The 111882-nt window shown below is 61.1% G+C and carries 109 protein-coding genes, 1 other RNA gene and 3 pseudogenes (1 of these 113 only partly in view); 44 read left to right on the top strand and 69 right to left on the bottom strand.

All coding sequences use genetic code 11. The features are described from left to right. Together D8U71_RS26915 and D8U71_RS26910 are read right to left on the bottom strand one after the other, a co-directional pair. Positions 1-538, bottom strand: the 5' portion of a protein-coding gene (locus tag D8U71_RS26915; protein WP_024014705.1) for a fumarylacetoacetate hydrolase family protein. It extends 128 nt beyond the left edge of the window; 538 of the gene's 666 nt are visible here — the first part of the coding sequence; it begins with the start codon at positions 536-538; the stop codon falls past the left edge of the window. A gap of 41 nt (positions 539-579) precedes the next feature. Continuing rightward, positions 580-1974: an FAD-binding oxidoreductase gene (locus tag D8U71_RS26910; protein WP_125925410.1), complete on the bottom strand. Its 1395-nt coding sequence runs from the start codon at positions 1972-1974 to the stop codon at positions 580-582. 205 nt (positions 1975-2179) lie between these two features. On the opposite strand from D8U71_RS26910, the gene serA reads away from it, so the two are divergent. Further along, on the top strand, positions 2180-3409 hold the full coding sequence (gene serA / locus D8U71_RS26900) for a phosphoglycerate dehydrogenase (protein ID WP_024014707.1): 1230 nt from the start codon (positions 2180-2182) through the stop codon (positions 3407-3409). A gap of 122 nt (positions 3410-3531) precedes the next feature. Here serA and D8U71_RS26895 read toward each other — a convergent pair whose 3' ends face one another. After that, on the bottom strand, positions 3532-3957 hold the full coding sequence (locus D8U71_RS26895) for a DUF4399 domain-containing protein (RefSeq protein ID WP_024014708.1): 426 nt from the start codon (positions 3955-3957) through the stop codon (positions 3532-3534). A gap of 135 nt (positions 3958-4092) precedes the next feature. Here D8U71_RS26895 and D8U71_RS26890 point away from each other — a divergent pair, with 135 nt between their 5' ends. Next, positions 4093-4656, top strand: coding sequence for a transporter substrate-binding domain-containing protein (locus D8U71_RS26890; protein ID WP_125925409.1), 564 nt, complete (start codon positions 4093-4095; stop codon positions 4654-4656). 224 nt (positions 4657-4880) lie between these two features. Here the strand turns inward: D8U71_RS26890 and D8U71_RS26885 are convergent, their stop codons facing one another. Both D8U71_RS26885 and D8U71_RS26880 read right to left on the bottom strand, forming a co-directional pair. Next, the gene (locus tag D8U71_RS26885; protein WP_130889105.1) at positions 4881-5366 is read right to left on the bottom strand and encodes a DUF523 domain-containing protein; all 486 of its coding nucleotides are present in this window, start codon (positions 5364-5366) and stop codon (positions 4881-4883) included. 2 nt (positions 5367-5368) lie between these two features. Next, positions 5369-6001, bottom strand: a complete 633-nt coding sequence (locus tag D8U71_RS26880) for a 2OG-Fe(II) oxygenase (protein WP_130889104.1) — start codon at positions 5999-6001, stop codon at positions 5369-5371. A 108-nt stretch (positions 6002-6109) separates the two neighbouring features. On the opposite strand from D8U71_RS26880, the gene D8U71_RS26875 reads away from it, so the two are divergent. Beyond that, positions 6110-6841 carry a DUF2059 domain-containing protein gene (locus tag D8U71_RS26875; RefSeq protein WP_123441772.1) on the top strand — a complete coding sequence of 244 codons (732 nt, stop codon included), beginning with the start codon at positions 6110-6112 and terminating at the stop codon, positions 6839-6841. Between the two features lie 104 nt (positions 6842-6945). Here the strand turns inward: D8U71_RS26875 and D8U71_RS26870 are convergent, their stop codons facing one another. Next, positions 6946-7893 (bottom strand): alpha/beta hydrolase, encoded by a 948-nt coding sequence (locus D8U71_RS26870; RefSeq protein ID WP_024014713.1) that lies wholly within the window; start codon positions 7891-7893, stop codon positions 6946-6948. 99 nt (positions 7894-7992) lie between these two features. On the opposite strand from D8U71_RS26870, the gene D8U71_RS26865 reads away from it, so the two are divergent. Next, entirely contained in the window at positions 7993-8571 is a 579-nt protein-coding gene (locus D8U71_RS26865; protein WP_130889103.1) for a DUF6436 domain-containing protein, read from the top strand. Positions 8572-8673: 102 nt separating this feature from the next. Beyond that, a complete protein-coding gene (locus D8U71_RS26860; RefSeq protein WP_130889102.1) occupies positions 8674-11082 on the top strand; it encodes a penicillin acylase family protein in 2409 nt (802 codons plus the stop codon). Between the two features lie 201 nt (positions 11083-11283). Here D8U71_RS26860 and D8U71_RS26855 read toward each other — a convergent pair whose 3' ends face one another. Further along, the gene (locus tag D8U71_RS26855) at positions 11284-12249 is read right to left on the bottom strand and encodes a GlxA family transcriptional regulator (protein ID WP_125916743.1); all 966 of its coding nucleotides are present in this window, start codon (positions 12247-12249) and stop codon (positions 11284-11286) included. Positions 12250-12561: 312 nt separating this feature from the next. On the opposite strand from D8U71_RS26855, the gene D8U71_RS26850 reads away from it, so the two are divergent. Continuing rightward, on the top strand, positions 12562-13203 hold the full coding sequence (locus tag D8U71_RS26850; protein WP_130889101.1) for an HD domain-containing protein: 642 nt from the start codon (positions 12562-12564) through the stop codon (positions 13201-13203). Between the two features lie 174 nt (positions 13204-13377). On the opposite strand, the gene D8U71_RS26845 is transcribed toward D8U71_RS26850, so the two are convergent. The 8 genes and pseudogenes from D8U71_RS26845 to D8U71_RS28710 all read right to left on the bottom strand — a co-directional run. After that, positions 13378-14268, bottom strand: coding sequence for an ABC transporter permease subunit (locus tag D8U71_RS26845; RefSeq protein WP_130889100.1), 891 nt, complete (start codon positions 14266-14268; stop codon positions 13378-13380). Further along, the gene (locus D8U71_RS26840) at positions 14265-15146 is read right to left on the bottom strand and encodes an ABC transporter permease subunit (protein ID WP_177421658.1); all 882 of its coding nucleotides are present in this window, start codon (positions 15144-15146) and stop codon (positions 14265-14267) included. The genes D8U71_RS26845 and D8U71_RS26840 overlap by 4 nt, the downstream gene beginning before the upstream one ends. Positions 15147-15181: 35 nt before the next feature. After that, positions 15182-16324, bottom strand: coding sequence for a polyamine ABC transporter ATP-binding protein (potA, locus tag D8U71_RS26835; RefSeq protein ID WP_016772662.1), 1143 nt, complete (start codon positions 16322-16324; stop codon positions 15182-15184). Between the two features lie 63 nt (positions 16325-16387). After that, positions 16388-17485 carry a polyamine ABC transporter substrate-binding protein gene (locus D8U71_RS26830; protein ID WP_038860901.1) on the bottom strand — a complete coding sequence of 366 codons (1098 nt, stop codon included), beginning with the start codon at positions 17483-17485 and terminating at the stop codon, positions 16388-16390. A gap of 186 nt (positions 17486-17671) precedes the next feature. Continuing rightward, the gene (locus D8U71_RS26825) at positions 17672-18784 is read right to left on the bottom strand and encodes a polyamine ABC transporter substrate-binding protein (RefSeq protein WP_016772660.1); all 1113 of its coding nucleotides are present in this window, start codon (positions 18782-18784) and stop codon (positions 17672-17674) included. A 171-nt stretch (positions 18785-18955) separates the two neighbouring features. Then, positions 18956-20320: an aspartate aminotransferase family protein gene (locus tag D8U71_RS26820; protein ID WP_071172173.1), complete on the bottom strand. Its 1365-nt coding sequence runs from the start codon at positions 20318-20320 to the stop codon at positions 18956-18958. Between the two features lie 56 nt (positions 20321-20376). Next, positions 20377-21735 (bottom strand): glutamine synthetase family protein, encoded by a 1359-nt coding sequence (locus D8U71_RS26815; protein WP_016772658.1) that lies wholly within the window; start codon positions 21733-21735, stop codon positions 20377-20379. Between the two features lie 333 nt (positions 21736-22068). Continuing rightward, positions 22069-22185, bottom strand: a pseudogene (locus D8U71_RS28710) (gamma-glutamyl-gamma-aminobutyrate hydrolase family protein); the annotation flags it as partial. Positions 22186-22463: 278 nt separating this feature from the next. On the opposite strand from D8U71_RS28710, the gene D8U71_RS26810 reads away from it, so the two are divergent. After that, positions 22464-23840, top strand: coding sequence for a glutamine synthetase family protein (locus tag D8U71_RS26810; RefSeq protein WP_016772657.1), 1377 nt, complete (start codon positions 22464-22466; stop codon positions 23838-23840). 286 nt (positions 23841-24126) lie between these two features. Further along, complete coding sequence (locus tag D8U71_RS26805; RefSeq protein ID WP_024014722.1) at positions 24127-24753, top strand: TetR/AcrR family transcriptional regulator; 627 nt, start codon at positions 24127-24129, stop codon at positions 24751-24753. Positions 24754-24920: 167 nt separating this feature from the next. Here the strand turns inward: D8U71_RS26805 and D8U71_RS26800 are convergent, their stop codons facing one another. The 8 genes from D8U71_RS26800 to D8U71_RS26765 form a co-directional block, all read right to left on the bottom strand. Next, a complete protein-coding gene (locus tag D8U71_RS26800) occupies positions 24921-25136 on the bottom strand; it encodes a TOBE domain-containing protein (RefSeq protein WP_003229256.1) in 216 nt (71 codons plus the stop codon). A 29-nt stretch (positions 25137-25165) separates the two neighbouring features. Continuing rightward, positions 25166-25972, bottom strand: a complete 807-nt coding sequence (gene ssuB / locus D8U71_RS26795; RefSeq protein WP_016772655.1) for an aliphatic sulfonates ABC transporter ATP-binding protein — start codon at positions 25970-25972, stop codon at positions 25166-25168. Continuing rightward, positions 25969-26751, bottom strand: coding sequence for an aliphatic sulfonate ABC transporter permease SsuC (gene ssuC, locus D8U71_RS26790; RefSeq protein WP_003229260.1), 783 nt, complete (start codon positions 26749-26751; stop codon positions 25969-25971). The genes ssuB and ssuC overlap by 4 nt, the downstream gene beginning before the upstream one ends. A 9-nt stretch (positions 26752-26760) precedes the next feature. Continuing rightward, entirely contained in the window at positions 26761-27909 is a 1149-nt protein-coding gene (ssuD, locus tag D8U71_RS26785; RefSeq protein WP_130889099.1) for an FMNH2-dependent alkanesulfonate monooxygenase, read from the bottom strand. A 25-nt stretch (positions 27910-27934) separates the two neighbouring features. After that, positions 27935-28909 carry a sulfonate ABC transporter substrate-binding protein gene (locus D8U71_RS26780; protein ID WP_071172169.1) on the bottom strand — a complete coding sequence of 325 codons (975 nt, stop codon included), beginning with the start codon at positions 28907-28909 and terminating at the stop codon, positions 27935-27937. Positions 28910-28998: 89 nt separating this feature from the next. Continuing rightward, positions 28999-29592 carry an NADPH-dependent FMN reductase gene (ssuE, locus tag D8U71_RS26775; RefSeq protein WP_130889098.1) on the bottom strand — a complete coding sequence of 198 codons (594 nt, stop codon included), beginning with the start codon at positions 29590-29592 and terminating at the stop codon, positions 28999-29001. Between the two features lie 317 nt (positions 29593-29909). Then, positions 29910-30548: a peroxiredoxin gene (locus D8U71_RS26770; RefSeq protein WP_123441780.1), complete on the bottom strand. Its 639-nt coding sequence runs from the start codon at positions 30546-30548 to the stop codon at positions 29910-29912. Positions 30549-30841: 293 nt separating this feature from the next. After that, a complete protein-coding gene (locus D8U71_RS26765; protein WP_071172168.1) occupies positions 30842-32209 on the bottom strand; it encodes an OprD family porin in 1368 nt (455 codons plus the stop codon). Positions 32210-32576: 367 nt separating this feature from the next. Between D8U71_RS26765 and tauA the strand changes: the two genes are divergently transcribed. Beyond that, positions 32577-33563 carry a taurine ABC transporter substrate-binding protein gene (gene tauA / locus D8U71_RS26760; RefSeq protein WP_177434944.1) on the top strand — a complete coding sequence of 329 codons (987 nt, stop codon included), beginning with the start codon at positions 32577-32579 and terminating at the stop codon, positions 33561-33563. Between the two features lie 136 nt (positions 33564-33699). Here tauA and argA read toward each other — a convergent pair whose 3' ends face one another. Next, complete coding sequence (gene argA, locus D8U71_RS26755; protein WP_130889097.1) at positions 33700-35001, bottom strand: amino-acid N-acetyltransferase; 1302 nt, start codon at positions 34999-35001, stop codon at positions 33700-33702. A gap of 262 nt (positions 35002-35263) precedes the next feature. After that, on the bottom strand, positions 35264-36418 hold the full coding sequence (gene argE, locus D8U71_RS26750) for an acetylornithine deacetylase (protein WP_130889096.1): 1155 nt from the start codon (positions 36416-36418) through the stop codon (positions 35264-35266). A 156-nt stretch (positions 36419-36574) separates the two neighbouring features. On the opposite strand from argE, the gene D8U71_RS26745 reads away from it, so the two are divergent. After that, on the top strand, positions 36575-37945 hold the full coding sequence (locus D8U71_RS26745) for a CYTH domain-containing protein (protein WP_024014729.1): 1371 nt from the start codon (positions 36575-36577) through the stop codon (positions 37943-37945). 106 nt (positions 37946-38051) lie between these two features. Here the strand turns inward: D8U71_RS26745 and D8U71_RS26740 are convergent, their stop codons facing one another. Then, entirely contained in the window at positions 38052-38516 is a 465-nt protein-coding gene (locus D8U71_RS26740) for an Lrp/AsnC family transcriptional regulator (protein ID WP_130889095.1), read from the bottom strand. Positions 38517-38642: 126 nt separating this feature from the next. On the opposite strand from D8U71_RS26740, the gene D8U71_RS26735 reads away from it, so the two are divergent. The 3 genes from D8U71_RS26735 (at position 38643) to D8U71_RS26725 (ending at position 41243) form a co-directional block, all read left to right on the top strand. Then, positions 38643-38981: a hypothetical protein gene (locus tag D8U71_RS26735; protein ID WP_024014731.1), complete on the top strand. Its 339-nt coding sequence runs from the start codon at positions 38643-38645 to the stop codon at positions 38979-38981. Positions 38982-39073: 92 nt separating this feature from the next. Next, positions 39074-40858, top strand: coding sequence for a GspE/PulE family protein (locus D8U71_RS26730; RefSeq protein WP_122506176.1), 1785 nt, complete (start codon positions 39074-39076; stop codon positions 40856-40858). Positions 40859-40922: 64 nt separating this feature from the next. Beyond that, entirely contained in the window at positions 40923-41243 is a 321-nt protein-coding gene (locus D8U71_RS26725) for a DUF2388 domain-containing protein (protein WP_172667868.1), read from the top strand. A gap of 186 nt (positions 41244-41429) precedes the next feature. Here D8U71_RS26725 and gcvP read toward each other — a convergent pair whose 3' ends face one another. The 10 genes from gcvP to D8U71_RS26675 form a co-directional block, all read right to left on the bottom strand. Further along, positions 41430-44303, bottom strand: coding sequence for an aminomethyl-transferring glycine dehydrogenase (gene gcvP, locus D8U71_RS26720; RefSeq protein ID WP_130889094.1), 2874 nt, complete (start codon positions 44301-44303; stop codon positions 41430-41432). 236 nt (positions 44304-44539) lie between these two features. Then, complete coding sequence (gene gcvH, locus D8U71_RS26715; RefSeq protein WP_125916753.1) at positions 44540-44923, bottom strand: glycine cleavage system protein GcvH; 384 nt, start codon at positions 44921-44923, stop codon at positions 44540-44542. Positions 44924-44970: 47 nt separating this feature from the next. Beyond that, entirely contained in the window at positions 44971-46053 is a 1083-nt protein-coding gene (gene gcvT / locus D8U71_RS26710; protein ID WP_130889093.1) for a glycine cleavage system aminomethyltransferase GcvT, read from the bottom strand. Between the two features lie 155 nt (positions 46054-46208). Next, a complete protein-coding gene (locus D8U71_RS26705; protein ID WP_130889092.1) occupies positions 46209-47825 on the bottom strand; it encodes an iron ABC transporter permease in 1617 nt (538 codons plus the stop codon). Positions 47826-48070: 245 nt separating this feature from the next. Beyond that, positions 48071-49075 (bottom strand): extracellular solute-binding protein, encoded by a 1005-nt coding sequence (locus tag D8U71_RS26700; protein ID WP_130889091.1) that lies wholly within the window; start codon positions 49073-49075, stop codon positions 48071-48073. Between the two features lie 220 nt (positions 49076-49295). Further along, positions 49296-50513, bottom strand: coding sequence for a 2-octaprenyl-3-methyl-6-methoxy-1,4-benzoquinol hydroxylase (locus D8U71_RS26695; RefSeq protein WP_177433303.1), 1218 nt, complete (start codon positions 50511-50513; stop codon positions 49296-49298). Between the two features lie 9 nt (positions 50514-50522). Then, a complete protein-coding gene (locus tag D8U71_RS26690; RefSeq protein WP_130889090.1) occupies positions 50523-51008 on the bottom strand; it encodes a DUF4442 domain-containing protein in 486 nt (161 codons plus the stop codon). Then, positions 51001-52188 (bottom strand): 2-octaprenyl-6-methoxyphenyl hydroxylase, encoded by a 1188-nt coding sequence (gene ubiH / locus D8U71_RS26685; RefSeq protein ID WP_095181278.1) that lies wholly within the window; start codon positions 52186-52188, stop codon positions 51001-51003. The genes D8U71_RS26690 and ubiH overlap by 8 nt, the downstream gene beginning before the upstream one ends. Further along, positions 52185-53519 carry a Xaa-Pro aminopeptidase gene (pepP, locus tag D8U71_RS26680; protein WP_122880322.1) on the bottom strand — a complete coding sequence of 445 codons (1335 nt, stop codon included), beginning with the start codon at positions 53517-53519 and terminating at the stop codon, positions 52185-52187. The genes ubiH and pepP overlap by 4 nt, the downstream gene beginning before the upstream one ends. Positions 53520-53546: 27 nt before the next feature. After that, the gene (locus tag D8U71_RS26675) at positions 53547-54107 is read right to left on the bottom strand and encodes a YecA family protein (protein WP_016772633.1); all 561 of its coding nucleotides are present in this window, start codon (positions 54105-54107) and stop codon (positions 53547-53549) included. Positions 54108-54232: 125 nt separating this feature from the next. On the opposite strand from D8U71_RS26675, the gene D8U71_RS26670 reads away from it, so the two are divergent. The 4 genes from D8U71_RS26670 (at position 54233) to D8U71_RS26655 (ending at position 55651) form a co-directional block, all read left to right on the top strand. Beyond that, positions 54233-54442, top strand: a complete 210-nt coding sequence (locus D8U71_RS26670; RefSeq protein ID WP_007911197.1) for a TIGR02449 family protein — start codon at positions 54233-54235, stop codon at positions 54440-54442. Next, the gene (locus tag D8U71_RS26665) at positions 54439-54756 is read left to right on the top strand and encodes a cell division protein ZapA (RefSeq protein ID WP_016772632.1); all 318 of its coding nucleotides are present in this window, start codon (positions 54439-54441) and stop codon (positions 54754-54756) included. The genes D8U71_RS26670 and D8U71_RS26665 overlap by 4 nt, the downstream gene beginning before the upstream one ends. 30 nt (positions 54757-54786) lie before the next feature. Next, positions 54787-54965, top strand: a non-coding RNA gene (ssrS, locus tag D8U71_RS26660) — 6S RNA. Between the two features lie 80 nt (positions 54966-55045). Continuing rightward, entirely contained in the window at positions 55046-55651 is a 606-nt protein-coding gene (locus D8U71_RS26655; protein WP_125925392.1) for a 5-formyltetrahydrofolate cyclo-ligase, read from the top strand. A 35-nt stretch (positions 55652-55686) separates the two neighbouring features. On the opposite strand, the gene D8U71_RS28435 is transcribed toward D8U71_RS26655, so the two are convergent. Next, positions 55687-55842 carry a hypothetical protein gene (locus D8U71_RS28435; protein ID WP_007911192.1) on the bottom strand — a complete coding sequence of 52 codons (156 nt, stop codon included), beginning with the start codon at positions 55840-55842 and terminating at the stop codon, positions 55687-55689. A gap of 197 nt (positions 55843-56039) precedes the next feature. Here D8U71_RS28435 and D8U71_RS26650 point away from each other — a divergent pair, with 197 nt between their 5' ends. Continuing rightward, positions 56040-56492, top strand: a complete 453-nt coding sequence (locus D8U71_RS26650; protein ID WP_130889089.1) for an EVE domain-containing protein — start codon at positions 56040-56042, stop codon at positions 56490-56492. A gap of 113 nt (positions 56493-56605) precedes the next feature. Here the strand turns inward: D8U71_RS26650 and D8U71_RS26645 are convergent, their stop codons facing one another. Then, positions 56606-57013, bottom strand: coding sequence for a flagellar basal body-associated protein FliL (locus D8U71_RS26645; RefSeq protein ID WP_056791694.1), 408 nt, complete (start codon positions 57011-57013; stop codon positions 56606-56608). Positions 57014-57163: 150 nt separating this feature from the next. On the opposite strand from D8U71_RS26645, the gene D8U71_RS26640 reads away from it, so the two are divergent. Continuing rightward, entirely contained in the window at positions 57164-58141 is a 978-nt protein-coding gene (locus D8U71_RS26640) for an NADPH:quinone oxidoreductase family protein (RefSeq protein WP_130889088.1), read from the top strand. A 257-nt stretch (positions 58142-58398) separates the two neighbouring features. Continuing rightward, complete coding sequence (glpT, locus tag D8U71_RS26635; RefSeq protein ID WP_024014747.1) at positions 58399-59748, top strand: glycerol-3-phosphate transporter; 1350 nt, start codon at positions 58399-58401, stop codon at positions 59746-59748. On the opposite strand, the gene D8U71_RS26630 is transcribed toward glpT, so the two are convergent. The 6 genes from D8U71_RS26630 to D8U71_RS26605 all read right to left on the bottom strand — a co-directional run bounded on the left by D8U71_RS26630 (position 59724) and on the right by D8U71_RS26605 (position 65915). Beyond that, positions 59724-60392 (bottom strand): gamma-glutamylcyclotransferase, encoded by a 669-nt coding sequence (locus tag D8U71_RS26630; protein WP_125925390.1) that lies wholly within the window; start codon positions 60390-60392, stop codon positions 59724-59726. The two genes, glpT and D8U71_RS26630, sit on opposite strands and share 25 nt — an antisense overlap. 184 nt (positions 60393-60576) lie before the next feature. Beyond that, the gene (locus D8U71_RS26625; protein WP_101161513.1) at positions 60577-61545 is read right to left on the bottom strand and encodes a CDP-6-deoxy-delta-3,4-glucoseen reductase; all 969 of its coding nucleotides are present in this window, start codon (positions 61543-61545) and stop codon (positions 60577-60579) included. Beyond that, positions 61545-63011: a 4-hydroxy-3-polyprenylbenzoate decarboxylase gene (gene ubiD / locus D8U71_RS26620; protein WP_039757427.1), complete on the bottom strand. Its 1467-nt coding sequence runs from the start codon at positions 63009-63011 to the stop codon at positions 61545-61547. Before ubiD ends, D8U71_RS26625 begins: the two co-directional genes overlap by 1 nt. Positions 63012-63249: 238 nt before the next feature. Then, a complete protein-coding gene (gene rho, locus D8U71_RS26615) occupies positions 63250-64509 on the bottom strand; it encodes a transcription termination factor Rho (protein ID WP_003229334.1) in 1260 nt (419 codons plus the stop codon). 248 nt (positions 64510-64757) lie between these two features. After that, positions 64758-65087, bottom strand: coding sequence for a thioredoxin TrxA (gene trxA / locus D8U71_RS26610; RefSeq protein WP_003206727.1), 330 nt, complete (start codon positions 65085-65087; stop codon positions 64758-64760). A 120-nt stretch (positions 65088-65207) separates the two neighbouring features. Then, complete coding sequence (locus tag D8U71_RS26605) at positions 65208-65915, bottom strand: FadR/GntR family transcriptional regulator (RefSeq protein WP_073471078.1); 708 nt, start codon at positions 65913-65915, stop codon at positions 65208-65210. Positions 65916-66171: 256 nt separating this feature from the next. Between D8U71_RS26605 and D8U71_RS26600 the strand changes: the two genes are divergently transcribed. From D8U71_RS26600 to ppx, 5 genes are all read left to right on the top strand, one after another. After that, positions 66172-66957, top strand: coding sequence for a transporter substrate-binding domain-containing protein (locus D8U71_RS26600; RefSeq protein WP_016772623.1), 786 nt, complete (start codon positions 66172-66174; stop codon positions 66955-66957). A gap of 21 nt (positions 66958-66978) precedes the next feature. After that, positions 66979-67647, top strand: a complete 669-nt coding sequence (locus tag D8U71_RS26595; RefSeq protein WP_122612308.1) for an amino acid ABC transporter permease — start codon at positions 66979-66981, stop codon at positions 67645-67647. Next, complete coding sequence (locus D8U71_RS26590) at positions 67644-68294, top strand: amino acid ABC transporter permease (RefSeq protein ID WP_016772621.1); 651 nt, start codon at positions 67644-67646, stop codon at positions 68292-68294. The genes D8U71_RS26595 and D8U71_RS26590 overlap by 4 nt, the downstream gene beginning before the upstream one ends. Then, the gene (locus D8U71_RS26585; RefSeq protein ID WP_007911148.1) at positions 68281-69018 is read left to right on the top strand and encodes an amino acid ABC transporter ATP-binding protein; all 738 of its coding nucleotides are present in this window, start codon (positions 68281-68283) and stop codon (positions 69016-69018) included. The genes D8U71_RS26590 and D8U71_RS26585 overlap by 14 nt, the downstream gene beginning before the upstream one ends. A 207-nt stretch (positions 69019-69225) precedes the next feature. Then, complete coding sequence (ppx, locus tag D8U71_RS26580) at positions 69226-70728, top strand: exopolyphosphatase (RefSeq protein ID WP_041476907.1); 1503 nt, start codon at positions 69226-69228, stop codon at positions 70726-70728. A gap of 169 nt (positions 70729-70897) precedes the next feature. Here ppx and ppk1 read toward each other — a convergent pair whose 3' ends face one another. Beyond that, positions 70898-73123, bottom strand: coding sequence for a polyphosphate kinase 1 (ppk1, locus tag D8U71_RS26575; protein WP_016772619.1), 2226 nt, complete (start codon positions 73121-73123; stop codon positions 70898-70900). 18 nt (positions 73124-73141) lie between these two features. Continuing rightward, positions 73142-74155: a porphobilinogen synthase gene (gene hemB, locus D8U71_RS26570; protein WP_076564508.1), complete on the bottom strand. Its 1014-nt coding sequence runs from the start codon at positions 74153-74155 to the stop codon at positions 73142-73144. A 207-nt stretch (positions 74156-74362) separates the two neighbouring features. Between hemB and D8U71_RS26565 the strand changes: the two genes are divergently transcribed. Both D8U71_RS26565 and elbB read left to right on the top strand, forming a co-directional pair. Next, the gene (locus tag D8U71_RS26565) at positions 74363-75022 is read left to right on the top strand and encodes a DedA family protein (RefSeq protein WP_130889087.1); all 660 of its coding nucleotides are present in this window, start codon (positions 74363-74365) and stop codon (positions 75020-75022) included. 167 nt (positions 75023-75189) lie between these two features. After that, complete coding sequence (gene elbB / locus D8U71_RS26560; protein WP_016772616.1) at positions 75190-75858, top strand: isoprenoid biosynthesis glyoxalase ElbB; 669 nt, start codon at positions 75190-75192, stop codon at positions 75856-75858. 128 nt (positions 75859-75986) lie between these two features. Here the strand turns inward: elbB and D8U71_RS26555 are convergent, their stop codons facing one another. The 3 genes from D8U71_RS26555 to D8U71_RS28780 all read right to left on the bottom strand — a co-directional run bounded on the left by D8U71_RS26555 (position 75987) and on the right by D8U71_RS28780 (position 78633). After that, on the bottom strand, positions 75987-76442 hold the full coding sequence (locus tag D8U71_RS26555; protein WP_130889086.1) for a YaiI/YqxD family protein: 456 nt from the start codon (positions 76440-76442) through the stop codon (positions 75987-75989). Positions 76443-76544: 102 nt separating this feature from the next. Continuing rightward, on the bottom strand, positions 76545-78443 hold the full coding sequence (locus D8U71_RS26550) for an FTR1 family protein (protein ID WP_130889085.1): 1899 nt from the start codon (positions 78441-78443) through the stop codon (positions 76545-76547). 58 nt (positions 78444-78501) lie between these two features. Beyond that, entirely contained in the window at positions 78502-78633 is a 132-nt protein-coding gene (locus D8U71_RS28780) for a hypothetical protein (RefSeq protein WP_277419389.1), read from the bottom strand. Positions 78634-78694: 61 nt separating this feature from the next. Here D8U71_RS28780 and D8U71_RS26545 point away from each other — a divergent pair, with 61 nt between their 5' ends. The 5 genes from D8U71_RS26545 (at position 78695) to D8U71_RS26525 (ending at position 83464) form a co-directional block, all read left to right on the top strand. Further along, entirely contained in the window at positions 78695-80101 is a 1407-nt protein-coding gene (locus tag D8U71_RS26545) for a hypothetical protein (RefSeq protein ID WP_130889084.1), read from the top strand. A gap of 206 nt (positions 80102-80307) precedes the next feature. Continuing rightward, positions 80308-81702 (top strand): hypothetical protein, encoded by a 1395-nt coding sequence (locus tag D8U71_RS26540; protein WP_130889083.1) that lies wholly within the window; start codon positions 80308-80310, stop codon positions 81700-81702. Between the two features lie 16 nt (positions 81703-81718). After that, the gene (locus D8U71_RS26535) at positions 81719-82090 is read left to right on the top strand and encodes a YcfL family protein (RefSeq protein ID WP_016772611.1); all 372 of its coding nucleotides are present in this window, start codon (positions 81719-81721) and stop codon (positions 82088-82090) included. A gap of 36 nt (positions 82091-82126) precedes the next feature. Continuing rightward, positions 82127-82714 carry a penicillin-binding protein activator LpoB gene (lpoB, locus tag D8U71_RS26530; protein WP_016772610.1) on the top strand — a complete coding sequence of 196 codons (588 nt, stop codon included), beginning with the start codon at positions 82127-82129 and terminating at the stop codon, positions 82712-82714. 3 nt (positions 82715-82717) lie between these two features. Then, positions 82718-83464, top strand: coding sequence for a penicillin-binding protein activator LpoB (locus D8U71_RS26525; RefSeq protein WP_130889082.1), 747 nt, complete (start codon positions 82718-82720; stop codon positions 83462-83464). Positions 83465-83634: 170 nt separating this feature from the next. Here the strand turns inward: D8U71_RS26525 and rhtB are convergent, their stop codons facing one another. The 3 genes from rhtB to D8U71_RS26510 form a co-directional block, all read right to left on the bottom strand. Next, positions 83635-84267 (bottom strand): homoserine/homoserine lactone efflux protein, encoded by a 633-nt coding sequence (gene rhtB, locus D8U71_RS26520; RefSeq protein ID WP_016772608.1) that lies wholly within the window; start codon positions 84265-84267, stop codon positions 83635-83637. A 146-nt stretch (positions 84268-84413) separates the two neighbouring features. Next, complete coding sequence (locus D8U71_RS26515) at positions 84414-84995, bottom strand: mechanosensitive ion channel family protein (protein WP_130889081.1); 582 nt, start codon at positions 84993-84995, stop codon at positions 84414-84416. Further along, on the bottom strand, positions 84995-86905 hold the full coding sequence (locus D8U71_RS26510) for an ATP-binding cassette domain-containing protein (protein WP_130889080.1): 1911 nt from the start codon (positions 86903-86905) through the stop codon (positions 84995-84997). The genes D8U71_RS26515 and D8U71_RS26510 overlap by 1 nt, the downstream gene beginning before the upstream one ends. 50 nt (positions 86906-86955) lie before the next feature. On the opposite strand from D8U71_RS26510, the gene D8U71_RS26505 reads away from it, so the two are divergent. Beyond that, complete coding sequence (locus D8U71_RS26505; RefSeq protein WP_130889079.1) at positions 86956-87417, top strand: TIGR02444 family protein; 462 nt, start codon at positions 86956-86958, stop codon at positions 87415-87417. Here D8U71_RS26505 and D8U71_RS26500 read toward each other — a convergent pair. Further along, on the bottom strand, positions 87414-88619 hold the full coding sequence (locus tag D8U71_RS26500) for an AlgP family protein (RefSeq protein WP_130889078.1): 1206 nt from the start codon (positions 88617-88619) through the stop codon (positions 87414-87416). The genes D8U71_RS26505 and D8U71_RS26500 overlap by 4 nt on opposite strands. Positions 88620-88811: 192 nt before the next feature. On the opposite strand from D8U71_RS26500, the gene D8U71_RS26495 reads away from it, so the two are divergent. Continuing rightward, positions 88812-89477 (top strand): FKBP-type peptidyl-prolyl cis-trans isomerase, encoded by a 666-nt coding sequence (locus D8U71_RS26495; protein ID WP_016772603.1) that lies wholly within the window; start codon positions 88812-88814, stop codon positions 89475-89477. A gap of 58 nt (positions 89478-89535) precedes the next feature. Here the strand turns inward: D8U71_RS26495 and D8U71_RS26490 are convergent, their stop codons facing one another. From D8U71_RS26490 to D8U71_RS28695, 8 genes and pseudogenes are all read right to left on the bottom strand, one after another. Further along, positions 89536-89994, bottom strand: a complete 459-nt coding sequence (locus D8U71_RS26490; protein ID WP_016772602.1) for an Rsd/AlgQ family anti-sigma factor — start codon at positions 89992-89994, stop codon at positions 89536-89538. Between the two features lie 181 nt (positions 89995-90175). Continuing rightward, positions 90176-90727, bottom strand: a complete 552-nt coding sequence (locus D8U71_RS26485) for a disulfide bond formation protein B (protein ID WP_016772601.1) — start codon at positions 90725-90727, stop codon at positions 90176-90178. A 216-nt stretch (positions 90728-90943) separates the two neighbouring features. Further along, the gene (locus D8U71_RS26480) at positions 90944-92182 is read right to left on the bottom strand and encodes a heme biosynthesis protein HemY (RefSeq protein WP_130889077.1); all 1239 of its coding nucleotides are present in this window, start codon (positions 92180-92182) and stop codon (positions 90944-90946) included. Continuing rightward, entirely contained in the window at positions 92179-93321 is a 1143-nt protein-coding gene (locus D8U71_RS28705; protein ID WP_241664263.1) for a uroporphyrinogen-III C-methyltransferase, read from the bottom strand. The genes D8U71_RS26480 and D8U71_RS28705 overlap by 4 nt, the downstream gene beginning before the upstream one ends. Before the next feature lie 36 nt (positions 93322-93357). Further along, positions 93358-94104: pseudogene (locus D8U71_RS28700) on the bottom strand (uroporphyrinogen-III synthase); the annotation flags it as partial. Then, positions 94101-95042, bottom strand: coding sequence for a hydroxymethylbilane synthase (gene hemC / locus D8U71_RS26470; RefSeq protein WP_125925382.1), 942 nt, complete (start codon positions 95040-95042; stop codon positions 94101-94103). The gene hemC and the pseudogene D8U71_RS28700, both read right to left, overlap by 4 nt. Before the next feature lie 137 nt (positions 95043-95179). Further along, positions 95180-95926, bottom strand: a complete 747-nt coding sequence (locus D8U71_RS26465) for a LytTR family DNA-binding domain-containing protein (protein ID WP_130889075.1) — start codon at positions 95924-95926, stop codon at positions 95180-95182. Further along, positions 95923-96084 (bottom strand): annotated as a pseudogene (locus tag D8U71_RS28695) (sensor histidine kinase); the annotation flags it as partial. The pseudogene D8U71_RS28695 and the gene D8U71_RS26465, both read right to left, overlap by 4 nt. A 311-nt stretch (positions 96085-96395) precedes the next feature. Between D8U71_RS28695 and argH the strand changes: the two are divergent. Beyond that, positions 96396-97790, top strand: coding sequence for an argininosuccinate lyase (gene argH / locus D8U71_RS26455; protein WP_110599872.1), 1395 nt, complete (start codon positions 96396-96398; stop codon positions 97788-97790). A gap of 128 nt (positions 97791-97918) precedes the next feature. On the opposite strand, the gene D8U71_RS26450 is transcribed toward argH, so the two are convergent. Further along, positions 97919-98578, bottom strand: a complete 660-nt coding sequence (locus D8U71_RS26450) for a glutathione S-transferase (RefSeq protein WP_125925381.1) — start codon at positions 98576-98578, stop codon at positions 97919-97921. 123 nt (positions 98579-98701) lie between these two features. Here D8U71_RS26450 and D8U71_RS26445 point away from each other — a divergent pair, with 123 nt between their 5' ends. From D8U71_RS26445 to D8U71_RS26435, 3 genes are all read left to right on the top strand, one after another. Further along, the gene (locus tag D8U71_RS26445) at positions 98702-98992 is read left to right on the top strand and encodes a hypothetical protein (protein ID WP_122698690.1); all 291 of its coding nucleotides are present in this window, start codon (positions 98702-98704) and stop codon (positions 98990-98992) included. A 196-nt stretch (positions 98993-99188) separates the two neighbouring features. After that, positions 99189-99434 carry a TIGR02647 family protein gene (locus tag D8U71_RS26440; protein ID WP_016772594.1) on the top strand — a complete coding sequence of 82 codons (246 nt, stop codon included), beginning with the start codon at positions 99189-99191 and terminating at the stop codon, positions 99432-99434. 180 nt (positions 99435-99614) lie between these two features. Then, positions 99615-102458 (top strand): class I adenylate cyclase, encoded by a 2844-nt coding sequence (locus D8U71_RS26435; RefSeq protein ID WP_130889074.1) that lies wholly within the window; start codon positions 99615-99617, stop codon positions 102456-102458. 9 nt (positions 102459-102467) lie between these two features. Here D8U71_RS26435 and rnk read toward each other — a convergent pair whose 3' ends face one another. From rnk to cyaY, 3 genes are all read right to left on the bottom strand, one after another. Then, positions 102468-102887, bottom strand: coding sequence for a nucleoside diphosphate kinase regulator (rnk, locus tag D8U71_RS26430; protein ID WP_125925379.1), 420 nt, complete (start codon positions 102885-102887; stop codon positions 102468-102470). Between the two features lie 253 nt (positions 102888-103140). Further along, positions 103141-103362: a DUF1289 domain-containing protein gene (locus tag D8U71_RS26420; protein ID WP_110599860.1), complete on the bottom strand. Its 222-nt coding sequence runs from the start codon at positions 103360-103362 to the stop codon at positions 103141-103143. A 3-nt stretch (positions 103363-103365) separates the two neighbouring features. Beyond that, positions 103366-103698 (bottom strand): iron donor protein CyaY, encoded by a 333-nt coding sequence (cyaY, locus tag D8U71_RS26415; protein ID WP_041476930.1) that lies wholly within the window; start codon positions 103696-103698, stop codon positions 103366-103368. Between the two features lie 324 nt (positions 103699-104022). Between cyaY and D8U71_RS26410 the strand changes: the two genes are divergently transcribed. From D8U71_RS26410 to D8U71_RS26385, 6 genes are read left to right on the top strand one after another with little or no spacing between them, the layout of a single operon-like run. Further along, positions 104023-104193 (top strand): lipoprotein, encoded by a 171-nt coding sequence (locus D8U71_RS26410; protein WP_016772589.1) that lies wholly within the window; start codon positions 104023-104025, stop codon positions 104191-104193. A 9-nt stretch (positions 104194-104202) separates the two neighbouring features. Continuing rightward, positions 104203-105450: a diaminopimelate decarboxylase gene (gene lysA / locus D8U71_RS26405; RefSeq protein WP_130889073.1), complete on the top strand. Its 1248-nt coding sequence runs from the start codon at positions 104203-104205 to the stop codon at positions 105448-105450. 3 nt (positions 105451-105453) lie between these two features. Further along, positions 105454-106284: a diaminopimelate epimerase gene (gene dapF / locus D8U71_RS26400; RefSeq protein WP_016772587.1), complete on the top strand. Its 831-nt coding sequence runs from the start codon at positions 105454-105456 to the stop codon at positions 106282-106284. 13 nt (positions 106285-106297) lie between these two features. After that, positions 106298-107023, top strand: a complete 726-nt coding sequence (locus D8U71_RS26395; protein WP_024014772.1) for a DUF484 family protein — start codon at positions 106298-106300, stop codon at positions 107021-107023. Between the two features lie 2 nt (positions 107024-107025). Continuing rightward, a complete protein-coding gene (gene xerC / locus D8U71_RS26390; RefSeq protein ID WP_024014773.1) occupies positions 107026-107925 on the top strand; it encodes a tyrosine recombinase XerC in 900 nt (299 codons plus the stop codon). Further along, positions 107922-108629 (top strand): HAD family hydrolase, encoded by a 708-nt coding sequence (locus D8U71_RS26385; RefSeq protein ID WP_122698695.1) that lies wholly within the window; start codon positions 107922-107924, stop codon positions 108627-108629. The genes xerC and D8U71_RS26385 overlap by 4 nt, the downstream gene beginning before the upstream one ends. A 189-nt stretch (positions 108630-108818) precedes the next feature. Here the strand turns inward: D8U71_RS26385 and sutA are convergent, their stop codons facing one another. From sutA to glnK, 4 genes are all read right to left on the bottom strand, one after another. Then, positions 108819-109145: a transcriptional regulator SutA gene (sutA, locus tag D8U71_RS26375; RefSeq protein WP_016772583.1), complete on the bottom strand. Its 327-nt coding sequence runs from the start codon at positions 109143-109145 to the stop codon at positions 108819-108821. Between the two features lie 101 nt (positions 109146-109246). Then, the gene (locus D8U71_RS26370) at positions 109247-109672 is read right to left on the bottom strand and encodes a secondary thiamine-phosphate synthase enzyme YjbQ (RefSeq protein ID WP_024014775.1); all 426 of its coding nucleotides are present in this window, start codon (positions 109670-109672) and stop codon (positions 109247-109249) included. A gap of 215 nt (positions 109673-109887) precedes the next feature. Next, complete coding sequence (locus D8U71_RS26365) at positions 109888-111225, bottom strand: ammonium transporter (protein WP_041476939.1); 1338 nt, start codon at positions 111223-111225, stop codon at positions 109888-109890. 37 nt (positions 111226-111262) lie between these two features. Beyond that, on the bottom strand, positions 111263-111601 hold the full coding sequence (glnK, locus tag D8U71_RS26360) for a P-II family nitrogen regulator (protein WP_002555808.1): 339 nt from the start codon (positions 111599-111601) through the stop codon (positions 111263-111265). Between the last annotated feature and the right edge of the window lie 281 nt (positions 111602-111882).

Here is a 111882-nt window from a genome sequence, read left to right as displayed (position 1 = left end):
AGCCGGCCATGTGCTGGATCATCGGCACGATAGGGTTGAGCATCGCGCTGCTGTTGCCGTCCTGGCGCACTTCGCCGTTGATGGTCAGGCGGATGCCGATGTCGGTCAGGTCAGCGAAGGTGCTGCCGACCACGAACGGCGCGATCACCGCCGCGCCGTCGAACGACTTGGCGATTTCCCACGGCAGGCCCTTGGCTTTCAGCTCGGCCTGCTTGTCGCGCAGGGTCAGGTCCAGCGCCGGGGCGAAGCCGGAGATCGCATCGAGGACTTCTTCACGGCTTGGCTTGGTCGACAGCGGCTTGCCGATCAACACGGCGATTTCCGCTTCGTAGTGCACCGAACCACGCTCGGTCGGAATGCTGAACCCGCCTTCCAGCGGCACCACGCAACTGCCCGGCTTGATGAACAGCAGCGGCTCGGTCGGCACCGGATTGTCCAGTTCCTTGGCGTGTTCGGCGTAATTGCGGCCAATGCACACGACTTTCCCGATCGGGAAGTGAATGCGCGTGCCGTCGACGTACTGGTGCTGATAGCTCATTTACCGACTCCTGCCTTTATTGATTCAACAGAGATTACCGATCAAACCGGGAAAATCTTGCCCGGGTTCATGATGCCGTTCGGGTCGAACACTGCCTTGACCGCTTTCATGTACTCGATCTCGGCCGGCGAGCGGCTGTAGGTCAGGTAATCACGCTTGGTCATACCGACGCCGTGCTCGGCCGAGATCGAGCCGTTGTACTTCTCGACGGTTTCGAACACCCACTTGTTGACGGTGGCGCACTTGGCGAAGAACTCGTCCTTGCTCAGGTTTTCCGGCTTGAGGATGTTCAGGTGCAGATTGCCGTCGCCGATGTGGCCGAACCAGACGATTTCGAAATCCGGGTAGTGCTCGCCAACGATCGCGTCGATTTCGCGCAGGAACGCCGGCACTTTCGAGACGGTAACCGAGATGTCGTTCTTGTACGGCGTCCAGTGGGAGATGGTTTCGGAGATGTACTCGCGCAGCTTCCACAGATTGTGCAGCTGGGTTTCGCTCTGGCTCATCACGCCGTCGAGCACCCAGCCCTGTTCTACGCAGTGTTCGAAGGTCTCCAGCGCGCTGTTGGCCACTTCTTCGGTGGTCGCTTCGAATTCCAGCAGGGCGTAGAACGGGCACTCGGTCTCGAATGGCGCCGGCACGTCACCACGGCCCATGACCTTGGCCAAGGCCTTGTCGGAGAAGAATTCGAACGCCGTCAGGTCGAGTTTGCCTTGGAAGGCGTGCAGCACCGGCATGATCGAATCGAAATCGGCGGTGCCGAGGACCATGGCGGTGAGGTTTTTCGGCGCGCGATCGAGGCGCATGGTCGCTTCGACAACGAAACCGAGGGTGCCTTCGGCACCGATGAACAGCTGACGCAGGTCGTAACCGGTGGCGTTCTTGATCAGGTCCTTGTTCAGTTCCAGCACGTCGCCCTTGCCGGTGACGACTTTCATGCCGGCCACCCAGTTGCGGGTCATGCCATAGCGAATCACTTTGATCCCGCCGGCGTTGGTGCCGATATTGCCGCCAATCTGGCTGGAACCCGCCGAGGCGAAGTCGACCGGATAGTACAGGCCGTTTTCCTCGGCGACGTTCTGCAGATGCTCAGTGACCACACCCGGCTGGCACACGGCGGTGCGATCGGTGAGGTTGACGTCGAGAATCTGGTTCATGTAATCGAACGAAACCACCACTTCGCCATTGGCCGCCACTGCTGCGGCGGACAGCCCGGTGCGCCCGCCGGATGGCACCAGCGCAATTTTGTGGGAATTGGCCCAACGCACCACGGCCTGCACTTGCTCGATGGTCTTGGGAAACACGATGGCGCTCGGCGCCGGCGCGAAATGCTTGGTCCAATCCTTGCCGTAAGTGTTCAGGGAGTCGGCGTCAGTGAGGACTTTGCCAGGCTCAACCAGGGTCTTCAGTTCATCAATCAGCGCAGGATTGGTCATCGACAGAACTCTCGAACAATTCATGGTCATCCTGAGAACGCTTCACGTCGCAGGAATGAGTGTTTAGCGGGGTGGCTATGCTAGCATACCGACCCCGCAGGACAGTGCCCAAGGCCAGATCCGCGGTGACGGCTTTGTTGCCGTGCGGGTCAGCTCCAGGCTGCTCCCTCCCTGCCATTTTTCTCCGGGATACAGGTTTACGCAGATGAGCAAGACTTCTCTCGATAAGAGCAAGATCAAGTTCCTTCTTCTCGAAGGCGTCCACCAATCGGCTGTCGACGTCCTCAAGGCGGCGGGCTACACCAGCATCGAATACCTGACTGGTTCCTTGCCGGAAGCCCAGCTCAAGGAAAAGATCGCTGACGCTCACTTCATCGGCATCCGCTCGCGCACGCAACTGACCGAAGAGATCTTCGATCACGCGAAGAAACTGGTCGCGGTCGGCTGTTTCTGCATCGGCACCAACCAGGTTGACCTCAGTGCGGCCCGCGAGCGCGGTATTGCCGTGTTCAACGCGCCGTACTCCAACACCCGTTCCGTAGCCGAGCTGGTACTGGCCGAAGCGATCCTGCTGCTGCGCGGCATCCCTGAGAAGAATGCATCCTGCCACCGTGGCGGCTGGATCAAGTCCGCCGCCAACTCGTTCGAGATCCGTGGCAAGAAGCTGGGCATCGTCGGCTACGGCTCGATCGGCACGCAGTTGTCGGTGCTGGCTGAAGGCCTGGGCATGCAGGTGTTCTTCTATGACACCGTGACCAAGCTGCCACTGGGCAACGCTACGCAGGTCAACAACCTGCACGAGCTGCTGGGCATGTCCGACATCGTCACCCTGCACGTCCCGGAAACCGCCGCCACTCAGTGGATGATCGGCGAGAAGGAAATCCGCGCCATCAAAAAGGGCGGCATCCTGATCAACGCCGCGCGCGGCACCGTGGTCGAGCTCGACGCCCTGGCGGACGCGATCAAGGACAAGCACCTGATCGGCGCGGCCATCGACGTGTTCCCGGTGGAACCACGCTCTAACGACGAAGAGTTCGAAAGCCCGCTGCGTGGCCTCGACAACGTGATCCTGACCCCGCACATCGGCGGCTCGACCGCCGAAGCGCAAGCCAACATCGGTCTGGAAGTGGCGGAAAAACTGGTCAAGTACAGCGACAACGGTACTTCGGTGTCGTCGGTCAACTTCCCGGAAGTGGCCCTGCCGGCTCACCCTGGCAAGCACCGCCTGCTGCACATCCACGAGAACATCCCGGGTGTGATGAGCGAGATCAACAAGGTTTTCGCCGAAAACGGCATCAACATCTCCGGTCAGTTCCTGCAGACCAACGAGAAAGTCGGTTACGTGGTGATCGACGTCGACGCCGAATACTCGGAGCTGGCGCAAGAGAAACTGCAACACGTCAACGGCACTATCCGTAGCCGTGTTCTCTTCTGAAGAAGCAGCGGCAAGCTTCAAGCTACTAGCGGCAAGTGAACAGCGCTTTTGCTTTACCTTGCCGCTTGCAGCCAGCCACTTGAAGCTGAATTAAAAAAGGGAGCCCCGCAGGGCTCCCTTTTTTATTTCACGTTGACCGTGATTTTTTCCGAAACGATCGATGGGTCGAACGGCATGTGGCCGCTGTCGCCGAGGATCAATTGCAAGGTGTGCTTGCCCGGGGCCAGTTTGATCGTGGCTTCGGTCTGCGCCTTGCCGAAATGCATGTGATGGGCGTCAGTCGGGATCGGCGCGCCTTCGGCCGGCAGGTCGTCGACGTCGATCAGCAGGTGATGGTGGCCGGTGTTCTTGGTGGTGTCACCCGCCGGGGCCAGCGCGATGTTCTTGACGCCGAACTTGACCTTGAATTCCTGCGAGACGGTAGCGCCGTCCTCGGGAGAAACGATGAACACTTCAGCATCCTTCGGCGCCGGTGTCGCCGCACTGGCCAGCACCGAAACACCCATCAGCACACCGGCCAACGCTGCACGTGACAAAAAGCTTTTCATTTTCTTCTCCAGTTTTTCCGTAAAATCCGCACGGTCATGACAACTTCATGACCATTCGTTGTCGAAGGCACTCGACAACCATAGCAAAGCGAGCCTGAATCAGAGCGTCGCGATAATGATTTCAAAGGAGTGACCATGCGCCTGCTGCCTGGCCTGATCTGCCTGCTACCCCTTCTGAGCCCGCTGGCTCACGCCGAACTGATTGATGACGTCAACGACCGTGGCGAGCTGCGCATAGCCCTTGAGGCTAATACACCGCCCTTCAATTACAAGGAAGGCGACACCCTCACGGGGTTCGAGGTCGAGCTTGGGCAACTTCTGGCCCAGGAGCTGGATGTACGCGCCGACTTCATCGTCACCGACGAGGGCGACCTGCTCCAGGGCGTTGAAAGCGGCAAGTACGACGTCGCGCTCAACCACATAGCACTGACACCCGAACTCAAGGATCGTTTCGACTTCAGCGAGCCGTACGGCGAGGTTGATGGGCAATTGTTGGCGAAGAAGGACGAGACGCCGCGGCCGATGGTGCTGGTGCAGGCGTTGACCGAAGCGAAGCCGAAAGCGGCAGCGCCGGTGGAATTGGCGATACCGTTTCAGAAGGGTAATCCGGCGTTTCAGGCCAGCCTCAAGAGCGCGCTGGAACGGATCAAGGCGGATGGGCGGTTGGCGGCGTTGTCCGAGAAGTGGTTGAAACCGTAAGAGTCCCTCACCCTAACCCTCTCCCGGAGGGAGAGGGAACTGATCCGGGGATGCTTTAGAGGTACGCCGACTTGGGATTGCTATACCGAATCCGAAATCGACTGATCATGGCTTTGTCGAATCCCTGGTCGCCAAGGTCTTTCAGGTCGATGGACAGCGCCAGACACCTCGGTCGGCCCCCTCTCCCCCCGGGAGAGGGCTGGGGTGAGGGCAACGATGGCGGATCAGTCCAAAGCCGCCAGAGTCACCGCCGCCTCAGCCAGCTCAAGCTCACTGAACACCCGAACCCCATGACGCTTGAGCAACGCCGCCGTCACCCCCTCGCCACTGACTCTGACCCCTCTGAAGGTGCCGTCATACGTCAGCAGATTCCCGCAAGAAGGACTGTTGGCCTTGAGCACCGCCACCCGAATGCCGTGCTTTTGCACCAGTTCCAGCGCTCGCCGCGCCCCCTCGAGAAACTGCGCGCTGACATCCTCGCCATCGGTAGTGATCACAGCAGCAGTGCCATCCAGCACCTCACCGCCCTGCCCGCCGGGAATCTCCGCCGCCGCCCGCGGCGTCGGCAATCCACCGGCCACCTCCGGACACAACGGCACTACCCGCCCTTCTTCGATCCATTGCTCAAGCAGATCAAACGGCCCGCTCGCACCACCGTCATAACGCACGCGATGGCCCAACAGGCAGCGACTGACCAGGATCTTTTCCATGTTCAGAACGGCTCGTTGCCACGGCGACGAAACCAGCCAGTCAGCGACAGGCGCTCGCGATGGGCCGGCAACACTTCGTGGGGCACTTCGCCGGAGAGAAACACCACCAGACACCCGCCGGTCGGCTGTACGTCATGCACGCGCTCATCGCCCAGGTACATGCGCAACTGGCCACCGTCCTCCGGCAACCAGGCCTCGTTGAGGTAAATGACGGCCGAGACCATGCGCCGGTCATCATCGCGAAAGCGATCAACGTGCTTGAGGTAAAACGCGCCGGGCGGGTACAGGGCGAAATGGCATTCGAAATCCTCAAGCCCCAGAAACAAGCCGCGATTAAGTGCCTCGCGCAGACTGTCCATCAGGCTCAGGTAACGGTCAGTGGCGTCGGCCTGACCCGGGTCGATCCACTGAATGTGATCGCCGCGAATACCTTCACGAATCTCCGAAAACGGCCCGCGTCCGACCGCCGCCGGCGCCAGCTCACCTTCGGCTTCACGTTTACGGCACTCGGCCGCCAGCGCACGGGTCAGATCGGCGGGCAGGAAGATGTTCTGCTGCGACCAGCCGTGTTCGGCCAGGTCGTCGACAATGCGTAACAGCAGCGGGTGTTCAGAGGATATCGGCATGGCGCGCATAGTATGCCGACGGCAACAAATCCGACAGAGCCACGCAGCGCCTTGCTACGAATTCTCGACAAGTACCGGCACCGCACGGACAATAGTCCGCTGCTGACAGGAGTCCCTATGCGCCGTTTGCTTTTTTCACTGTTGATGTTCTGCGTATTGCCCGCCTGGGCGGACGGCTTTGATCAGTTGTACAAGGTCGCCGGCTGGCCAGAACAACGCGCGCATTTCAACGATGCCCTGAGCGCCGCCCAGCAGCGCTATCAGAACAGCCTGCCGCCTGCGGTATTTCAGGCGCTGGTCAACAACAGCAATCAACGCTTTGCCGCGCAGGCCATGGATCAGCGTGCCGAAGCGCAACTGCGGCAGAAACTCGCCGACCCTAAACCCGCGCTGACCTTCTTCCAGTCACCGCTGGGCAAGAAAATCGTCGCCGCCGAATTGCTCGCAACCCGTCGCGATCAACTGGCAAAAAATGCTCAGGGCCTGCCGAAGATGCAGGCCAGCGACAGTCGCTTGCTGATCATCGGCCATCTCGCCCAGGCCCTGCCAGCCCGTGAGGCGGGCGCCGAGGTCAGCCTGGCGATTGCCGGCGTAGCGGCGGACAGCTTGAGTTCGATGATCCCGGGACTGCTCGGCGGTGGACAGGCGCAGGGCATGTTGAACGGTCAGCGCCAGCGCCTGATGGATCAGATCGGCGCCGATCTGAACAACACGCTGCTCTATGTCTATCGCGACTTGTCGGATGAAGAGCTGGAAGAGTTCGCGACATTTGCCGAGTCGACCGAGGGCAAGGCTTACTACCAGGCGGCACTGGCGGCGATTCGGGCGGGGTTGGCGGTCGGCCAGTGATGTTCGTTACTTGAAAGATCGCATTCGCGAGCAGGCTCGCTCCCACAGTTGTAACGCATTGCCCTGTGGGAGCGAGCCTGCTCGCGAAGAGGCCCTCCCAGGCACTAGAGATTCCGGCCCCTGATCCGCTTGCTCAAGAATTCGAAATACTCCTCACGCATCTCCGCCGTTTCATTGGCCAGGTGATGCCGTGCCTCGGCCAGAAGCAGAATCTGCGGCCGGTCGAACTTCCATTTCAACACCTGCAGATTGTGCTGCCAGTCGACAGTCATGTCCGCCTGCCCCTGAATGATCAGCGGCCGTCGCGGACTTTTTTTCGCGTGCTCGACGCGGATGATCCAGCGCGACAGCGCGCCCACCCATTTCGTCGGCAGGCGTCTTGGCTGTAACGGATCGGCCTGCAGAAACGGCAGGAAATCCGGATCGTTGGAGTTCTCGCTGAAGCGTCGCGCGACCCCGCGTACAAACGGCCGCAGCAGGTAATAACTCAACTGCGACCAGCCCCACGCCCTCGGCCTTACCAATGGCGCCAGCAGAATCACCTGCCCCTGCGCCGGGCTGTTCTCGCCATGGTTGAGCAGGTGATCGACGACAATCGCGCCACCGGTGCTTTGCCCGCACAAATGCCAAGGCTGCGGCAGCGCGATCGAGTTCGCTTCAGCAAACAGCGCCTGCAACACGTCCTGGTATTCAGAGAAATCACGAATGCTTGCCCGTGGCCCGCTCGACAGACCATGGCCCGGCAAGTCGCAGGCGATCACGGCGAAATCCTGATCCAGCGCCCATTCGATCACATGCCGGTACAGGCCGATGTGATCGTAGTAACCGTGCAGCAGAAACAGCGTCGCCTTGACCTTCTCCGGCCACCAGCAATGGCTGACCAGCTCGTAGCCATCGACCTCGAAACGACCCATGCCGCGCCAGACATCGCGCTCGGCGAAGTCGGTCTTGTAGAAGCGCTGATAAGCCTTCGCCTCATCCGATAACGGCTGCCACTCGGCCAATGGCTTGAGGCTCGCGCGTAAATGATCGGGGTCGAAAGTATCAGGCATGCGCACATTCCAAAGCGGTAAACGGACTTTATCGGCCTGCGATATTCATCTGTCGGAGCAAGCATGGCAAGCTAGCCAACCTTTTCAGATTCCGAAATCATGCGTTCGCCCTACCGCACCGCACTGTTCGCCAGCCTGCTCGCGCTGATCTGCGCCGGGGTGCTGTGGGCGGCGTATGACTGGTTTCAGGGCCGCTATCTGCGCGCGTTCAGCGAACATACGGCGGTATTTTCCGGTGACCCGCTGCGCCTGCCGGACAACCTCGCCGGGCCGGGCAATATCCGCCTGGTGCACTTCTGGGACCCGGCCTGCCCGTGCAACGTCGGTAATCAACAGCACCTGAGCGAGATGGTCGAACAGTTCGGTCCTCGCGGCGTGGAGTTCTTCGCCGTGCAAAAGCCCGGCAGCCACGGCCAGTTGCCCGCCACCCTCGCCAGCCTGAAAACCATCATCGTCCTGCCCGGCGCCGAACAGATCCCCGCCAGCCCCGCCGTGGCGATCTGGGATCGTAGCGGCAAACTCGCCTACTTCGGCCCGTACAGCGCAGGCCTGACCTGCAACTCCAGCAACAGCTTTATCGAACCGATCCTGCATGCCCTGACGGAAGATCGCCCGGTCAATGCCACGCATACGCTGGCGGTGGGGTGTTATTGCCCGTGGCCGGCGGACGCGAAGTAAGGCATTCCGGACTTTTCAAGGACAGCGCTGCACCGCACAGATGCTCTGTGCTAAATGTTTGCAGCCCGACGGGCGGCCTTCCCGCCTGCACAAGGAGTCACCATGAAGCGTGCGTTGATCGTCGTTGCCTTGCTCATCGTTGTCCTGCTCGGCGCCGCCGGCGGGTATATCTACAGCAAACAGCCGACGCGCCAGGGCCAGGTCGAGTTGCGCAACCTGCAAGGCTCAGTGACCGTGCGCTATGACGAGCGCGGTGTGCCGCATATCCGCGCCGAGAACGAAACCGACCTCTATCGCGCCCTCGGTTATGTGCACGCGCAGGACCGCTTGTTCCAGATGGAAGCCATGCGCCGCCTCGCCCGGGGCGAGCTGGCCGAAGTGCTCGGGCCGAAACTGCTCGACACCGACAAACTGTTTCGCAGCCTGCGCATTCGCGAGCGTGCGGCCAGTTACGTCGCCAGCCTCGACAAGCAGTCGCCGGCGTGGAAGGGCCTGCAAGCCTATCTGGACGGCATCAACCAATATCAGGACAGCCACGCCGCGCCGATCGAGTTCGACGTGCTGGGCATCCCCAAGCGGCCGTTCACGGCCGAAGACAGCATCAGCGTCGCCGGTTACATGGCCTACAGCTTTGCCGCCGCGTTTCGCACCGAGCCGCTGCTGACCTACGTACGCGATCAGCTCGGCGCCGATTACCTCGATGTGTTCGATCTCGAATGGCAGGCCAAAGGCGTTCTGGCCACCGATTACACCCGGCACGCACCGGCCCTTGCCGCCGGCGACTGGCAGGACCTCACCGCCCTCGCCCGCCTCAGCGAACAGGCGCTGCTCGACAACGGCCTGCCGCAGTTCGAGGGCAGCAACGCCTGGGTGATTGCCGGCAGCCGCAGCCAGAGTGGCAAGCCGTTGCTGGCCGGCGATCCGCATATCCGTTTCTCGGTGCCGTCGGTGTGGTACGAGGCGCAGCTGTCGGCGCCGGGTTTCGAGTTGTACGGCCATCATCAGGCGCTGGTGCCGTTCGCGTTTCTGGGGCACAACCTCGATTTCGGCTGGAGCCTGACCATGTTCCAGAACGACGATCTCGATCTGATCGCCGAGAAGGTCAACCCGGACAATCCCAATCAGGTCTGGTATCGCGGCCAGTGGACCGAGATGCTCGTCAGCGAACAACAGATCAATGTAAAGGGGCAGGCGCCGGTGACTCTCATCTTGCGCCAGTCCCCGCACGGCCCCATCGTCAACGATGCCCTCGGCAGCGCCGCCGGCAAGACCCCGATCGCGATGTGGTGGGCCTTCCTCGAAACACCCAACCCGATCCTCGACGGTTTCTACCAGCTCAACCGCGCCGACACGTTGGCCAAGGCCCGCGCGGCAGCGGCCAAGGTGCAGGCGCCGGGTCTGAATCTGGTGTACGCCAATGCCAAGGGCGATATCGCCTGGTGGGCCTCGGCCCTGCTGCCCAAACGTCCGGCCGGGGTGAAACCGGGCTTCATCCTCGACGGGAGCACGCCCGAGGCGGACAAGGACGGCTACTACCCGTTCAGCGCCAACCCGCAGGAAGAGAACCCGGCGCGCGGCTATATCGTCTCGGCCAACTTCCAGCCCGTGTCGCCGACCGGCATGGAGATTCCCGGTTACTACAACCTTGCCGATCGTGGTCAGCAGCTTGACCGTCAGCTCAGCGACAACCGGGTGAAGTGGAGCAACGAGGCCAACCAAAAACTGCAATTGGGCACGGCGACCGGTTACGGCCCGCGTCTGTTGGCGCCGCTGTTGCCGGTGTTGCGTGAGGTGGTCAGTGATCCGGCGCAACTGAAACTGGTCGAGCAGCTGCCGCAGTGGCCCGGCGACTATCCGCTGAATTCCGTCAGCGCGACGCTGTTCAACCAATTCCTCTACGACCTTGCCGATGCGGCGATGCGCGATGAGTTGGGCAATGACTTCTTCGAAACACTGCTGTCGACGAGGGTGATCGATTCGGCGCTGCCACGCCTGGCGGCCAAGGCGGATTCACCGTGGTGGGACAATCGCAGCACGCCAGCCAAAGAAACCCGCGCCGATGTCGTGCGCACGGCGTGGGCGGCAAGCATGGCGCATCTGAAACTGACCCTCGGCGATAACGTGGCCGGTTGGCAGTGGGGCGCGGCGCACACCCTCACCCACGGCCATCCGCTGGGGCAGCAGAAGCCGCTGGACCGCCTGTTCAACGTCGGCCCGTTCGCAGCGCCGGGCAGCCACGAAGTGCCGAACAACCTCTCGGCGAAGATCGGCCCGGCGCCATGGCCGGTGACCTATGGACCGTCGACGCGACGTCTGGTGGATTTCGCCGATCCGGTGCATGGCCTGACGATCAACCCGGTCGGCCAGAGTGGCGTGCCTTTGGACACTCACTATGACGACCAGGCCGAGGCGTATGTGGAGGGGATTTATGTGCAGGCGCATTTCAGCGAGGAAGAGGTGCTGGCGAATACGCGCAGTACGTTGAAGCTGCTGCCTGCGCGCAAGCCCTGAAGAGCCCCTCACCCTAGCCCTCTCCCAGAGGGAGAGGGGACCGATTGGGGGATATTCATGAGAAACGCCGACGTGAAAGATTGGCGCCGAATCCATAATCGATAAGGTCTTTCAGGTCGATATAACACGCCAGACACTGCAGTCGGCTCCCTCTCCCTCTGGGAGAGGGCTGGGGTGAGGGCTTTCGAGCTCAAGCCCGGATCAAACATTCAGCGCAAAATTCATCCGAAACTGCTGCGGCGTCACGCCTAATCTGCGGTTGAACACACTGCGCATATGCTGCGCATCACGAAACCCGCACTGATAGGCCACGGTCTTCAGCGGCGCCGTGGTGCTTTCCAGCATGACCCGCGCCGCATCCACCCGCGCCCGTTCGACAAACTCCGCCGGGGTCACTTTCGCTTCCCGCGCAAACACCCGCGAGAAATTGCGCGCACTCATGTTCGCCGCATTGGCCAGATCGGCGATCGTCAGATCGCCAGTGAGATTGGCCAGCACATACAACTGCACCAGCGCCACCGCTGACGTCGGCTCGGCATGCGGCGTGAGGAACGGGCTGAACTGCGATTGCCCGCCCGAGCGCTGGGTGAACACCACCAGCCGTTTCGCCACACTCAGCGCGACCTCGGCACCGTGGTCGCGCGCCAGCAGGTACAGCGACAGATCGATGCCCGCCGTGACCCCGGCCGAAGTGTAGAGCGTGGCGTCCTCGACATACAGGCGATCCGCTTCGACCCGCGTGGTCGGGCACAACTGCGCCAACGCCTCGGCATCGTTCCAGTGCGTGGTGACAGTGCGCCCCTCGAGCAAACCGGCGCGGGCGAGCATGAACGCGCCATTGCAGATCGAGCCGAAACGCCGGGCGCGGCCACAGGCTTCACGCAGCCAGGCATCGAACGTGGGGCCAAAATCCATGAACGGCAACTGCGGGCCACCGGCGACCAGCAACAGGTCAGGGCTATCCTTTGCTTCGCTGAAGTGACGATGGGCGTTCAGGCTCATTCCGTTGGAACAGGCCATCGGTCCATGCTCGACGCCGATCACTTGCAAGCGATAGTGATCCTGCGGCGCAAGAAAGCGGTTGGCTTCGGCGAACACGTCCATCGGGCCGCTGACGTCCAGTGACTGCACGCCGGGGAACACCACAATGGCGACGGATTTGTTCATGACTGAAACGTCCTCAATACCTGTGGCAAACACACAAACCCGTGGGAGCGAGCTTGCTCGCGAAGAGGCCAACACACGCAACATAGCTGTCGAATGAGAAACCGCTTTCGCGAGCAAGCTCGCTCCCACATGGGCCATGTCCAACTGGTTGATCGAGCTAACCCTGGCCAGCCCACACCCGACAAGTGAGCTTGGCACGATTTGCAGGTGCAATGGCAAGGATCGCAGCCATGACTCGATTGTTCGCTTGGCGCGCGGGGAACAGACTTTCTCCAGCAGCGCCACGACGGCGTTTTCGACGAGGAAACCGTTATGACCAGCACCATCGCCGGCATCAAGATCCCTGACAGCGCCCTCGCCCGGGCCACCACCGAATACATCCGCGACATCGAATCCGAACTGCTTTATCACCACTCGCGCCGGGTGTTTCTGTTCGGTGCCTTGAGCGGCGAGCGCCAGCAATTGGCCTATAACCCGGAGCTGCTGTATGTCGGCGCGATGTTCCACGACCTTGGTCTGGTCGCAGGTCATCGCAGCGATGACGAGCGCTTTGAAGTGGACGGCGCAAATGCCGCCGCAGCCTTTCTCACACCGTACGGGCTGAGCGACGACGATATCGAGCAAGTCTGGCTGTCGATCGCATTGCACACCACGCCGGGCGTACCCAGGCATCTGCGCCCGACCGTCGCGCTGGTGACGGCCGGGGTGGAGATGGACGTGCTGGGCATGGACTACGCGGCGTTCAGCAGCGTGCAGCGCGAAGCCGTGGTGCATGCGCATCCGCGTGGGGAGGGTTTCAAGGAGTGCATCATCTGCGCGTTTGCCGACGGCTTGCGTCATCGACCGCAGACCACGTTTGGCAATGTGAAGACCGATGTGCTGGTGGATCAGGAGCCGGGGTTCAAACCGATGAATTTCGTCGAGGTCATCCGCCAGTCTCCCTGGACTGCTTAAAACCAGATTTGGAACTGGGCTCTGTGGCGAGGGGATTTATCCCCGTTGGGTTGCGAAGCGACCCCCAAAAAAAGGCCTGCTGCGCAGTCCATCGGGGATAAATTCCCTCACCACAAAAGCCCGCTCCCACATTTTGATTTGGGTTGGCCTCGGGAATGAAACCAACCCGCCGGCTCACACAGTCTGTGGCGCAGGCGCGCGGCGTGCGTCCGGTTGCTTCCACGAATCAGCCGCGCTTTCTTCGATGGCTTGCTGGATGGCTTTCTTGCGGGCTTCTTCGGCGCGGCGGCTGAAGAACCAGACGAGGAAGGTCACCAGCGACACCGCCAGCAGAATCAGGCTGGCCACGGCGTTGATTTCCGGTTTCACACCCAGGCGCACGGCCGAGAACACTTCCATCGGCAGCGTCGTCGAACCCGGGCCGGACACGAAGCTCGCCAGCACCAGGTCATCCAGCGACAGCGCGAACGACATCATCCCGCCCGCCGCCAGCGACGGCGCGATCATCGGGATGGTGATCAGGAAGAACACCTTCCACGGCCGCGCGCCCAGGTCCATCGCCGCCTCTTCGATCGACAGGTCCAGCTCACGCAAGCGCGCCGACACCACCACCGCCACATACGCCGCGCAGAACGTGGTGTGGGCGATCCAGATGGTGACGATGCCGCGCTCCTGCGGCCAGCCGATCATCTGCGCCATGGCCACGAACAGCAGCAACAGCGACAGACCGGTGATCACTTCCGGCATCACCAGTGGCGCAGTCACCAGGCCGCCAAACAGCGTGCGGCCCTTGAAGTGGGTGATGCGCGTCAGCACGAACGCTGCCAGGGTACCCAGCGCCACCGCAGCGATCGCGGTGTAGCAGGCGATTTCCAGCGAGCGCAGCACCGAGCCCATCAGTTGCGAGTTGTCGAGCAGGCCGACGTACCACTTGATCGACCAGCCACCCCACACCGTCACCAGTTTCGAGGCGTTGAACGAGTAGATCACCAGGATCAGCATCGGCAGATAGATGAACAGCAGACCCAATACCAGCATCAGGCTGGAGAAACGGAAGCGCTTCATTCTTTACCCTCCATTTCCTTGGCCTGACTGCGGTTGAACAGAATGATCGGCACAATCAGGATCGCCAGCATCACTACCGCCAGCGCGGACGCCACCGGCCAGTCGCGGTTGTTGAAGAATTCTTGCCACAGCACCTTACCGATCATCAGGGTTTCCGGGCCGCCGAGCAGTTCCGGGATCACGAACTCGCCGACCACCGGAATGAACACCAGCATGCAGCCGGCAATGATGCCGTTCTTGGACAGCGGAATGGTGATCTTCCAGAAGCTGTTGAACGTGCTCGAACCCAGATCAGACGCGGCTTCCAGCAGACTCTGATCGTGTTTGACCAGGTTGGCGTAGAGCGGCAGGATCATGAACGGCAGGTACGAATAGACAATCCCGATGTACACCGCCAGGTTGGTATTGAGAATCTGCAGCGGCTCGTCGATCAGGCCCATGCTCATCAGGAAGCCGTTGAGCAGGCCGTTGTTGCTGAGGATGCCCATCCACGCGTAGACGCGGATCAGGATCGCCGTCCAGGTCGGCATCATGATCAGCAGCACCAGCACCGTTTGCAGCTCTTTGCGCGCGCTGGCGATGGCGTAGGCCATCGGATAGCCGATCAGCAGGCAGAGCACGGTGCTGATAAAGGCCATTTTCAGCGAGCCGAGATAGGCGGCGATGTACAGCTCGTCGTCGCCAAGCAACGCGTAGTTGCCCAGGTTGAGCAGCACTTGCAGCTTCTGCTCGGCGTAGGTGTAGATCTCGGTGTAAGGCGGGATCGCCACGTCGGCTTCGGCGAAGCTGATCTTCAGGACGATGAAGAACGGCAGCATGAAGAACAGGAACAGCCAGATGAACGGCACCCCGATGACCATCTGCCGGCCATTGGGGATGATTCGGTTTATACGGCGTTTGAATTTGCGCATGTTCATGAGCGAAGCACCACGCCGCTATCGTCTTCCCACCACACGTAGACCTGATCGCCCCAGGTCGGACGCGCGCCGCGACGTTCGGCGTTGGCGACGAACGACTGCACCAGTTTGCCGCTCGGCAATTCGACGTAGAACACCGAGTGTCCGCCCAGATAAGCGATGTCGTGGACCTTGCCGCTCGACCAGTTGTACTCGCAGGTCGGCATGTCGGCGGTGACCAGCAGCTTCTCCGGACGAATCGCGTAGGTGACCGACTTGTCCTGCACCGAGGTGCTGATGCCGTGGCCGACGTAGATCTGCCGGTCGAGGTCCTTGCAGGTGATGGTCGCGTGGCCTTCGGCGTCGTCGATCACTTCGCCTTCGAAGATGTTGACGTTGCCGATGAATTCGCAGACCAGACGGCTGGTCGGTGTTTCGTAGATGTCGATCGGGCTGCCGATCTGCGCGATCCAGCCCAGGTGCATGATCGCGATGCGCTCGGCCATGGTCATGGCCTCTTCCTGGTCGTGGGTCACCATCACGCAGGTCACGCCGACGCGCTCGATGATTTCCACCAGTTCCAGTTGCATCTGCGAACGCAGTTTCTTGTCCAGTGCGCCCATCGGTTCGTCGAGCAGCAACAGCTTCGGGCGCTTGGCCAGCGAGCGGGCCAGGGCCACGCGCTGACGCTGACCGCCGGACAGTTGATGCGGCTTGCGCTTGGCATACTGGCTCATCTGCACCAGCTTGAGCATCTCGGCCACGCGGGCGTCGATTTCAGCCTTGGGAATCTTGTCCTGCTGCAGGCCGAAGGCGATGTTCTGCGCCACGGTCATGTGCGGGAACAAAGCGTAAGACTGGAACATCATGTTGATCGGACGGTCGTACGGCGGCATGTCGGTGATGTCGACGCCGTCGAGGAAAATCCGCCCTTCCGTGGGCCGTTCGAAGCCTGCAAGCATCCGTAGCAAGGTGGATTTGCCCGATCCCGAACCCCCGAGCAGAGCAAAAATTTCGCCCTTCTTGATTTCCAGGGACACGTCGTCCACGGCAATCGTCTCGTCGAACTTCTTCGTGACCCGGTCGATTTTGACCAGCACCTGTTTTGGTGTCTGGTCGCCCTCGAGGGCTTTCTTGTAGGCGCCGGAGGCAACTGCCATTTACGAAACTCCCAACAGAAGCAGCAGTTCGCCCCGCAAGACGAACCCTGGATAGTTTGTGCGTTATTTGCCCGACTTGACCTTGGTCCAGCTGCGGGTCATCAAACGCTGAATATTGGCTGGCAACTCGGTCGACACGTAGGTCTTGTCGAGGACTGCTTGCGGTGGGTAAACCGCTTCATCGGTGCGAATGGATTGTTCCATCAGCTTGTCCGAACCCGGGTTGGGGTTGGCGTAACCGACGTAATCACTGACCTGGGCGATCACCTCAGGTTTCAGCAAATAGTTGATGAAGGCGTGGGCTTCCTTGACGTTGGACGAATCCTTGGGGATCGCCAGCATGTCGAACCACAGCGCGCCGCCCTCTTTCGGAATCGAATAGGCGATGTTGACGCCCTTCTTGGCTTCCTCGGCACGGTTCTTCGCCTGGAAGATATCGCCGGAGAAACCGATGGCCACGCAGATGTCGCCGTTGGCCAGATCGCCGATGTACTTCGAGGAATGGAAATAGGTCACGTAGGGACGCACCGCGAGCAGCTTGGCGGTGGCCTTTTCGTAGTCCTTGGTGTTGGTGCTGTTGGCGTTCAGGCCCAGGTAATTGAGCATGGTCGGCATCATTTCATCAGCCGAATCGAGGAACGCGACACCGCAGCTGTGCAGCTTCTTGATGTTTTCCGGCTCGAACAGCACGGCCCAGGAATCGATCTTGTCGATACCGAGCACGGCTTTGACTTTGTCGACGTTGTAGCCAATGCCGTTGGTGCCCCACAGATACGGCACGGCGTAGAGGTTGCCGGGGTCGTTCTGTTCCAGGCGCTTGAGCAGCACCGGGTCGAGGTTGGAATAATTCGGCAGCTGCGCCTTGTCGAGCTTCTGGAACGCGCCCGCCTTGATCTGCTTGCCAAGGAAGTGGTTCGACGGCACGACCACGTCGTAACCGGTGCGCCCGGCGAGCAGCTTGCCTTCCAGGGTTTCGTTGGAGTCGAAAACGTCGTAGACCGGTTTGATCCCGGTCTCTTTCTCGAAGTCGGCCAGGGTCGATTCGCCGATGTAATCGGACCAGTTATAAATATGCACCGTACCGGCGGCCTGGGCTCCGACAGCGATTGTCAGGCCGGCAGCGGCCAGCAGGGCTTTGCGCAAAGAAGAAAATACAGGCAAGTGGAGGTCCTCTAAATGGATTGGGCCCAAGTTGCCCCGCGCTGCATGACAGCCATGGCTGCCCGACAACAAAACCGGCGCGCAACTTACCCTCGAAAAACCGATCCAGCAAAACTTTCTGTCATTTAATTATCCGCTGGCCGCCGCCGCGACGACGACGGCCAGTGGTTGTGGCGACAAACCGGCTTATTTGCCCGATTTGATCTTGGTCCAGCTACGGGTGATCAGACGCAGTGTGGCGGCGTCCAGATCGCTGATCGCATAGAGCTGCTTCTTCACTTCAGCCGACGGGTAAATGCTCGGGTCGCTGGTGATGTCCTTATCCACCATAGGCGTCGCCGCCTTGTTGCCGTTCGGGAAACGCACGGCGTTGGTGATGCCGGCCATCACTTGCGGCTCCATCAGGTAGTTCATGAACTTGTAGGCGGCTTCGACGTTTTCGGCATCCTTGGGAATGGCGACCATGTCATAGAAAGTACCGGCGCCTTCTTTCGGAATGGTGTAGGCCAGTTTGACCTTGTCACCGGCTTCCTGGGCGCGGGTCTTGGATTGCTCCAGGTCACCCGAGTAACCGACGGCGACGCAGATGTTGCCGTTGGCCAGGTCGGAGATGTACTTGGAAGAGTGGAAGTAGGCGACCGACGGACGGATCTTCAGGAACAGGTCTTCGGCGGCTTTCAGGTCAGCCTTGTCCTTGCTGTTGGTCGGCTTGCCCAGATAGTGCAATGCCGCCGGAATCATTTCGGTCGGGGCATCGAGGAAGCTCACACCGCAGCTTTTGAGTTTCTCGATGTTTTCAGGCTTGAACACCACGTCCCACGAATCGATCTTGTCGATGCCCAGCGCAGCCTTGACCTTGGCCGGGTTGTAGCCGATGCCGATCGAGCCCCACATGTACGGGAAGGCGTGTTTGTTGCCCTGGTCGCTGGCATCGCCAACGGCCTTGAGCAGATCTTCGTCGAGGTTTTTCCAGTTCGGCAGCTTGGACTTGTCCAGCTCCTGGTAAACGCCGGCCTTGATCTGCTTGGCGAGGAAATTGTTGGAAGGCACCACGATGTCGTAACCGGACTTGCCGGCCAGCAGCTTGGCTTCCAGGGTTTCGTTACTGTCGAAGACGTCGTAGACGACTTTGATCCCGGTGGCTTTTTCGAAGTTGGCCACGGTGTCCGGCGCGATGTAGTCGGACCAGTTGTAGACGTGCAGTACCTTGTCGTCCGCGTGCACCGCACCCGCCATCATGCCCGCCATGGACAGCGCGAGCAGAGTCTTGCCAGCTAGCTTTTTACCTAATGCCTTCATGCGTCATGCTCCAAATTTTTCTTTTTTGAACCACTTTGTTCAGCGGCCGAACCCGGACAACTGGAACCGCGGCTAGTCTGGCAAGATCCGAGGCGGTCTTTCAACAAAAGACCAGCCTTTCTGACAGCTTTGAGCGAGTGCGCCGCGGCTCCCCCGCCCAAAGCCTAGCACCTAGGCCTGTAGCGCACCGAGGGTCAGGTCCAGACACTTGCGTGCTTTTGTAACCAGCTCATCGATCTCCGCTTTGCTGATCACCAGCGGCGGCGCGATGATCATGGTGTCGCCCACCGCGCGCATGATCAGGCCGTTGTCGAAGCAGAACTGCCGGCAGATCATGCCCACACCCTTGCCTTCGTAACGCTTGCGCGTGGCCTTGTCCTGCACCAGCTCGATCGCCCCCAGCAGACCGACGCCGCGAACTTCACCCACCAACGGGTGATCGTTCAGCTCGCGCAGACGTTTCTGCAAATACGGTGCCGTTTCGTTGTGGGCGTTCTCGATAATTTTTTCATCGCGCAGGATGCGGATGTTTTCCAGGCCCACAGCGGCTGCCACCGGGTGGCCGGAGTAAGTGAAGCCATGGTTGAAATCGCCGCCTTCGTTGAGCACGGCCACCACCGAGTCACGCACGATCAACCCGCCCATCGGGATGTAGCCGGAGGTCAGGCCCTTGGCGATGGTCATCATGTGCGGCTTGAGGTCGTAGAAATCGCTACCGAACCACTCACCGGTACGGCCGAAGCCGCAGATCACTTCGTCGGCAACAAAGAGGATGTCGTACTTGGCGAGGATTTCCTTGATGCGCGGCCAGTAGGTATCAGGCGGAATGATCACGCCGCCGGCACCCTGGATCGGCTCGGCAATAAAGGCACCGACGTTGTCGACGCCGACCTCGAGAATCTTTTCTTCGAGCTGATTGGCCGCCCAGATGCCGAACTCTTCCGGCGACATGTCACCGCCTTCGGCGAACCAGTACGGCTGGGCGATGTGAACGATGCCCGGAATCGGCAGGTCGCCCTGCTCGTGCATATAGGTCATGCCGCCGAGGCTCGCGCCGGCCACGGTAGAACCGTGATAACCGTTCTTGCGGCTGATGATGACTTTCTTGTTCGGCTGGCCCTTGATCGCCCAGTAGTGGCGGACCATGCGCAACATGGTGTCGTTGCCTTCGGAGCCGGAACCGGTGAAGAACACGTGGTTCATGCCTTCTGGCGCCACGTCGGCAATCGACTTGGCCAGTTCCAGTGCCGGCGGGTGTGCGGTCTGGAAGAACAGGTTGTAGTACGGCAGTTCGCGCATCTGTTTGGCGGCGGCATCGGCCAGTTCATCGCGACCGTAACCGATCGCTACGCACCAGAGGCCGGCCATGCCGTCGAGGATCTTGTTGCCTTCGCTGTCCCACAGATAAACGCCCTTGGCGTTGGTGATGATCCGCGGGCCCTTCTCTTTCAGTTGCTTGAAGTCGCTGAACGGGGCCAGGTGGTGATCGCTGCTCAGCGCTTGCCACTCACGGGTTTGCGGGTTGTTGCTGGTCATGCCAGTTCTCCTTGTTATCGGTGAAGGCGCGACGGCTGGCCGCCGCGCCCGGCGCATCAGACGGCGAAGAGCAGGTACTCACGCTCCCAGGAACTGATCACGCGCTTGAAGTTTTCATGCTCGGCCCGCTTGACCGCGACGTAGCCGGTGATGAAGGTCTTGCCGAGGTACTTCTCGATGGTCGCGCTGTTTTCCATGCGTTCCAGCGCGTCCTCAATGGTCAGCGGCAGGCGCAGGTTGCGGCGCTCGTAACCACGGCCGACCACTGGCGCGCTCGGGTTCAGGCCCTCGACCATGCCGATGTAACCGCAGAGCAGGCTCGCGGCGATCGCCAGGTACGGGTTGGCGTCGGCGCCCGGCAGGCGGTTTTCCACGCGGCGGTTCTGCGGGCCGGCATCCGGTACGCGCAGGCCGACGGTACGGTTCTCTTCGCCCCACTCGACGTTCACCGGTGCCGATGTGTCCGGGAGGAAGCGGCGGAACGAGTTGACGTTCGGCGCGAACAGCGGCAACAGCTCGGGGATCAGCTTCTGCAAGCCACCGATGTGGTGCAGGAACAACTGGCTCATGGTCCCGTCTTCGTTGGAGAAGACGTTCTTGCCGGTCTGAATGTCGATGATGCTCTGGTGCAGGTGCATGGCGCTGCCCGGCTCGCCGGTCATCGGCTTGGCCATGAATGTCGCCGCTACGTCGTGCTTGAGCGCGGCTTCGCGCATGGTGCGCTTGAACACTAGAATCTGATCGGCCAGCGACAGGGCGTCACCGTGACGGAAGTTGATTTCCATCTGCGCGGTGCCGTCTTCGTGGATCAGCGTGTCGAGGTCCAACTCCTGCAATTCGCACCAGTCGTAGACGTCTTCGAACAGCGGGTCGAACTCGTTGGCCGCTTCAATGGAGAACGACTGCCGACCGATTTCCGGACGGCCCGAGCGGCCGATCGGCGGCTGCAACGGATAGTCGGGGTCGTCGCTGCGCTTGGTCAGGTAGAACTCCATTTCCGGCGCCACGATCGGCTGCCAGCCCTTGTCGGCATACAGCTTCAAGACCTTCTTGAGAACGTTGCGCGGCGACAGCTCGATCGGGTTGCCTTGCTTGTCGTAGGTGTCGTGGATCACCTGCGCGGTCGGCTCTATGGCCCACGGCACCAGGTACACGGCGTTCTGGTCGGGGCGGCAGATCATGTCAATGTCGGCCGGGTCGAGCAGTTCGTAATAGATGTCGTCTTCGACGTAGTCGCCGGTCACGGTCTGCAGCAGCACGCTCTCCGGCAGACGCATGCCTTTCTCGGCGATGAACTTGTTGGTCGGCGAGATCTTGCCCCGGGTAATACCGGTCAAGTCGCCGATCATGCATTCGACTTCTGTGATCTTGCGGTCTTTCAACCAATCGGTGAGCTGGTCGAGGTTGTTACTCATAAATGCCTCTGGGCTGAGTCTCCTGACGCGATGTCAGGCAATTTTGACGCTTGCGGCGTCGCGTTAAAGGGGGCTTGCTCGCGCAGTGCCGGCTTACGCCTGGCACCGCGCATAGACAATGAAAGAGGAGCTTACCTGCCCTTGACGCTGGCGTTGCATTTCCCGTGCACTTTGCAAACGTGCAGAATCACAAGCATGACGCTGAGTGCGGCACGGGCTTTGGGAGGGAAAGAGTTCTATAGTGAAAGGAGACGCCATAAAGCGGATGCTGTGCCCGACGTCCAGAATATCGGACGCTGCCGTTTTGCCGGATGTGGACGAGCGTGTCGTCGACAGGCTGCGCGCCTTGCTGGCTGCGCTACGGACGGATTGATCGCCACTGATGTGATGAGCATGCAGACCGGACTGTTGCGAGCAGTCGGTGATGCCGATTAACGGCAGGCGAGACATGAAGCACCCCGGTATTATTGCTGTTATGGGTTTGACCGGAGCTTAGCCTTGTTCATTTTTTTACACAACACCCCCGTAAAAAATACAACACGGCCTGCTCAAGCCCGCAGCTGAGCAACGTTCAAGGTTTGAAAAAACGCCCCAAAGTGCCCCATAAATGCCCTTCAAGCGCTTTTTCAGGGCAAAAAAGGCCTCGCTTGACTTCGGCAGGCCGTTCGGGTTGACTGAAACCAGAAAAGATCAATGATTGATATTTTTAACAACAAAGGTGTTGCATCATGTCGGTACCCCCGCGTGCCGTTCAGCTTAACGAAGCGAACGCGTTCCTTAAGGAACATCCTGAGGTTCTGTACGTTGACCTTCTGATTGCGGATATGAATGGTGTGGTGCGCGGCAAGCGCATCGAACGCACCAGCCTCCACAAGGTTTACGAGAAAGGCATCAACCTGCCGGCCTCTCTATTTGCTCTGGATATCAACGGCTCCACGGTGGAAAGCACCGGTCTGGGCCTGGACATCGGCGACGCCGATCGCATCTGCTATCCGATCCCCGATACCCTGTGCAACGAGCCATGGCAGAAGCGCCCGACCGCGCAGCTGTTGATGACCATGCACGAACTCGAAGGCGATCCGTTCTTCGCCGATCCCCGTGAAGTGCTGCGCCAGGTGGTGACCAAGTTCGACGAGCTCGGCCTGACCATCTGCGCCGCCTTCGAACTCGAGTTTTACCTGATCGACCAGGAAAACGTGAACGGCCGTCCGCAGCCGCCACGCTCGCCGATCTCCGGCAAACGCCCGCACTCGACGCAGGTCTACCTGATCGACGACCTCGACGAATACGTCGACTGCCTCCAGGACATTCTGGAAGGTGCCAAAGAGCAAGGCATCCCGGCCGATGCGATCGTCAAGGAAAGTGCCCCGGCGCAGTTCGAAGTGAACCTGCACCACGTCGCCGACCCGATCAAGGCCTGCGACTACGCCGTCCTGCTCAAGCGTCTGATCAAGAACATCGCCTACGACCATGAAATGGACACCACCTTCATGGCCAAGCCGTATCCGGGCCAGGCGGGCAATGGTCTGCACGTACACATTTCGATTCTGGACAAAGCCGGCAAAAACATTTTTGCCAGCGAGGATCCCGAGCAGAACGCCGCGCTGCGTCACGCGATCGGCGGTGTGCTCGAGACCCTGCCGGCGCAGATGGCTTTTCTCTGCCCGAACGTCAACTCCTACCGTCGCTTCGGCGCGCAGTTCTACGTACCGAACTCGCCGTGCTGGGGCCTGGACAACCGCACCGTGGCGATTCGCGTACCGACCGGCTCTGCCGATGCCGTACGTATCGAGCACCGCGTGGCCGGCGCCGACGCCAACCCGTACCTGCTGATGGCTTCGGTACTGGCCGGCGTGCACCACGGTCTGGTCAACAAGATCGAACCGGGCGCGCCTGTCGAAGGCAACAGCTACGAGCAGAACGAACAGAGCCTGCCGAACAACTTGCGCGATGCCCTGCGCGAGCTGGACGACAGCGAGGTGATGGCCAAGTACATCGATCCGAAGTACATCGATATCTTCGTCGCCTGCAAGGAAAGCGAGCTGGAGGAGTTCGAACACTCCATCTCCGACCTTGAGTACAACTGGTATCTGCATACCGTTTAAATGGTTTGCAGCTTCAAAAAAAACGCCGTTGGCTGATTCAGCCAGCGGCGTTTTTTTATGGCCGAACACAAAACCTGTGGCGAGGGGATTTATCCCCGTTGGGTTGCGAAGCAGCCCCAAATCCATCCCACTCGGTGTGTCAGGAATACCCGGCTCTCAGGGTTTACGACTGCTGCGCAGCCGAACGGGGCGGTGCGACGTTTCGCTAAATCCCCTCGCCACAGGGTACCGGCAGACAACACCTGAACCGCCTCGTACAATGCCCGCTGCCCCGCAGGAGACTTCCATGACGCGTCCCGCCACCGTTCGCAAACCCCGTGCCCGCAGTCAGGCGCGGATCGATTCGATCCTCGATGCCGCGCGCACGCTGCTGGCGGCCGAGGGCGTGGCCAGTCTGTCGATCTACAGCGTCGCCGAGCGCGCGCAGATTCCGCCCTCCTCCGTGTATCACTTCTTCGCCAGCGTCCCGGCGCTGCTTGAAGCGCTGACCGCTGATGTCCACGCAGCCTTCCGCGCCTGCCTCCAAGCGCCGATCGATCACGACGCGTTACGCGACTGGCGAGATCTGTCGCGACTGGTCGAACAACGCATGCTGGAGATCTACGACGAAGACGCCGCCGCACGGCAATTGATCCTGGCGCAACACGGCCTGACCGAAGTGACCCAGGCCGACCGCCAGCACGATCTGGAACTGGGCGACCTGATGCACAAGCTGTTCGACCAGCATTTCGAATTGCCGAGGCTGCCGGACGATGTCGATGTGTTTGCCCTGGCGATGGAACTGGGCGACCGGGTGTATGCCCGTTCGGTGCAGCAGCACGGGCAGATCACCCCGCGCATGGCCGAGGAAGGGATGCGCGTGTTTGATGCCTACATTGGCCTGTATCTACCGCCATATTTACCCAAGCGCTGAGACATGATCGTTCCCACGCACAGCAAAGGAATGCAGCCCGTGACGCTCCGCGTCACTGGACGCGGAGCGTCCCTAGAGGCATTCCCACGCGGAGCATGGGAACGATCGGCAGGCACAAAAAACCCCGCAGGGCTCACACCCTCCGGGGTTGTTTTTTGTTCACCGGCTTACAACTTGGCGATCGATACCTCGGTGGATTTCACAAAGGCGATCACCTCACTGCCGACCACCAGCTCCAGCTCTTTAACAGAGCGGGTAGTGATCACCGAAGTGACGATGCCCGAAGCGGTCTGCACGTCGATTTCCGACAGCACGTCGCCGAGGACGATTTCCTTGATCGAGCCTTTGAACTGGTTGCGCACGTTGATGGCTTTGATAGTCATGGCATTGATTCCTGTCGTTGATAAAGGTGTTATTGCGCCCAGCGCAGTTGCGTAGGCAGGGGTGAAACGGGTTCCGGCGCCGGCGGTTCGCCGGGCAGGGACAGAACACGGTTGAGCACTTCGGTTTCCAGTGCGGCGAGGCGATGCGAGCCACGGACACGCGGGCGCGGCAGTTCGACGTGCAGGTCGAGGCCGACTTCGCCGTCCTCGATCAGGATCACCCGATCGGCAATCGCCACCGCTTCACTGACGTCATGGGTCACCAGCAGCACGGTAAAACCGTGTTGCTGCCACAGCCGTTCGATCAGTTGCTGCATCTCGATGCGGGTCAGGGCATCCAGTGCGCCGAGCGGTTCGTCGAGCAGCAGCAGGCGCGGCTGGTGAATCAGCGCCCGGGCCAGCGCCACGCGCTGCTTCTGGCCACCGGACAATGCCGCCGGCCACTCATTGGCGCGATCAGCCAGACCCACGGCTTCCAGTGCATCCAGCGCTTGCTGGCGCCAGTTGCCCTTGAGGCCGAGACCGACGTTGTCGATGATCCTTTTCCACGGCAGCAGCCGCGCTTCCTGGAACATCAGCCGCGTATCGTCGCGCGCCTGGCTGAGCGGCGCGGAGCCGGCCAGCAGCTCGCCGCCAGTCGGTTGATCGAGGCCGGCGAGCAAGCGCAAGAACGTGCTCTTGCCACAACCGCTGCGCCCAACCACGGCGACAAACTGCCCCGCCGGAATGTGCAGATCGATGTCGCGCAGCACCTGGCGCGCGCCGAAGGTTTTCTGCAGGTTGCGCACCGCCAGCGGAATCCCGCGCAACAGGCGTGGAGGTTGTTGAGCGGTCATGCCGCACCTCCCTTGGCAACCTGATAGGCCGGGTGCCAGCGCAGCCACACACGTTCAAGTCCACGGGCGGCGAGGTCGGCGAGTTTGCCGAGCACCGCGTAAAGCAGGATCGCCAGCACCACCACATCGGTCTGCAAGAACTCTCGAGCGTTCATCGCCAGATAGCCGATACCGGAGCTGGCCGAGATGGTTTCAGCGACGATCAGCGTCAGCCACATGAAGCCCAGGGCGAAGCGCACGCCGACCAGAATCGACGGCAACGCACCCGGCAGAATCACCTGCCAGAACAGGCTGAAACCGCTCAGACCATAACTGCGCGCCATCTCCACCAGCGCCGGGTCGACGTTGCGGATGCCGTGGTAAGTGTTGAGGTAAATCGGGAACAAGGTGCCCAGCGCCACAAGGAAAATCTTCGCTGACTCGTCGATGCCGAACCACAGGATCACCAGCGGAATCAGCGCCAGATGCGGCACGTTGCGGATCATCTGCACCGAGCTGTCGAGCAGGCGCTCGCCCCACTTCGACAGGCCGGTGATGAAACCCAGCACCAGACCAATGCTGCCGCCGATGGTAAAACCGAGTGCCGCGCGCCAGCCGCTGATCGCCAGGTGCGTCCAGATCTCGCCGCTGCGCACCAGACTGACGCCGGCTTCGATCACCGCCACCGGTGCCGGCAGAATCCGTGTCGACAACCAGCCCGCCGACACCGACAACTGCCACACCGCCAGCAGCAACACCGGCAACGCCCAGGGCGCGAGGCTGTGGATAATTTTCTTCATGGCCGCGCCTCAGCTCTGCGATGCGGCTTTGGGCAGGATGTCGTTGGCGACCATCTCGCCGAACGGGCTGACATAACCGGCGCTCTTCGGCAGTTCCGGGCGTTCAACGTCGAGGTGCGGGAACAGCAGCTCCGCCACGCGATACGATTCTTCGAGGTGTGGATAACCGGAGAAGATGAAGGTGTCGATGCCCAGATCGGCATATTCCTTGACCCGCGCTGCCACGGTCGAGCCATCGCCGACCAGCGCAGTACCGGCACCGCCACGTACCAGACCGACGCCGGCCCAGAGGTTGGGGCTGACTTCGAGGTTGTCGCGGCTGCCGCCGTGCAGCGCGGCCATGCGTTGCTGGCCGACCGAATCGAAGCGCGCCAGCGAAGCCTGCGCACGTTGGATGGTGTCGTCGTCCAGATGCGAGATCAGCCGGTCCGCTGCCTGCCAGGCTTCGGCGTTGGTTTCACGGACGATCACATGCAGACGAATACCGAAGCGCACGCTGCGGCCGAGCTTGGCGGCTTTGGCCCGGACTTGTGCGATCTTCTCGGCCACCGCGGCCGGCGGCTCGCCCCAGGTCAGGACCATCTCGACCTGCTCGGCCGCCAGATCCTGCGCCGCTTCGGAGGAGCCACCGAAGTACAGCGGCGGACGCGGTTGCTGGATCGGCGGATAGAGCAGCTTCGCGCCCTTCACGCTGATGTGCTCGCCGTCGTAATCGACGGTTTCGCCTTCCAGCACACGGCGCCAGATGCGGGTGAATTCCACCGAGGCTTGATAGCGTTCCTCATGGTTGAGGAACAGACCGTCGCCGGCCAGTTCTTCCGGATCGCCACCGGTGACCAGATTGAACAGCGCACGCCCGCCGGACAAACGATCCAGCGTTGCTGCCTGGCGCGCCGCGACCGTCGGGGAAATGATCCCGGGGCGCAGGGCGACGAGGAATTTCAAACGCTGGGTCACCGGAATCAGCGAGGCCGCGACCAGCCATGAGTCTTCGCAGGAACGCCCGGTGGGAATCAGCACCCCGCCAAAACCCAGACGATCCGCCGCTTGCGCGACCTGTTGCAGATAACCGTGATCAACCGCGCGGGCGCCTTCGGCGGTGCCAAGGTAATGGCCGTCGCCGTGGGTTGGCAGGAACCAGAAGATGTTGAGGCTCATGGAGTGGTCTCCTTATGGATTCGAATTACTGGGCTGGGGAGCTTTGGGCCACAGCGGCCGGCGGGGTCCAGATCACATCCTTGATGCTCAACGGCTTGGGAATCAGCTTGAGCTGGAAGAACGTGTCAGCGATTTTCTGTTGCGCGGCGACCACTTCCGGGGTCAGGAACAACGCGCCGTAGCCCTGGCGTTTCACCGAGGTCAGGGTGATGTCCGCCGGCAGGCCCAGCAGCGGTGCGACCTGTTGCGTCACATCTTCGGGATTGGCTTGCGACCATTCACCCACCGCGCGCACCTCTTCGACGAGGGTCTTGATCACCTCGGGATTTTTCTGCGCGTAAGGTTTGGTCGCGAGATAGAACTGGTGGTTGTCGACGATGCCTTTGCCGTCACGCAGGGTGTGCGCTTGCAGTTGTTTCTCGGCAGCGGCCTGGTACGGATCCCAGATGACCCAGGCGTCGACACTGCCACGTTCGAACGCAGCGCGGGCATCGGCCGGTGGCAGGAACACGGTCTGAATATCGCTGTACTTGAGGCCGGCGTCTTCCAGCGCGCGCACCAGCAGGTAGTGCACGTTGGAGCCTTTGTTCAGGGCGACTTTCTTGCCTTTGAGGTCGGCCACCGATTTGATCGGCGAGTCTTTCGGCACGAGGATCGCTTCGCTGTTCGGCGCTGGCGGTTCATAGGCGACGTAGAGCAGATCCGCGCCAGCGGCCTGGGCGAAAACCGGCGGGGTTTCGCCGGTCACGCCGAAATCGATCGAGCCGACGTTGAGGCCTTCGAGCAGCTGCGGGCCGCCGGGAAACTCAGTCCATTGCACGTCGACGCCTTGCGCGGCGAGGCGTTTTTCCAGCGTGCCCTTGGCTTTGAGCAGCACCAGTGTGCCGTACTTCTGATAACCGATCCGCAATGTCTCGGCTTGAGCTTGGGTGATGGCGCCGAAGGTGACAGCCGCAGCAAACAGAGCGACCAGACCACGACGCAAAAATACAGTGCGCATAGCGCTCTCCTTTTTGCTGTTGGGTTTTGGCTGCACCTGCTTGCCCGTTGGCGGGCGAGTAAGGCCAGTACTTCAAATTTCGATGAGGCTTAAATGCTCCAGCGAGCACTCAACAAACGTTCGTTCAGCAGGCCCGGCTCCAGCGGTTTCGGCCGGCGCGCCATGGCACCGACGAACTGGTCCAGGGCCTCGTGCAAGCGCTGCTCCAGGGCCGGCGCCAGTTGCGCGGCGGCACTGCCTTCGCCGTAAGCGATCTGGCTGTCCTCGGCGAAAATGCCCTGAAGCATTTCCTGGGCTTTGAGTGCCGACAGCACAGGCTTGAGCGCGTAATCGACCACCAGCATGTGGGCGATGCTGCCGCCGGTAGCCATCGGCAAGACTACCTTGTGATTCAAGGCACGCTCGGGGAGCAGATCCAGCAGGGTCTTCAGCGCTCCGGAAAACGAGGCCTTGTACACCGGCGTGGCGATCAGCAGGCCATCGGCGTTTGCGATCTGTTGCAGCAGGTCGAGGACCTTCGGACTGTCGAAGCGCGCGTGGAGCAGATCCTCGGCCGGGAAGTCCCGCACCTGATAACTCACCACTTCCACCCCTTGCTGTTGCAACCAGCGTTGCGAACGCTCCAGCAGCACCCCGGAACGGGAGCGCAGGCTGGGGCTGCCACCGAGTGAGACGACCAGCATTGCAGATTCCTTTAAGCGTTACGGGCGATTCGCAGGCTGCGATCTCGCTTCAATGACAGTGACCTTACCAGCTGATTTATATATCCATAAATCATATTTATTCATTTGGTTATGCATTTAAGAAATATGCCGCTGAGCAGAATCCGGGCGAAAAAAAAGCCGTCGAAACGGCCGAAATTCCCCTGCGTAGTCACACGAAGATCGTTTCCACGCTCTGCGTGGGAATGAATCCATGGACGCTCCGCGTCCACTGTGACGCGGAGCGTCACGGGCGGCATTCCCACGCAGAGCGTGGGAACGATCAAAATCTCACTGACTTATTTGTTCGGCTGCGGCGTCAGGCGCAGGTACGGTTTCACCGCGCGATAGCCTTTGGGGAAGCGCTGCTTGATCTCGTCCTCATCCTTGAGCGACGGCACTATCACCACCTCTTCACCGTCCTGCCAGTTGGCCGGAGTGGCGACCTTGTAGTTGTCGGTGAGCTGCAGCGAGTCGATCACCCGCAGAATCTCGTGAAAGTTGCGCCCGGTGCTCGCCGGGTAGGTAATGGTCAGGCGGATCTTCTTGTTCGGATCGATGACGAACAGCGAACGTACCGTCAGGGTGTCGTTGGCGTTCGGGTGGATCAGGTCGTAGAGATCGGAGACCTTGCGATCGGCATCGGCCAGGATCGGGAAGTTGACGGTAGTGTTCTGGGTTTCGTTGATGTCTTCGATCCACTTGTGGTGCGAGTCCACCGGGTCGACCGACAGCGCGATGGCCTTGACGCCACGCTGGCTGAATTCATCCTTGAGCTTGGCGGTGAAACCCAGCTCGGTGGTGCACACCGGAGTGAAGTCCGCCGGATGGGAAAACAGCACGCCCCAGCTATCGCCCAGCCATTCGTGGAAACGAATCTTGCCGGCGCTGGAGTCTTGTTCGAAATCGGGGGCGATGTCGCCGAGTCTGAGGCTCATGGTGCTGCTCCTGATGAGGGATGGGAGACAACAACTGTAGCTCGTGATCGAACAGCGTGAAAAAGAATAAATAACTAGATATCTAGATCATTAATGAATATTAAACATCTGTTCATTGGACACCGGCCGGCATCGCGACGAATATCGGTTGCAAGGTTCGAGAAGGCCTTGAGTTGCAGCAAAGAGGGAAATCGAGAAGGGCTTACGGGGGTGAGCCTGACTCGAAACGCAAAAGCCCCGTCCGGCGCGATGCCGGACGGGGCTTTTTTTGCTTCAGTTACTTGGTCGAGCTGTTACAGCAGCGGGATCGAGTAGCTGAGGATCAGGCGGTTTTCGTCCTGGTCGCGTTGACCGGCGATGTCGTTGCGCCACGTAGCGTTTTTCCACATGAAGCCGACGTTCTTCAACGGGCCTTCCGGAACAACGTACGCCACGGTCAAATCGCGTTCCCACTCGGAGGCGCCATTCGAGGTTTGCACACGACTACCGTAGGTATCAATGTTGTCGCCGCGCAGATAAACCATGCCAGCGGTCAGGCCTGGCACGCCAACTTTGGCGAAGTCATAGGAGTAGCGTGCCTGCCAAGTGCGCTCGCCGGCACGGTTGAACTTCTGGATCTGCATGTCGGTGATCGTGTAGTTAGACGAGCCGTCACCCTGGTTCAGCCAAGGGAAGTCGCTGCTGCCGTTGCTCACCTGATAGCCGCCACCAAAGGTGTGACCGGCAACGGTATAAAGGAACAAGCCGCTGTACAGGTTGTTGTCGACCTTACCTTTGCCGTTACCCAGCGTACTGTTGCCGTACGCACCGTTGCTGAAGTAGTCCGAATCGTTGCCATTGCGGCCGTCATCGGAGCTATTGAAGTACCGGAAGTCGGACTTCAACACACCTGGGCCAATCGACCAGTTATGCACCAGACCCAGGAAGTGTTGCTTGTAGAAGTTTTCCAGGTTGCCGTAGTAGTACTGGGCCGTCAGATCCTTGGTGATTTTATAGTCACCACCGGCGTAGATGAACTTGTTGCTGTTTGTGGTGCGCGCAGTTGCGCCACCGATCGACAGCTGTTCATTGTTGCTGGAGTTACGACCTTTCACGTGCTCGATCTGGCCACCGACCAGCGTCAAGTCCTTGATCTCGCCGGAAGTAATCTGGCCACCCTGCCAGGTTTGCGGCAGCAGACGACCGTCGTTGGTGACGATGACCGGGTTCTTCGGCTGCAAGGTACCCAGCTTCAGCTCTGTCTGGGAAATCTTGGCTTTAGCCGTCAGACCCAGGCTCGAGAAGTTATCAACAGCTTCGCCATTGGATTTGCTTGGGAATACAGTTCCGCCGTACGAAGTCGAGGTCGCACCGTTGGTACCACCGCCCGAATCCAGGCGAACGCCCAGCAGACCGATAGCATCGATACCAAAACCTACGGTGCCTTGGGTGTAGCCGGAGATGAAGCGCAGATCGAAGCCTTGGCCCCATTCTTCGTTCTTGCTCTGCACACCGTTACGCTTGTTAGCGGGACTATTGGCAGCGCTATCACGGTTATCGTTGTTGATATAGAAGTTACGCAGCCCCAGAGTAGCCTTGCTGTCTTCGATGAAACCGGCGGCGCCTGCCTGCTGCGCCATAACCCCAACGGCCACAGCCAGGGCCAAGGTGGACTTGTTCATGTATCGCTCCTCTCGTTCTAATTCTTGTGTTCCTGGTTCGGGGTCGATTTGCCCTGAATCCTAAGATGCGCGATTAGCGCCAGACCGTGACTGCCAAGTCAATCGTAACCTTGTGTGTCTACGACCATCGTCTAATCGCCAGTGATTGGGTCCCTGCAGCGTAAAGACTTCCTGATAATCCCAAAAAGAATTTATTCATCCTTTTTCATACCATTCGGACATATGGCCCATTAATGGCCCTTTGCGCCGGGAAACAGCGTATCGGCGCCTAAGCTCATTCCTAAATGGTATTTGTTGACCTTTTTTTAGATCGATTAGCTTTGCCGTGCTCCCAACACGGCAAATCCCATCGAAAAGGCGACGCATCATGGCGAAACGCGCACTATCAAGTCAATTTGTTACAGTTTGTGTGTCGGCACTGCTTTCTTTTTCCGCACATGCCGCCAGTCTGACGGTCGGCTACCAGACCGGGATCGATCCGAGCAAAGTGCCGCAGGCCGATGGTGTCTATGAAAAAACCATCGGCGAGAAGATCGACTGGCGTCGTTTCAACAGCGGCCCGGAAGTCGTCACTGCCATTGCTTCTGGCGACGTGCAGATCGGCAACCTTGGCTCAAGCCCACTGGCAGCAGCTGCTTCACGCAATCTGCCGATCGTGGCGTTTATCGTTTCGGCGCAGATTAATGCCGCCGAAGCCTTGGTGGTGCGCAACGGCAGCGGCATCGACAAACCACAGGACCTGATCGGCAAGACCATCGCCACGCCGTTCGTGTCGACCTCGCACTACAGTCTGCTTGGGGCGTTGAAGCACTGGGGCTTGACTACCTCGCAAGTCAAAGTGGTCAATCTGCAACCGGCCGAGATTGCCGCCGCCTGGAAGCGAGGCGACATCGACGGGGCGTTTGTCTGGTCGCCGGCACTGGGCGAGATCCGCAAGACCGGCAAGACCCTGACCGACGCCGCCCAGGTCGGCCAGTGGGGTGCGCCGACCTTCGAGGTGTGGGTGGCGCGCAAGGACTTTGCCGAGAAGCATCCCGAGGTCGTGGCCAAGTTTGCCAAGGTCACCCTGGACTCGTTCGCTGATTACGCCGCACACAAAGACAGCTGGACGGCCGACTCGGTGCCTGTGCAGAAAATCGCCAAATTGACCGGTGCCAACGCAGCAGATGTGCCGGAACTGATGGCCGGTTCGGCGTTCCCGGATGCCAAGGCGCAGCAAAGCACCGCGCTGCTGGACGTCGGCACCGCCAAGGCCATTGCCGAAACGGCGAAATTCTTGAAGGAACAAGGCAAGGTCGAGACGGTGCTGCCTGATTATTCGCCGTACGTCAGCGCCAAATTCATCACTGACTGAATGCAGAACCCTGTGGTGAGGGGATTTATCCCCGCTGGGTCGCGTAGCGACCACCTATGTTTTCACTTGGAAACGCAAGGGGACTGCTGCGCAGTCCAGCGGGAATGAATCCCCTCGCCACAGACCTCGCTGTTGTTCAGAGGGTCTTTTCGAAGATCTTCGAATTACGCTGATAGTTGTACAGCGACGCCCGTGCCGCTGGCAGGCGTTCCACGCTGCTCGGCTCGAATCCGCGCTCGCGGAACCAGTGCGCGGTGCGCGTGGTGAGTACGAACAGGGTTTTCAAACCCTGCGCCCGCGCACGGGTTTCGATGCGTTCTAGCAATTCGTCGCCGCGTCCGCCATGGCGATACTCGGGACTCACCGCCAGGCACGCCAGTTCGCCGGCATCGGAGTCGGCAATCTGATACAGCGCCGCACAGGCGATGATCATGCCTTCGCGCTCAACCACGCTGAACTGCTCGATCTCGCGCTCCAGCACTTCCCGCGAGCGGCGCACCAGAATGCCCTGCTCTTCCAGCGGACTGATCAGGTCGAGCAAACCGCCGACGTCTTCAATCGCCGCTTCGCGCACCAGTTCGAACTGCTCCTGCGCCACCAGCGTACCGCCACCGTCACGGGTGAACAGCTCCGTCAGCAGTGCGCCGTCTTCGGCGTAACTGACGATATGACTGCGCGCCACGCCGCCACGGCAGGCTTCGGCGGCGGCATCGAGCAACTCCGCTTGATAGTTGCTCATGCCCAGACGCTGCAAATGGGCCGGCACTTGCTGTGGGCGCAGTTCGCGCACCAGTTTGCCGTTCTCGTCGATCAGGCCGAGCTCGGCGCCGAACAACAGCAGCTTGTCCGCGCCCAGATCAATGGCGGCGCGAGTGGCGACGTCTTCGCAGGCAAGGTTGAATATCTCGCCGGTCGGCGAATAGCCCAGCGGCGACAGCAGCACGATCGAGCGCTCGTCGAGAAGGCGGTTGATGCCCTTGCGATCAACCCGACGCACTTCACCGGTGTGGTGATAGTCGACACCTTCCAGCACACCGATCGGCCGCGCGGTGACGAGGTTGCCGCTGGCCACGCGCAGGCGCGAGCCCTGCATCGGCGACGAGGCCATGTCCATCGACAGCCGCGCTTCGATGGCGATGCGCAACTGGCCGACCGCGTCGATCACACATTCCAGGGTCGCGGCATCGGTGATGCGCATGCCGTGATGGTAATGCGGGGTCAGGCCACGGGCGGCGAGGCGGGTTTCGATCTGTGGGCGCGAGCCGTGCACCAGCACCAGACGCACGCCCAGACTGTGCAGCAAGACCAGGTCGTGGACGATGTTGCCAAAGTTGGGATGCTCGACGCCGTCGCCGGGCAGCATGACGACGAAGGTGCAATCGCGGTGGGCATTGATGTAAGGGGACGCGTGGCGAAGCCAATTAACGTATTCGGGCATGAACCTGGGCCTGTAATAAAGAGCAGCCGAAAAAAGGGGCGAAACGAAAAACGCACAGCGGGCTGATGGTTATCGTCGGAACAGGCTTGGCGACACGCGCGCTCTCCTCATGAATACGGGTTGTGGTGCAGGCAATTTACCGGGTTGATGCAAGACATTTAACCCTGTGGCAGCGAGCCTGCTCGCGAAAACGGTGGATCAGGTTCATCAATGGCGACTGACAAAACGCTTTCGCGAGCAGGCTCGCTCCCTCACAGGGCCATCATCGTTCGTCTGTCGTCAGGCAGTAATGTTCAATCAACTGCCGAATCAGATGCACGGTAGGCTGCAAACGTGACATTTCAAGGTACTCGCCGGGTTGATGCGCGCAGGCAATGTCGCCGGGGCCGAGGACGATGGTTTCGCAGCCGAGGCGCTGAAGATAAGGCGCTTCGGTGCCGAACGCTACTGCTTCGGCGCGATGGCCGGTGAGCTTTTCGGCGATGCGCACCAGTTCGGCATCCTCTGACTGTTCGAACGGCGGTACTTCCGGGAACAGCGGTTTGTAATCGATTTTCACCTTATGCCGCTCGGCCACCGGGTTGAGCTTGCGCAGGATTTCCGCGCGCAGCAGGTTCGGGTCCATGCCCGGCAGCGGTCGCAGGTCGAACTCCAGCGAACACTGGCCGCAGATGCGATTGGGGTTGTCGCCGCCATGGATGCAGCCGAAGTTCATCGTCGGTTGCGGCACGCTGAATTGTGGATTGCTGAATTCGCGCTGCCACAACAGGCGCAGACCGCGCAGTTCGCCGATGGCATCGTGCATCGCTTCAAGGGCGCTGTGGCCCAGACGCGGATCAGACGAGTGGCCGCTCTGCCCGAGAATGTCGATGCGCTCCATCATGATGCCTTTGTGCATGCGAATCGGCTTGAGCCCGGTCGGCTCGCCGATCACCGCCGCGCGGCCCAGCGGCTGCCCGGCCTCGGCCAGCGCGCGAGCGCCGGACATCGAGCTTTCTTCGTCGCAGGTGGCGAGGATCAGCAGCGGTTGCTTGAACGGCTGATCGAGCAGCGGCCGTACGGCTTCGATGATCAGCGCGAAGAAACCCTTCATGTCGCAGCTGCCCAGCCCGACCCAGCGGCCATCGACTTCAGTGAGCTTCAGCGGGTCGGTCTGCCACAACGCGTCGTCGTACGGCACGGTGTCGCTGTGCCCGGCCAGCACCAGGCCGCCGGGGCCGCTGCCGAAACTGGCGAGCAGATTGAATTTGCCGGGGCTGACCTGCCGGATATCGCAGCTGAAGCCCAGGTCACCGAGCCAGCCAGCGAGCAGATCAATGACGGCGCGGTTGGACTGGTCCAGGTTCGGTTGAGTACAGCTGACCGATGGCGCGGCAATCAGCGCGGCGAACTGGTCTTGCATGGACGGCAATGGCATCACTGACTCCAGGTCCCGGATTGAGGCCCACTATAGAACCATCCGGCGCGCGGAATAAACCGCCGCAGGGCGTAGGAAGTTTGACTCCTGTACACTGCACGGCCTTGGCAGCCACACATTCCCCCGGCTGCGCTCCCGATTCTGGATGTTCCGGCCATGCAAAAAGAAACTGAAATCAAACTCCGCGTCAGCCGCGAAACCCTCGCTGCCCTGCGCGAGCACCCGCTGCTGAAGAAACGCAACAAAAGTGGCTGGGAACGCCGTGAGTTGATGAACCAGTACTTCGACACCCCCGAGCGCGACCTCGCCCAAGCCAAAGTCGCACTGCGCCTGCGCAAGGACGGTGACGAAGTGATTCAGACCCTCAAGACCCGTGGCCAGAGCGTCGCCGGTCTGTCCGAGCGTAACGAGTACGACTGGAAACTGCCGAAAGCCAAGCTCGACGTAAAGAAACTCGACGGCGAATGCTGGCCCGAGGCATTGGCCGAGCTGGACAAGAAAACCCTCAAGCCGATCTTCACCACCGATTTCGTCCGCGAGCGCGCCGAAATCGCCTGGGGCCGTGGCAAGACCAAAGTGGTCATCGAAGCCGCGCTGGACCTCGGTCACGTGGTGGTTGGCAAGCAGAAGGAAGAGATCTGCGAGCTGGAACTGGAACTGCGCGAAGGCGAGCCTGCGGCGCTGCTGGAACTGGCTGCCGAACTGGCCGAAACCCTGGCGCTGATGCCATGCGATATCAGCAAGGCTGAGCGCGGTTATCGCCTGCACGACGCCAACAGCTACTCGCTGAGCCTCCCGGCGCCGCAGCTGACCAGCGAAACCCGTCTCGACGACGCCTTCGCCGCGCTGAGCTGGCATCTGCTCGGCAGCAGCCAGCGTCTGGCTGAACAATATCGTTTCAACGGCCACTGGCGCCTGTTGCAGGACTGGGTCGAGAACCTCGCGGAAATGCGCGCCCTGCTCAGCAGCCTCGGCCAGGCGGCGCCGCGTCAGTCGACCCACGATTTGCGCGTGGCCCTCGATGCCTTGCTCGAAGACTGGCGCCCGTTGGTGCAGGTCGGCATCGAGGACGAAGACGTGCGCAAGGCCGCGCCTGAGCAGTTCCTCGAAGAGCTGGAAGACCCGCGCTGGGGCCAGTTCTCGCTGAACGCTTCACGCTGGCTGCTGGCCCGCACCTGGACCGCCGACCGCAATACTCGCGGTAATCGTCAGGGTGACGCGCAATTGCACAGCTGGTTGCCGCGTCTGCTCGGCGAAGAAGCTACTGCTCTGCAGCTGCAACGCTATCAGCAGCAGCCGGAAGATCTTGCTGAACAACTGCCGCGTATCGAGCGCATTCAGGTCTGGTTGCACCATGCGCGCAACGTGCTGGACATCCCGGAAATGGATCGCCTGTACGGTGAGCTGAACAAACTGGCGCAACTGGCCAACGAGCCGACCATCACCGACGAACTGCTCGATGCACGCAAGCATCAGGCGATTGCGGTGTACCAGAACCGCGCCTGGAAAATCCTCCTGCGCAGCTAAACACCTTCCCACCCGATCGTTCCCACGCTCTGCGTGGGAACGATCAAGCGGGGACTGCTGCGCAGCCCAGCGGGGATAAATCCCCTCGCCACGAAGGCCATCCGCACTAGACCGGCAGGCTGGTGGTGGACTTGATCTCCGACAGCGCCACGATCGAATTCACTTCCTGTATCCCCGGCACCAGCGACAGCTTCTCGAAAAAGAACTGCTCGTACGCCTCGATATCCGCCGCGACAATGCGCAGCATGAAATCCACCGCCCCCATCAGCACATAACACTCCAGCACTTCCGGAAAGCCGCGAATCGCCTCGGTGAACTCGGTGAAGTTCGAACGCCCATGAGCGTTGAGTTTGATCTCGGCAAAAATCTGCGTGTTCAGGCCGATCTTCTTGCGATCCAGCAAGGTCACCTGGCCGCGAATGATGCCCTCCTCCTTCATCCGCTGAATCCGCCGCCAGCACGGCGATTGCGACAGGCCCACCTGCTCGGCGATCTGCGCGCTCGACAGCGAAGCGTCTTCCTGGAGCAAGGCGAGAATCTTGCGGTCGTAGGCGTCCAGCTCGCTGTGCATAAAAAATCCTCAAAGATCAGCTTTCACGAATCAACTCTTTCGATAAATCCGTTCAGACGCCGATCATAGCCAAGAAATACCCCGCACCGAATGTAAAAATTTCTCCAGTGATTTTGGAGACTCGCCATGCCGCACCTTGAAGCCGTAAACAGCCCCGCCGCCCGCGCTGATGTCTGGAACGTCAACAACGCCCACTGCCTGGCGCAATACCAAATCCTCGCCGAGGCCGAGCCGGATCTGCTGGTGCGCGTGTTGAATCTGTTCGCCTTGCAATTTCTGACGCCGGAGCAGGTCAAGGTCCAGCGCCAGGACGATCTGCTGTCGATCGATCTGCTCATGAGCGGCCTGAGCTGGCATCGCGCGCAAGTGATCGCGGAGAAACTGCGTAACCTGATCAGCGTCTGCGCGGTGGACCTGCACAACGCCGACACGGCGTGGCAGGCGCCCGCACAGGCTGCCGGCTGACAAATTCGGCAACGGCTTCGTCGGGTAGTGGCCCAACGGTCAGCGGGGCCACGACTATCCTTTTGCGCATGACGCTTAAAAAGGAAAGCCGCATGTCCGTTCAATTTGTCACTCAGGACCGCTGGCTGGACCTCAACGATGTATTACGGGAACTGGTCGCCCAAGGCTTCATCTGCCAGGACGCGGCGGAACAGGCGCTCAATGCCCGCCGTCGCCATGCTGCTCACGGGCAGATGCATCCGCTGGAATTCATCGCCAGCCAGCAACTCGACGACCTCAGCCGTCCGGGCAAACATCTGGATCTGGAAAGCCTGACCCTGTGGCTGGCGCAACAGGCCGGTCAGCCGTATTTGCGCATCGATCCGTTGAAAATCAACGTCGCGGCGATCACACCGCTGATGTCTTACGCCTTCGCGCAACGGCACAAGATTCTCGCCGTCGCCGTGGACCGCGACTCGGTCACCGTGGCCAGCGCTCAGCCCTACGTCAGCGGTTGGGAAGCCGACCTGACCCACGTATTGAAGCTGCCGATCAAACGTGTCGTGGCCAACCCGGTCGACATCCAGCGCTTTAGCGTCGAGTTTTTCCGGCTGGCCAAATCGGTCAGCGGTGCCAGCAATGCCGACGCCCAAAGCGGCAATCTCGGCAACTTCGAACAACTGCTCAACCTCGGCGCCAGCGATCAGGAGCCGGACGCCAACGACGCGCACATCGTCAACATCGTCGACTGGCTGTTCCAGTACGCCTTCCAGCAGCGCGCTAGCGATATCCACATCGAACCGCGCCGCGAGCACGGCACCGTGCGCTTTCGCATCGACGGCGTGCTGCACAACGTCTATCAATTCCCGCCGCAGGTGACCATGGCGATCGTCAGCCGCCTGAAAAGTCTTGGCCGCATGAACGTCGCGGAAAAGCGCAAACCCCAGGATGGCCGGGTCAAGACCAAGACCCCGGACGGCGGCGAAGTGGAGTTGCGGCTGTCGACTTTGCCGACAGCGTTCGGCGAAAAAATGGTCATGCGGATTTTCGACCCGGAAGTGCTGCTGAAGAATTTCGACCAGTTGGGTTTCAGCGCCGACGACCTGCGGCGCTGGCAGGACATGACCCGCCAGCCCAACGGCATCATTCTGGTCACAGGGCCGACCGGCTCGGGCAAGACCACCACCCTGTACACCACGCTGAAAAAACTGGCGACGCCGGAGGTTAACCTCTGCACCATCGAAGACCCGATCGAAATGGTCGAGCCGGCCTTCAACCAGATGCAGGTGCAGCACAACATCGAACTGACCTTCGCCGCCGGAGTGCGCGCGCTGATGCGGCAGGACCCGGACATCATCATGATCGGCGAGATCCGCGATCTGGAAACTGCGGAAATGGCGATTCAGGCCGCGCTCACAGGGCACTTGGTCCTGTCCACCCTGCACACCAACGACGCGCCAAGCGCGATCAGCCGTTTGCTCGAACTGGGCGTGCCGCATTACCTGATCAAAGCCACCGTGCTCGGCGTTATGGCTCAGCGTCTGGTGCGCACGTTGTGCCCGCACTGCAAGGCGCCGCTGACGCTCGAAGATGAAGACTGGCAAACCCTGACCCGGCCCTGGCAAGCGCCGCTGCCGAGCAATGCGCAACGGGCGATCGGTTGCCTGGAATGCCGCGACACCGGCTATCGCGGCCGCGCCGGGGTCTACGAAATCATGCAACTGAGCGACAGCCTCAAAGCGCTGATCACCCCGGACACCGACCTCACCGCGATCAGGCGTCAGGCCTTCAAGGAAGGCATGCGCAGCCTGCGCCTGTCCGGCGCGCAGAAAGTTGCGGCGGGGCTGACCACGGTGGAGGAAGTGCTGCGGGTGACACCGCAAAGTGAGTTGAAATAATTCAGCACGGAACTGGATCGGGGATCGGCTATCCAACGCCGTAGTCAATCCCAGGAGTCACCTCATCATGCGTCTCAAACTCGCTGTCGCCACCTTGGCCCTGCTGTCGCTTCCCGTTGGTTCGGCCATGGCGGACAGCTTTTGGCGTAACGTCATCTCCTCCGGCGCCACCACCGGTTCGACCTACCTGACGTTCAAGGATCACAAGCTGATCGTCGCCGCCCAGGACGACGCCGGCAGCTTCGTCGCCAGCGACGGCGGCATCCGTGGCCCGTACCTGGAAGCAGCGATGCAGAAAGTCCGCGCCGACAACCCTGGCCTGCAGGCTTCGGACATGGAACTGGCGAACGCGATTCTGGCGAAGAACGCCGTGGCTTCCGAGTAAGCCTCGCACCCTCAAAAATGCCGCTCGATCGAGCGGCATTTTTTTGCCCGGATTACCGCCTCACCACCATGCCTTGTGGGAGCGAGCCTGCTCGCGAAAGCGGTGAGCCAGTCACCGAAAATGCTGGCTGGACGATTGCTTTCGCGAGCAGGCTCGCTCCCACAGGGACGGTGGTGGATTTAGAGATCAGCGGTAATCCTCCACCGGGACACAGGCGCAATACAGATTGCGATCGCCGTAGACGTTATCCACCCGATTCACCGCTGGCCAATATTTGTGCAATCGAGTGTGCGCATCCGGGGTAATGCCCTGTTCGATGCTGTAGGGCCGTTCCCAGATCCCTGTGACATCGGCCAGCGTATGCGGCGCGCGTTTGAGCGGGTTGTCTTCGCCCGGCCAGTTGCCCTTCTGCACTTCATTGATCTCGGCACGAATGCTCAGCATCGCCGCGATGAAGCGGTCGAGCTCTGCCTTGGACTCGCTCTCGGTCGGCTCGACCATCAACGTACCCGGTACCGGGAAGGACATGGTCGGCGCGTGGAAGCCGTAATCCATCAGCCGCTTGGCGACGTCTTCCTCGCTGATGCCGGTCTGCGCCTTCAGTGGGCGCAGATCAAGAATGCATTCATGCGCCACACGACCATTGCGCCCGGTGTAGAGCACCGGGAACGCGCCGGATAAATGCTGCGCCAGATAATTCGCCGCCAGAATCGCCACCTCGCTGGCGTCCGCCAGTTGCGGGCCCATCATGGCGATGTACATCCAACTGATCGGCAAAATGCTCGCACTGCCCCACGGCGCTGCGCTGACTGCGCCGTTCTGCGCCAGCGGCCCGTCAATCGGCACCACCGGATGATTGGCGACGAACGGCGCCAGATGCGCACGAACCCCGATCGGGCCCATGCCCGGCCCGCCGCCGCCATGGGGAATGCAAAAGGTCTTGTGCAGGTTCATGTGCGACACGTCGGCGCCGATGTCCGCCGGCCTGGCCAGGCCGACCTGGGCATTGAGATTGGCGCCATCCATATACACCTGGCCGCCATGCTGGTGAATCACTGCGCAGATTTCACTGATGCCTTCCTCGTAAACCCCGTGGGTCGACGGATAGGTCGCCATCAGGCACGACAACTTATTCCCGGCCTCCGCGGCTTTCAGCTGCAAATCATCCAGATCAACGTTGCCCGCCTCATCGCATTCGACAATCACCACACGCATCCCGGCCATCTGCGCCGACGCTGGATTGGTGCCGTGGGCCGACGACGGAATCAGGCAGATATCCCGCGCGCCCTCCCCCCGGCTCTCGTGATATTTACGGATCGCCAGGAGCCCGGCGTATTCGCCCTGCGCGCCGGAGTTGGGCTGCATGCAGATCGCATCGAAACCGGTAATCGCGCAGAGCCAACGCTCAAGCTCTTCGATCATCAGCGTGTAACCGACAGCCTGCTCCCTCGGCACAAACGGATGCAGATGGGCGAACTGCGGCCAGGTAATCGGGATCATCTCGCTGGTGGCGTTGAGTTTCATCGTGCACGAGCCTAGCGGGATCATCGATTGGTTGAGCGCCAGATCCTTGTTTTCCAGCTGTTTGAGGTAACGCAGCATCTCGGTTTCGCTGTGGTGAGCGTTGAACACCGGGTGTTGCAGATACGGCGTACTGCGCTGGAGTTCGTCGGGAATTCCCGAGGCGATGTCCTGCGCATCAAGCGCATCAACGCTCAGGCCGTGATCGGCGCCGAGCAGCACATCGAACAGCTTCGCCACGGTGTGTTCATCACAGGTCTCGTCCAGACTCAGACCGACGCGGCCACGACCAAGAATGCGCAGGTTGATCTGCGCTGCCTGAGCACTTTCGATGATCGCCGTTTGCCCACCGCCGACCTCCAGAGTCAGCGTGTCGAAGAACTGCCTGTTGAGCCGTTTGATGCCGTTGCGCTCGAGTCCCGCCGCGAGGATGCAGGTCAGGCGATGCACGCGCTGGGCGATACGCTTCAAACCCTCCGGGCCGTGATACACCGCGTAGCAACTGGCGATATTGGCCAGCAGCACCTGCGCGGTGCAGATGTTCGAATTGGCTTTCTCGCGGCGGATGTGTTGCTCGCGGGTTTGCAGGGCCATGCGCAGCGCGACGTTGCCGCGAGCATCTTTCGACACACCGATGATCCGCCCCGGAATCGCCCGTTTGTATTCCTCGCGGCTGGCGAAGAACGCCGCGTGCGGGCCGCCATAACCCATCGGCACACCGAAACGCTGGGACGAACCGAACACCACATCGGCACCCAACTCACCCGGCGGCGTCAGCACCAGCAGGCTGAGCAAATCGGTGGCGACGCAGGCCAGGGCCTGTTGTGCGTGCAGGTGGTTGATCAAGGGTTTGAGATCGCGGATTTCGCCGTGGGTGTCGGGGTATTGCAGCAGCGCGCCGAACACCTCGTGCTGCGCCAGGTTATCCACCGCGTCGACGATCAGCTCGAAGCCGAAACCTTCGGCGCGGGTCTGTACCACGGAGAGAGTTTGCGGATGGCAATTTTCATCCACAAAAAACAGATTGCTCTTCGACTTCGCCACGCGCTTGGCCAAAGCCATGGCTTCGGCCGCTGCGGTAGCCTCATCGAGCAGCGAGGCGTTGGCCAGTTCCAGGCCGGTGAGGTCGATCGTCAGTTGCTGAAAATTGAGCAACGCTTCGAGCCGGCCCTGGGCGATCTCTGGTTGATATGGGGTGTACGCGGTGTACCAACCGGGATTTTCCAGCACGTTGCGCAAGATGACGGTCGGCGTGACAGTGCCGTGATAGCCCATGCCGATCAGGCTGGTGAACAGCTGATTCTGCTCGGCATAACCGCGCAGTTTCGCCAGCGCAGTCTGTTCGTCGAGTGCCGGCGGCAGATCCAGTGCGCGATTGAAGCGAATGCCCGGCGGCACGGTCTGCTCGATCAGCTCGGCGCGACTGCCCAGGCCGAGGCTGTCGAGCATCGCCTGCTGCTCGGCGGCATCCGGGCCGAGGTGGCGGCGCAGAAAGGCTTCGGGATCGCGTAACTGGCTCAGGGACGGCGACTGGGACATGACGGGCTCTCCTGGCTGGCGCTTGGCGTCAATCGACACGGTCAAACCAGCATAGCAGGCGAATTTTCAAGATCACGCCGCCCCTGTGGGAGCGAGCCTGCTCGCGAAAGCGGTGTTTCAGAAACCTTGGCATTGACTGATATGGCGCTTTCGCGAGCAGGCTCACTCCCACAAAGGGATATTCGTCGCCCATAAAAAAGCCCCGACGAATCGGGGCTTTGGGGCGCGCCGGCAAGTTACTCGCCGATGGCAGCCTTGTAAGCCGCCGCATCCAGCAGCTTGTCCAGCTCGGCCTTGTCGCTTGGCTTGAGCTTGAAGATCCACGCGCCGTACGGGTCGGAGTTCAGCAGTTCGGGCGAGCCGCTCAGGTCTTCGTTGATCGCGATGACCTCACCGCTGACCGGGGCGTAGATGTCGGAGGCGGCTTTCACCGACTCGACCACGCCGGATTGATCACCGGCGGCGAACACCTTGCCGACTTCGGTCAGCTCGACGAACACCACGTCGCCCAGCGCTTCCTGCGCGTGATCGCTGATGCCCACAGTGACGGTGCCGTCGGCTTCCAAACGCGCCCATTCATGACTTTCGGCAAATCGCAGTTCGGCAGGGATATCGCTCATCTTCGGTTCCTCGGAAATTGGTCAGCGGTCATGCCCGCCAGAAAAGGTTAGATCAAGGTTTTGCCATGGCGCACGAAGGTCGGTTTGACCACTCGCACCGGATACCACTTGCCACGGATTTCCACTTCGGCGCGGTCGGCGGTTGCCATCGGAACACGCGCCAGGGCAATCGATTTGCTCAGCGTAGGAGAGAAACTACCACTGGTGATCTCCCCTTCGCCAACATCGGCGATGCGAACCACCTGGTGAGCACGCAAAACCCCGCGTTCTTCCAGTACCAGACCGACCAGTTTGTGCGCCACACCGGCGGCTTTTTCCGCCTCCAGCGCCGCGCGGCCGATGAACTGCCGCGAGGCCGGCTCCCAGGCGATGCTCCAGGCCATGTTCGAGGCCAGCGGTGAAACGTCCTGATGAATGTCCTGACCGTACAGGTTCATCCCAGCCTCGACCCGCAAGGTGTCACGGGCACCGAGGCCAATCGGCGAAATGCCGGCGCCGACGAGGTCGTTGAAGAAACCCGGCGCCTGATTCGCGGGCAGGCAGATTTCCAGGCCATCCTCACCGGTGTAACCGGTACGCGCGATGAACCAGTCGCCGTCGATGGCGCCTTCGAAAGGTTTGAGTTGCTGGATCAGCGTGGCACGGGACTGGGTGACCAGTTCGGCAATCTTGTGCCGGGCCTGCGGGCCCTGGATGGCGAGCATCGCCAGCTCGGCGCGCTCGTGCAGTTGCACGTCGTAGGCGCCGAGCTGGGCGTTCATCCAGGCCAGATCCTGATCGCGGGTCGAGGCGTTGAACACCAGCCGGTACGCGTCGTCGAGGCGATAGACGATCATGTCGTCGACGATGCCACCGCGCTCATTGAGCATGGTGCTGTACAACGCCCGGCCGGGGCGGTGCAGACGTTCGACGTCGTTGGCCAGCAAATGCTGGAGCCAGGCTTTGGCCTGGGCGCCGTTGACATCGATCACGGTCATATGGGAAACATCGAACACCCCGCAATCGCGGCGCACTTCGTGGTGCTCCTCGACCTGCGAGCCGTAATGCAGTGGCATGTCCCAACCGCCAAAATCGACCATCTTCGCGCCGAGCGCGAGGTGCAGGTCATACAGAGGCGTACGCTGTCCCATGGGTTTCTCCTTCCGGGCGTGGCGAGGGTGCGGACCGCCGCTATACGGCTGAAAGCCTTGATGAATAAGGCTTTCAGCCGATTCCAGCGCACGGGTCTGTCAGACGAACCGCACCGAATGCCGCGCATTGTAGCCGCATGATGTAGGACTGACGACTAAGTGTTTCGGTGCGCCGAACGTCGAATCAATCCGATCACCGGCACCAACCCGACCAGCACCAGCGTCAATGCCGGCAATGAGGCGCGCGCCCATTCGCCTTCGCTGGTCATTTCGAAGATGCGCACCGCCAGCGTGTCCCAGCCAAACGGGCGCATCAGCAGGGTCGCGGGCATTTCCTTGAGCACATCGACGAACACCAGCAACGCGGCGCTCAAGGTGCCGGGCAGCAACAGCGGCAGATACACTTTGAAAAACAGTCGCGGCCCACTGACACCCAGGCTACGTGCCGCTTCGGGCAAAGATGGCCGTATACGCGCCAGACTGCTTTCCAGCGGCCCGTAGGCGACAGCAATGAAGCGCACCAGATAAGCCATCAGCAACGCCGCGAGGCTGCCGAGCAGCAACGGTTTGCCGGCACCGCCGAGCCAGGCGGAGAGCGGAATCACCAGTTCACGATCCAGATAACTGAAGGCAAGCATGATCGACACCGCCAGCACCGAACCGGGCAAGGCGTAGCCGAGATTGGCCAGACCGACGCCGGAGTTGATGGCTGGGGTCGGCGCCAGACGCCGGGCAAACGCCAGCAACAGCGCAACGCTGACGGTGATCAGCGCGGCCATCGCGCCCAAGTACAGCGTGTGCAGAATCAGTCCGGCGTAGCGCTCATCCAGATCGAAGCGTCCGCGCTGCCAGAACCACACGATCAGTTGCAGCACCGGGATGACGAAGGCGCAGGCGAATACCATTCCACACCAGCCTGTCGCCGCCAACGCCTTGAGCCCGCGCAGGTGATACAGCGCTTTCACCCGTGGCCGCTCATTGCTGGCCCGATTCGCCCCGCGCGCACGGCGCTCGCCGTACAGCACCAGCATCACCACCAGCAGCAACAGACTGGCCAGTTGTGCGGCGCTGGGCAGGCTGAAGAAGCCGTACCAGGTTTTGTAGATGGCCGTGGTGAAGGTGTCGAAGTTGAACACCGACACCGCGCCAAAATCGGCGAGGGTTTCCATCAGCGCCAGCGCCACGCCCGCGCCGATCGCCGGACGCGCCATCGGCAACGCGACCCGCCAGAACGCCTGCCACGGCGATTGCCCGAGCACCCGCGCCGCTTCCATCAGGCCTTTGCCCTGAGCCAGAAACGCGGTGCGCGCCATCAGATAAACGTAGGGATAAAAGACCAACACCAGCACCACGATCACCCCGCCGGTGGAACGCACCCGTGGCAGGCGCAGACCGCTGCCGAACCATTCGCGCAGCAGGGTTTGCACGGGGCCGGCGAAATCGAGCAGGCCGACGAAGACGAACGCCAGTACATACGCAGGGATGGCGAAGGGTAGCATCAGCGCCCAGTCGAGCCAGCGCCGACCGGGGAATTCACAGAGACTGGTCAGCCAGGCGAGGCTGACACCCAGCAGGGTCACGCCGACCCCGACGCCGAGGATCAGCGTCAGGGTATTGCCGAGCAGACGCGGCATCTGGGTTTGCCACAGGTGCGACCAGATCTGCTGATCGATGGTCTGCCACGACAACAACAGCACGCTCAGCGGCAACAACACCAGCGCGGCGATGGCGAAGACGATGGGGTACCAGCGGCGTTGGGCGGGGTGGGCCACTTTTGGGTCTCTGGAGGGATTGGGGTGTTCTTGGATTGCGTATTTCAGGTTGGGATTGCTGCCCTCACCCTAGCCCTCTCCCGGAGGGAGAGGGAACTGACCGAGGTGCTCATGCAAACTACATCGACCTGAGATATTGAGTCGAACTCAAGTTTCGAAAGCAACACAAGTTGGCTCCCTCTCCCTCCGGGAGAGGGCTGGGGTGAGGGAGCGATCTTGAAAGATCAACAGTTACACGAAACGCCTCAGTTCCACCCCGCCCGATCCATCATCCGGATCGCCTCGGCCTGACGTTTGCCCGCCACTTCTACCGGCAAGGTATCGGCAACAAACTTGCCCCACGCCGCCACTTCTTCCGAGGGTGCCACCGCCGGGTTGGCCGGGAATTCCTGGTTCACGTCGGCAAAAATCTTCTGTGCCTCAGGCGTGGTCATCCATTCGACCAAAGCCTTGGCCGCTTCCGGGTGCGGTGCATGCTTGGTCAGGCCGATGCCCGACAGGTTCACATGCACACCGCGATCAGCCTGGTTCGGCCAGAACAGTTTCACCGGCAGTTCAGGCTTCTGCTTGTGCAGGCGACCGTAGTAGTAGGTGTTGACGATGCCAACGTCACACTGCCCGGCGTTGATCGCTTCCAGCACCGCAACGTCATCGGAGAACACGTCAGTGGACAGGTTGTTGACCCAGCCCTTGAGGATTTTCTCGGTCTTCTCGGCGCCGTGAACTTCGATCATGGTCGCGGTCAGCGACTGGTTGTAGACCTTCTTCGCCGTGCGCAGGCACAGGCGGCCTTCCCAATTCTTGTCGGCCAGCGCTTCATAGGTGGTCAGTTCGCCCGGCTTCACCCGCTCGGTGGAATAGGCGATGGTCCGCGCGCGCAGGCTCAGGCCGGTCCACGCGTGGGTGGACGAGCGATATTGCGCGGGAATATTGGTGTCGATGGTTTTCGAAGTGAACGGCTGGAGGATGCCCATCTGCTCGGCCTGCCACAGGTTGCCGGCATCGACGGTGAGCAGCAGATCGGCGGTGGCGTTTTCACCTTCGGCCTTGATGCGCTGCATCAGCGGCGCTTCCTTGTCGGTGATGAACTTGATCTTCACCCCGGTCTTGGCGGTGTAGGCATCGAATACCGGTTTGATCAGCTCATCGATACGCGACGAGTAAACCACCACCTCATCGGCGGCCTGGGCAGTGGTGCTGCCGATCAGGGTCAAGGCCAGTGCGGTCAGAAGACGCTTGGATGCCAACATGGGAGTGGTCTCACGGTCGGGAAATGTGGGCCAAATGATAAGGACTCACATTTACCACCACAATCGAACACTGGGGGAAGGCGTTACCAGATGTTGCACGACTCAAAACTGCGGTAAGTGGGCGGACGCTTTCGCGAGCAGGTTCGCTCCCACATTGGAATGCATCTCAACTGTGGGAGCGAGCCTGCTCGCGAAGGGGCCATCAGCCTCAATGAGGCGGTCAGGGCTTTGCCAGAGCTGGAAGATCCCCGGTCAACCCCAGCGCCTCGCGCACAAACAACGCCTTCGCCTCGGGCATCTGCTCGACCAGCTTCAACCCGGCATTGCGCAACCAGCGCAGCGGCAGCGGGTCGGCCTGGAACAACCGCTCGAAGCCTTCCATCGCCGCCATCAGCGCCAGATTGTGCGGCATACGCCGACGCTCGTAGCGGCTCAGCACCTTCACGTCTGCCAGTCGCTCACCGCGCTCATGCGCTTGCAGCAACACTTCCGCCAGCACCGCTGCATCGAGGAAACCAAGGTTCACACCCTGCCCGGCCAAGGGGTGAATGGTGTGCGCCGCATCACCGATCAAGACCAGGCCCTCAGCGACGTAGCGCTTGGCGTGACGCTGACGCAACGGCACGCACAGACGCGGGTCGGCGCTGATGACTTCACCGAGGCGTCCCTCGAAGGCTCGCTCCAGCTCAGCGCAAAACGCAGTCTCTTCCAGCGCCATCAAGCGCTCGGCTTCAGCCGGTGTGGTCGACCAGACGATCGAGCACCAGTCCTGCTGACCGTCACGCTCCAGTGGCAAAAACGCCAGCGGCCCGTGATCGGTAAAGCGCTGCCAGGCGGTTTTGCGGTGCGGCTGGCTGCAGCGCACGCTGGTGACGATGGCGTGATGCAGATAATCCCACTCGCGGGTCGCCACGCCGGTCAGACGGCGCACCGCTGAATTGGCGCCGTCCGCCGCGATCACCAGCGGCGCGCGCAAGGTGCGGCCATCGGCCAGGGTCAGCAGCCAGTCGTCGCCGGAGCGACGCATCTGCTCCAGCCGCGCATTGGCCAGCATGCCCAGGTCGCAATCATGCAAACGCTCGAGCAGCGCATCCTGGACCACGCGGTTTTCGACGATGTGGCCGAGCACATCGGCATGTACGCTGCTCGCCGAGAAATGAATCTGCCCGGTGCCGCTGCCGTCCCAGACGTGCATGTCGGTGTACGGGCTGCTGCGCCGCTGGGCGATGCCGTCCCAGACGCCAAGGCGCTCGAGAATGCGCTGGCTCGCCGCCGACAATGCGCTGACGCGCGGTTCGAACGCCGCCTCGGCATCGAACGGCTTCACGCTCAACGGGCTGCCGTCGAGCAACAGCACTTCCAGCCCACTGTCCTGTAGCGCCAGCGCCAGGGCGCTGCCGACCATTCCGGCTCCGACAATCAGCAGATCTGCGCGCATTTCCATGCTTTAGGCCTGTCTCGCTTGCGGCTTGAGCCGCACGTAAAGGGTTTTACCGACCCGCGCCACAAGGTTGCCGGCGCCGTCATGAATGTCGACCTGCAACTGCGGCAGGTATTTATCGCCGTTGGCGGTCTGCCGGCGGATCTCGTCGAGCAGGGTCTGGTCGATGTTGAACCGGGCGAACACCGGGCCTTTGCCCGGCGCAATGAAATCGATGTCGGCGGCCTTGTCCCAGACGATGTACTTCGGACCGAGGTTTTCCATGAGCATCAACATGAAGAACGGGTCGACCATCGAATACAGACTGCCGCCAAACTGGGTGCCGACATAGTTGCGGTTGTACCAGCCCAACCCCATGGACACCTGCACATCGCGAAAGTCGTCACTGATGTGCCGAACGTGCACTCCGGCGCCGAGATACGGCGGGTAGAAGGTCATTACCCAGCGCATCAATCGTGCCTTGCCGAATTTTTTGCTCAGCCACTCAAGCATCCGGACGGGTTCCCAGGCCCATCGCCTGCCGGGCGAACCAGCGTTTGGCTGGCGGCAGCAGGTCGAGGCCGAGCAGGCCGAGATTGCGCCCCAGCGACACCAGCGGCTGGGTGCTGCCGAACAGGCGCGTGACCTGATCGGAGAAGCCCACCGTCAGGTCCTGATCGAGGCGCTGCCGTTCGCGATAGGCCTGCAACGTGGCGAAGTCGCCCAGCGGCTTATCACTCGCAAGCAGCGCGGCAGCCAAGGCATCGGCGTCACGCAGCGACAGGTTGAAGCCCTGGCCGGCGATCGGGTGCAGGCTGTGTGCGGCGTTGCCAAGTACGGCCAGATGCGAGCGCACCTGTTCTTCAGCTTCGATCAGTGACAGCGGATAAAGATGCCGTGCGCCGACCTGTTTCAAAGTGCCGAGGCGGTAACCGAACACGCCTTGCAGCTCGCTGAGAAAATCACGCTCGCTCAATTCAGTCAGACGCTGCGCGTCCATGCCCAGACGGGTCCAGACCAGCGCGCAGCGATTGTCCGGCAGCGGCAGCAGGGCCATTGGGCCTTCGTCGGTAAAGCGCTCGAAGGCCATGCCGTTGTGCGCTTCACTCGGGGTGATGTTGGCGATCAGTGCGCTCTGGTTGTACGGGCGCTTGCGCACGTTGATGCCCAACTGTTCGCGCAACCCGGAGCGGCCGCCATCGGCGAGTACCGCGAGATCGCATTCCAGTGTGGTTTCGTCGTTGAGGGTCAGGCGGTAGCCATCGGCCAACGGTTCCATGCGCGTGACTTCCGCCGGGCAGCGCCACGTGATCACGTCTTTGTCGAGGTGCTGCCACAGGCACTGGCCGAGCCAGGCGTTTTCCACCACGTAACCGAGCGCTGGCACACCCTCTTCCATCGCCGACAAGCGCGCGGTGGAGAAACGGCCACGGTCGGAGACATGAATCTGTTTGATCGGCTCGGCGCGGCGGGATATTTCCTGCCACACGCCCAGGCGCTGATAAATCTGCCGCGAGCCGAACGACAACGCCGAGGAGCGGGCGTCGTAGCTCGGCTGCCAGCTGTCGCCGGGGGCGAACGGTTCGATCAGGACGATTTTCCAGCCCTGCGCCTTGGCCCCGGCCTGCAACGCCAACGCCAGACTGGCGCCGACCAGACCGCCACCGATGATTGCCAGATTGACTCGACTCATGCTGCGTGTGTCCTTGCTTGTGCCATCAGCGCTTCGATCTCGGCGACGGTTTTCGGCACGCCGCTGGTGAGGATTTCACAACCGGATCGGGTCACGACCACGTCATCCTCGATACGCACGCCAATACCGCGCCATTTCTTCGCCACGTTCTGATTGTCTGCCGCGATGTAGATGCCAGGCTCCACGGTCAGCGCCATGCCGACCTCCAGCACACGCCATTCGCCGCCGACCTTGTACTCGCCAACGTCATGCACATCCATGCCAAGCCAGTGGCCGGCGCGGTGCATGTAGAAAGCTTTGTAAGCTTCGCTCGCAATCAACTCGTCGACCTCGCCTTTTAGCAAACCGAGTTTCACCAGCCCTGTGGTAATCACTCGAACCGTGGCTTCGTGCGCCTGATTCCAGTGCTTGTCCGGGGCGATCTCGGCAAATGCCGCTTCCTGGGAAGCCAGCACCAACTCGTAGATCGCCTTCTGCTCCGGCGAAAACTTGCCGTTGACCGGCCACGTGCGGGTGATGTCGCTGGCGTAGCAGTCGATCTCGCAACCGGCGTCGATCAACACCAGATCGCCGTCCTTGAGCAACGCGTCATTCTGCTGGTAATGCAGGATGCAGCTGTTGCGCCCGGCGGCGACGATCGAACCGTAGGCCGGCATCTTCGCCCCGCCCTTGCGGAATTCATAATCCAGTTCGGCTTCGAGGCTGTATTCATGCAGCCCCGGACGACTGGCCTGCATCGCGCGGATATGCGCTTGCGCGGAGATCCGCGCGGCTTCGCGCATCACCTTCACTTCTGCCGCCGATTTATACAGGCGCATGTCGTGCAGCAGATGATCCAGGGCAACGAATTCATTCGGCGGCTGCGCGCCGAGGTGCGCCTTGGAGCGGATCACGTTGATCCAGTCCATCAGGTGCCGATCGAATTCGGGATTGCTGCCCATCGCCGAATACACCCGGTCGCGGCCTTCGATCAGGCCTGGGAGGATGTCGTCAATGTCGGTAATCGGAAAAGCATCGTCGGCGCCGTACTCGCGGATCGCGCCTTCCTGCCCTGCGCGCAGGCCATCCCACAATTCGCGTTCGGCGTTGCGTTCACGACAGAACAGGATGTACTCGCCGTGCTCGCGACCGGGCATCAGAACGATGACGGCTTGTGGCTCGGGAAAACCGCTGAGGTACTGGAAGTCGCTGTCCTGACGGTAAACATGCTCGACGTCGCGGTTGCGGATTGCCACCGCGGCGGCGGGCAGGATCGCGATGCTGTTGGGTTCCATCTGCGCCATCAGGGCCTTGCGGCGACGGCTGTATTCCGCTTTGGGGATGTGGGTCATGGGCAGATGGCTTTCCCTGGCACGCGATTAATGCAGCGACGGCTTGGCGGCTGGCGGCACATCGGCTTTTTTGGTTTCCGAGAACAGCAGCAACGGCGCGACGCGCAGGTATTCCATGACTTCCATGTAGTCGGATTCGCCGTCTTCGGATTCTTCCAGCGCGTCCTGCACCTGGGAAATGGCTGCCAGATCCTGCAGCACTTCGGTGGCTTCAGTGCTGAGCATGCTGCTGTCGCGGCAGTTCAGGCCGAAACCGCTGAGGAAGCCCTGGCACCACTCGCCCAGTGCAGCAGCGCGGTCGGCCAGCGGCGCATCGTCGGTCGGCAGCAACAGAACGACGGTGACGTCGTCGCCGGTCAGCTCGCCTTTGACCATCTCCTGCAGGCCGATCAGGGCGTTGCGGACGTTGTCCTGGATGTCGCCTTCGAGCAGTTCGGCGGCGTCGATCAGCCAGCCTTCGTGATCGAAGCCGGCCCCGGCGCAACTGCGCCCGAGCAGCACGCCGTGCAGTTCGGCAGGCGAGACGTTGTGGCCGCTGGCAGTCAGCAGGGTGGCAAAGGCTTGGTACGGGGAATTCGCAATGGTCATGGGCAGCTAGGCGCCAGACGGCGCTATGTCTAGAATGAAGGCCTTGTATCCTACATCGACAGCCCCGCCAAGACCATTAAAGGCTGTCCGCCAGTCACCACCCATCAGACGAACACGTGGACCCAATGGAAGACACCGACCTGCAAGCGCTGATGGCCAGACTCGAACTGCTGATTGGCCGAGTCGAGCAACTTAAGAGTCAAAACGCACTCTTACTAGCTCAGGAAAAAACCTGGCGCGAGGAACGCGCTCACCTCATTGAAAAAAACGAAATCGCCCGGCGTAAGGTCGAATCGATGATTTCGCGCCTCAAGGCCCTGGAGCAAGACTCATGAGTTCAAGCAATAGCGTTACCGTGCAGATCCTCGACAAAGAGTATTCGATCATCTGCCCGCCGGAAGAACGCAGCAATCTGGTCAGTGCCGCCCGCTACCTGGACGGCAAGATGCGCGAGATCCGCAGCAGCGGCAAAGTCATCGGCGCCGATCGCATTGCCGTGATGGCCGCGCTGAACATCACCCACGACCTGTTGCACAAAGAAGAGCGCCCGGATATCCAGGCCAGCGGTTCGACCCGCGAACAGGTACGCGACTTGCTCGATCGTGTCGATCTGGTTCTGGCCGACGATCAGAACACCGCCAAGGGCTGATTCGACTGACAGCTTGAGGTATACTCGCGGCACTCCCTGGGGTGCTTGCCAGTTGACGATGTCCCGGAGCCGATTCGCACTACCCTGGAAGTTGCACGTTGGGCTGGTGTGCATGTCCGCTAGACGGAAAGCCTTAAAGTCTACTGCTTCTTCCACCTTGAACTTTCGGGTTCAAGGGCTGAGTTGACAGCGGTTCATCCGGGGAGCCTGATTCGAATCCGATGTCGGTGTATGCCGACATCGGATTTTTTATGCGTACGTTTTTGCATCCACCTGCCGAAGCCGAACCATGACCGAACCCGCGCTGCTGCCCCGCCCGCAACTCCGCCGCCTGCTGCGCAAGGCGCGCCGCGCACTGACGCCGGGCGAACAACGCCGGGCTGCCAAAGGCCTGTTCCGGCAATTGGCGCAAGACCCGCACTTTCGCCGGGCGAAACATATCTCTCTGTATTTGCCCACCGACGGTGAAATCGATCCGCGCCTGCTCCTGCGCGAAGCCCAGCGTCGCGGCAAGGCGACTTATCTGCCGGTACTCAGCGCGTGGCCACGAACGAAAATGGTCTTCCAGCGCATCCGCCCCGGCGAAAAGCTCACGCCCAATCGTTTCCGCATCCTCGAGCCCCGGGCCAATCTGGCTCGGCAACGCAAGGTCTGGACGCTGGATCTGGTGCTGTTGCCGCTGGTGGGGTTTGACGATGTCGGCGGACGCTTGGGCATGGGCGGCGGGTTTTATGATCGCAGCCTCGCCTATCTGGCCCGGCGCAAGAACTGGCGCAAGCCGACGCTGCTGGGCCTGGCCCATGAGTGTCAGAAAGTCGAGCGTCTGGCGCAGGCGAGCTGGGATGTGCCGTTACAAGGCACGGTCACCGACAAGGCGTGGTATTTCGCAGAGTAGACGCCGCATGGAACAGCGGCGTCGAAGAGACAGGTTCAGCGTTTGAAAGCGGTCGACTGTTGCACCTGTTGCGCCACTTCAATCGGCGCGTCGGCCTTGTTCGCCCACAGGCTCTGCGCGTAACCGGTGGTTACCACGCCCAGGCCAAACAAAATTACCAAAGTCCATAGCAAATCCGGTTTGCGTTTCATCGATTGCCCCCCTCAAGGCACATCATCACGATGACAGCAGCGGTTTCCGTTCGTAGGCCGTGCAGCAGCGTCAAGCTTTAAAGGCCGGCATTTTGCGGCAACGTGAACCTGTGCGCAAACGCTGACGTCAACCGACTGTCGGTTTGTCATAAAATTGCCCGACAACCTGCCCAATGACCGCTTCAGGAGCACACCACATGGCCTATTGGCTGATGAAATCAGAGCCCGACGAACTCTCGATCAAGGGTCTGGAAAAGCTCGGCAAGGCGCGCTGGGACGGGGTTCGCAACTATCAGGCACGCAACTTCCTGCGGGCGATGGCGGTCGGTGACGAGTTCTTTTTCTACCATTCCAGCTGCCCCGAGCCGGGGATTGCCGGGATTGGCAAAATTATCCAAGCAGCGTATCCCGATCCGACGGCGCTGGAGCCGCAGAGCCATTACTTCGATCCGAAGGCTACAGCAGAAAAAAATGCCTGGAGCGCGATCGATGTCGAGCATGTCGAGACGTTCAAACGGGTGTTGAAGCTGGATTATCTGAAGCAGCAGACGGCGCTGGCAGAGATGCCATTGGTGCAGAAGGGCTCACGGTTGTCGGTGATGCCGGTTACACCAGAACAGTGGACGGCGGTTATCGGGCTCAAACCCTGATTCATTTATGCCGGATAAATAGCTTTCGCGAGCAGGCTCGCTCCCACAGGAACATGCAGTCCAATGTGGGAGCGAGCCTGCTCGCGAAGAGGCCAGCCCGGACAGCGAATGACTTACTGAATGATCAGGTTGTTGAACAACAGATCCTCAACAACAGGCTTGCCGGTCTCGTCATTCATGACCTGCTGGGTCTGCTTCAACGCTTCCTGACGCAGCTTTTCCTTGCCCTCGATGCTGCCCATCGCCTCGGTCGACTGCTGAGTGAACAACGCCACCAGCTGATTGCGGATCAGCGGCTCGTTGGCCTTGACCAGTTTGGTCGCCTCTTCGCCAGTTACGCGCAGGGCCACATCGGCCTTGTAGACCTTAAGCTTGGCGGTGCCGTCGAGGCCATAGTTGCCGACGAACGGCGGGCTCAGGGTGATGTAATTGACTTTCGGCGCCTCGCCTTCTTTGGCTTCTTCGGCCAGTGCTGCCACAGGCAGAGACAGGGCCAGCAACAACATGATCCACGCTTTCACAATTCGCTCCTTATCCGGTTTGCGGCCTAGCATAACGACCCGCCGCGCAAGCACAAGCTTATGGCTGACTATCAGGGCCGGGCATGCTCGTTGACCCGTTGATTCACACACCTACACTTATCGGCCATCACTCCCAAAGGAATAGCCCTGATGAAAGCCGTGCTGTGCAAAGCCTTCGGCCCTGCCGAATCGCTGGTGCTGGAAGACGTCGCCAGCCCTGTCGCCAAGAAGAATGAAATCCTGCTGGACGTGCACGCTGCCGGAGTCAATTTCCCGGACACGCTGATCATCGAGGGCAAATACCAGTTCAAACCGCCCTTCCCGTTTTCGCCAGGCGGTGAAGCGGCGGGCGTGGTGCGCGAAGTCGGGGAAAAGGTCAGCCATCTGAAAGTCGGCGACCGGGTCATGGCCCTGACTGGCTGGGGCAGTTTTGCCGAGCAGGTGGCGGTGCCGGGCTACAACGTCCTGCCGATTCCTCCGTCGATGGATTTCAACGTCGCCGCTGCATTCAGCATGACCTATGGCACGTCGATGCACGCGCTCAAACAACGCGCCAACCTGCAACCGGGCGAAACCCTGCTGGTGCTTGGCGCATCGGGCGGCGTCGGCCTCGCCGCGGTGGAGATTGGCAAAGCCATGGGCGCCCGCGTGATCGCCGCCGCCAGCAGTGCCGAGAAACTCGCGGTGGCCAAGGCTGCCGGCGCCGATGAACTGATCAACTACAGCGAATCCAGCCTCAAGGACGAGATCAAACGCCTCACCGACGGCCAGGGCGCCGACGTGATCTACGACCCGGTCGGCGGCGACCTGTTCGACCAGGCCATCCGCGCCATCGCCTGGAACGGCCGCCTGCTGGTGGTCGGCTTCGCCAGCGGACGCATCCCCGAACTGCCGGTCAACCTCGCCCTGCTCAAAGGCGCGGCGGTGCTCGGCGTGTTCTGGGGCTCCTTTGCCCAGCGCCAACCCCAGGACAACGCAGCAAACTTCCAGCAGCTGTTCGCCTGGTTTGCCGAGGGCAAGCTGAAACCTCTGGTATCGCAGGTGTATCCGCTGAGCAATACCGCGCAGGCGATCGATGATCTCGGCCAGCGCAAGGCTGTGGGCAAGGTTGTCGTTCAGGTTCGTTAACAACATGGAGCGATCCGGAGCAACCATCCGGATCGCTTTAGCGTTGAGGTCTGCCTCTTCCATACGTCAAACCGCAGAAACCCACCCGAGCCACCATCCCCTCAGCGCCGCCTTCTTATCTCAGAGCGACATGTTCATAAAGGAACGCTCATCTGCCCAAATTTCCGCTGTTTTGCCGACGTGAAGCGATGCTATTTTCGGTAACGAAACTGTAACATTCGCATCCGCAGTCAAAACAAGAAAACTGGAGCTCTTGAATGTTTGCTTTCTTTCGTCCTGCCGCACATCAGGCTCCATTGCCTGAAGAAAAAATAGACAGCACCTACCGCCGCCTGCGCTGGCAGATCTTCGCCGGTATCTTTATCGGCTACGCCGGTTACTACCTGCTGCGCAAGAACTTCTCCCTGGCCATGCCGTACCTGATCGACGAAGGCTATAGCCGTGGCGACCTCGGCTTGGCGATGTCGGCGATCGCCATTGCGTATGGTTTGTCGAAGTTCCTCATGGGCCTGGTGTCCGACCGTTCCAACCCGCGCTTCTTCCTGCCGTTCGGTCTGCTGGTCTCGGCCGGGGTGATGTTCATTTTCGGTTTCGCGCCGTGGGCAACGTCCAGCGTGACGATGATGTTCATTCTCCTGTTCATCAACGGCTGGGCGCAGGGCATGGGCTGGCCGCCGAGCGGGCGGACCATGGTGCACTGGTGGTCGCAGAAGGAACGCGGCGGCGTGGTCTCGGTGTGGAACGTAGCGCATAACGTCGGCGGCGGTCTGATCGGCCCGCTGTTCCTGATCGGCATGGGCCTGTTCAATGACTGGCACGCGGCGTTCTACGTCCCGGCAGCGGTCGCGCTGGGCGTGGCGGTATTCGCCTTCATCACCATGCGTGACACCCCGCAATCAGTCGGCCTGCCGCCGATCGAGCAGTACAAGAACGATTACCCGGAAGGCTACGACGCCAGCCACGAAGACGAATTCAGCGCCAAGGAAATCTTCGTCAAATACGTGCTGCGCAACAAAATGCTCTGGTACATCGCTCTGGCCAACGTCTTCGTCTACTTGCTGCGCTACGGCGTGCTGGACTGGGCGCCGACGTACCTGAAGGAAGCCAAGGGCTTCACCGTGGATAAGACCTCGTGGGCCTATTTCTTCTACGAGTGGGCAGGCATCCCGGGCACGCTGCTGTGCGGCTGGATGTCGGACAAGATCTTCCGTGGCAACCGTGGCCTGACCGGCATGGTGTTCATGGCCCTGGTGACTGTCGCGACCCTGGTTTACTGGCTGAATCCGGCCGGCAACCCGATGGTCGACATGATCGCCCTGCTGTCGATCGGCTTCCTGATCTACGGTCCGGTGATGCTGATCGGCCTGCAAGCGCTGGAACTGGCGCCGAAGAAAGCCGCCGGTACCGCAGCGGGCTTCACCGGTCTGTTCGGTTATCTGGGGGGTTCGGTCGCGGCCAGTGCGGCGATGGGCTACACCGTTGACCACTTCGGCTGGGATGGCGGTTTCGTCCTGCTGGTCGGCGCTTGCCTGCTGGCGATGGCCTTCCTTGCGCCAACGCTGTGGCACAAGCAAGTCGCCAGTCAGAGCCGTGAAGCGGTCGCCTGATCGCTGTGTGATTTACAGCGCTTGAGCCGCGCCTCCAGATTGCGGTCTGGCATGGCGTGGCTGCGCAGGGCGTGCGCGGTCTGCTCGACATAATCGCGAGTGGTGCCGTAACGCCCGCTGGCGTTGGCGAACACCTGGCTGAGCACATGATCCGGCAAGTTGCCGGCATAGCTCGGCAGGTGACGCTCCAGAACGAATCCCAAGGCCTGCACCTGAGTGCCATCTTCGAGCCGGCAATTGAGCCAGTGCGGGCGATACGAGGGAAACGGCATCTCGCGTTTCCACAGCGCATACAGCGCGGTATCGAGATTGTCTTCCGGCAAGCGGTAGGCAAAGCCACTGCATGAACCGCCACGATCCAGACCGAACACCAGACCGGGCATTTCCGGGGTGCCCCGATGCTCGTGGGACCACAGGTACAAGCCGCGATGGTAGCCATGCACGCGACCGCGCATGCGCTCAACTGCCGTGCATTCCGGCCGCCAGATCAGCGAGCCATACGCGAACAGCCACACCGGCCCGCCCTTGTGGCGTGCCATGGTCGATTGCATGGAAGCGAGAAGTTGTTCGTGCGTCAGCTGCGGCCCAAGATCGAGCCGCGGAGGGTAAGCCAGGTTCAGAATTGCGTTTTCAATGGCGCTCATGGCGAATAGCGTTCAGCTCCCCGCGGGTGAAGAATTACTTAATAGAACGCACCGCTGTAACAATAAGGCACATATGTTTTAAGGCAAATTAAGTGCCACTGATTAATTGCCTGATTCATATATAACCTAGCGATATTTACTGTTTAAGGTAAATACCGATCGGCTATATACCAAGTTATAAGTCTCAGGAGCGCGGCGCATAGGCGAAGACGTCGGCGCGCATCTGATGCGCATCCATCCCCGCCTCGACCAGCGCGTCCAGCGTGCCATAGACCATCGCCGGCGAACCGCTGGCATAGACGTGCAGCGGCTTCAGATCGGGGAAATCCTCGCAAACCGCCTCGTGCAACATCCCGCAGCGCCCTTCCCAGCCGCACTGGTCGCTGACCACTTTGTGCAGGAACAGATTGGGCAGCTTCAGCCATTCGTCCCAGTGCTCGATCTGATAGAAATCTTCCGGGCGGCGTACGCCCCAATACAGATGCACTGGATGTTTGAAGCCTTCGGCTCGGCAATGTTCGATCAGACTGTGAATCTGGCCCATGCCGGTGCCGGCGGCGATCAACACCAGAGGACCGTCGGGTAGCTCCGCAAGATGTGTGTCGCCAAAGGGCAGCTCGACACGCACCATCGGGTTGCGTTGCAGCTGCTCGATCAGGCTCAACGCACTGGTTTCGCGCGCCAGCACATGGATTTCCAGATCACGCCCGCCGTGGGGTGCCGAGGCCATGGAGAACGCGGATTTCTCACCGCTCTCGCGCTCGATCATCAAATATTGCCCAGCGTGATAGCGCGGCGGCTTGCCCGCCGGTGCACGCAGACGCACGCGCCAGGTGTCGCCGCCGACCTCGCGGCACTCGATGACCTGACACGACAGGCTACGCACCGGCAGCTCACCCAGTGCGAGCACGCCATCCCACAACAGCACGCAGTCTTCCAGCGGTGCGGCGATGCAGGTGTAGAACTCGCCATGATCGTGGACTTTGCCGGCCTGTTCGACGCGGCCTTCGACCAGCAGCGCTGCACACACGTGGCAATTGCCGTTGCGGCAGCTTTGCGGGCAGTCATAGCCCAGGCGCCGCGCACCGTCGAGAATCCGCTCACCGGGCTGTATCTCGAGCACTGCTCCGGAAGGCTGCAGGGTTACACGCATCAATCTATTCCTAACTGATTCCAGATGGCATCGATCCGTTGGGTGACGGCGTCGTCCTTGACGATCACGCGGCCCCATTCGCGGGTGGTTTCGCCCGGCCACTTGTGGGTGGCATCCAGGCCCATTTTCGAGCCCAGGCCGGAAATCGGCGAAGCGAAGTCGAGGTAGTCGATCGGCGTGTTGTCGATCATCACCGTGTCGCGCTTGGGGTCCATGCGCGTGGTGATGGCCCAGATCACGTCGTTCCAGTCGCGGGCGTTGATATCGTCGTCAGTGACGATAACGAACTTGGTGTACATGAACTGTCGCAAAAACGACCAGACGCCGAGCATCACGCGCTTGGCATGCCCCGGATACGACTTCTTCATCGTCACCACGGCCATGCGGTACGAGCAGCCTTCCGGCGGCAGGTAGAAGTCGGTGATCTCCGGGAATTGCTTCTGCAGGATCGGCACGAACACTTCGTTCAGCGCCACGCCGAGAATCGCCGGCTCATCCGGCGGGCGGCCGGTGTAAGTGCTGTGATAGATCGGCTTGATCCGGTGGGTGATGCGCTCGACGGTGAACACCGGGAAGCTGTCGACTTCGTTGTAGTAACCGGTGTGGTCGCCATACGGGCCTTCGTCGGCCATTTCGCCGGGATGAATCACGCCTTCAAGGATGATTTCGGCGGTGGCCGGCACTTGCAGATCGTTGCCACGGCACTTGACCAGCTCGGTGCGGTTACCGCGCAAGAGCCCTGCAAAAGCATATTCGGAGAGGCTGTCCGGTACCGGCGTCACGGCACCGAGAATCGTTGCCGGATCGGCGCCAAGGGCTACGGACACCGGGAAAGGCTGACCCGGATGCTTCTCGCACCACTCGCGGAAGTCGAGAGCACCGCCACGATGGCTGAGCCAGCGCATGATCACCTTGTTGCGGCCAATCACTTGCTGGCGGTAGATACCGAGGTTCTGGCGTTCCTTGTTCGGGCCTTTGGTGACCGTCAGTCCCCACGTGATCAGTGGGCCGACGTCGCCGGGCCAGCAGGTCTGCACCGGCAACATCGCCAGATCGACGTCGTCGCCTTCGATGACCACTTCCTGACACACCGCGTCTTTGACCACTTTCGGCGCCATCGAAATGATCTTGCGGAAGATCGGCAGTTTCGACCACGCGTCCTTCAAGCCCTTCGGCGGCTCCGGCTCCTTGAGAAAGGCCAGCAGCTTGCCGATTTCGCGCAATTCGCTGACCGACTCGGCGCCCATGCCCATGGCCACACGCTCGGGGGTGCCGAACAGGTTGCCGAGCACCGGAATGTCGTAACCGGTGGGCTTCTCGAACAACAATGCCGGGCCTTTGGCCCGCAGCGTGCGGTCGCACACCTCAGTCATCTCCAGCACCGGCGAGACGGGAATCTGGATGCGTTTCAACTCTCCGCGCTGCTCAAGCTGCTGCACGAAATCCCGAAGATCCTTGAATTTCATTGACGATGGCACCCTCAAAATAGGCGTACATCCTACCTGCTCTGAGGAGCAAACAGCAGCCCGTCATTGCTCGATTGTGGCCCCCGCGCTGCGGCGAAGGCGCAGGCCTCGAACTCGGGAGTACGCTGCCGACGCCGCAAAATCGGCCCATCAACAGATATCCGTGATGGGCGCGAGATTTTTCGGGGCAAAAAAAACGCCCCCTTGCGGGAGCGTCCTTTGTTGAAACGCCAGCGTATTACTTGCGTTTCATCGACAAGAAGAACTCGTCGTTGGTCTTGGTCGTCTTCAGCTTGTCGACCAGGAACTCGATGGCGGCGACTTCGTCCATCGGGTGCAGCAGCTTGCGCAGAATCCACATGCGCTGCAGTTCGTCGTCGGCGGTCAGCAACTCTTCGCGGCGGGTGCCGGAGCGGTTGATGTTGATGGCCGGGAACACACGCTTCTCGGCGATCTTGCGATCCAGAGGCAGTTCCATGTTGCCGGTACCCTTGAACTCTTCGTAGATCACTTCGTCCATCTTCGAGCCGGTTTCAACCAGCGCGGTGGCGATAATGGTCAGCGAGCCGCCTTCTTCGATGTTACGCGCGGCACCGAAGAAACGCTTCGGCTTCTCGAGGGCGTGGGCATCGACACCACCGGTCAATACCTTGCCGGAGCTCGGGATCACGGTGTTGTAGGCACGGGCCAGACGGGTGATGGAATCGAGCAGGATCACCACGTCTTTCTTGTGCTCGACCAGGCGCTTGGCCTTCTCGATCACCATTTCAGCAACCTGCACGTGACGGGTCGGCGGCTCGTCAAAGGTCGAGGCAACCACTTCGCCGCGCACGGTGCGCTGCATTTCGGTCACTTCTTCCGGACGCTCGTCGATCAACAGCACGATCAGGTGAACTTCAGGATTGTTACGGGCGATGTTCGCTGCGATGTTCTGCAGCATGATCGTTTTACCGGCTTTCGGCGGTGCGACGATCAGACCACGCTGGCCTTTGCCGATCGGTGCACACAGGTCGATCACGCGACCGGTGAGGTCTTCGGTGGAACCGTTGCCGGCTTCCATCTTCATGCGCACCGTCGGGAACAGCGGCGTCAGGTTCTCGAAGAGAATCTTGTTTTTCGCGTTCTCCGGACGATCGAAGTTGATCGTGTCGACCTTGAGCAGGGCGAAATACCGCTCGCCTTCCTTCGGAGGGCGGATCTTGCCAACGATGGTGTCACCGGTGCGCAAGTTGAAGCGGCGGATCTGGCTCGGCGAGACGTAGATGTCGTCAGGGCCGGCGAGGTAGGAAGCGTCTGCGGAGCGCAGGAAGCCGAAGCCGTCCTGGAGAATCTCCAGCACGCCATCACCGGAGATTTCCTCGCCGCTTTTCGCGTGCTTTTTCAGCAGGGAGAAAATCACGTCCTGCTTGCGCGAACGGGCCATATTTTCTATGCCCATCTGTTCGGCCAATTCGAGCAGTTCGGTAATCGGCTTTTGCTTGAGTTCAGTCAGATTCATATAGGAATGACGTAATCATTTATGGAGGGGGGGAAATTAAGCTTTTGGCTTAATGAGGCCGCGCCGCGGAGAAGGCGACAGGATCGCGAACTAATTCGAAAAGGAGTGCGTCGGCGACGGCTAGCAGGGGGCATTGGAGAAACCAGTGCGGGGCCGAATGTACCACCTGAGTTTCGGAGCGTCTAGCCCTGAATACGCAAAAAGCCCCGCGATTTGCGGGGCTTTTTTTCAGCGTTTTACTGCGACGCTCAGATGTTGGCGTCGAGGAACGCCGCCAGCTGCGACTTCGACAGTGCGCCGACCTTGGTCGCTTCAACGTTGCCGTTCTTGAACAGCATCAGCGTCGGGATACCACGCACGCCATGCTTGGCCGGGGTTTCCTGGTTTTCGTCGATGTTCAGTTTGGCGACGGTCAGCTTGCCTTTGTAAGTCTCGGCAATCTCGTCCAGAACCGGTGCGATCATTTTGCAAGGGCCGCACCATTCAGCCCAGTAGTCGACCAGGACAGCGCCTTCGGCCTTGAGTACGTCGGCTTCGAAGCTAGCGTCGCTAACGTGTTTGATCAGATCGCTGCTCATGGAATTCTCCAGGTTGTAAGCAAAAAAACGTGGCCCATCATAGCCGCCCTTCCCTTGTTCAGGAAGCCGCAGATGATTGAGTGTTGCTATGGCCCTTGATGAGTTTGGGTATAGCTCAAGTCACGCCGTGGCGGGAGCGATAAAGGCGATTCCGGTACGCAGGGCGGCGTTGCGCACATGTTCCTGCATGGCTTTTTGCGCTGCTCCCGACGCACGGCGGGCCAGGGCACGGAGGATCTTGCGGTGTTCCTGCCAGGTTTCCATGGCGCGCTCGGCGCGGATGAACGGCAGTTTCTGGCTCTCGAGAAAGATCTCGGCGCTGGCGGTGAGGATGCTCAGCATCGCCTGATTGCCGCTGGCGAGGAGGATGCGCCGGTGAAATTCGAAGTCGAGTTTCGCCGCTGCCTCAAAGTCGCCGAGCTTCAATTGCTCGCGCATGGCCGCAACGTTGTCTTCCAGCGCATCCAGATCGAACGTGCTCAACGTCACCGCCGCCAACCCTGCTGCAAACCCTTCGAGCGCATAGCGCAATTGAAAGATATCCAGCGGTGATGCCTGCGCCGCAAACGACCAGCCTGGCGCGTTGTCGCCGCGCGACAATTCGACCGGCGACTGCACGAACACGCCCTTGCCCGGCTGAATGCTGACCACGCCCAGTGCACTGAGCGACGACAACGCTTCACGCAACGATGCCCGGCTGACGCCCAGTTGCAGTGCCAGATCCCGTTGCGACGGCAACGCATCGCCAGCGCCGAAGCCCTGTTCGGTGATCAGTTTGCGGATCGCTTGCAGCGCCACTTCGGGTACGGCGCGGGAGATCGAATTCATGATGTGCGGACGCGTCAGGGCCAAGGTGCGGCTAGTTGTAAAGCTATTCGTCGAGTCCGGCAAGTCGTGCCCCAGCGGGGTTCGGCGCGTGCAGCCGATGCGCCATCGCAGTGCGAAAACCGAGTTGACTGTTCAGACCAGTAAGACCGAACGAAGCCGCTGCTACTGCGGCCTGCCGGGGCGAAATCCGCCTGTTGGCACGTCCCATGCTCTGTCCGATCACAGCAACCACTTCCCGCCGATCCGGAGATTGTCCATGACCCAGCGTTACAGCGCCCTCCTCGCTTCCCTGTTTGCCGGCCTGCTGCTGTGCCAGGCCCCCGCTCACGCCGACGGTCTGGACGACGTGGTCAAACGCGGCACCCTGAAAGTTGCTGTGCCCCAGGACTTCCCGCCGTTCGGCTCGGTCGGCCCGGACATGAAGCCGCGCGGCCTGGATATCGACACGGCGAAACTGCTCGCTGACCAACTCAAGGTCAAACTCGAACTGACCCCGGTCAACAGCACCAACCGCATCCCGTTCCTCACCACCGGCAAGGTCGATCTGGTGATCTCCAGCCTCGGCAAAAACGCCGAGCGCGAGAAGGTCATCGACTTCTCCCGCGCCTATGCGCCGTTCTACCTCGCCGTGTTCGGTCCGCCAGACGCTGCGATCACCAGCCTCGACGACCTCAAAGGCAAGACCATCAGCGTCACCCGGGGCGCCATCGAAGACATCGAGCTGAGCAAAGTCGCCCCCGAAGGCGTGACCATCAAACGTTTCGAAGACAACAACTCGACCATCGCTGCTTATCTGGCAGGCCAGGTCGATCTGATCGCCAGCGGCAACGTGGTGATGGTGGCCATCAGCGAGAAGAACCCCAAGCGCGTGCCGGCGCTGAAGGTGAAGCTCAAGGATTCCCCGGTCTACGTGGGCGTGAACAAGAACGAAGCGGCGTTGCTGGCCAAGGTCAACGACATCCTCAACACCGCCAAGGCTGACGGCGCACTGGAAAAGAACTCGCAGACCTGGCTGAAAGAGCCGCTGCCGGCCGATCTCTGATCGACTGCGCGGGAGACGTTCATGGCTTATCAGTTCGATTTTTTGCCGGTGGTGGAAAACACCGACCTGCTGCTGCGCGGCGCACTGTTCACCCTTGAGCTGACCGCCATCGGCGCGCTGCTCGGGGTCGGCGTGGGCATTGTCGGGGCGCTGGTGCGGGCGTGGCAGATCCGCCCGTTCTCGGCGATCTTCGGCGTCTACGTCGAGTTGATCCGCAACACGCCGTTTCTGGTGCAACTGTTCTTCATCTTCTTCGGCCTGCCGTCGCTTGGCGTGCAGATTTCCGAGTGGCAAGCGGCGGTGCTGGCGATGGTGATCAACCTCGGTGCCTATTCGACCGAGATCATCCGCGCCGGCATTCAAGCGATTCCGCGCGGGCAACTGGAAGCGGCTGCGGCACTGGCGATGACGCGCTTCGAAGCGTTCCGCCACGTCGTCCTGCTGCCGGCGCTGGGCAAGGTCTGGCCGGCACTGAGCAGCCAGATCATCATCGTCATGCTCGGTTCGGCGGTGTGTTCGCAGATCGCCACGGAAGAATTGAGCTTCGCCGCCAACTTCATTCAGTCACGCAACTTCCGCGCCTTTGAAACCTACGCGCTGACCACCCTGATCTACCTGTGCATGGCGCTGCTGATCCGCCAGTTGCTCAACTGGTTCGGCCGGCGGTTCATTGCGAGGAGCAGCCAATGAGCGATTTCACTTTCTGGGACATCCTGCGCAACCTGCTCACCGGCCTGCAATGGACGCTGGCGCTGTCGCTGGTGGCATTCATCGGCGGCGGCCTCGTCGGCCTGCTGATTCTGGTGATGCGCATCTCCAAGAATACACTGCCCAGCAGCATCGCCCGCACTTGGATCGAGCTGTTTCAGGGCACGCCGCTGCTGATGCAGCTGTTTCTGGTGTTCTTCGGTGTGGCGCTGGCCGGGATCGAGATTTCGCCGTGGATGGCCGCCGCGATCGCTTTGACCTTGTTCACCAGCGCCTATCTGGCGGAGATCTGGCGCGGTTGCGTCGAGGCCATTCCCCACGGTCAGTGGGAAGCCTCGTCGAGCCTGGCGCTCAATCCGCTGGAGCAATTGCGCTACGTGATTCTGCCGCAAGCGCTGCGCATCGCCGTGGCGCCGACCGTGGGCTTCTCGGTGCAAGTGGTCAAGGGCACAGCGGTGACCTCGATCATCGGCTTCACCGAACTGACCAAGACCGGCGGCATGCTCGCCAACGCCACGTTCGAACCGTTCATGGTCTACGGCCTCGTCGCCCTCGGCTACTTCCTGCTCTGCTACCCCTTGTCCCTCAGTGCGCGCTACCTGGAAAGGAGACTGCATGCCTCTGCTTAGAATTTCCGCCCTGCATAAATACTACGGCGATCACCACGTACTCAAAGGCATCGACCTCAGCGTCGAGGAAGGCCAGGTCGTGGCGATCATCGGCCGCAGCGGCTCGGGCAAATCGACTCTGTTGCGCACACTCAACGGCCTGGAGTCGATCAACGACGGCGTGATCGAAGTCGACGGCGAATACCTCGACGCCGCCCGCGCTGATCTGCGCAGCCTGCGACAGAAGGTCGGCATGGTCTTCCAGCAGTTCAACCTGTTCCCGCACCTGACCGTCGGGGAGAACGTCATGCTCGCGCCGCAAGTGGTGCAGAAAGTACCCAAGGCCAAGGCTGCCGAACTGGCGCGGGAAATGCTCGAGCGAGTCGGGCTCGGGGAAAAATTCGATGCCTTCCCGGATCGCCTGTCCGGCGGGCAGCAACAGCGGGTGGCGATTGCCCGGGCCTTGGCGATGTCGCCGAAGGTGCTGCTGTGCGATGAAATCACTTCGGCACTGGACCCGGAACTGGTCAATGAAGTGCTCAGCGTGGTTCGGCAACTGGCCAAGGAAGGCATGACGCTGATCATGGTCACCCACGAGATGCGCTTTGCCCGGGAAGTCGGCGATAAATTGGTCTTCATGCACCATGGCAAGGTGCACGAGGTGGGCGATCCGAAGGTATTGTTTGCCAATCCGCAGACGGCGGAGCTGGCGAACTTTATTGGCACGGTGGAGGCGACAGCCTGAAGATTTTCTGAGGCAGTGATGCCCTCTTCGCGAGCAGGCTCGCTCCCACAGGGGAATGCGCTCATCTGTGGGAGCGAGCCTGCTCGCGAATGGCCGCGCCGCGATCCCCAGACTTTCTGCGCTGAATCAACGGTTTGAACCATGCGCGTTGGCGCCAGCGTTTGATCGTGGCACGATGTCGGGGTTATCGACCGAGACCCCCTGACCATGCCGCAATCCCAAGCCAAGAATCTGTCCCTGATCGCCGCAATCGACCTGGGCTCCAACAGCTTTCACATGGTCGTGGCCAAGGCCCAGAACGGCGAAATCCGCATTCTCGAGCGCCTCGGCGAGAAGGTGCAACTGGCCGCCGGCATCGACGATGCGCGCCAGCTCAACGAAGAATCGATGCAGCGCGGCCTCGATTGCCTCAAGCGCTTTGCCCAACTGATCAACGGTATGCCGCTCGGTGCCGTGCGCATCGTCGGCACCAACGCCCTGCGTGAAGCGCGCAACCGTGGCGAATTCATCCGCCGCGCCGAGGAAATCCTCGGCCACACGGTAGAAGTCATCTCCGGCCGTGAAGAAGCGCGCCTGATCTATCTCGGCGTTTCGCACACACTCGCCGATACCCCAGGCAAACGTTTGGTCGCCGACATCGGCGGCGGCAGTACTGAATTCATCATCGGCCAGCGCTTCGAGCCGTTGCTGCGCGAAAGCCTGCAAATGGGCTGCGTCAGTTTCACCCAGCGCTACTTCAAGGACGGCAAGATAACCCCGGCCCGCTACGCCCAGGCCTACACGGCGGCGCGCCTGGAGATCATGAGCATCGAGCACGCCCTGCATCGCCTGACCTGGGATGAAGCCATTGGCTCCTCCGGTACGATTCGCGCCATCGGTCTGGCCCTGAAGGCCGGCGGCCACGGCAGCGGCGAGGTCAACGCCGAAGGCCTGGCGTGGCTCAAGCGCAAACTGTTCAAGCTGGGCGACGCCGACAAGATCGATTTCGAAGGCATCAAGCCTGACCGCCGCGCGATCTTCCCGGCGGGCCTGGCGATTCTCGAAGCGATCTTCGACGCCCTCGAACTGCAACGCATGGATCATTGCGAAGGCGCGCTGCGTGAAGGCGTGCTCTACGACCTGCTCGGCCGCCATCATCACGAAGACGTGCGCGAACGCACCCTGACCTCGCTGATGGAGCGCTATCACGTCGATCTGGAACAGGCGGCGCGGGTCGAGCGCAAGGCCCTGCACGCGTTCGATCAGGTCGCCGTCGACTGGGAGCTGGATGACGGTATCTGGCGCGAACTGCTCGGCTGGGCGGCGAAAGTGCACGAAGTCGGCCTCGACATCGCTCACTATCACTACCACAAGCACGGTGCCTACCTGATCGAGCACTCCGATCTGGCCGGCTTCTCGCGAGAAGATCAGCAGATGCTCGCGCTATTGGTGCGCGGGCACCGGCGCAATATTCCCAAGGACAAGTTCGCCGAATTCGGCGATGACGGCATCAAGCTGATTCGCCTGTGCGTGCTGCTGCGGTTCGCCATTCTGTTCCATCACATTCGCGGAACCCAGGCGATGCCGCAGGTGGCGCTGCATGCCAATGGCGATCATCTCGATGTGGAATTCCCGGAGAACTGGCTGGATGAAAATCAGCTGACCCAGGCGGATTTCGGGCTTGAGGCGGACTGGTTGACGCGGGTGGGGATTGTTCTCACGGTGCATTGACACTGATTGTGGCGAGGGGATTTATCCCCGCTGGCCTGCGCAGCAGGCCCGATTTTGACTCAAGGGGTTGCTTCGCGCCCAACGGGGATAAATCCCCTCGCCACAGGTCGGACTCAGTGTAGGCACAAAAGGCGATCCCAAGGGATCGCCTTTTTTATTGGGCTGACGGTCAGCTGCTCACCGGCAAGATCGGGCTGCCCAACCGCTCCAGCAACGTCGCCTGCGCACTGCGCGGGTTCTGGTTGCCGGTGGGTGTGTTGCGAATGTAGCGGCCGTCCGACTGCAGACTCCAGCTGTGGGTGTTGTCGGTCAGGTACAGCTCCAGCTCCTTCTTGACCCGAGTCAGCAATTTCTTGCCTTCCACCGGGAAGCAGGTCTCGACGCGCTTGTCGAGGTTGCGCTCCATCCAGTCGGCGCTGGAGAGGAACATCTGCTCGTCGCCGCCGTTGAGGAAGTAGAACACCCGCGTGTGCTCGAGGAAGCGGCCGATGATCGAGCGCACATGAATGTTGTGCGAAACCCCAGCGATGCCCGGACGCAGGCAGCACATGCCGCGCACCACCAGATCGATGCGCACGCCGGACTGGCTGGCCTTGTACAGCGCGCGGATGATCTTCGGATCGGTCAGCGAGTTGAACTTGGCGATGATGTGCGCCGGTTTGCCTTCGAGGGCGAACTGGGTTTCGCGGGCAATCATGTCGAGCATGCCCTTCTTCAGGGTGAACGGCGCATGCAGCAGCTTTTTCATGCGCAGCGTCTTGCCCATGCCGATCAACTGGCTGAACAGTTTGCCGACGTCTTCGCACAAAGCGTCGTCGGAGGTCAGCAGGCTGTAGTCGGTGTAAAGCTTGGCGTTACCGGCGTGGTAGTTGCCGGTACCGAGGTGCGCGTAGCGGACGATTTCGCCAGCCTCACGGCGCAGGATCAGCATCATCTTGGCGTGGGTTTTGAAGCCGACCACGCCGTAGATCACCACCGCACCGGCCGCTTGCAGACGGCTGGCCAGTTGCAGGTTGGATTCTTCGTCGAAGCGCGCGCGCAGCTCGATCACCGCAGTGACTTCCTTGCCGTTACGCGCGGCATCCACCAGCGCATCGACGATCTCGGAGTTGGCGCCGGAGCGGTACAGGGTTTGCCGTACGGCGAGCACGTGCGGGTCTTTCGCGGCCTGACGCAGCAGGTCGACCACCGGGGTGAACGACTCGAACGGGTGCAGCAGGAGGATGTCCTGCTTGCTGACCACACTGAAGATGTTTTCGCTGTTTTGCAGCAGTTTCGGGATCTGCGGGGTGAACGGCGTGTATTGCAGCTCCGGATGGCTGTCCAGACCGGTGATGCTGAACAGGCGCGTCAGGTTGACCGGGCCGTTGACCTGATACAGCTCGGTCTCGCTCAGGTTGAACTGCTTGAGCAGGTAGTCCGAGAGGTGTTTCGGGCAGGTGTCGGCGACTTCCAGACGCACCGCGTCACCGTAGCGCCGCGAGAACAACTCGCCACGCAGAGCGCGGGCCAAGTCTTCGACGTCTTCGGAATCGAGCGCCAGGTCGGCATTTCGGGTCAGACGGAACTGGTAGCAGCCTTTGACCTTCATGCCCTGGAACAGGTCATCGGCGTGGGCGTGGATCATCGACGACAGGAACACATAGTTGTCGCCGGCGCCGCCGACTTCTTCCGGCACCTTGATGATCCGCGGCAGCAGACGCGGCGCCGGAATGATCGCCAGACCGGAGTCGCGACCGAAGGCGTCGATACCTTCGAGCTCGACGATGAAGTTCAGACTCTTGTTCACCAGCAGCGGGAACGGGTGCGTCGGGTCGAGGCCGATCGGGGTGATGATCGGCGCGATCTCGTCGCGGAAATAGCGGCGGACCCAGGTCTTGAGCTTGGTCGTCCAGTTGCGCCGACGGATGAAGCGCACCTGATGCTTTTCCAGCTCCGGCAGGAGGATGTCGTTGAGGATCGCGTACTGGCGGTCAACGTGACCGTGAACCAGTTCGCTGATCCGCGCCAGCGCCTGATGCGGCTGCAAGCCGTCAGCGCCGGCCTGTTCGCGGGCAAAAGTGATCTGCTTTTTCAGCCCGGCGACGCGGATCTCGAAGAATTCGTCGAGGTTGCTGGAGAAGATCAGCAGGAACTTCAGTCGCTCCAGCAACGGGTAGGACTCGTCCAGCGCCTGTTCCAGCACGCGGATGTTGAACTGCAATTGCGAAAGCTCGCGGTGGATGTACAGGCTGCTGTCATCCAGGCCGGGAATGGCGATCGCCGGTACCGCCACAGCGGTTTCGGCAACCGGCGCGGGTGGCGCAGGCTCCAGTTCCGGCGGGGTTTCGGTGATTTGCTCGACCACCGGCTGAGCTTCTTTTACGGCAACTTCAGTGAGTCCTTCGGTATTCATGGAATGTTCCTGGGAGGGCTATTTCTGCTCTCGTAACAATTGAGCGGCACGAACGGCAAAGTAAGTCAGGATGCCATCTGCACCGGCACGTTTAAAGGCGGTCAGTGACTCGAGGATCACCGCTTCGCTCAACCAGCCATTCTGGATAGCGGCCATGTGCATGGCGTATTCGCCACTGACCTGATAGACGAAGGTCGGCACCTTGAAGGCATCTTTGACGCGAAAAAGAATGTCCAGGTAGGGCATGCCCGGCTTGACCATGACCATGTCCGCACCTTCGGACAAGTCGGCACCGACTTCGTGCAGCGCTTCGTCGCTGTTGGCCGGGTCCATCTGATAAGAAGCCTTGTTGGCCTTGCCGAGGTTCGACGCCGAACCCACAGCATCGCGGAAAGGCCCGTAGTAGGCGCTGGCATACTTGGCCGAGTAGGCCATGATGCGCACGTTGACGTGACCTGCAATTTCCAGGGCCTCACGAATCGCCTGGATGCGACCGTCCATCATGTCCGACGGCGCCACCACCTGCGCGCCGGCTTCGGCATGGGACAGCGCCTGACGCACCAGCGCATCGACAGTGATGTCGTTCTGCACGTAGCCGTCTTCGTCGAGAATGCCGTCCTGACCGTGGGTGGTGAACGGATCCAGCGCGACGTCAGTGATCACCCCCAGCTCCGGGAACCGCTCACGCAAAGCGCGAGTGGCGCGCTGGGCGATGCCTTCGGGATTCCACGCTTCGGCAGCATCGAGGGATTTCAGTTCAGCCGGCGTGACCGGGAACAGCGCCAGCGCCGGAATGCCCAGCTCGACCCATTTCGCCGCTTCTTCAAGCAGCAGATCAATGGTCAGTCGCTCGACGCCCGGCATCGAGGCCACGGCTTCGCGGCGGTTTTCACCGTCGAGCACGAACACCGGCAGGATCAGGTCATCGACCGTCAATACGTTTTCACGCACCAGGCGCCGCGAAAAATCATCACGACGATTGCGGCGCAGACGAGTGGCTGGGAACAGACGATTGGCGGGGGTAAAGCTCACGGCAGACTCCTGAGCCCGGGCAAACGGGCGAGCGTGACAGTTATAGACGGCCATTATGACTAACAGATGACTGTTATGTGTGCTCTGTGACAGGTAGCCGCAATCCATTGTCGATGTAGGAAATGTTCACGTCGAGACACATTTGGACACTTTCATGAATGTGCCCGAAGGGTTAGGCTGCGCGTTCATTTCGCCAGCACCCAGACAATGCTCCAACAATTTCTGCACGACTTTGGCTACTTTGCCTTGTTTCTCGGCACGTTCTTCGAAGGCGAAACCATTCTGGTGCTCGCAGGCTTCCTTGCGTTCCGTGGATACATGGACATCAACCTGGTGGTGGTCGTGGCGTTCTTCGGCAGTTATGCCGGTGATCAGCTGTGGTACTTCCTGGGGCGCAAGCACGGGCGCAAATTGCTTGCGCGCAAACCGCGCTGGCAGATGATGGGCGACCGCGCACTGGAGCACATCCGCAAACATCCGGACATCTGGGTCCTGAGCTTCCGCTTCGTTTATGGCCTGCGCACCGTGATGCCGGTGGCGATCGGCCTGTCCGGTTATCCACCGGGACGTTACCTGCTGCTCAACGGCATCGGCGCGGCGATCTGGGCCACCGCCCTGGCTGCGGCGGCTTACCACTTCGGCGCAGTGCTGGAAGGCATGCTCGGCAGCATCAAGAAGTACGAGCTGTGGGTGCTCGGCGCCTTGCTGATCCTCGGCCTGGGCCTGTGGCTGCGGCGCCGCTTCAAGAATGCGCAACTGGCGAAGAAAATCTATCAGGACGAGCAGCTCGCCAAGGCCGCCGAGGCAGAGCAGTTGCGCCAGGCCGAAGCGACCCCTCCTCCCGGCCCGAAAACGCCAGCCGAATAAGCCATTCGCTGGCGGCTGCCACGCGCAGCCCAGGCAAATAATGAACACCCCGCCGCCGTTGCGATCCATTGAGAGAGCGCTCTGCCCCCGCGCGCGTCAGCCATGCCCCTATGGCCACGCGCGACGATTTGAGGGACATTGAGCGCCATGAATCTGGAGAGAAGCCCATGAGCAAAAAAGTTGCAGTGATCCTGTCCGGCAGTGGCGTGTACGACGGCGCCGAAATCCAGGAAAGTGTCATCACCCTGCTGCGCCTCGACCAGCGCGGCGCACAGGTGCAGTGCTTCGCGCCAAACATCGCGCAATTGCATGTGATCAACCACCTGACCGGCGAAGAAATGCCGGAATCGCGCAACGTGCTGGTGGAATCGGCGCGCATTGCCCGGGGCAACGTCAAGGATATCCGCGACGCCGACGTCGAAGACTTCGATGCGCTGATCGTGCCCGGCGGCTTTGGCGCGGCGAAGAACCTGTCGAACTTCGCCATCGAAGGCGCCGGCTGCACCGTGCAACCCGAAGTGCTGGCCCTGGCCGAAGCATTTGCCGAAGCGGGCAAACCGGTCGGGCTGATCTGCATCTCCCCGGCGCTGGCGGCGAAAATCTATGGCCCGGGCGTGACCTGCACCATCGGCAACGACGCCGACACCGCTGCGGCCATGAACAAGATGGGCGCCACCCACGAAGAGTGCGCCGTCACCGAAATCGTCGAAGACAAGGCGCGCAAACTGGTCACCACCCCGGCGTACATGCTGGCGCAGACCATCAGTGAAGCGGCTTCGGGGATCAACAAACTGGTCGACCGCGTGCTCGAACTGACTCACGAAAACGACGCTTGATCCCTAGCCGTAGTTGAAACCAAATGTGGGAGCGAGCTTGCTCGCGAATGCGTTGTATCAGCCAACATCAGGTTGTATGACACACAGATTTCGCGAGCAGGCTCGCTCCCACAGCGATTGTGCAAGACTCAGGGCTTGCGGGTGAGCCGGGTCAGAATCCGGTCCAGCGCATTGGCAAACGCCTGCTTTTCACGCTCGCCAAACGGCGCCGGGCCGCCGCCCATCTGGCCCTGCTCCCTGAGATCGGTGAACAGATTCCGCACCGCCAGCCGCTCACCCATGTTCTGCGCATCGAACTCCTTGCCGCGCGGATCCAGCGCCGCCACGCCCTTCTTCACCAGCCGATCGGCCAGCGGAATATCGCTGCAGATCACCAGTTCGCCCGGCACGGCGTGCTCGACCAGATAATCATCCGCCGCATCCGGCCCGCTCGGCACCACAATCAATTTGACGATGGCCAGCCCCGGCTTGATCTGTGGCTGCCCGGCCACCAGCACTACTTCGAACTGGCGCTTTAACGCAAATTTCACCACCAGATCCTTCGCCACCCGTGGACAGGCGTCGGCATCGATCCATACACGCATGTTCTTGCCTCCAAAAAATTCGCGAGCAGGCTCGCTCCCACAGGATACATACCGAACCTGTGGGAGCGAGCCTGCTCGCGAATATGAGCGCAGCGAATGCCTTTATGCAGCCGAAACCCGACGCTTCTCCGCCACCCAACTGCGCCCATACAGCACAGCAATCGCCACAATCGCCACCACCTGCGCGGTCAGCGAATAGGCATCGGCATGGATCCCCAGCCAGTCGAATTCAAAGAACGCCACTGGCCGTGTGCCGAAGATCCCGGCTTCCTGCAAGGCCTTCACGCCATGCCCGGCAAACACCACCGACAACGCGCACAACAGCGCGGCGTTGATGCTGAAGAACAGCGTCAGCGGCAGTTTCGCCGAGCCGCGCAGGATCACCCAGGCCAGACCGACCAGCAGCACCAGCGCCGTCGCACCGCCGGCCAATACGGCGTTGTGCCCGGCAGGCCCGGCCTGCAGCCACAGAGTTTCGTAGAACAGGATCACTTCAAACAACTCGCGATAGACCGAGAAGAACGCCAGGATCGCAAAACCGAAACGACCACCGCCGCCGACCAGGCTGCTCTTGATGTAATCCTGCCAGGCCGCCGCGTGACGGCGGTCATGCATCCACACGCCGAGCCACAACACCATGACGCTGGCAAACAGCGCGGTGGCGCCTTCCAGCAACTCACGCTGCGAACCGCTGACGTCGATCACATACGCCGCCAGCGCCCAGGTACCCAGACCCGCCAGCAAGGCCAGACCCCAGCCAACGTTGACACTGCGCACCGCTGACTGCTGGCCGGTGTTGCGCAAGAAGGCGAGGATCGCCGCCAGCACCAGAATCGCTTCCAGGCCTTCGCGCAGCAGAATCAGCAGGCCGGAAATGTAGCTCAGCGACCAGCTCAGGCCGTCGCTGCCCAGCAGGCCGGCGGATTCCTTGAGTTTGGCCTTGGCCGCGTCGAGACGCTGTTCGGCCTGTTCGACCGGCAGACCGTCCTGCAGCGACTGCCGGTAAGCCATCAGCGATTTTTCGGTGTCCTTGCGCACGTTGGCATCGACGTTGTCCAGCGAGCTTTCGACCAGCTCGAAGCCTTCCAGATACGCCGCTACCGACAGGTCATAGGCCTGATCATGTTCACCAGCGCGGTAGGCCGCGAGGCTCTTGTCCAGCGTGGCGGCGGTGTAATCGAGCAACTGCGCCGGCCCGCGTTTGACCTGCGGTGGTTGTGCGCGCTGGGCACGGAACGTCGCCGCGACCTCTGCGCCCTCCGCCGCCTGTACTTCGGCCGGGGTCTGCCGGGCCAGGTCGGCGATGTTGTAGACCTTGTCGGACTTGGCGGCCGCCGCATCGGCACTGAAGCCGGCGATGTAGGTGGCCAGATCCCAGCGCTGGCGATCATCGAGCTGATCGGCAAACGCCGGCATGTCGGTGCCTTCGACACCCTGGCCGAGGGTGCTGTAGATGGCGTACAGACTCAGGTGATCCATGCGCGCAGCGTCGCGCAGGTTGGCTGGCGCAGGGATCAGACCGACGCCGGCCGGGCCGTCGCCGGCACCTGTATCGCCGTGGCACACCGAGCAGTTCTGCGCATACAACGGCGCACCGCGTGTCGGGTCCGGGGTGATGATCGGTGCTTGGCTGACTTCATAAGCCACCGCCAGTTTCGCCCCCAGCTGTCGGGCCTGACGGGCGACATCAGCACCGTCCTGCTTCGCAGTGATGGCGGCGTGCAAAGACTCCACGCCCTGTTCCAGCGCGGCTTTTTCCGGTTTGGCCGGTAATGCAGTGATCAAGCCTTGCAGAACCTGAGTGAATTCCAGCTGCTCGCGGTACTCGCCATCGTCGATGACTTTGCCTGCCGCGACCGTTGGCGGGTAATCGGCACTGATGTAATCGAGCAGGTGCAACGCTTGCGGCGCGCCTTCCACGGTATCGGCCAGCAGCGGCAGGCTGCTCAGGGACAATAACGGGAACAGCAGCCAGGCCAGCAATCGGGACGAGGCAGTCATGAACGAATCTCAAATGGAAATGCGAAGTTACATATTGTTCACTTCGAAGACATTTCTCTCAAGCTTTGTCGGCGTTTCGCTTTGATTGGCCGGAAATACCCGGCAGACGGCAGTAGCGTTTGTCGCCGAGTATTGCCGCACTATCCGCTGCCGATTGAGCCTCGACACGTTCGATCAAGATCACAGCCATTTGCCATCATCCACTTTATACTGCCCGCCCCAGAGCATTTGCGCGCAAGGAATCAACCTCAATGCGGAGTCTTCCGTTCGTTTTGCTGCTTTGCGTCGCTGTTCAGTTGAGCGGTTGTGCCGCCTATCGCAACTACGACCTTGAAATGCAGCAGACCACCGAGCAAATGACCCGGGGCAATCTGACCGGGGCTCTGGCACTGGTGGAAATGAACAACCCGTGGGAAGACAAGGATCTGCTGTATTACCTGGAAAAAGGCGCGATCCTCAGCGCTGGCAGTGCCCTGCCCGACAGCCAGGACGCTTGGCGCAATGCCGACCGGATGATCTTCCAGCGCGAGGAAGCCAACCCGTCCGGCGCGATGAAATTACTGGCGCGTTTCGGTGATGAAATGGGCACGATGCTGGTCAACGACAAGCTGCGGCGCTATGAAGGCTACGATTACGAAAAGGTCATGTTGACTACGCAAATGGCCTTGAACCAGCTATCCGACAATGACTTTGCCGGCGCCCGCGCAGACATCAGGAAAACCCACGAACGCGAAGCGTTGATCGCCCGCCAGCGTGAAAAGCAATACGAAGCGGCCGAGGAACAGGCAAAAGCTCAGGGCAAAATTCTCCATTACAAAGAACTGGAAGGCTACCCGGTCGCCTTGCTTGATGCGCCGCAGGTCGTTGAGCTGAAAAACGGCTATCAGAGTGCGTTCAGCCACTATCTGGCCGGATTCACCTATGAAGCCCTCGGCGAACGCGCCCTCGCGGCGGCCGGTTATCGTCAGGCGATCGAACTGCGGCCGGACATGCCCTTGCTGCAAAAGGCCCTGCGCAATCTCGACAAACCGCCAGCGAACGCCGATGAAAGCGATGTGTTGCTGATTATCCAGAGTGGCCTGGCCCCGGCTCGCAGCTCAGTGCAAGTGCCGATCCCGGTTCGTCTGAACGAAACGCTGGTCATCATCGCGCCCATTTCATTCCCGGTGATGCTGCCGGACGCAGTTACGCCCAACTTCAGCCACATCACCGTAGACGGTCGCAAACAGCCGTTGGTAGTGATCAACAGTGTGACTGACATGTCCATGCGCACACTGCGCGACGACATGCCGCAAATCATCTCGCGGGCGATGTTCCGCGCCAACATGGCCGCCATCGGTCAAGCGCAGGAAAACGAGCGCAACCCGGCGAAAGCCTCGTTGATCGTCACTCAGCATGATCCGTTCGAAGAAGCCGACACCCGCACATGGCGAGCGTTGCCGGACAAGACTCTGGTCGCCCGCCTGCGCTTGAAGAAAGGCCTGCATACCTTCCGTTTTGCGCCTGCGTCCATCGACCACCCTTTTGAAATGCGCGTCGACCAGGACCGCCAGATTCTGCACCTGCGGGTATTCCGGGATCAGGTCTATACCGTCGGCTCAGCCTTTGTACCGAATCAAAAACCCGCTTCGGATAAACCCGCTTCTGCGGAGAAGTGATGGCACCACATCTGAAAATGCACCCAAAAAGCTATTACATAGCCATCACGCCACGTTTATAATGCCGCGCCCTCGCCCAGCGAGCCGGCATCAAAAGCTCCTCACCCATGAGGAATTGGCAGGAGGCCAGCGCCGCCGTCGATAGGTCACACCAGCCCGACCAGCACACGCGGCTGCAAGTTTTGTTACTCAGGGAAGAAGTACCCATGGCATTCCGCGCTTCCATGCTGCTCGCGCTCAGCGCTGTCACGCTGTTGTCCGGCTGCGCAGCGTTTCGCAACTACGATTCCGAACTGGCCCAGACCAATCAGCAACTGGCATCCGGCAACGTCGACGCCGCGCTGACTCTGCTGGAAAAGAACAACACCGGCACCGACAAAGACCTGCTCTATTACTTCGAGAAAGGCGAACTGCTGCGCGCCAAGGGCGACCTGTCAGGCAGCCAGAACGCCTGGGGCAGCGCCGATCAGGTGGTCGGCCAGTGGGAAGACGCGGTCAAGCTCGATTCGGCCAAGTACCTGGCGCAGTTTGGCAGCTTCATCGTCAACGACAAGGTGCGTCGCTACGAAGGCTATGACTACGAGAAAGTCATGCTGACCACGCAGATGGCCTTGAACCTGTTGGCGGTCAACGATTTCGATGGCGCCCGCACTGCGATCAAAAAGACCCACGAACGTGAAGCAGTGATCGCTGACTTGCGCGACAAGGAATACCTCAAGAGCGAAGAACAGGCCGAGAAAGAAGGCATCAAGACCCAGTACAAGGATCTGCAGGGTTATCCGGTGGCCAGCCTCGACGCACCGGAGGTGGTCGGCCTGAAAAACAGCTACCAGAGTGCGTTCAGCCATTACCTGGCCGGTTTCGTTTACGAAGCCCTGGGCGAGAAGGATCTGGCCGCGCCGGGTTATCGCAAGGCTGCCGAATTGCGCCCGAACACGCCGCTGCTCGAGCAGGCGCTGGTCAATCTCGACAAGCCTTCCAAATCCGATGACAGCGACATTCTCATCGTCGTGCAGAGCGGTCTGGCCCCGGCCCGCGACTCGATTCGCGTACCGCTGCCGCTGCCGATTTCCAACAACGTGGTGATCACCCCGCTGTCGTTCCCGATCATCAAACCGGACACCTCCACCGCGCCGTTTGCGCAGATCGGTGTCGACGGCAAGCAAGTCGACCTGACCGCGCTGAACAGCACCACCGCCATGTCCCGCCGCGCTCTGCGCGATGACATGCCGGGGATCATCGTGCGCACCACCGTGCGCGCAATCACCAAAGGCGTGGCGCAAAAGCAGATCAACGAAACCAACCCGCTGGCCGGTCTCGCCGTGGGGATTTCTTCAGCGGTGCTCGAAGGTGCCGATACCCGTACATGGCGCACCCTGCCGGACAACACCCAAGTGGTGCGTCTGCGCCTGAAAAAAGGTGAGCATCAGGTTACCCTGCCGAGCGCCGTCGGCGGCTCGGTGGTCAAGGTCACTGTCGACCAGCGCTACCAAGTGATCAGCCTGCGTGCCGTGGGCAACCAGGTATTCGCTGGCGGCATCGCTGCTCACGTAATGCCGAGCGCTGCCGCGACCAACGTCGCCAGCCTCAAACAACCTTAAGAACGGAGTCTTTGCAATGCGCTTGAAGATCATCGCCGTTGCCGCCCTCGCCTTGCTGGCAGGCTGCGCCACCCCGCCACCGCCGGAGCCGGGCAGCGCCGCGAGCAAAGTCGTGGCCATGGGCCCGCAGAAACACATCGTCGTCGGCGCCATGCGCGTGGCTCGTGAAAACGGCTTCATGACCGTCAACGTGCAGTTGAGCAACACCCTCAACAGCAACAAGATTTTCTACTACCGCTTCGCCTGGCTTGGCGCCGAAGGTTTCCCGGTTGCTGAAGAAGAAGTGTGGAAAAGCCAGATGATGTACGGCGCCCAGACCAGCTTCATTCAGGCCATCGCGCCGACCCCGAAAGCCGTGGATTTCCGTCTGGAAATCAAGACGCCTTAAGCCCGCCACCCTATTTCTGATTGAGAGAGCTTTCTCATGTTTGCACGCTTTTCCTGCATCGCCGTCATCGCCCTGCTCGCCTCCGGTTGCGCCAACACCTCGCCGACCCTGGGCAGCAAGAACATCAGCTACGGCGACACCAAGGCTGTTGAAACCGTGACCAACGAATTCGGTTCGACCGACCTGCAAATGATCGCCGAGTCGATGACCCGCTCGCTGGCTCAGTCCGGCATTCTGCAGGGCCGTCCGGTGGTTCAGGTCTACGATGTGAAGAACAAGACCAGCGAGTACATCGACACCCGCGAAATCACCACCAGCATCAAGACTCAGTTGATGAAGACCGGTGTTGCGCGCTTCGCCAGCGACAACAATGCGATGCAGAGTCAGGTTGACCAGCTCAAGCTGCAAAACCAGAGCGGCCTGTACAAGAAAAGCACCGTGGCCAAGACCGGCAACATGGTTGCCGCCAAGTACCGCATCGAAGGCTCGATCAGCTCGATCGTCAAGCGCAGCAGCGACTACAAGGACGTCTTCTACAAATTCAGCCTGCAGTTGATCGACGTCGAAAGCGGTCTGGCCGAGTGGATGGATGAAAAAGAGATCCGCAAAACCACGGAGCGTTGATCGATGCGCACATGGATTGGCATGATGGCCCTGGCTTGCGCGTTCAGCGCGCAGGCGGCCCCGAAAGTGGCGGTGACGGATCTGGCGTATCAGGAGCGCGTGGAGCAATACATCCACATCGTTTCGGCGCAGAGCAATCATCGCGAGAGTTACTACAGCGCCAGCGGTTCTTCGAGCTACAACGAGATCGAAGCGACCACCAGCTATATCGAACAGGGCGAGTTGCGCAAATTCACCGGCGACATCAAGGGTGAAATCCTGCGTACCGGCATGTTCCAGCTGGTGCAGGGCACGCCGTATACCGCCTCATCCAAAGGCGATGTGTATGACGTGATCAGGCGCATCAAGGCCGGCAACTTCAAAGGCGCCGACTACGTGCTGTTCGGCACTGTGTCCGACATCGACTTCACCCAGGACATCAACGAGCTAGCGCACACCGACAGCTACTCGGCGGTACTGGGCCTGACGCTGGTGGCGGATTTCAGTCTGATCAACACCAAGACCTACGAGATCACCTCGGCCTTCACGGCGATGGGTGAAGCGCAGGACACCAAACTGGTGAACCATCGCGACATCAAGATCTCGCTGAACCGTCCGCGGGTGGTGCGTGAGGTGTCCAAGGCCTTGGGCGAAGACGTGGCCGGGCAACTGAGCATGCAGCTCGGTGGTGGTGACGGTTATGAGCAGCCGCGTGAAGCGCCGCAGCGCAACAATCTGCCGCGTGATACGGCGCCGGTGATTTTACGCTGAGCCGGATCTGAGGACTTTTGTGGCGAAGGGCTCTGTGGCGAGGGGATTTATCCCCGTTGGGTCGCGAAGCGGCCCTCGCTATTGATTCAAGAAAAGCTCGCTTGCCCCGATGTCTCGGTAGAAATGAAAAAGGCGACCTCTTGAGGTCGCCTTTTTTCTGCCCGAGCGTTTTACGCCGCCGCTTTTCGCAACGTCGCCATGAATGCCGCCGCGCCAATGAATAACCCGGCAAAGGTGCGGTTCATGCGTTTCTGCTGCTTGGGCGTACGCAACAGGCGCAGCACCTTCGACGCCAGTCCGGTGTAGCCGGCCATGACAATCAGGTCGACGAACACCATGGTCACGCCGATCACCAGATACTGAATCAGCAGCGGCGCATGGGGATTGATGAACTGAGGCAACACCGCGAGCATGAACACCAACGCCTTGGGGTTGCTGATGTTCACCAGAAAGCCGCGAAACACCAGGGCCAGTGGCTTGCCGATCGGCCGAACCGCGGCGTCATCGCTCATGTCCATGGGCAGCGCGCGCCATTGCTTGATCGCCAGATAAACCAGATAGGCGACACCGAACCATTTGATCGCATGGAATGCCGTGGCCGAAGCGGTGAGCACAGCGCCAACACCCGCGCCGACAATCGCGATCTGCACCGCCAGACCGATCTGCAGGCCCAGTGCGTTCCAGTAGCCGCGCCAGAATCCGTACTGCAGACCGCTGGACATCGACGCGATGGCGCCCGCGCCCGGGGACAGGCTGATCACCCAGCAGGCGGCAAAAAATGCCAGCCATGTTTGAAGCTCCATCGCACACCTCGGCTGATGCTTGTGACAAGTCGTCAAAACTAATGCTGTTTGGGGCTAAAAGCAAAAGATCGCAGCCTTCGGCAGCTCCTACAGGGATCGTATTCCAAATGTAGGAGCTGCCGAAGACTGCGATCTTGCTGAAAAAGCTACTTCTCGAACCCGCTCGACGGCAACACATCGGTCCCGCGCCAACGCCGCACCGATCGCTGGAAGAACAGGCTGTTCGGCACCTGCACCATGGCGCTGCCGGTGCCGAGTTCTTCGGCCTCGACCAGCGTGGTGTAGAGCAGATTGATCGCGATCACCCGGCCTTTGACGCCAGGCTTGTCGGTGGTGTCGACCAGCTCGACCACGTCGCCGAGGCGGAACGGCCCGACGGTGAAGATCAGAATGGCGCAGAGCAGGTTCGACAGCACGCTCCACATGGCGAAGAACGCCACCGCTGCCACCGCGACAAATCCCGACAGCGCCGTCCACAGCACCGTGGCCGAAACGCCGAGGCGCTCGAGCACGAAGAGCAGCGCGCTGCCCATGATCAGCCAGCGCAACACGCCACGCAGCGGCATCAGCAACTGCGGTGGGAACGGATAGCGCTCACCCAGGCGAGTGAGGCCTTTGGCAACGAAACGCTGGGTCAGGTAACCGGCCAGCAGAATCAGCAGAATCTGCGCGGTGAACCACAACGGTTCGACCCACACCGCCGAGAAAGGCAGCTTGAAGGCTTCCATCAGGACAACGCCTCCAGCTCCGCCTGCATGCTTTCCAGGGTTTCCAGCGCTTCCATCCAGGCTTCTTCCAGCTCGGCTTCACGCACCTTCAATTTCGCCTGTTCGGCGAGCAGATCACGCAATTCATTTTTGCGTGCCGGCTCGTAGATATCGCTGTCACCGAGGCTGGCATCGACCTTGGCCAGTTTCTCGTGAAGCTTGCCCAGCTCGGCTTCAAGCTTGTCAGCCTCGCGCTTGTGCGGCGCCAGTTGCTGACGCAACGCTGCCGCCGCTTGGCGCTGTGCTTTCTTGTCGGTCTTGTCCGGGTTGACCGGCGTGTTGCTGACCGGCGCATTGCGCTGACGGTATTCCACCAGCCAGCGTGCGTAGTCTTCGAGATCGCCATCGAACTCTTCGACCTTTCCGTCAGCGACCAGATAGAAGTTGTCGGTGGTGCTCTTGAGCAAGTGCCGATCGTGAGAGACCACCAGCACTGCACCACTGAATTCCTGCAGGGCCATGGTCAGCGCCAGACGCATTTCCAGGTCGAGGTGGTTGGTCGGTTCGTCGAGCAGCAGCAGGTTCGGCCGCTCCCAGGCGATCAGCGCGAGGGCCAGACGGGCCTTCTCGCCACCGGAGAAATTCAGCACCGGCTCATCGATGCGTGCGCCCCGGAAGTCGAAGCCGCCGAGGAAGTCGCGCAGGGTCTGCTCGCGCTCACCCGGCGCCAGACGCTGCAAATGCAGCAATGGGCTGGCCTTGGAATCCAGCGAGTCGAGCTGATGCTGGGCAAAGTAGCCGACCACGGTGTTTTCGCCACGGGTCAGGCGCCCGGCCAGCGGTTCGAGCTCGCCGGCGAGGTTCTTGATCAGCGTCGATTTACCCGCGCCGTTCGGCCCAAGCAGACCGACCCGCGCACCCGGGGTCAGTTGCAGCTTGACCTTCTCGAGGATGGTCTTGTCGCCATAACCCAGGCGCGCATCGGACAGGTCGATCAGCGGACTGGAGATCTTGGTCGACTCGCGGAAGACGAAGTCGAACGGCGAATCGACGTGGGCCGCCGACAATTCTTCCATGCGCTCCAGCGCCTTGATCCGGCTCTGCGCCTGACGGGCCTTGGTCGCTTGCGCCTTGAAGCGGGCGATGTAGCTTTCCATGTGCGCACGCTGCGCCTGCTGCTTCTCGTAGGCTTGTTGCTGCTGGGCCAGACGCTCGGCGCGGGCGCGTTCGAACGCGGTGTAGCCGCCGCGGTAGAGGGTCAGTTTGCGCTGATCGACATGGGCGACGTGATCGACCACTTCGTCGAGGAAATCCCGGTCGTGGGAAATCAGCAGCAAGGTGCCCGGATAACTCTTCAGCCACTCTTCGAGCCAGATGATCGCGTCGAGATCCAAGTGGTTGGTCGGTTCATCGAGCAGCAGCAGATCCGACGGGCACATCAGTGCCTGCGCCAGATTCAGACGCATCCGCCAGCCACCGGAGAAATCGCCTACTTGACGATCCATCTGCTCATTGGTGAACCCAAGACCGGCGAGCAGCTTGCGCGCCCGCGCATCGGCTGTGTAGCCGTCGGCGCTGTCGAGTTCGGCGTGCAGGCGCGCCAGTGCGGTGCCGTCGTGGGCCTCCTCGGCGGCGGCAAGCTCGCGTTGCACCTCGCGCAGACGCAGGTCGCCATCGAGCACATAATCAACCGCCAGGCGCTCGAGAGTGTCGACCTCCTGGCGCATATGCGCGATACGCCAGTCGGCCGGCAGCAGGCAGTCGCCCGAGTCCGGGTGCAACTCGCCGCGCAGCAGGGCGAACAGGCTGGATTTGCCGGCACCGTTGGCGCCGATGAGGCCGGCTTTGTGGCCGGCGTGCAGGGTCAGCTCGGCGTCTTCTAGCAGACGTTGCGGGCCACGCTGTAAAGTCAGGTTCTGAAGTCGGATCATAATGGCGGCGGAGTCTACCAGCTTCGCTCACAACTGGCGCGAGTAGCACGATGTCCTCTGACCTGTGGAGCTTTGCCCTTGATGTCTACGCCCGGCCGGGCGTGGAAGATGCCTGCCTGCAATTGCAAACGGCGGGCGCCAATGTCTGCCTGCTGCTCTGCGGTTTGTGGCTGGAGCAGCGCGCGGTGGCGTGCGATGAACCGCGCGTACGTCTGCTCAAGGCCTTGACCGCGCCGTGGGATATCGAAGTGGTGCAGCCGCTGCGGACCCTGCGCCTGCAATGGAAAGCGCGGGCCGTCGACGATGCGGTGGTAGCCGGCATGCGCGAGCAGATCAAATCACTGGAGCTTGAAGCTGAGCGCACCCTGCTGTCACGGCTCGAAGGTGTGGCGCAGGAGTGGACGCGCAACGATGCAGGTTCGGTGACCTGGCTGGAAGACCTGGCCGGCAATGCCGCCAGCCTGAACCGCGGCGCGCTGCAAGTGCTGCGCGTCGCGGCAACCGGCACTTAGGAAGCGCTGGTCGGGGTGCTGCTGACGTTCGACGAAGCGGCTGGCGCTGGCGTAGTCGAAGGGGTCGAGTGAGTGGCGGACGACGGTGCCGAGGCAGCTGGGGCAGCCGGGGTCGCCACAGGTGCAGGCTTGGCTGCTGGAGCGGCAGCCGGTTTGGTCGCGGCTGGCTTGGCAGCTGCAGGCTTTTTCACCGCTGGTTTTGCGGCTGGCTTGGCGGCCGGCTTTGCAGCAGCGGTCGCAGGCTTGGCAGCAGCGGGTTTCGCAGCTGGCTTGGCGGCCGGTTTCGCAGCGGTTTTTGCCGCAGGTTTTGCTGCCGATGTTGCGGTTGGTTTGGCAGCCGGTTTTACCGCCACTTTCGCAGCAGGTTTGGCGGCGGCCGGCTTGGCCGCAGTCTTGGCAGCAGGCTTCGCAGCGGCAGTCTTGGCAGCAGGTTTTGCTGCTGGTTTCGCTGCTGGTTTCGCTGCTGCTTTGGCAGCAGGTCTGGCGGCTGCGGTTTTCGCCGGTGCAGCTTTGCTCGCGGCCGGTTTTGCAGCGGCTTTGGCAGGGGTGGCTTTCACTGCTGGCTTGGCTGCAGCAGGTTTGGCTGCGGTGGTTTTAGCCGCCGGTTTTGCCGCGCTCGCCGCCGGCTTCTTCGCTGCAGTTTTCGCCGCTGGTTTGGCAGCCGCTTTCACTGGCGCCTTGGCCGCTGGTTTGGCGGCGGTTTTCGCGACAGCAGGTTTCGCCGCAGCGGTCTTCGCCGGGGCTTTGCTTGCAGCAGGTTTGGCAGCGACTTTCTTCGCTGGTGCTGCTGCCGGTTTGGCCGAACGCGACGACAGAACCTTGCCCACTGCTTCCTGCACGCGGCCAACACCCTGGGCCAGTTTCAGGCTTTCCTGGGCATCGCGCTTGAGTTGCAAAATGTAGCTGCGGGTTTCGGACTGACGATCTTTCAAAGCGTCGAGCAGGTCTTCGAGTTCTTTCACGGCAGCCTTGGCCTTGTTCTGTGCCTTGGCTTTGCCGGCGGTGGCGGCGTCCTGCAATTTGGTGCGCGATTTATGCAGTTTTTCCTGCGCCTTGCCGCGTTGCTTTTCCAGCTTGGCGAGCAGTTTTTCAGCATCAGCCAAGGCTTGCGAGCAAGCGTTTTCCAAATGCTCGAGCAGGCTGCCCGACAACTGTTGGAGTAAGTGCAACGGAGTATTTACAGGCTTCTTGGTGGCCGACATGGTTTACCTCCTGGCTGACGTGAGTGCGGCTCATACTAGACCTCTGCTGATACCGCCGCTAGGGCATGTTGACAGTATCTGCACCGTTGCGTTGCACCGAAGCCGAAATGTTGTGCACGCGGGAAAAAGCAGTTCACCGATGCAGACGTTTGCACTGGCATAATCCCCCGCATCCCAGGTCGGAGAGTGCCCATGTCGCGCTACTTTATTTTGTCCCTCTGCGTGTTTTTTTCGACGGCGTATGCCGATGAAAAAAACACGGCGAACGATGCTCATGATCTGGCTTACAGCCTCGGTGCCAGCCTCGGCGAACGGCTGCGTCAGGAGGTACCACAGTTGCAGATCCAGGCGCTGATCGAAGGTCTGCAACAGGCGTATCAGGGCAAGCCGCTGGCGCTGAGTGAAGCGCGTATCGAACAGATTCTGGCCGACCACGAATCGCGCAATGCCGAGCAGGCATCACGGCAATCGAGCGACGCGGCGATGGAAAACGAGCAACGCTTTCTCAGTGCGGAAAAAGCCAAACCAGGGGTGAAGGAACTGGCCGATGGCATCCTTCTGACTGAACTGGTTCCGGGCACTGGCGCCAAGGCCGGCCCGGACGGCAAAGTGCAGGTGCTGTATGTCGGCAAGCTGCCGGATGGCACCGTGTTCGATCAGAACACCCAACCGCAATGGTTCAACCTCGACAGTGTGATCGCCGGTTGGCGCACCGCCTTGCAGAACATGCCGGTGGGGGCGAAATGGCGGCTGGTGATTCCATCGGATCAAGCCTATGGCGCCGACGGTGCCGGCGACCTGATCGCGCCGTTCACGCCTCTGGTTTTCGAAGTGGAATTGCGTGGCGCGACGAGCTGATCAGGCATAAAAAAACGGTGCGCTTTCGGGCGCACCGTTTTTTCATGAAGGACGTGGATCAGGCCTGAACCGGATCTTCTGCCTTGTGTGCCGTGTGCAGCACTTCGATCAGGCAGTCTTCAAGTTCGAAGCGCTCATGCAGCAAGCCGCCCAATTCCTTGAATTTCTCCGCAACGCATTTGCCTTCATCGCACAGGTCGTTGAACGCGAGCAGCTTCTCGGTAATGACGTCGATGCGCGGGTAGATGGTCTCGGCGAGTTCCAGACCGCGCTTGTCGTTGAACGCCTTGGCTTCGCCAGTCAGCTGTTCATAGATTTCGAAGTGCCCCGCCGATACGTAATCGACCAGCACGCCGCAGAATTCCTGCAAAGGCTTGCGGCTCTCGGACAGCGACTCAGGCTGCGCACCGAGCTTGTCGTAGGCGCCGATCAGCTCTTCACGCTCCTGCAACCAGCGGTCGATCAGCAGATGAACCCCACCCCAACGTTCCTGAGCATTCTGACAACTTTCGAGCATGGCGATCTCTCTTCCCTTGTGGGTCATGCTGCTCTACACCCGCGCCCCTGTTCTGATTTGACTGGTGGACGATCGGGCAGAGCGTCATCGAGCAACATAAATCCAATGACACGTGCCGGCCAGATTATGCCCGCACGCCTATGGCTTCAAGGTACGCAGGAGATAAAGTTCATACAAGTGTTTAATCCCTGACCAGCAGGTGGTGCGACGCTTCGTCGCTGACCGGTCGTTGCAGAGCGCTCCAGATCAGACGCAACAACTGATAAACCGCAAGGATCGACACGCCGACAAAAAACAGCAGGCTCCATTCCGGGATGCTCAAATCGAACAGTGTCCAGGAGATGTCCGCACAATCGGCGCCGCCGTTGAACATCCGTTGCAAGGCGCAGATCCACGGCAGGTCGCTGAACAGTGACTCCACGGTTGGCGAGCATTTGACCAGTTGCAGCATGGAGTCACTCTGGATCAACACCTGCCGCCACGCAGCGGTGGTTCCCCCCAGACTGGCGCCGAGTGCAAACAGCCAGTACCACCATAAGCCAACGCGCCGAGGGCCATGCACCGCCGCCACGCCGCAGCCGATGCACAGCAATGTGAGGAACAATCGCTGCACCAGGCACAGACTGCAAGGCGTCAGGCCGACCGCGTATTCGAGGTAATAGGAAGCTCCCAGAGCAAAGGCCCCCGCAATGAAAGCCATGAAGAACAAGGAGCGTGAGCAGGCCAACGACATGGCTTTTCCGTAACAGTAGAGACAGACGGTTACGGTAGAGGAAAGCGTGTCAGCCTTTCAAGGCAAGGGCCTGCCGACAGTTCACCGCAGGTGTAGGGAAAACCCGACAGGCTCGATAGGAAACGGTGAAGAGCTCTGTAGGACTTTGTCTCCAGCGCGCGAAGAAGGCGAATTTTCGGTCATCGAAGTTCGCGAGGGAGCAAACTCCCTCGCCATTCAGACCTTCGCCGCAACCGGCAAAGGCGCCGCGAGCAGGCGTTCATCCAGCAGCCCCAGACCTTCCTGGAACAACTGATTGCTGCGCTCGGTATCGCCAAGCTGTGCAAGCAGACGGGCCAACTCCGCACAGGTCTCCGGATTGCGCTGCACGCGCAGACTGCTTTCCAGATAGTCGCGAGCCTTGCCCCACAGGCTGGTTTGCAGACACAAGCGTCCAAGGGTCAGCAGCAGACTCGGATCGGCCGGGTGCTCCTTGAGCCAGCCTTCGGCAATCTGCAACTGACGCGCAGGATCACTGCCACGAACCAGACCATAAAGCCGCGCCAGATGGCTGTCGTACTTGCGCTTGAGCGCTGTTCGCAGGACCTCTTCGGCCTCGACCTGAGCACCAAGCTGGCGCAATTGCTCGGCATAGGCCAGCACCAAAGGTGCTTCCTGACGCTGCGCCGAAGTCAGCTGTTCCCACGCCCGCTTGAGCGATTGCAGACCCACCGTACCGTCTTCTTCGCGATGCGCTGCCAAGGACAGGTTCTCACCCCAGGCGCGGCGCTCGAGTTCGGCCAGTTCCGCCGGCGGCAGGACCTTGTCCTTGCGCAACTCTGGCAGCAGACGAATCACCGCCGCCCATTCGCCACGCTGCTGATGCAGACGTTGCAATTGACGCAATGTCTGCGCGCTGCGCGGATGCCGTTCATGCATTGCCTGCAAGGTCACCAGCGCACCGTCGGTGTCGCCACGATCAGTCTGCAATTGTGCGTGACTCAGGGCGATCGCCAATTCGGCTTGCGGCTGACGCTCCAGCGCGCGTTCGAGCAAACGATCACTTTCTTCGTACTGACCTTGCTCGTTCGCCGCACGGGCGGCGCCGAGGTAATACAGCAGTGGCTGACGCTCGGCTTCCGCTGCGCGGGTCAGATGCCGTTGCGCGCTGGCCCAGCGACCTTCGGCCAGATCCAACTGGCCGTGTTCGATCGCCACTTGTACGCGGCGGCTGCGATTGCGTCGCGACCACGGATTGACCACGCCGGTGGAGGTCATCACCAGCTCGACCAGCACCTTGATGCCCCAGAACAGCAGCCACAGCACCGCGATCACCGCCAGGGTCGCCCACAGGCTCGATTCGTAGCGGAAGCTCTTGTACGCCACCAGCACGTAACCGGAATGCTCGGCAATCGCCAGGCCCAGCGCTGCCGTCGCGGCGATGACCAGAAACACGATTACATAGAGGCGCTTCATGGGGTCGCCTCCTGCGCAGCATTGGCGGCAGGCTTGGCGAACGGTTTCACCGATTCCTCGGCATTGACGTTACGTCGCTCCAGATATCCCTGCACCGCACTCAAGGTGCCGGCCAGATCCGGCGTCTTGACGGTGACCGGTTCCTTGCTCAGCTCGGCGACCTGTTCCAGCATGACTTTGCTTTGCGGATTGTCCGGGTTGAAATTGCCTTTGAGCACATCGCGTGCCTCGGCCAGCGCCTGGGTGTACACCGCCGCCTGACCGTTGAGCGCGGCCCACTGCGCCTGCTCCAGCGCCAGGCTCAGGGCCAGGCGCACCTGGCTCAGGCTCTGTCCGGCCAGCAGCGGTTTGACGTTCTTGTCAGCGTTGAAGTCGATGCGGATATAGCGCGATACCTTGTCCCACCAAAGTGCCCAGCGACTGGCGCCATCGCCATCGCTGGTCAGGCCCAACAGCGACTCGCCGCGATCCTTGTACTCCGGCGCCAGCTCAGTCAGGTCGATGACCTGATCGCGCAGCGCGCCGAGACGCAGGAACAGCCCGGTGCGATCCGGCTGTTCGGTGCTGCGCAAGGCGACCAGGGTTTTCGCCACTTGCTCGCGCGCGGCGAAGGAACCCGGATCGTTCTGTTCACGGAGAATTTCATCGGCGCCCTGCACCAATGCCTGGGCGCTGCTGATGTCCTGCAACGCTGAAAGGCGCAGGCTGGCCAGACGCAGCAAGTGTTCGGCCTCGGCCAGACGCCAGTCCTTGCGGCTGGCGCCGAGGACGGTTTCCAGACGTTGATTCAGGCGCTGTTGATCGCCCTGCAGTTGCGTGACCAGACGCTGGCGCTCGGCGAGCTCGTCAGCACCGGGCAACTGCGCCAGGCGCTCGGTCAGACGCTGTTCGTTGAGCTTCAGACTCTGCGCCTGATCGTTCAAAGCCTGCACCTGACTCGACTGTTGCTGCGTGTTGTTCTGCAGGTGGCGCACCTGCCAGACACCCCAACCACCGATGGCGACACCGGCGGCGCCGAGCAGCAGGGCGACAATTGCCAGTCCATTGCCTCGGCGCGGCTCTTGGGCCGGTGGTGGAGTTTCAACCTGGGCATCGAGCGCAGGCTGGACGTCATCTTTTGGCAAGGCTGTTTCGCTCACGTATCCATCCTTTGCATTAGAAAACGGCATGGGACATTCCCGTAACGCCGTCAGCAAAGCCGCGGCACTTGCGCCGCGGCAATCCACAACTGTTTGAGCCCCGGCGGCACGTGCCAGCTCGGCGACCCTCGGGCTTGGAACAAACAACGGCAACTGCGCGATCTTCGGCCAGGCATCGCCGGCCATCTGCCGCAGGTGCTCGAAACCCTGTCCACTGCTGACCACCAGCCCGTTCAAGCGTTCCGCTTCGATCCGCCGTGGCAGCTCGTTTGGCGGGTAGGCTGGCAGGTCGCGGCGATACAACTCCAGATACTCGACACTAGCACCAAGCGCGCGCAGGCGCTCGGCGAGCAGTTCACGACCGCCCTCGCCGCGCAGGATCATCACCTGCGCGCCGGACTGGTCGAGCGCCTCGCGCAGACGCGGCAATTGCAGCAGGGCTTCACTGTCATCGCCGTCAGCCGGGAAGCTGACATCGAGACCATGCTCGCGAAGAATGCCTGCGGTCGCCGCGCCGACGCTGAACCACGGCATGCTCAATGGCGCCGTGCCTTGGGACTTGAGCAGATCCACCGCAATCCGCGCCGCCGGTTTGCTGACCACAATCACCGCGCTGCAAGCGGGCAATCGCGAAATCGCCTGGCGAATAGTGTCAGAGAGCGGCAGCGGAACAATGTCCAGAAGCGGCAGGCAACTGCTGAAAATCCCGTGCCCGGCCAACTGTTCGGCCAGCGCCGCGCAGTCGTCTGCCGGGCGCGTCAGCAGCAGGCGCCAGGCCGTCACTCGTGCCCCGCCTCGCCGTACACCGCTTTGAGAATGTCGTCGGCGCCTTGCTTGAGCAGGTCTTCAGCGACCTGCACACCCAAGGTTTCCGCGTCGGCACGCGGCGCCCGGGCTTCGGCGCTGAGCAGCTTGCCACCACTCGGCTCGCCGACCAGACCGCGCAACCACAACTGCTCGCCTTCAAGCACGGCGTAGCAGGCGATCGGCACTTGGCAGCCGCCGTTCAAATGTTTGTTGAGGGCGCGTTCGGCGGTCACCCGCGAAGCGGTATCGGCGTGATGCAAAGGCGCGAGCAAGGCGTGGATTTCTTGGTCGGCGCTGCGGCATTCGATGCCGACCGCGCCCTGGCCACCGGCCGGCAGGCTGTCATCGACACTGATCGCCGATGTGATGCGTTCTTCGAAACCCAGGCGGATCAGACCGGCCGCGGCGAGGATGATCGCGTCGTACTCGCCGGCGTCGAGCTTGGCCAGACGGGTGTTGACGTTGCCGCGCAGGAAACGAATCTGCAGATCGGGACGCCGCGCCAGCAATTGCGTCTGCCGACGCAGGCTCGAAGTGCCGACGATGGCCCCGGCAGGCAGCGCTTCAAGACTGGCGTAGGTGTTGGAGACGAATGCATCGCGCGGGTCTTCACGCTCACAGATGCAGAACAGACCCAGGCCTTGCGGGAAGTCCATCGGCACGTCTTTCATCGAATGCACGGCGATATCGGCCTGGTTTTCCAGCAGCGCGGTTTCCAGTTCCTTGACGAACAGGCCCTTGCCGCCGATCTTCGACAGTGGCGAGTCGAGCAGCTTGTCACCGCGACTGACCATGGGCACCAGCGTCACCAGCAGGCCCGGGTGGGCCGCCTCGAGACGGGCTTTGACGTATTCGGCCTGCCAGAGGGCCAGCGCACTTTTACGGGTGGCGATGCGGATTTCGCGAGGGGACATGGAACAATCCGTACTGAATAGATACGGCGGATAATAACAGCTCAGTCAATTTCGCTTTGACCTGAATCAGAACCGGCGCGGCCTCCCTGGCCTGCCATGCCGGATAAAAGAACTCGAAAAGGCCGGTGAGGACCGGGTCAAAGCCCCTGCATCATCTTGCGCACACCGGCAACGTGCCGCCGGCTGACAATCAGTGCATCGCCATTGAGGCCTTTGAGGAACAACTGGAAATGTCCCAATGGCGTGCGTTGCAATCGCTCGATGCGATCACGAGCGACCAGCGCATTGCGGTGGATACGCACAAAGCGTTCGCCAAATTCGTCTTCAAGGGCTTTGAGGGGTTCGTCGAGCAGCACCTCGCCGGCTTCGTGACGCAGGGTCACGTACTTGTGGTCGGCGATGAAGTAGACCACCTGATCCAGCGGAATCAGCTCGATGCCTTTACGGGTCCGTGCGCTGATGTGGCTGCGTGGGCCGTTGCCACTTTCGGCAGCGGGACGGGTCAGGGCCGAGAGTTGCGCCCGGCTGGGACGTTCAGCCCGCTTCAGGGCTTCATTCAAGTGTTCGGTTCGCACAGGTTTCACCACATAGCCCACGGCGCTGGCCTGCAGGGCTTCCACGGCAAATTCATCGGGACTGGTGCAAAACACCACGGCCGGCGGCGTCTCTCGTTCGCACAGTCGGGCAGCAACCTGCAGGCCATCGAGGCCCGGCATGCGGATATCGAGCAGCACGATATCCGGCTTGTGGCTGTCGATCAGCGCTAACGCCTCCTCGCCATTCGTGGCACTGGGCTCCAGGACTGTGTAACCCTCGAGCTCGCTCACCATACGGCTTAGGCGCTCGCGAGCCAGGGGTTCGTCATCAACGATCAGGACATTCATATTGCGCTGGATTCCTGCGTGAGTCTCGCACAAGGATAGCGTAGACAGGTGTAGTGACCTCCGTCACCGCGATCCACGCTAAGACTAGCCCGAGCGCCAAAAAGTGCCGTACGTCGGCCAGCAATATTTGCCAGCGTCCGGGTCGTACCGCTCGGAGCCCAGTGTTTCCTGCGTTTCTCACGGTGGGTGACCGTTGTACAACTCACCCGCCCCCTCTTCTTATAGCCAGTGGCCGGACCTTTGCATGATCCGCATTCGCACCGACCCTTATGTCCACTGTAGACGTTCGTCGGAACGATATTGCTCAATCAAAAAATATCCTTTTGTAAATTCCTTGCAGACCGCGCCGGACACGCCTGACACATCCGCGAAAAAACGTATCGACCGGTGTCAGCGACAGGATTGGCAACCCTGTTATTATCCGCGCCAGCGTTTCACGCCATTTCTTCAAGCCGATACGAGCGAATTCATGAGCACTGACAAGACCAATCAGTCCTGGGGCGGCCGCTTCAGTGAACCCGTCGACGCCTTCGTCGCCCGCTTCACCGCCTCCGTCACTTTCGACCAGCGCCTGTATCGCCACGACATCATGGGCTCGATCGCCCACGCCACCATGCTGGCCAAGGTCGGCGTGCTGACCGATGCCGAGCGCGACAGCATCATCGATGGCCTGAAGACCATTCAGGGCGAAATCGAGGCCGGCCAGTTCGACTGGCGCGTCGACCTCGAAGACGTGCACATGAACATCGAAGCACGCCTGACCGACCGCATCGGCGTCACCGGTAAAAAGCTCCACACCGGGCGCAGCCGCAACGACCAGGTCGCCACCGATATCCGCCTGTGGCTGCGCGATGAAATCGACCTGATCCTCGCCGAGATCACCCGCCTGCAAAAAGGCCTGCTGGAGCAGGCCGAGCGTGAGGCCGCGAGCATCATGCCGGGCTTCACCCACTTGCAGACCGCGCAGCCTGTGACCTTCGGGCACCACATGCTGGCCTGGTTCGAAATGCTCAGCCGCGACTACGAGCGTCTGGTCGACTGCCGCAAGCGCACTAACCGCATGCCGCTGGGCAGCGCCGCGCTGGCCGGCACGACCTACCCGATCGACCGCGAATACACCGCGCAACTGCTCGGCTTCGACGCCGTCGGCGGCAACTCGCTGGACAACGTTTCCGATCGCGACTTCGCCATCGAATTCTGCTCGGCCGCGAGCATCGCGATGATGCACCTGTCGCGTTTCTCCGAAGAGCTGGTGCTGTGGACCAGCGCGCAGTTCCAGTTCATCGATCTACCAGACCGGTTCTGCACCGGCAGCTCGATCATGCCGCAAAAGAAAAACCCCGACGTGCCCGAACTGGTGCGCGGCAAGACCGGCCGTGTGTTCGGCGCGCTGATGGGCCTGCTGACCCTGATGAAAGGCCAGCCACTGGCCTACAACAAGGACAACCAGGAAGACAAGGAACCGCTGTTCGACGCCGCCGACACCCTGCGCGATTCGCTGCGCGCGTTTGCCGACATGATCCCGGCGATCAAGCCGAAACACGCGATCATGCGTGAAGCGGCACTGCGCGGTTTCTCCACCGCGACTGACCTGGCGGATTACCTGGTGCGCCGTGGCCTGCCGTTCCGCGACTGCCATGAAATCGTGGGCCACGCAGTGAAATACGGCGTCGACAGCGGTAAGGATCTGGCCGAGATGAGCCTGGAAGAACTGCGTCAGTTCAGCGATCAGATCGAGCAGGACGTGTTTGCCGTGCTGACCCTGGAAGGCTCGGTGAATGCCCGCGACCATATCGGCGGGACTGCACCGGCGCAGGTCAAGGCTGCGGTGGCGCGCGGCCAGGCCCTAATCGCCAGCCGCTAAAAGCCAAGAGCTTCGCGAGCAGGCTCGCTCCCACAGGGATTCTGGATGTTCACAAAATTTGTGTTCACCACCGGCTCAATGTGGGAGCGAGCCTGCTCGCGAAGGCTTCCTTCAGAGCGCTACAAAATTCACTTCTTTGCAGCAATCATCGCTAAAAATGCCGGCATCGCCGCGTCCTTGTCCGCCGCGATCTTCTGCACATGCGGATTTTGCTCAAGCCGCTCCAGCAGCGATTTCGCCTGCGGCATCTCGGCCAGCAGATCAATCCCGAACAGCTTCTGCCCGACCGCACAGGCCAGCGGCACGCTGTAGAGGAAATACAAATCGGCAATGCTCAGGCTGTCACCCGCCACATAAGGGGCGAACTGGCCGTGGCGGCCGAGTGCCGCGAAGCCCAGCAGCAGTTCCGTCCGGGTCTTCTCCTTGATCGCCTCCGGCAATGTCATACCGAAAAACGCCTCGCCATAGCAGGCACGCCCCGGCAACTCGATGTACAACTCGATCTCCTTGGCAATCGCCAATACCTGCGCGCGCTCGAACGGATCGCAGGGCAGGAGCGGCGTGCCCTTTTGTGATTGTTCGAGGTATTCGAGGATGATCGCGGTTTCGTTGATATAACCGGCGTCGACACCCAGCACCGGGACCTTGCCACGCGGACTGATTGCCAGTGACTCCGGGGTTTGCGCCGGGTAGAACGTCACCTCTTCGAAGGGCAGGCCTTTTTCCAGCAGCGCCAGTTTGACCATGTTGTAGTAGTTGCTGACAGCAAATCCGTAGAGCTTGAACATCACAGAGCCTCCAGGCCGTGCGAGGTGGGCAGTGCCTGTTTATAGATCGCCGCGGCGTTTCCCGCCAGCAGCATCACGCCGCTGAATGCGGGTAAACTGGCGCCTTTCCCTGAGGAGCCTGCCATGAGCGAGCCGACAGATATCGTCAACGATGACGACGAAGAAGCATTCACCGAAGCGACCCTGATCGAAGCCATCGAGAACCAGATTGAAAGCGACAACCCGCCGGCGGCGAAGGCGACGTTGAACAAGCTGACTTTGGTCGGCATGGACCGTGAGGAGATCCTCAATTTGATGGCCCATGTGCTGGCTTTCGAAATTGACGCGATGCTCGATGAAGATCGCCCGTTCGACACCCAGTGGTACGAAGCGGCACTGCGCGCTTTGCCAGAGCTGCCACCGGAAAAGCAGTAACCACATCACTCTTGTGGGAGCGAGCAGGCTCGCTCCCACAAGGTTTGTTACGCATCCATCCAGCCATCTGCTGCCGCCCGACTACACTGGAATTCGCCTCAAGACAAAATCCCCTGATCCGAGCACTGGACATGCTGCACCAGCGGGTTCACCTTAGAGGCGCTGTCGTCCAATTCCTAGAAAGTCTGGAGTCCTTATGTCGCTTACCCCTGAGTTGGTTGCCGAACTGGAAGTCCTTGCACTCTTCAACCTGGACAGTTCCCAGGAAGGTCTGAAAATTCACCAGACCGCTGCCCCGAAACACATCGCTGCTGCCCAGCGCCTCTTTGAAAAAGAACTCACCGACCAGCCCGATGGCGGTTATCTGACCAGCCTCGGTCGCGATGCCGCGCAAAACGTGCAGACCGTACTGACGATTTTGAAAGAACAGGAAACCGCCTGATTTCTCTGACTTTGCCCACGGGAACTCCTGCCACGGGATTTCCGCGGGCCCGCCCGATCGCTGTCGATAAAAAACTGACGTCAAAAAACAAATTCAGCTTAAACGTCCTGCCGCGCAGCGGCTAAACTGCGGCCTTCCGAGACCCTCTACGTCCGAGCCTGCAAGCCGGTTTGAGCTGACATGACCCGCACCCACGAAATCCGCCCCGACCTGGACGAAGGCATCGACCGCAAGGTACTCAGCCAACTGCGCGCACGTTTTCTCAAACTCAATGAAGGCCGCCTCGGCCGCGCTCTCGAAGGCTTGTCGACGCGCCAGCAAAGCGTGTTGACGCTGTTGCCGCTGTTCTTTCACGTCAATCATCCGTTGCTGCCCGGCTATGTCTCGGGCAGTACGCCGGCGGGGCTTTCGAATTATGAGCCGGACGCCAATGCGCTGACTGAGGCGCAGCGCCTGACTCGCTCGTTCTCTTACAGGCCGCGCCATGGCAGTAACCCGCCGCGACCGATCCACGGCCTGTTCCTGATGGGCAGCCTCGGCACGCTGGCCCAGGCCGATCAGAGCGATATGGACGTGTGGGTCTGCCATGGGCCGGACCTGAGCGAAAGCGAGCTCGCCGAGCTGAGCAAGAAGTGCCAATTGCTCGAAGCCTGGGCTGCGAGCCAGGGTGCCGAAGCGCATTTCTTCCTGATCGACCCGGCGCGCTTTGTCAAAGGCGAACGCGATTCCAAGCTCAGTTCGGACAACTGCGGCAGCACCCAGCACTATCTGCTGCTCGACGAGTTTTATCGCACGGCGATCTGGCTGGCCGGGCGCACGCCGATCTGGTGGTTGGTGCCGGTCTATGAAGAAACGGCCTACGACGCCTACACCCACACCCTGCTGTCCAAACGCTTTATTCGCGCCGACGAAACCCTCGATCTCGGGCCGATGGCGACCATTCCGCCCGGAGAATTCATCGGCGCCGGGTTGTGGCAGTTGTTCAAAGGCATCGAGTCGCCCTACAAATCGGTGCTCAAACTGCTGTTGACCGAGGTGTACGCCAGTGAACACCCGCACGTGCAGTGCCTGAGCCTGCGCTTCAAGAAAGCCGTGTTCGCCAATCAGCTCGATCTCGATGAGCTTGACCCGTACATGGTGGTGTACCGGCGTATCGAGGAATACCTGATCGCCCGCAACGAGCCGGAACGTCTTGAGCTGGTGCGCCGCGCGCTGTATCTGAAGGTCAACCGCAAGCTCACCGGCAACAGCCGCAGCCAGGGCTGGCAACGCGCACTGCTCGAACGCCTGGCCGGCGAGTGGCACTGGGATCAACGGCAACTGGCGCTGCTCGACAGTCGCAGTCAGTGGAAAGTCCGCCAGGTCAGCGCCGAGCGCCGCGCGCTGGTCAATGAACTCAACTACAGCTATCGCTTTCTGACCCAGTTCGCCCGCAGCGAACAGACTGTCAGCCTGATCAACAAGCGCGACCTCAATGTCCTCGGCCGGCGCCTCTACGCAGCGTTCGAGCGCAAGGCCGACAAGGTCGAGTTCATCAATCCGGGCATTGCCCCGGATCTGGCCGAAGACACCCTGACCCTGGTGCAGTCGCCGAACAAAAAGGAGCCGGGGCAGACCCAGTGGGGCCTGTACAACGGCAGCCTGACGGCACTGGAGTGGGAACACTTCGCGCCGATCAAGCGCAGTCGCGAGCTGCTTGAACTGCTGACCTGGTGCCACCGCAACGGCGTGATCGACAGCAGCACACGTCTGGCCCTGCATCCGGGCACCAGCGACTTGAGCGAGTTCGAGCTGTTCAACCTGCTCGGCAGCTTGCAGCAGTGCATCGCCCTGCCCTTGCCCTCTGTTGCTGAAGAGCCATTGCTACGTGCCGCTGTGCCCAGCGAAGTGCTGCTGCTGATCAACGTCGGCGTCGACCCGCTCAAGCATCACCGTGATCTGAACATCCTGATGACCACCGAACGCACCGACTCGCTGAGCTATGCCGGTGTGCGCGAGAACCTGGTGCTGACCCTCGATCAGGTCACGCTCAACAGCTGGAACGAAGTGCTGGTCAATCGTTTCGACGGCCCGCATGCGCTGCTCGACTGCCTGCGCGATTACCTCAACAACCTGCCGCGCGGCCCGGTGCAGCCGTCGCTGAAAGTGCGCTGTTTCTGCCACAACCGCGCGCAATTCATTGCCCGCCGCGTCGAAGAAATCGTCGACACCGCGCAGACCCTGTTGCTCAGCGAGTTGAATCACCGCTACCTGATTCAGGTGCAGCAGCACTATCACGTGCTGGAGCTGGTGCCCGGCCAGGTCAACCATGTCGCCCTCGCCACTCTGCCGGCACTGCTCGATTATCTGGGCGAAGAACAACCGCGCTACAGCCCGCTGCACCTCGACCCGATGGCGCTGGAGGACCATGACCTGGCGCTGATCCTGCCGATGGGTCAGCCGGAGTGCATTCAGGTGTTCTACCGCATCAGCGAACAGCAGGCCGAGCTGTACGTGCTGGATGAATTCAATGCGCTGTGGCAGCAGCAACTGCCGTACCACGACGAGCAGAGTCTGCTGGTGCCGCTGCAGCGTTTTCTGCAATCGATCCAGTACCGCCGTGAAGCGCAATTGCCGATGGACGGTGGCCCTGCGGGCAGCCCCGAGACTTTGTATTACCAGCTGTTGCCGTCAGGCCCGGGGCGCTCGCGCAGGGTCGAAACCCGGCCGGCACCGCAGACCCCGGTGAACAAACCGTTCTATGACGTACAGGCGATCATCGGTAAAGCCGCGCCCGGCGAAGTGCAGGTCACCCTGTATTGCAATCAGCGCGAATTCAGCGAGCTGGAGCATGGCGACCAGTTGTTCAGCGTGGTCGCCCGGGAGATCGTCGAGCAGCGCCGCGAGACCGAACGCTATCGCTGCTACATCACCGACCTCGACCTCTCGGGGTTGCTCGGTGACGGGCACAGTTCAAGCAATCTGTATCTGCGCTACAAGGCGGACCTGGAGCGCTCGTTGAATGAAGCGCTCGAACAGGTTTGAAGCGGGAATTTATTCGGGAAAGGCGCCGCCGTTGACCGGTTGCGATTCCACTTCCAGCAAGGTCAGTTTCAGCGACTTGCCGCCCGGCGCCGGCCAATCGATGTGCTGACCGACCTTAAGACCCAGCAGCGCACTGCCGACCGGCGCGAGAATCGAAATCTTGCCGTTGTCGGCGTTGGCGTCCTTGGGATAGACCAGCGTCAGGTGGTAATCCTTGCCACTGCCTTCTTCGCGGCAATGCACGCGGGAATTCATGGTCACGACATCGGCGGGCACTTCATCGTGGCCGACCACGGTATCGGCGCGGTCCAGCTCGGTTTGCAGCGCAATCACGCCCGGCGCTGCCTGGTCTTTATCGATCAGGTTGTCGATCAGGCGCTGCAGACGTTGCACGTCCAGACGGGTAAGGGTGATGGAAGGTGCGGTCATGATCCAGGCAGACTCCTTTCTTCTGCACAAAAAAAGCAAAACCCCGCCAAAAAAGACGGGGTTTTCACCGTGCCTCGGTGGTTTGAGGCGTTCGCGGACACTATCACAGCTCAAAAAATATACAAGTCACCCACCTTTTGCCTGGGTGAAACCCTTGTGGCGAGGGGATTTATCCCCGTTCGGCTGCGCAGCAGCCGTATAGATTCTGGGGCCGCTACGCGACCCAACGGGGATAAATCCCCTCGCCACAATATCAACAGGCTTGGGATTTTCGTGCGGCAGCCTGCTGGCAAATTACCCGGCGCCGTTGATCATCGGCCGAGCGCCATTCGCGAATGTCTTCAACGTGGCGCGCGCAGCCGAGGCAGACTTTCTGTTCGTCCAATCGACATACTCCCGTGCACGGCGAAGGCACCGCCGGGCTGACGTTGCTGTAGAGCGGTTTCGGCGGGCGAACAGGGGCGGCATCCGTCACGAATCACAGACCTTCGAAATCGAATTCGGCGCCAGCCTGCTGCTTGACGAGGCGCTGAAGCATTTCGCCCAATTGCTCTTCGCTCTTGTCGCACATCCAGCGCTCGCTTTCTTCGTCATAGTCGAAGTGGAAACCACCGGACACGGCCGCCAGCCACAGCTGACGCAATGGCTCCTGGCGGCTGAAGATCAGCTGCGAGCCGTTTTCGAACTTGACGGTCAAGACACCTGCCGAGCTTTCCAGATCGATGTCCAGATCGCTTTCGTCAAATATGTCTTCCAGTTTTTCCTGGGTTTCATCGACCAGATCGTGGAAACGGGCTTCGGACAAACTCATTGCGGCAACCTCAAAAATGTCTGATCAGGCTCAAGCGCCGAAAGATACGGACGCTGCCGGCCGATTGCAAAGATTAACGACCAAGCACCAGTTTCCATCCAACATCGCACTCTGTGGAAGCGAGCTTGCTCGCGAAAGCGGTGTGTCAGGCAACAAACATATCGAATGTGACGACCTCTTCGCGAGCAAGCTCGCTCCCACAGGTATTGCAGGTATCCATCCGGTATCCAGCAAGCCCCGCCGGACGGGAACCCCCTCGCATAGGCAAGCTGCCGGGTGGCCGGTATACTCCGGCGCAATTAACGCATTTTCAAGGATTTCGCCATGAAGCGCCTGATCTCTTCCCTTGCTGCGCTCGTCGCGGTTGCCTGCCTGGTTTCGGCCTGTGGTCAAAAAGGCCCGTTGTACCTGCCCGATGACGACCAGGACCCGGCCGAACAAGCCCAGTCTTCGCAGAAGCAGCCATCCAAGGCTCACAAGCACGACGTTTACTAAGGGATCGCCATGGACGCTTTTAACTACCGTGGCGGGGAGCTGTTCGCGGAAGGTGTGCCGCTGTCCGCCATCGCCGACCGCTTCGGCACGCCCACCTATGTCTACTCGCGCGCCCACATCGAAGCGCAGTATCTGGCCTACGCCGATGCGCTGGCCGGCATGCCGCATCTGGTCTGCTTCGCAGTCAAAGCCAACTCCAACCTCGGTGTACTGAATGTCCTGGCCCGTCTCGGCGCCGGTTTCGACATCGTTTCCCGTGGCGAGCTGGAACGTGTACTGGCCGCTGGTGGCAGCGCCGACAAGATCGTTTTCTCCGGCGTCGGCAAGACCCGTGACGACATGCGCCGCGCCCTCGAAGTCGGCGTGCACTGCTTCAACGTCGAATCCACCGACGAGCTCGAGCGCCTGCAAGTGGTCGCCGCCGAGCTGGGTGTTCGCGCCCCGGTTTCGCTGCGCGTGAACCCGGACGTCGATGCCGGCACCCATCCGTACATTTCCACCGGTCTGAAAGAGAACAAGTTCGGCATCGCCATTGCCGATGCCGAAGACGTGTACGTGCGCGCCGCGCATCTGCCGAACCTGGAAGTGGTCGGTGTCGACTGCCACATCGGTTCGCAACTGACCACCCTGCCGCCGTTCATCGATGCACTGGATCGCTTGCTCGATCTGGTCGACCGCTTGGGCGATTGCGGCATTCACCTGCGCCACATCGATCTTGGTGGTGGCCTGGGCGTGCGTTATCGCGATGAGGAGCCGCCGCTGGCTGCCGACTACATCAAAGCCGTGCGCGAGCGTCTCGACGGGCGTGATCTGGCGCTGGTGTTCGAACCGGGTCGCTTCATCGTTGCCAATGGCGGCGTGCTGCTGACCCAGGTCGAGTACCTCAAGCACACCGAGCACAAGGATTTCGCCATCGTCGACGCGGCGATGAACGACCTGATCCGTCCGGCGCTGTATCAGGCGTGGATGGACGTCACCGCGGTGAAACCGCGCGACAGCGCTGCACGCAAGTACGACATCGTCGGCCCGATCTGCGAAACCGGCGACTTCCTCGCCAAGGACCGCGAGCTGGCGCTGGAAGAGGGCGACTTGCTGGCAGTGCATTCGGCCGGTGCCTACGGTTTCGTCATGAGCTCCAACTACAACACCCGTGGCCGTGCCGCTGAGGTGTTGGTTGATGGTGATCAGGTTTTTGAAGTGCGTCGCCGCGAAACCGTGGCCGAGCTGTTTGCCGGCGAAAGCCTGCTGCCGGAGTAACCCATGCTGCTGCGTTTTACCAAAATGCACGGCCTGGGCAACGACTTCATGGTCCTCGACCTGGTCAGCCAGCACGCGCACATTCAGCCCAAACACGCCAAGCAATGGGGCGACCGCCACACCGGGATCGGTTTCGACCAGTTGCTGATCGTCGAAGCGCCGAGCAACCCGGATGTGGATTTCCGCTACCGGATCTTCAACTCCGACGGTTCGGAAGTGGAGCAGTGCGGCAACGGTGCGCGCTGCTTCGCCCGCTTCGTGCTCGACAAGCGTCTGACCGCCAAACGGCAGATCCGCGTCGAGACCAAGGGCGGCATCATCGAACTGGACGTGCGTAACGACGGCCAGATCGGCGTGAACATGGGCGCGCCGCGGCTGGTGCCGGCGGACATTCCATTCCAGGCGCCAGCGCAGGCCAGCAGCTATTCGCTGGACGTCGATGGCACCACGGTCGAACTGGCCGCCGTGTCGATGGGCAATCCCCATGCGGTCATTCGCGTGGACGACATCAACAGCGCACCGGTGCATGAACTGGGGCCGAAGATCGAGCACCATCCGCGCTTTCCGGCGCGGGTCAATGTCGGCTTCCTTCAGGTCATCGACCGCCATCGCGCGCAACTGCGTGTTTGGGAACGCGGCGCCGGGGAAACCCAGGCCTGCGGCACCGGCGCCTGTGCGGCGGCGGTGGCAGCCATCAGTCAGGGGTGGATGGATTCGCCGCTGTTGATCGACCTGCCCGGCGGGCGTCTGTCCATCGAGTGGGCCGGCCCGGGCGAACCGGTGTTGATGACCGGTCCGGCAGTGCGTGTATACGAAGGACAAGTGCGTCTTTGAGCGAGCAGAAATCATGACCGACAAGCCACAGGTACCCGCCCGACCAGTCGACGAATCAGCGTCAGAGAGCCTTGAGGCGGCCGCGGTTGCCGCCTACCTGGAGGCTCATCCGGACTTCTTCGTCGAGCACGAAGAGCTGCTGCCGTCGCTGCGCATTCCGCACCGACGTGGCGACACCGTGTCGCTGGTCGAGCGGCAGATGACCATCCTGCGCGACCGCAATATCGAGATGCGCCATCGCCTTTCGCATCTGATGGACGTGGCCCGCGACAACGATCGCCTGTTTGAAAAAACCCGCCGCCTGATCCTAGCGCTGATGGATGCATCGACCCTGGAAGACGTGGTCATCAGCGTTGAAGACAGCCTGCGTCAGGATTTCCAGGTGCCCTTCGTCAGCCTGATCCTGCTCGGCGACAACCCGGCCCCGGTCGGCCGCTGGGTAACCCACGCCGATGCGCAAACCGCGATTGGCGGCCTGCTCACCGAAGGCAAAAGCGTCAGCGGCAGCCTGCGTGAACATGAGCTGGACTTCCTCTTCGGCGAAGAACAGCGCCAGCAGATCGGCTCGACCGCCGTGGTTGCCGTCAGCCATCAGGGCATTCACGGCATCCTGGCCATCGCCAGCCGTGACCCGCAGCATTACAAGAGTTCGGTCGGCACCCTGTTCCTGAGCTACATCGCCGAGGTCATGGGCCGCGTGCTGCCACGGGTCAACAGCTCGCTGCGCTCGGTACGCTGACCATGGAACGACAACTGGACGCTTACTGCGAACATCTGCGCAGTGAGCGACAGGTGTCGCCGCACACCCTGTCGGCTTATCGCCGCGACCTCGATAAAGTCCTCGGCTGGTGCATCAAGCAGAACATCGGCAGTTGGGCCGCGCTGGACATCCAGCGTCTGCGCAGCCTGATCGCCCGGTTGCATGCGCAAGGCCAGTCCTCGCGCAGCCTCGCCCGCCTGCTCTCAGCGGTGCGCGGGCTCTATCACTACTTGAACCGCGAAGGTCTGTGCGACCACGACCCGGCCACCGGCCTGGCCCCGCCGAAAGGCGAACGGCGCCTGCCGAAAACCCTTGATACCGACCGCGCATTGCAGCTGCTTGAAGGTGCGGTCGAGGACGATTTTCTCGCCCGGCGCGATCAGGCGATTCTCGAGCTGTTCTATTCCTCTGGCCTGCGCCTGTCCGAGCTGACCGGGCTCAATCTCGATCAACTCGACCTCGCCGACGGCATGGTTCAGGTGCTCGGCAAGGGCAGCAAGACCCGGCTGTTGCCGGTTGGCACCAAGGCCCGCGAAGCCTTGGAACACTGGTTGCCGCTTAGAGCCATGACCAACCCGGCGGACGATGCGGTTTTTGTCAGCCAGCAAGGTCGGCGTCTCGGCCCCCGGGCGATTCAGGTGCGGGTCAAACTGGCTGGCGAGCGCGAGCTGGGGCAGAACCTGCATCCGCACATGCTGCGGCACTCGTTCGCCAGCCATTTGCTCGAGTCTTCACAGGATCTGCGCGCGGTGCAGGAATTGCTCGGTCACTCTGATATCAAAACCACGCAGATCTATACCCACCTCGACTTCCAGCATCTGGCGGCGGTCTACGACAGCGCCCATCCCCGGGCCAAACGCATGAAAGGCGATGATTCATGAGCATTCAGTTGATCACCTTCGACCTCGACGACACTCTGTGGGACACCGCGCCGGTGATCGCCAGCGCCGAAACCGTGTTGCGCGAATGGCTGAGCGAGCATGCGTCGAACCTGGGCGCGGTGCCGGTGGAGCATTTGTGGTCGATTCGCGAGCGAGTGCTGGCGGGCGAACCGGGCCTCAAACACCGCATCAGCGCGCTGCGCCGACGTGTGCTGTTCCATGCGCTGGAAGAAGCCGGGTATGCCCACGGCGAAGCGTCGGAGCTGGCTGACAAGGCTTTTGAAGTGTTCCTGCATGCGCGGCATCAGATCGAAGTGTTCCCGGAAGTCGAGCCGCTGCTGGAGCTGCTCGCCAATCACTATGCCCTCGGCGTGGTCACCAATGGCAATGCCGACGTGCGTCGGCTGGGGCTGGCGGATTACTTCAAGTTCGCCTTGTGCGCCGAAGACATCGGCATCGCCAAACCGGATGCGCGGCTGTTTCATGAAGCGTTGCAGCGCGGCGGTGTAAGCCCCGCAGCGGCGGTGCATGTCGGCGATCATCCTGGCGATGACATTGCCGGCGCTCAGCAGGCAGGCTTGCGCGCGGTGTGGTTCAACCCGACGGGCAAGGTCTGGGAAGCGGAGCGCTTGCCGGATGCGGAAATTCGCAGCCTCACTGAACTGCCAGCCGTCCTCTCCCGCTGGAATGCTTCCTCGAACTGATCTACAGCCCTGTGGGAGCGAGCCTGCTCGCGAATGCGGTGTGTCATCCAACATGTATGTCGGCTGACATGCCCTCTTCGCGAGCAGGCTCGCTCCCACAGGGGACTGCATTTGTTTTCAACGGATTTATTTCAGGCATGAAAAAGCCCGCAGCGACGGCGGGCTTTTTCAGCAAGCGAGCGACGCGCCTCAGATAGGGCGGCTGCCGTACTTGTTATCCGGCTTCTTGGGCGGATCGGCGACCACGTTGGCCTCCACTTCCTGCACCTTGCCGCCGCGCGCAAGGAATTCTTCCATGGCCTTGGCCAGGGCGTCACGCTCCTTGTTCTTGGCTTCGATGCTCGGCAACTCGTCGACCGATACCGCAGCCTTGGCTTTGCCTTTGGCAGCCGGGGCCGGCGTGTCGTCACCGCCATCATCTTCGGCAACGTCTTCCGCTGCCGCTTCCAGGCCTTCCTCGGCCTCGTCTTCGTCGCCTACTTCGAGGTCGTCGTTTTCCAGATCATCGTCGCTCATGTTCTACCTCATGACTTGCCAAAAGCAGATTAGTTATAGACCAGCTTTGGCGACTGTCGAAGCCGCCGTTGAAAAATCTTCTGCCGCTGCCCGGCAGCGGCTCATGCCTGTTCACCGTGCAAGGTGGCGAGGACTTTACGGGCACCGCCATGATCACGGTGCTCGCCCAGATAAATCCCTTGCCAGGTACCCAGGGCCAGCCGTCCAGCCGCAACCGGCAGACTGATCTGGCAACCCAGCACGCTGGCCTTGAAGTGCGCCGGGAGATCATCCGGGCCTTCGTCGTTGTGCTCGTAGCCGTCTGTTCCTTGTGGGATCAGACGATTGAAAAATCGTTCGAAGTCGCGACGAACTGCCGGATCGGCGTTCTCGTTGATGGTCAACGACGCCGACGTGTGCTGCAGCCACAAATGCAACAGACCGACCCGACAGGTCTTGAGTTCAGGCAAGCCTGCGAGCAACTCGTCCGTCACCAGATGAAAGCCCCGGGGCCTTGCCCGCAGGGTTATCAGAGTCTGTTGCCACATACAGTTCTCCGCTCGTTCGGGGCGCATTCTAGCGTGCTCTGAAAAAAAACAAAGGCCCTAATATTCCTGCAGTGATGTAAGCGATTGCCCGCAGAAAAAGCCTCGTCGTAAAGACGACCAAAGCCGTAAGAAAAATCCTTTCAGCCGCTCCCTGAATGACAAATCCCGGACAAAAAAATGCCCGGCGAACCGGGCAATTTTTTTATCGCGCGTACTTACAGGTTGTAGCCGCGTTCGTTGTGTTGTGCCAGATCGAGGCCGACCGACTCTTCTTCCTCGGTTACGCGCAGACCCATGACGGCGTCCAGCACCTTGAGGATGATGAAGGTGACGATCGCGGTGTAGATCACCGTGAAGCCGACGCCTTTGATCTGAATCCAGACCTGCGCGCCAATGTCAGTCACGGTGCCGAAGCCGCCCAGTGCCGGTGCGGCAAACACACCGGTGAGGATCGCGCCGAGGATACCGCCGATACCGTGCACGCCGAAGGCATCCAGGGAGTCGTCATAGCCGAGTTTGCGTTTCAGGGTGGTGGCGCAGAAGAAGCACACCACGCCTGCGGCCAGACCGATCACCAGTGCACCCATCGGGCCCACGGTGCCAGCGGCCGGAGTGATCGCGACCAGACCGGCGACCACACCCGAAGCAATACCCAGTGCGCTTGGCTTGCCGTGGGTGACCCACTCGGCAAACATCCAGCCCAGTGCCGCAGCGGCAGTGGCGATCTGGGTAACCAGCATGGCCATACCGGCAGTGCCGTTGGCAGCAGCAGCGGAACCGGCGTTGAAGCCGAACCAGCCGACCCACAGCATCGCCGCGCCCATCAGGGTGTAGCCGAGGTTATGCGGAGCCATTGGTGTGGTCGGGAAGCCTTTGCGCTTGCCCAGTACCAGGCACGCGACCAGACCGGCGATACCGGCGTTGATGTGCACCACGGTGCCGCCAGCGAAGTCGAGCACGCCCCAGTCCCACATCAGGCCGCCGTTACCGGACCAGACCATGTGCGCGATCGGTGCATAAACCAGAGTGAACCAGATACCCATGAAGATCAGCATCGCGGAGAATTTCATGCGCTCGGCGAACGCACCGACGATCAGCGCCGGGGTGATGATCGCGAAGGTCATCTGGAAGGTGATGAACACCGCCTCAGGGAACAGCGCCGCCGGGCCGGTGATGCTCGAAGGCGTGACACCGGCGAGGAACGCCTTGCCCATGCCGCCGAAGAACGAATTGAAGTTGACGACGCCCTGCTCCATGCCGGTGGTGTCGAAGGCAATGCTGTAGCCATAAATGACCCACAGGATGCTGATCAGACCGGTAATGGCGAAGCACTGCATCAGCACGGAAAGAATGTTTTTCGAGCGAACCATACCGCCGTAGAACAGCGCCAGACCGGGGATGGTCATGAACAGCACGAGCGCTGTCGAGGTGAGCATCCAGGCGGTGTCGCCGGAATTGAGGACTGGCGCTGCCACTTCGTCTGCCGCCATGGCGATGCCGGGCATTACGATGGACAACAGGGCGCCTAGCCCTGCGAATTTACGCAGAGTCATATTGTTTTCTCCTGGGGCGTTGGGTTTGTGGCGGCGCTTAGATCGCGTCGGTATCGGTTTCGCCGGTACGGATGCGGATCGCCTGTTCCAGATTGACCACGAAGATCTTGCCGTCACCGATCTTGCCGGTGTTGGCCGCTTTGGTTATCGCCTCGATAACCCGATCCAGATCCTTGTCGTCGATGGCCACGTCGATTTTCACCTTGGGCAGAAAATCGACCACATATTCCGCGCCGCGATACAGCTCGGTGTGACCCTTCTGCCGGCCGAAGCCTTTGACTTCAGTGACGGTAATGCCCTGCACGCCGATTTCGGACAGCGACTCGCGCACGTCGTCCAACTTGAACGGCTTGATGATGGCAGTGACTAGCTTCATGAAACTCTCTCCCGAATTGGTGGACTTGCCCCAGGAAAACAAACCCGTCTCAAGTCTAAGCGCAGTGCCTGGCTTTGTAACGCATCGTTGACGCCAGCTAACCGCATCAGACGAAACTCCCCGCTTCGTCTGCCGCACTGCATTCGTCACAGCGACTGCATCAGTGCATGGGTCGAGGGTGACTAAGCAGAAACCTTGCCAGCTCGGCAAAAACCCTGCATTTCAATCGCTTGGCCCCCGTTGCACGCGCTCGGGCAGAAAAGCTTTTGCCGATACGCACA

Origin of the sequence: Pseudomonas sp. Sample_21, assembly GCF_004307525.1 — a bacterium.
Lineage (GTDB): Bacteria > Pseudomonadota > Gammaproteobacteria > Pseudomonadales > Pseudomonadaceae > Aquipseudomonas > Aquipseudomonas atacamensis.
The sequence above is the reverse complement of the archived record's forward strand: the minus strand, read 5'-3'. Positions and strand labels throughout refer to the sequence as shown.

Bases quoted from the DNA above. Each gene is read 5' to 3' on its own strand.
- D8U71_RS26910 (WP_125925410.1), bottom strand. From the start codon at position 1,974: ATGACCAATCCTGCGCTGATTGATGAACTGAAGACCCTGGTTGAGCCT.
- serA (WP_024014707.1), top strand. From the start codon at position 2,180: ATGAGCAAGACTTCTCTCGATAAGAGCAAGATCAAGTTCCTTCTTCTC.
- D8U71_RS26895 (WP_024014708.1), bottom strand. From the start codon at position 3,957: ATGAAAAGCTTTTTGTCACGTGCAGCGTTGGCCGGTGTGCTGATGGGT.
- D8U71_RS26890 (WP_125925409.1), top strand. From the start codon at position 4,093: ATGCGCCTGCTGCCTGGCCTGATCTGCCTGCTACCCCTTCTGAGCCCG.
- D8U71_RS26885 (WP_130889105.1), bottom strand. From the start codon at position 5,366: ATGGAAAAGATCCTGGTCAGTCGCTGCCTGTTGGGCCATCGCGTGCGT.
- D8U71_RS26880 (WP_130889104.1), bottom strand. From the start codon at position 6,001: ATGCGCGCCATGCCGATATCCTCTGAACACCCGCTGCTGTTACGCATT.
- D8U71_RS26875 (WP_123441772.1), top strand. From the start codon at position 6,110: ATGCGCCGTTTGCTTTTTTCACTGTTGATGTTCTGCGTATTGCCCGCC.
- D8U71_RS26870 (WP_024014713.1), bottom strand. From the start codon at position 7,893: ATGCCTGATACTTTCGACCCCGATCATTTACGCGCGAGCCTCAAGCCA.
- D8U71_RS26865 (WP_130889103.1), top strand. From the start codon at position 7,993: ATGCGTTCGCCCTACCGCACCGCACTGTTCGCCAGCCTGCTCGCGCTG.
- D8U71_RS26860 (WP_130889102.1), top strand. From the start codon at position 8,674: ATGAAGCGTGCGTTGATCGTCGTTGCCTTGCTCATCGTTGTCCTGCTC.
- D8U71_RS26855 (WP_125916743.1), bottom strand. From the start codon at position 12,249: ATGAACAAATCCGTCGCCATTGTGGTGTTCCCCGGCGTGCAGTCACTG.
- D8U71_RS26850 (WP_130889101.1), top strand. From the start codon at position 12,562: ATGACCAGCACCATCGCCGGCATCAAGATCCCTGACAGCGCCCTCGCC.
- D8U71_RS26845 (WP_130889100.1), bottom strand. From the start codon at position 14,268: ATGAAGCGCTTCCGTTTCTCCAGCCTGATGCTGGTATTGGGTCTGCTG.
- potA (WP_016772662.1), bottom strand. From the start codon at position 16,324: ATGGCAGTTGCCTCCGGCGCCTACAAGAAAGCCCTCGAGGGCGACCAG.
- D8U71_RS26825 (WP_016772660.1), bottom strand. From the start codon at position 18,784: ATGAAGGCATTAGGTAAAAAGCTAGCTGGCAAGACTCTGCTCGCGCTG.
- D8U71_RS26820 (WP_071172173.1), bottom strand. From the start codon at position 20,320: ATGACCAGCAACAACCCGCAAACCCGTGAGTGGCAAGCGCTGAGCAGC.
- D8U71_RS26815 (WP_016772658.1), bottom strand. From the start codon at position 21,735: ATGAGTAACAACCTCGACCAGCTCACCGATTGGTTGAAAGACCGCAAG.
- D8U71_RS26810 (WP_016772657.1), top strand. From the start codon at position 22,464: ATGTCGGTACCCCCGCGTGCCGTTCAGCTTAACGAAGCGAACGCGTTC.
- D8U71_RS26805 (WP_024014722.1), top strand. From the start codon at position 24,127: ATGACGCGTCCCGCCACCGTTCGCAAACCCCGTGCCCGCAGTCAGGCG.
- D8U71_RS26800 (WP_003229256.1), bottom strand. From the start codon at position 25,136: ATGACTATCAAAGCCATCAACGTGCGCAACCAGTTCAAAGGCTCGATC.
- ssuB (WP_016772655.1), bottom strand. From the start codon at position 25,972: ATGACCGCTCAACAACCTCCACGCCTGTTGCGCGGGATTCCGCTGGCG.
- ssuC (WP_003229260.1), bottom strand. From the start codon at position 26,751: ATGAAGAAAATTATCCACAGCCTCGCGCCCTGGGCGTTGCCGGTGTTG.
- ssuD (WP_130889099.1), bottom strand. From the start codon at position 27,909: ATGAGCCTCAACATCTTCTGGTTCCTGCCAACCCACGGCGACGGCCAT.
- D8U71_RS26780 (WP_071172169.1), bottom strand. From the start codon at position 28,909: ATGCGCACTGTATTTTTGCGTCGTGGTCTGGTCGCTCTGTTTGCTGCG.
- ssuE (WP_130889098.1), bottom strand. From the start codon at position 29,592: ATGCTGGTCGTCTCACTCGGTGGCAGCCCCAGCCTGCGCTCCCGTTCC.
- D8U71_RS26770 (WP_123441780.1), bottom strand. From the start codon at position 30,548: ATGAGCCTCAGACTCGGCGACATCGCCCCCGATTTCGAACAAGACTCC.
- D8U71_RS26765 (WP_071172168.1), bottom strand. From the start codon at position 32,209: ATGAACAAGTCCACCTTGGCCCTGGCTGTGGCCGTTGGGGTTATGGCG.
- tauA (WP_177434944.1), top strand. From the start codon at position 32,577: ATGGCGAAACGCGCACTATCAAGTCAATTTGTTACAGTTTGTGTGTCG.
- argA (WP_130889097.1), bottom strand. From the start codon at position 35,001: ATGCCCGAATACGTTAATTGGCTTCGCCACGCGTCCCCTTACATCAAT.
- argE (WP_130889096.1), bottom strand. From the start codon at position 36,418: ATGCCATTGCCGTCCATGCAAGACCAGTTCGCCGCGCTGATTGCCGCG.
- D8U71_RS26745 (WP_024014729.1), top strand. From the start codon at position 36,575: ATGCAAAAAGAAACTGAAATCAAACTCCGCGTCAGCCGCGAAACCCTC.
- D8U71_RS26740 (WP_130889095.1), bottom strand. From the start codon at position 38,516: ATGCACAGCGAGCTGGACGCCTACGACCGCAAGATTCTCGCCTTGCTC.
- D8U71_RS26735 (WP_024014731.1), top strand. From the start codon at position 38,643: ATGCCGCACCTTGAAGCCGTAAACAGCCCCGCCGCCCGCGCTGATGTC.
- D8U71_RS26730 (WP_122506176.1), top strand. From the start codon at position 39,074: ATGTCCGTTCAATTTGTCACTCAGGACCGCTGGCTGGACCTCAACGAT.
- gcvP (WP_130889094.1), bottom strand. From the start codon at position 44,303: ATGTCCCAGTCGCCGTCCCTGAGCCAGTTACGCGATCCCGAAGCCTTT.
- gcvH (WP_125916753.1), bottom strand. From the start codon at position 44,923: ATGAGCGATATCCCTGCCGAACTGCGATTTGCCGAAAGTCATGAATGG.
- gcvT (WP_130889093.1), bottom strand. From the start codon at position 46,053: ATGGGACAGCGTACGCCTCTGTATGACCTGCACCTCGCGCTCGGCGCG.
- D8U71_RS26700 (WP_130889091.1), bottom strand. From the start codon at position 49,075: ATGTTGGCATCCAAGCGTCTTCTGACCGCACTGGCCTTGACCCTGATC.
- D8U71_RS26695 (WP_177433303.1), bottom strand. From the start codon at position 50,513: ATGCGCGCAGATCTGCTGATTGTCGGAGCCGGAATGGTCGGCAGCGCC.
- D8U71_RS26690 (WP_130889090.1), bottom strand. From the start codon at position 51,008: ATGCTTGAGTGGCTGAGCAAAAAATTCGGCAAGGCACGATTGATGCGC.
- ubiH (WP_095181278.1), bottom strand. From the start codon at position 52,188: ATGAGTCGAGTCAATCTGGCAATCATCGGTGGCGGTCTGGTCGGCGCC.
- pepP (WP_122880322.1), bottom strand. From the start codon at position 53,519: ATGACCCACATCCCCAAAGCGGAATACAGCCGTCGCCGCAAGGCCCTG.
- D8U71_RS26675 (WP_016772633.1), bottom strand. From the start codon at position 54,107: ATGACCATTGCGAATTCCCCGTACCAAGCCTTTGCCACCCTGCTGACT.
- D8U71_RS26670 (WP_007911197.1), top strand. From the start codon at position 54,233: ATGGAAGACACCGACCTGCAAGCGCTGATGGCCAGACTCGAACTGCTG.
- D8U71_RS26665 (WP_016772632.1), top strand. From the start codon at position 54,439: ATGAGTTCAAGCAATAGCGTTACCGTGCAGATCCTCGACAAAGAGTAT.
- D8U71_RS26655 (WP_125925392.1), top strand. From the start codon at position 55,046: ATGACCGAACCCGCGCTGCTGCCCCGCCCGCAACTCCGCCGCCTGCTG.
- D8U71_RS28435 (WP_007911192.1), bottom strand. From the start codon at position 55,842: ATGAAACGCAAACCGGATTTGCTATGGACTTTGGTAATTTTGTTTGGC.
- D8U71_RS26650 (WP_130889089.1), top strand. From the start codon at position 56,040: ATGGCCTATTGGCTGATGAAATCAGAGCCCGACGAACTCTCGATCAAG.
- D8U71_RS26640 (WP_130889088.1), top strand. From the start codon at position 57,164: ATGAAAGCCGTGCTGTGCAAAGCCTTCGGCCCTGCCGAATCGCTGGTG.
- glpT (WP_024014747.1), top strand. From the start codon at position 58,399: ATGTTTGCTTTCTTTCGTCCTGCCGCACATCAGGCTCCATTGCCTGAA.
- D8U71_RS26630 (WP_125925390.1), bottom strand. From the start codon at position 60,392: ATGAGCGCCATTGAAAACGCAATTCTGAACCTGGCTTACCCTCCGCGG.
- D8U71_RS26625 (WP_101161513.1), bottom strand. From the start codon at position 61,545: ATGCGTGTAACCCTGCAGCCTTCCGGAGCAGTGCTCGAGATACAGCCC.
- ubiD (WP_039757427.1), bottom strand. From the start codon at position 63,011: ATGAAATTCAAGGATCTTCGGGATTTCGTGCAGCAGCTTGAGCAGCGC.
- rho (WP_003229334.1), bottom strand. From the start codon at position 64,509: ATGAATCTGACTGAACTCAAGCAAAAGCCGATTACCGAACTGCTCGAA.
- trxA (WP_003206727.1), bottom strand. From the start codon at position 65,087: ATGAGCAGCGATCTGATCAAACACGTTAGCGACGCTAGCTTCGAAGCC.
- D8U71_RS26605 (WP_073471078.1), bottom strand. From the start codon at position 65,915: ATGAATTCGATCTCCCGCGCCGTACCCGAAGTGGCGCTGCAAGCGATC.
- D8U71_RS26600 (WP_016772623.1), top strand. From the start codon at position 66,172: ATGACCCAGCGTTACAGCGCCCTCCTCGCTTCCCTGTTTGCCGGCCTG.
- D8U71_RS26595 (WP_122612308.1), top strand. From the start codon at position 66,979: ATGGCTTATCAGTTCGATTTTTTGCCGGTGGTGGAAAACACCGACCTG.
- D8U71_RS26590 (WP_016772621.1), top strand. From the start codon at position 67,644: ATGAGCGATTTCACTTTCTGGGACATCCTGCGCAACCTGCTCACCGGC.
- D8U71_RS26585 (WP_007911148.1), top strand. From the start codon at position 68,281: ATGCCTCTGCTTAGAATTTCCGCCCTGCATAAATACTACGGCGATCAC.
- ppx (WP_041476907.1), top strand. From the start codon at position 69,226: ATGCCGCAATCCCAAGCCAAGAATCTGTCCCTGATCGCCGCAATCGAC.
- ppk1 (WP_016772619.1), bottom strand. From the start codon at position 73,123: ATGAATACCGAAGGACTCACTGAAGTTGCCGTAAAAGAAGCTCAGCCG.
- D8U71_RS26565 (WP_130889087.1), top strand. From the start codon at position 74,363: ATGCTCCAACAATTTCTGCACGACTTTGGCTACTTTGCCTTGTTTCTC.
- elbB (WP_016772616.1), top strand. From the start codon at position 75,190: ATGAGCAAAAAAGTTGCAGTGATCCTGTCCGGCAGTGGCGTGTACGAC.
- D8U71_RS26555 (WP_130889086.1), bottom strand. From the start codon at position 76,442: ATGCGTGTATGGATCGATGCCGACGCCTGTCCACGGGTGGCGAAGGAT.
- D8U71_RS26550 (WP_130889085.1), bottom strand. From the start codon at position 78,443: ATGACTGCCTCGTCCCGATTGCTGGCCTGGCTGCTGTTCCCGTTATTG.
- D8U71_RS28780 (WP_277419389.1), bottom strand. From the start codon at position 78,633: ATGGCTGTGATCTTGATCGAACGTGTCGAGGCTCAATCGGCAGCGGAT.
- D8U71_RS26545 (WP_130889084.1), top strand. From the start codon at position 78,695: ATGCGGAGTCTTCCGTTCGTTTTGCTGCTTTGCGTCGCTGTTCAGTTG.
- D8U71_RS26540 (WP_130889083.1), top strand. From the start codon at position 80,308: ATGGCATTCCGCGCTTCCATGCTGCTCGCGCTCAGCGCTGTCACGCTG.
- D8U71_RS26535 (WP_016772611.1), top strand. From the start codon at position 81,719: ATGCGCTTGAAGATCATCGCCGTTGCCGCCCTCGCCTTGCTGGCAGGC.
- lpoB (WP_016772610.1), top strand. From the start codon at position 82,127: ATGTTTGCACGCTTTTCCTGCATCGCCGTCATCGCCCTGCTCGCCTCC.
- D8U71_RS26525 (WP_130889082.1), top strand. From the start codon at position 82,718: ATGCGCACATGGATTGGCATGATGGCCCTGGCTTGCGCGTTCAGCGCG.
- rhtB (WP_016772608.1), bottom strand. From the start codon at position 84,267: ATGGAGCTTCAAACATGGCTGGCATTTTTTGCCGCCTGCTGGGTGATC.
- D8U71_RS26515 (WP_130889081.1), bottom strand. From the start codon at position 84,995: ATGGAAGCCTTCAAGCTGCCTTTCTCGGCGGTGTGGGTCGAACCGTTG.
- D8U71_RS26510 (WP_130889080.1), bottom strand. From the start codon at position 86,905: ATGATCCGACTTCAGAACCTGACTTTACAGCGTGGCCCGCAACGTCTG.
- D8U71_RS26505 (WP_130889079.1), top strand. From the start codon at position 86,956: ATGTCCTCTGACCTGTGGAGCTTTGCCCTTGATGTCTACGCCCGGCCG.
- D8U71_RS26500 (WP_130889078.1), bottom strand. From the start codon at position 88,619: ATGTCGGCCACCAAGAAGCCTGTAAATACTCCGTTGCACTTACTCCAA.
- D8U71_RS26495 (WP_016772603.1), top strand. From the start codon at position 88,812: ATGTCGCGCTACTTTATTTTGTCCCTCTGCGTGTTTTTTTCGACGGCG.
- D8U71_RS26490 (WP_016772602.1), bottom strand. From the start codon at position 89,994: ATGCTCGAAAGTTGTCAGAATGCTCAGGAACGTTGGGGTGGGGTTCAT.
- D8U71_RS26485 (WP_016772601.1), bottom strand. From the start codon at position 90,727: ATGTCGTTGGCCTGCTCACGCTCCTTGTTCTTCATGGCTTTCATTGCG.
- D8U71_RS26480 (WP_130889077.1), bottom strand. From the start codon at position 92,182: ATGAAGCGCCTCTATGTAATCGTGTTTCTGGTCATCGCCGCGACGGCA.
- hemC (WP_125925382.1), bottom strand. From the start codon at position 95,042: ATGTCCCCTCGCGAAATCCGCATCGCCACCCGTAAAAGTGCGCTGGCC.
- D8U71_RS26465 (WP_130889075.1), bottom strand. From the start codon at position 95,926: ATGAATGTCCTGATCGTTGATGACGAACCCCTGGCTCGCGAGCGCCTA.
- argH (WP_110599872.1), top strand. From the start codon at position 96,396: ATGAGCACTGACAAGACCAATCAGTCCTGGGGCGGCCGCTTCAGTGAA.
- D8U71_RS26450 (WP_125925381.1), bottom strand. From the start codon at position 98,578: ATGTTCAAGCTCTACGGATTTGCTGTCAGCAACTACTACAACATGGTC.
- D8U71_RS26445 (WP_122698690.1), top strand. From the start codon at position 98,702: ATGAGCGAGCCGACAGATATCGTCAACGATGACGACGAAGAAGCATTC.
- D8U71_RS26440 (WP_016772594.1), top strand. From the start codon at position 99,189: ATGTCGCTTACCCCTGAGTTGGTTGCCGAACTGGAAGTCCTTGCACTC.
- D8U71_RS26435 (WP_130889074.1), top strand. From the start codon at position 99,615: ATGACCCGCACCCACGAAATCCGCCCCGACCTGGACGAAGGCATCGAC.
- rnk (WP_125925379.1), bottom strand. From the start codon at position 102,887: ATGACCGCACCTTCCATCACCCTTACCCGTCTGGACGTGCAACGTCTG.
- cyaY (WP_041476930.1), bottom strand. From the start codon at position 103,698: ATGAGTTTGTCCGAAGCCCGTTTCCACGATCTGGTCGATGAAACCCAG.
- D8U71_RS26410 (WP_016772589.1), top strand. From the start codon at position 104,023: ATGAAGCGCCTGATCTCTTCCCTTGCTGCGCTCGTCGCGGTTGCCTGC.
- lysA (WP_130889073.1), top strand. From the start codon at position 104,203: ATGGACGCTTTTAACTACCGTGGCGGGGAGCTGTTCGCGGAAGGTGTG.
- dapF (WP_016772587.1), top strand. From the start codon at position 105,454: ATGCTGCTGCGTTTTACCAAAATGCACGGCCTGGGCAACGACTTCATG.
- D8U71_RS26395 (WP_024014772.1), top strand. From the start codon at position 106,298: ATGACCGACAAGCCACAGGTACCCGCCCGACCAGTCGACGAATCAGCG.
- xerC (WP_024014773.1), top strand. From the start codon at position 107,026: ATGGAACGACAACTGGACGCTTACTGCGAACATCTGCGCAGTGAGCGA.
- D8U71_RS26385 (WP_122698695.1), top strand. From the start codon at position 107,922: ATGAGCATTCAGTTGATCACCTTCGACCTCGACGACACTCTGTGGGAC.
- sutA (WP_016772583.1), bottom strand. From the start codon at position 109,145: ATGAGCGACGATGATCTGGAAAACGACGACCTCGAAGTAGGCGACGAA.
- D8U71_RS26370 (WP_024014775.1), bottom strand. From the start codon at position 109,672: ATGTGGCAACAGACTCTGATAACCCTGCGGGCAAGGCCCCGGGGCTTT.
- D8U71_RS26365 (WP_041476939.1), bottom strand. From the start codon at position 111,225: ATGACTCTGCGTAAATTCGCAGGGCTAGGCGCCCTGTTGTCCATCGTA.
- glnK (WP_002555808.1), bottom strand. From the start codon at position 111,601: ATGAAGCTAGTCACTGCCATCATCAAGCCGTTCAAGTTGGACGACGTG.